The 114497-nt window shown below is 58.7% G+C and carries 107 protein-coding genes, 1 tRNA gene and 2 pseudogenes (2 of these 110 cut by a window edge); 33 read left to right on the forward strand and 77 right to left on the reverse strand.

The window, feature by feature from the left end:
* Both rcsD and rcsB read left to right on the forward strand, forming a co-directional pair.
* Positions 1-533: the 3' portion of a phosphotransferase RcsD gene (gene rcsD / locus F3I21_RS08425; RefSeq protein WP_150058801.1), read on the forward strand. It extends 2125 nt beyond the left edge of the window; the window shows 533 of its 2658 coding nt (coding positions 2126-2658); its start codon lies beyond the left edge, outside the window; it ends in the stop codon at positions 531-533.
* A gap of 1 nt (position 534) precedes the next feature.
* A complete protein-coding gene (gene rcsB, locus F3I21_RS08430) occupies positions 535-1185 on the forward strand; it encodes a response regulator transcription factor RcsB (protein ID WP_013509853.1) in 651 nt (216 codons plus the stop codon).
* Between the two features lie 433 nt (positions 1186-1618).
* On the opposite strand, the gene rcsC is transcribed toward rcsB, so the two are convergent.
* Complete coding sequence (gene rcsC, locus F3I21_RS08435) at positions 1619-4471, reverse strand: two-component system sensor histidine kinase RcsC (protein ID WP_150058687.1); 2853 nt, start codon at positions 4469-4471, stop codon at positions 1619-1621.
* 167 nt (positions 4472-4638) lie between these two features.
* A complete protein-coding gene (gyrA, locus tag F3I21_RS08440) occupies positions 4639-7278 on the reverse strand; it encodes a DNA topoisomerase (ATP-hydrolyzing) subunit A (protein WP_150058688.1) in 2640 nt (879 codons plus the stop codon).
* A 176-nt stretch (positions 7279-7454) separates the two neighbouring features.
* Between gyrA and ubiG the strand changes: the two genes are divergently transcribed.
* The 4 genes from ubiG to yfaE all read left to right on the forward strand — a co-directional run bounded on the left by ubiG (position 7455) and on the right by yfaE (position 12561).
* Entirely contained in the window at positions 7455-8180 is a 726-nt protein-coding gene (ubiG, locus tag F3I21_RS08445) for a bifunctional 2-polyprenyl-6-hydroxyphenol methylase/3-demethylubiquinol 3-O-methyltransferase UbiG (RefSeq protein WP_021509232.1), read from the forward strand.
* 627 nt (positions 8181-8807) lie between these two features.
* Positions 8808-11093: a class 1a ribonucleoside-diphosphate reductase subunit alpha gene (gene nrdA / locus F3I21_RS08450; RefSeq protein ID WP_150058689.1), complete on the forward strand. Its 2286-nt coding sequence runs from the start codon at positions 8808-8810 to the stop codon at positions 11091-11093.
* 74 nt (positions 11094-11167) lie between these two features.
* Positions 11168-12298: a class Ia ribonucleoside-diphosphate reductase subunit beta gene (nrdB, locus tag F3I21_RS08455; RefSeq protein WP_021509230.1), complete on the forward strand. Its 1131-nt coding sequence runs from the start codon at positions 11168-11170 to the stop codon at positions 12296-12298.
* A 2-nt stretch (positions 12299-12300) separates the two neighbouring features.
* The gene (yfaE, locus tag F3I21_RS08460; protein ID WP_021509229.1) at positions 12301-12561 is read left to right on the forward strand and encodes a class I ribonucleotide reductase maintenance protein YfaE; all 261 of its coding nucleotides are present in this window, start codon (positions 12301-12303) and stop codon (positions 12559-12561) included.
* A gap of 394 nt (positions 12562-12955) precedes the next feature.
* Here the strand turns inward: yfaE and F3I21_RS08465 are convergent, their stop codons facing one another.
* Positions 12956-14152 (reverse strand): nicotinamide mononucleotide deamidase-related protein YfaY, encoded by a 1197-nt coding sequence (locus F3I21_RS08465; protein WP_104093076.1) that lies wholly within the window; start codon positions 14150-14152, stop codon positions 12956-12958.
* Between the two features lie 153 nt (positions 14153-14305).
* The gene (gene elaB / locus F3I21_RS08470) at positions 14306-14614 is read right to left on the reverse strand and encodes a stress response protein ElaB (RefSeq protein ID WP_021509227.1); all 309 of its coding nucleotides are present in this window, start codon (positions 14612-14614) and stop codon (positions 14306-14308) included.
* A gap of 288 nt (positions 14615-14902) precedes the next feature.
* On the opposite strand from elaB, the gene F3I21_RS08475 reads away from it, so the two are divergent.
* Entirely contained in the window at positions 14903-16561 is a 1659-nt protein-coding gene (locus tag F3I21_RS08475) for a glucan biosynthesis protein D (protein WP_031280040.1), read from the forward strand.
* A gap of 28 nt (positions 16562-16589) precedes the next feature.
* Here F3I21_RS08475 and F3I21_RS08480 read toward each other — a convergent pair whose 3' ends face one another.
* The 14 genes and pseudogenes from F3I21_RS08480 to F3I21_RS08545 all read right to left on the reverse strand — a co-directional run bounded on the left by F3I21_RS08480 (position 16590) and on the right by F3I21_RS08545 (position 32368).
* Positions 16590-17042 carry a GNAT family N-acetyltransferase gene (locus F3I21_RS08480; protein ID WP_021509225.1) on the reverse strand — a complete coding sequence of 151 codons (453 nt, stop codon included), beginning with the start codon at positions 17040-17042 and terminating at the stop codon, positions 16590-16592.
* A 174-nt stretch (positions 17043-17216) separates the two neighbouring features.
* On the reverse strand, positions 17217-18674 hold the full coding sequence (gene nuoN, locus F3I21_RS08485) for an NADH-quinone oxidoreductase subunit NuoN (protein ID WP_150058690.1): 1458 nt from the start codon (positions 18672-18674) through the stop codon (positions 17217-17219).
* 6 nt (positions 18675-18680) lie between these two features.
* Positions 18681-20201 carry an NADH-quinone oxidoreductase subunit M gene (gene nuoM / locus F3I21_RS08490; protein WP_031280038.1) on the reverse strand — a complete coding sequence of 507 codons (1521 nt, stop codon included), beginning with the start codon at positions 20199-20201 and terminating at the stop codon, positions 18681-18683.
* A gap of 208 nt (positions 20202-20409) precedes the next feature.
* Positions 20410-22245: an NADH-quinone oxidoreductase subunit L gene (gene nuoL, locus F3I21_RS08495; protein WP_150058691.1), complete on the reverse strand. Its 1836-nt coding sequence runs from the start codon at positions 22243-22245 to the stop codon at positions 20410-20412.
* Entirely contained in the window at positions 22242-22544 is a 303-nt protein-coding gene (gene nuoK / locus F3I21_RS08500) for an NADH-quinone oxidoreductase subunit NuoK (protein WP_013509877.1), read from the reverse strand. The genes nuoL and nuoK overlap by 4 nt, the downstream gene beginning before the upstream one ends.
* Complete coding sequence (nuoJ, locus tag F3I21_RS08505; protein WP_021509221.1) at positions 22541-23092, reverse strand: NADH-quinone oxidoreductase subunit J; 552 nt, start codon at positions 23090-23092, stop codon at positions 22541-22543. Before nuoJ ends, nuoK begins: the two co-directional genes overlap by 4 nt.
* A gap of 10 nt (positions 23093-23102) precedes the next feature.
* Positions 23103-23645 carry an NADH-quinone oxidoreductase subunit NuoI gene (nuoI, locus tag F3I21_RS08510; RefSeq protein ID WP_021509220.1) on the reverse strand — a complete coding sequence of 181 codons (543 nt, stop codon included), beginning with the start codon at positions 23643-23645 and terminating at the stop codon, positions 23103-23105.
* A gap of 11 nt (positions 23646-23656) precedes the next feature.
* Positions 23657-24634: an NADH-quinone oxidoreductase subunit NuoH gene (gene nuoH, locus F3I21_RS08515; protein ID WP_021509219.1), complete on the reverse strand. Its 978-nt coding sequence runs from the start codon at positions 24632-24634 to the stop codon at positions 23657-23659.
* On the reverse strand, positions 24631-27354 hold the full coding sequence (gene nuoG, locus F3I21_RS08520; RefSeq protein ID WP_150058692.1) for an NADH-quinone oxidoreductase subunit NuoG: 2724 nt from the start codon (positions 27352-27354) through the stop codon (positions 24631-24633). Before nuoG ends, nuoH begins: the two co-directional genes overlap by 4 nt.
* 100 nt (positions 27355-27454) lie before the next feature.
* Positions 27455-28795 (reverse strand): NADH-quinone oxidoreductase subunit NuoF, encoded by a 1341-nt coding sequence (gene nuoF / locus F3I21_RS08525; protein WP_031280037.1) that lies wholly within the window; start codon positions 28793-28795, stop codon positions 27455-27457.
* 2 nt (positions 28796-28797) lie between these two features.
* Positions 28798-29341: pseudogene (nuoE, locus tag F3I21_RS08530) on the reverse strand (NADH-quinone oxidoreductase subunit NuoE).
* On the reverse strand, positions 29316-31115 hold the full coding sequence (gene nuoC / locus F3I21_RS08535) for an NADH-quinone oxidoreductase subunit C/D (RefSeq protein ID WP_031280036.1): 1800 nt from the start codon (positions 31113-31115) through the stop codon (positions 29316-29318). Before nuoC ends, nuoE begins: the two are co-directional and overlap by 26 nt.
* A 116-nt stretch (positions 31116-31231) precedes the next feature.
* Positions 31232-31909: an NADH-quinone oxidoreductase subunit B family protein gene (locus tag F3I21_RS08540; protein ID WP_021509214.1), complete on the reverse strand. Its 678-nt coding sequence runs from the start codon at positions 31907-31909 to the stop codon at positions 31232-31234.
* 15 nt (positions 31910-31924) lie between these two features.
* Complete coding sequence (locus F3I21_RS08545) at positions 31925-32368, reverse strand: NADH-quinone oxidoreductase subunit A (protein WP_021509213.1); 444 nt, start codon at positions 32366-32368, stop codon at positions 31925-31927.
* Between the two features lie 477 nt (positions 32369-32845).
* On the opposite strand from F3I21_RS08545, the gene F3I21_RS23510 reads away from it, so the two are divergent.
* Entirely contained in the window at positions 32846-32980 is a 135-nt protein-coding gene (locus tag F3I21_RS23510; protein WP_021509212.1) for a hypothetical protein, read from the forward strand.
* Between the two features lie 48 nt (positions 32981-33028).
* Here F3I21_RS23510 and lrhA read toward each other — a convergent pair whose 3' ends face one another.
* Positions 33029-33952 carry a transcriptional regulator LrhA gene (gene lrhA, locus F3I21_RS08550; protein WP_021509211.1) on the reverse strand — a complete coding sequence of 308 codons (924 nt, stop codon included), beginning with the start codon at positions 33950-33952 and terminating at the stop codon, positions 33029-33031.
* A gap of 965 nt (positions 33953-34917) precedes the next feature.
* Here lrhA and F3I21_RS08555 point away from each other — a divergent pair.
* Both F3I21_RS08555 and yfbR read left to right on the forward strand, forming a co-directional pair.
* Positions 34918-36135 (forward strand): pyridoxal phosphate-dependent aminotransferase, encoded by a 1218-nt coding sequence (locus tag F3I21_RS08555; protein ID WP_021509208.1) that lies wholly within the window; start codon positions 34918-34920, stop codon positions 36133-36135.
* Positions 36136-36205: 70 nt separating this feature from the next.
* A complete protein-coding gene (gene yfbR / locus F3I21_RS08560; protein ID WP_021509207.1) occupies positions 36206-36805 on the forward strand; it encodes a 5'-deoxynucleotidase in 600 nt (199 codons plus the stop codon).
* Positions 36806-36830: 25 nt separating this feature from the next.
* Here yfbR and F3I21_RS08565 read toward each other — a convergent pair whose 3' ends face one another.
* The 3 genes from F3I21_RS08565 to yfbV all read right to left on the reverse strand — a co-directional run bounded on the left by F3I21_RS08565 (position 36831) and on the right by yfbV (position 38602).
* Positions 36831-37490 (reverse strand): sugar phosphatase, encoded by a 660-nt coding sequence (locus tag F3I21_RS08565; protein WP_058758436.1) that lies wholly within the window; start codon positions 37488-37490, stop codon positions 36831-36833.
* Positions 37491-37504: 14 nt separating this feature from the next.
* Positions 37505-37999, reverse strand: coding sequence for a YfbU family protein (locus F3I21_RS08570; RefSeq protein WP_104093072.1), 495 nt, complete (start codon positions 37997-37999; stop codon positions 37505-37507).
* 150 nt (positions 38000-38149) lie between these two features.
* Positions 38150-38602, reverse strand: a complete 453-nt coding sequence (yfbV, locus tag F3I21_RS08575; RefSeq protein ID WP_021509204.1) for a terminus macrodomain insulation protein YfbV — start codon at positions 38600-38602, stop codon at positions 38150-38152.
* A 339-nt stretch (positions 38603-38941) separates the two neighbouring features.
* Between yfbV and ackA the strand changes: the two genes are divergently transcribed.
* From ackA to F3I21_RS08590, 3 genes are all read left to right on the forward strand, one after another.
* Positions 38942-40144 carry an acetate kinase gene (gene ackA, locus F3I21_RS08580; protein WP_021509203.1) on the forward strand — a complete coding sequence of 401 codons (1203 nt, stop codon included), beginning with the start codon at positions 38942-38944 and terminating at the stop codon, positions 40142-40144.
* Positions 40145-40213: 69 nt separating this feature from the next.
* Positions 40214-42358: a phosphate acetyltransferase gene (gene pta / locus F3I21_RS08585; RefSeq protein ID WP_176428128.1), complete on the forward strand. Its 2145-nt coding sequence runs from the start codon at positions 40214-40216 to the stop codon at positions 42356-42358.
* A gap of 146 nt (positions 42359-42504) precedes the next feature.
* Positions 42505-43764: a 4-aminobutyrate--2-oxoglutarate transaminase gene (locus tag F3I21_RS08590; RefSeq protein ID WP_088517047.1), complete on the forward strand. Its 1260-nt coding sequence runs from the start codon at positions 42505-42507 to the stop codon at positions 43762-43764.
* 45 nt (positions 43765-43809) lie between these two features.
* On the opposite strand, the gene yfcD is transcribed toward F3I21_RS08590, so the two are convergent.
* Both yfcD and yfcF read right to left on the reverse strand, forming a co-directional pair.
* Positions 43810-44355 (reverse strand): NUDIX hydrolase YfcD, encoded by a 546-nt coding sequence (gene yfcD / locus F3I21_RS08595; protein ID WP_021509200.1) that lies wholly within the window; start codon positions 44353-44355, stop codon positions 43810-43812.
* A 105-nt stretch (positions 44356-44460) separates the two neighbouring features.
* Entirely contained in the window at positions 44461-45102 is a 642-nt protein-coding gene (yfcF, locus tag F3I21_RS08600; protein WP_021509199.1) for a glutathione transferase, read from the reverse strand.
* Between the two features lie 204 nt (positions 45103-45306).
* On the opposite strand from yfcF, the gene F3I21_RS08605 reads away from it, so the two are divergent.
* Positions 45307-46203, forward strand: coding sequence for a TIGR01777 family oxidoreductase (locus F3I21_RS08605; protein WP_104093070.1), 897 nt, complete (start codon positions 45307-45309; stop codon positions 46201-46203).
* Positions 46204-46220: 17 nt separating this feature from the next.
* On the opposite strand, the gene F3I21_RS08610 is transcribed toward F3I21_RS08605, so the two are convergent.
* Positions 46221-47108 carry a LysR family transcriptional regulator gene (locus tag F3I21_RS08610; RefSeq protein WP_104093069.1) on the reverse strand — a complete coding sequence of 296 codons (888 nt, stop codon included), beginning with the start codon at positions 47106-47108 and terminating at the stop codon, positions 46221-46223.
* A gap of 172 nt (positions 47109-47280) precedes the next feature.
* On the opposite strand from F3I21_RS08610, the gene F3I21_RS08615 reads away from it, so the two are divergent.
* The gene (locus F3I21_RS08615) at positions 47281-48150 is read left to right on the forward strand and encodes an MBL fold metallo-hydrolase (RefSeq protein ID WP_150058694.1); all 870 of its coding nucleotides are present in this window, start codon (positions 47281-47283) and stop codon (positions 48148-48150) included.
* Positions 48151-48206: 56 nt separating this feature from the next.
* Here F3I21_RS08615 and F3I21_RS08620 read toward each other — a convergent pair whose 3' ends face one another.
* The gene (locus F3I21_RS08620; protein ID WP_058775818.1) at positions 48207-48971 is read right to left on the reverse strand and encodes an SDR family NAD(P)-dependent oxidoreductase; all 765 of its coding nucleotides are present in this window, start codon (positions 48969-48971) and stop codon (positions 48207-48209) included.
* Between the two features lie 281 nt (positions 48972-49252).
* Between F3I21_RS08620 and F3I21_RS08625 the strand changes: the two genes are divergently transcribed.
* The 3 genes from F3I21_RS08625 to F3I21_RS08635 are packed head-to-tail and all read left to right on the forward strand — an operon-like array spanning position 49253 to position 52977.
* Positions 49253-49999, forward strand: coding sequence for a gluconate 2-dehydrogenase subunit 3 family protein (locus tag F3I21_RS08625; RefSeq protein ID WP_021509194.1), 747 nt, complete (start codon positions 49253-49255; stop codon positions 49997-49999).
* Positions 50000-51766, forward strand: coding sequence for a GMC family oxidoreductase (locus tag F3I21_RS08630; protein WP_150058695.1), 1767 nt, complete (start codon positions 50000-50002; stop codon positions 51764-51766).
* Complete coding sequence (locus F3I21_RS08635) at positions 51763-52977, forward strand: cytochrome c (RefSeq protein ID WP_150058696.1); 1215 nt, start codon at positions 51763-51765, stop codon at positions 52975-52977. The genes F3I21_RS08630 and F3I21_RS08635 overlap by 4 nt, the downstream gene beginning before the upstream one ends.
* 49 nt (positions 52978-53026) lie before the next feature.
* On the opposite strand, the gene F3I21_RS08640 is transcribed toward F3I21_RS08635, so the two are convergent.
* From F3I21_RS08640 to dalD, 3 genes are read right to left on the reverse strand one after another with little or no spacing between them, the layout of a single operon-like run.
* The gene (locus tag F3I21_RS08640; RefSeq protein WP_021509191.1) at positions 53027-54307 is read right to left on the reverse strand and encodes an MFS transporter; all 1281 of its coding nucleotides are present in this window, start codon (positions 54305-54307) and stop codon (positions 53027-53029) included.
* A gap of 29 nt (positions 54308-54336) precedes the next feature.
* On the reverse strand, positions 54337-55806 hold the full coding sequence (xylB, locus tag F3I21_RS08645) for a xylulokinase (RefSeq protein ID WP_150058697.1): 1470 nt from the start codon (positions 55804-55806) through the stop codon (positions 54337-54339).
* A 12-nt stretch (positions 55807-55818) separates the two neighbouring features.
* Positions 55819-57201: a D-arabinitol 4-dehydrogenase gene (dalD, locus tag F3I21_RS08650; protein ID WP_150058698.1), complete on the reverse strand. Its 1383-nt coding sequence runs from the start codon at positions 57199-57201 to the stop codon at positions 55819-55821.
* 196 nt (positions 57202-57397) lie between these two features.
* Here dalD and F3I21_RS08655 point away from each other — a divergent pair, with 196 nt between their 5' ends.
* The gene (locus tag F3I21_RS08655; protein WP_150058699.1) at positions 57398-58345 is read left to right on the forward strand and encodes a sugar-binding transcriptional regulator; all 948 of its coding nucleotides are present in this window, start codon (positions 57398-57400) and stop codon (positions 58343-58345) included.
* 101 nt (positions 58346-58446) lie between these two features.
* On the opposite strand, the gene hisP is transcribed toward F3I21_RS08655, so the two are convergent.
* From hisP to F3I21_RS08735, 16 genes are all read right to left on the reverse strand, one after another.
* Entirely contained in the window at positions 58447-59220 is a 774-nt protein-coding gene (hisP, locus tag F3I21_RS08660) for a histidine ABC transporter ATP-binding protein HisP (protein WP_058769896.1), read from the reverse strand.
* A gap of 8 nt (positions 59221-59228) precedes the next feature.
* Positions 59229-59945: an ABC transporter permease gene (locus tag F3I21_RS08665; RefSeq protein WP_021509186.1), complete on the reverse strand. Its 717-nt coding sequence runs from the start codon at positions 59943-59945 to the stop codon at positions 59229-59231.
* Positions 59942-60628: a histidine ABC transporter permease HisQ gene (locus F3I21_RS08670; protein ID WP_021509185.1), complete on the reverse strand. Its 687-nt coding sequence runs from the start codon at positions 60626-60628 to the stop codon at positions 59942-59944. The genes F3I21_RS08665 and F3I21_RS08670 overlap by 4 nt, the downstream gene beginning before the upstream one ends.
* 193 nt (positions 60629-60821) lie before the next feature.
* Positions 60822-61604: a lysine/arginine/ornithine ABC transporter substrate-binding protein ArgT gene (argT, locus tag F3I21_RS08675; RefSeq protein WP_031280032.1), complete on the reverse strand. Its 783-nt coding sequence runs from the start codon at positions 61602-61604 to the stop codon at positions 60822-60824.
* A 274-nt stretch (positions 61605-61878) separates the two neighbouring features.
* On the reverse strand, positions 61879-62448 hold the full coding sequence (locus tag F3I21_RS08680) for a UbiX family flavin prenyltransferase (protein WP_058769895.1): 570 nt from the start codon (positions 62446-62448) through the stop codon (positions 61879-61881).
* A 113-nt stretch (positions 62449-62561) separates the two neighbouring features.
* Complete coding sequence (gene purF, locus F3I21_RS08685; protein WP_021509182.1) at positions 62562-64079, reverse strand: amidophosphoribosyltransferase; 1518 nt, start codon at positions 64077-64079, stop codon at positions 62562-62564.
* 33 nt (positions 64080-64112) lie between these two features.
* Positions 64113-64598: a colicin V production protein gene (gene cvpA / locus F3I21_RS08690; RefSeq protein ID WP_021509181.1), complete on the reverse strand. Its 486-nt coding sequence runs from the start codon at positions 64596-64598 to the stop codon at positions 64113-64115.
* Complete coding sequence (locus tag F3I21_RS08695) at positions 64585-64806, reverse strand: hypothetical protein (protein WP_150058700.1); 222 nt, start codon at positions 64804-64806, stop codon at positions 64585-64587. Before F3I21_RS08695 ends, cvpA begins: the two co-directional genes overlap by 14 nt.
* A gap of 42 nt (positions 64807-64848) precedes the next feature.
* Entirely contained in the window at positions 64849-65598 is a 750-nt protein-coding gene (gene dedD, locus F3I21_RS08700; RefSeq protein WP_058769894.1) for a cell division protein DedD, read from the reverse strand.
* Positions 65588-66856, reverse strand: a complete 1269-nt coding sequence (gene folC / locus F3I21_RS08705; RefSeq protein WP_104093062.1) for a bifunctional tetrahydrofolate synthase/dihydrofolate synthase — start codon at positions 66854-66856, stop codon at positions 65588-65590. Before folC ends, dedD begins: the two co-directional genes overlap by 11 nt.
* A gap of 72 nt (positions 66857-66928) precedes the next feature.
* Positions 66929-67837 (reverse strand): acetyl-CoA carboxylase, carboxyltransferase subunit beta, encoded by a 909-nt coding sequence (gene accD / locus F3I21_RS08710; protein ID WP_021509178.1) that lies wholly within the window; start codon positions 67835-67837, stop codon positions 66929-66931.
* 132 nt (positions 67838-67969) lie between these two features.
* Positions 67970-68632: a DedA family protein gene (locus F3I21_RS08715; protein ID WP_010617492.1), complete on the reverse strand. Its 663-nt coding sequence runs from the start codon at positions 68630-68632 to the stop codon at positions 67970-67972.
* A gap of 27 nt (positions 68633-68659) precedes the next feature.
* Positions 68660-69472, reverse strand: coding sequence for a tRNA pseudouridine(38-40) synthase TruA (gene truA, locus F3I21_RS08720; protein ID WP_125309518.1), 813 nt, complete (start codon positions 69470-69472; stop codon positions 68660-68662).
* Entirely contained in the window at positions 69472-70482 is a 1011-nt protein-coding gene (locus tag F3I21_RS08725; protein WP_058775824.1) for an aspartate-semialdehyde dehydrogenase, read from the reverse strand. The genes truA and F3I21_RS08725 overlap by 1 nt, the downstream gene beginning before the upstream one ends.
* Positions 70483-70559: 77 nt before the next feature.
* Complete coding sequence (gene pdxB, locus F3I21_RS08730; protein WP_136545521.1) at positions 70560-71696, reverse strand: 4-phosphoerythronate dehydrogenase PdxB; 1137 nt, start codon at positions 71694-71696, stop codon at positions 70560-70562.
* Between the two features lie 57 nt (positions 71697-71753).
* Complete coding sequence (locus F3I21_RS08735; protein ID WP_021509174.1) at positions 71754-72533, reverse strand: helix-turn-helix domain-containing protein; 780 nt, start codon at positions 72531-72533, stop codon at positions 71754-71756.
* Between the two features lie 95 nt (positions 72534-72628).
* Here F3I21_RS08735 and F3I21_RS08740 point away from each other — a divergent pair, with 95 nt between their 5' ends.
* A complete protein-coding gene (locus F3I21_RS08740; RefSeq protein ID WP_150058701.1) occupies positions 72629-73534 on the forward strand; it encodes a DMT family transporter in 906 nt (301 codons plus the stop codon).
* Here F3I21_RS08740 and F3I21_RS08745 read toward each other — a convergent pair.
* Both F3I21_RS08745 and tctD read right to left on the reverse strand, forming a co-directional pair.
* Positions 73521-74897, reverse strand: coding sequence for a sensor histidine kinase (locus F3I21_RS08745; RefSeq protein ID WP_058769889.1), 1377 nt, complete (start codon positions 74895-74897; stop codon positions 73521-73523). The two genes, F3I21_RS08740 and F3I21_RS08745, sit on opposite strands and share 14 nt — an antisense overlap.
* Positions 74888-75559 (reverse strand): transcriptional regulator TctD, encoded by a 672-nt coding sequence (gene tctD, locus F3I21_RS08750; protein ID WP_021509171.1) that lies wholly within the window; start codon positions 75557-75559, stop codon positions 74888-74890. Before tctD ends, F3I21_RS08745 begins: the two co-directional genes overlap by 10 nt.
* Before the next feature lie 132 nt (positions 75560-75691).
* On the opposite strand from tctD, the gene F3I21_RS08755 reads away from it, so the two are divergent.
* From F3I21_RS08755 to flk, 4 genes are all read left to right on the forward strand, one after another.
* Positions 75692-76657 (forward strand): tripartite tricarboxylate transporter substrate binding protein, encoded by a 966-nt coding sequence (locus F3I21_RS08755; RefSeq protein WP_223815654.1) that lies wholly within the window; start codon positions 75692-75694, stop codon positions 76655-76657.
* 11 nt (positions 76658-76668) lie between these two features.
* The gene (locus F3I21_RS08760) at positions 76669-77100 is read left to right on the forward strand and encodes a tripartite tricarboxylate transporter TctB family protein (RefSeq protein WP_150058703.1); all 432 of its coding nucleotides are present in this window, start codon (positions 76669-76671) and stop codon (positions 77098-77100) included.
* Positions 77101-77112: 12 nt separating this feature from the next.
* A complete protein-coding gene (locus tag F3I21_RS08765; RefSeq protein ID WP_150058704.1) occupies positions 77113-78621 on the forward strand; it encodes a tripartite tricarboxylate transporter permease in 1509 nt (502 codons plus the stop codon).
* A gap of 118 nt (positions 78622-78739) precedes the next feature.
* On the forward strand, positions 78740-79771 hold the full coding sequence (gene flk / locus F3I21_RS08770; protein ID WP_150058705.1) for a flagella biosynthesis regulator Flk: 1032 nt from the start codon (positions 78740-78742) through the stop codon (positions 79769-79771).
* 14 nt (positions 79772-79785) lie between these two features.
* Here the strand turns inward: flk and F3I21_RS08775 are convergent, their stop codons facing one another.
* Complete coding sequence (locus tag F3I21_RS08775) at positions 79786-80229, reverse strand: rhodanese-like domain-containing protein (RefSeq protein ID WP_058758415.1); 444 nt, start codon at positions 80227-80229, stop codon at positions 79786-79788.
* An 86-nt stretch (positions 80230-80315) separates the two neighbouring features.
* Between F3I21_RS08775 and F3I21_RS08780 the strand changes: the two genes are divergently transcribed.
* Complete coding sequence (locus tag F3I21_RS08780) at positions 80316-81734, forward strand: PLP-dependent aminotransferase family protein (RefSeq protein ID WP_150058706.1); 1419 nt, start codon at positions 80316-80318, stop codon at positions 81732-81734.
* 62 nt (positions 81735-81796) lie between these two features.
* On the opposite strand, the gene fabB is transcribed toward F3I21_RS08780, so the two are convergent.
* The gene (gene fabB / locus F3I21_RS08785; protein ID WP_021509164.1) at positions 81797-83017 is read right to left on the reverse strand and encodes a beta-ketoacyl-ACP synthase I; all 1221 of its coding nucleotides are present in this window, start codon (positions 83015-83017) and stop codon (positions 81797-81799) included.
* A gap of 155 nt (positions 83018-83172) precedes the next feature.
* On the opposite strand from fabB, the gene mnmC reads away from it, so the two are divergent.
* Complete coding sequence (gene mnmC, locus F3I21_RS08790) at positions 83173-85185, forward strand: bifunctional tRNA (5-methylaminomethyl-2-thiouridine)(34)-methyltransferase MnmD/FAD-dependent 5-carboxymethylaminomethyl-2-thiouridine(34) oxidoreductase MnmC (protein ID WP_150058707.1); 2013 nt, start codon at positions 83173-83175, stop codon at positions 85183-85185.
* Positions 85186-85214: 29 nt separating this feature from the next.
* Here mnmC and F3I21_RS08795 read toward each other — a convergent pair whose 3' ends face one another.
* The 6 genes from F3I21_RS08795 to prmB all read right to left on the reverse strand — a co-directional run bounded on the left by F3I21_RS08795 (position 85215) and on the right by prmB (position 89846).
* Positions 85215-85496, reverse strand: a complete 282-nt coding sequence (locus tag F3I21_RS08795; protein ID WP_010617478.1) for a YfcL family protein — start codon at positions 85494-85496, stop codon at positions 85215-85217.
* Positions 85497-85529: 33 nt separating this feature from the next.
* Complete coding sequence (locus tag F3I21_RS08800; protein WP_021509161.1) at positions 85530-86075, reverse strand: elongation factor P hydroxylase; 546 nt, start codon at positions 86073-86075, stop codon at positions 85530-85532.
* Between the two features lie 66 nt (positions 86076-86141).
* Positions 86142-86939, reverse strand: coding sequence for a sulfite exporter TauE/SafE family protein (locus F3I21_RS08805; protein WP_058758411.1), 798 nt, complete (start codon positions 86937-86939; stop codon positions 86142-86144).
* Positions 86940-86948: 9 nt separating this feature from the next.
* Complete coding sequence (mepA, locus tag F3I21_RS08810) at positions 86949-87776, reverse strand: penicillin-insensitive murein endopeptidase (RefSeq protein ID WP_168715081.1); 828 nt, start codon at positions 87774-87776, stop codon at positions 86949-86951.
* A gap of 5 nt (positions 87777-87781) precedes the next feature.
* Entirely contained in the window at positions 87782-88867 is a 1086-nt protein-coding gene (aroC, locus tag F3I21_RS08815; protein ID WP_058758410.1) for a chorismate synthase, read from the reverse strand.
* Positions 88868-88913: 46 nt separating this feature from the next.
* On the reverse strand, positions 88914-89846 hold the full coding sequence (gene prmB / locus F3I21_RS08820) for a 50S ribosomal protein L3 N(5)-glutamine methyltransferase (RefSeq protein ID WP_150058708.1): 933 nt from the start codon (positions 89844-89846) through the stop codon (positions 88914-88916).
* 153 nt (positions 89847-89999) lie between these two features.
* Between prmB and smrB the strand changes: the two genes are divergently transcribed.
* Positions 90000-90548, forward strand: a complete 549-nt coding sequence (gene smrB / locus F3I21_RS08825) for an endonuclease SmrB (RefSeq protein ID WP_150058709.1) — start codon at positions 90000-90002, stop codon at positions 90546-90548.
* Between the two features lie 168 nt (positions 90549-90716).
* Here the strand turns inward: smrB and sixA are convergent, their stop codons facing one another.
* From sixA to F3I21_RS08845, 4 genes are all read right to left on the reverse strand, one after another.
* The gene (gene sixA / locus F3I21_RS08830) at positions 90717-91199 is read right to left on the reverse strand and encodes a phosphohistidine phosphatase SixA (protein WP_021509155.1); all 483 of its coding nucleotides are present in this window, start codon (positions 91197-91199) and stop codon (positions 90717-90719) included.
* A gap of 195 nt (positions 91200-91394) precedes the next feature.
* Positions 91395-93524 (reverse strand): fatty acid oxidation complex subunit alpha FadJ, encoded by a 2130-nt coding sequence (fadJ, locus tag F3I21_RS08835; protein ID WP_150058710.1) that lies wholly within the window; start codon positions 93522-93524, stop codon positions 91395-91397.
* Positions 93524-94834, reverse strand: coding sequence for an acetyl-CoA C-acyltransferase FadI (gene fadI, locus F3I21_RS08840; protein WP_150058711.1), 1311 nt, complete (start codon positions 94832-94834; stop codon positions 93524-93526). The genes fadJ and fadI overlap by 1 nt, the downstream gene beginning before the upstream one ends.
* A gap of 168 nt (positions 94835-95002) precedes the next feature.
* A complete protein-coding gene (locus F3I21_RS08845; protein ID WP_185749257.1) occupies positions 95003-95299 on the reverse strand; it encodes a YfcZ/YiiS family protein in 297 nt (98 codons plus the stop codon).
* Between the two features lie 358 nt (positions 95300-95657).
* Here F3I21_RS08845 and fadL point away from each other — a divergent pair, with 358 nt between their 5' ends.
* Positions 95658-96941, forward strand: a complete 1284-nt coding sequence (fadL, locus tag F3I21_RS08850; protein ID WP_021509151.1) for a long-chain fatty acid transporter FadL — start codon at positions 95658-95660, stop codon at positions 96939-96941.
* 71 nt (positions 96942-97012) lie between these two features.
* Here fadL and mlaA read toward each other — a convergent pair whose 3' ends face one another.
* Genes mlaA through ccmA form a run of 10 tightly spaced genes read right to left on the reverse strand, consistent with a single transcriptional unit; the run spans position 97013 to position 104772 of the window.
* A complete protein-coding gene (mlaA, locus tag F3I21_RS08855; protein ID WP_021509150.1) occupies positions 97013-97780 on the reverse strand; it encodes a phospholipid-binding lipoprotein MlaA in 768 nt (255 codons plus the stop codon).
* 35 nt (positions 97781-97815) lie between these two features.
* Positions 97816-99027: a c-type cytochrome biogenesis protein CcmI gene (ccmI, locus tag F3I21_RS08860; protein ID WP_150058712.1), complete on the reverse strand. Its 1212-nt coding sequence runs from the start codon at positions 99025-99027 to the stop codon at positions 97816-97818.
* A complete protein-coding gene (locus F3I21_RS08865) occupies positions 99027-99482 on the reverse strand; it encodes a cytochrome c-type biogenesis protein (protein ID WP_021509148.1) in 456 nt (151 codons plus the stop codon). The genes ccmI and F3I21_RS08865 overlap by 1 nt, the downstream gene beginning before the upstream one ends.
* A complete protein-coding gene (locus F3I21_RS08870) occupies positions 99479-100036 on the reverse strand; it encodes a DsbE family thiol:disulfide interchange protein (RefSeq protein ID WP_010617464.1) in 558 nt (185 codons plus the stop codon). The genes F3I21_RS08865 and F3I21_RS08870 overlap by 4 nt, the downstream gene beginning before the upstream one ends.
* Positions 100033-101991 carry a heme lyase CcmF/NrfE family subunit gene (locus F3I21_RS08875; protein WP_058769877.1) on the reverse strand — a complete coding sequence of 653 codons (1959 nt, stop codon included), beginning with the start codon at positions 101989-101991 and terminating at the stop codon, positions 100033-100035. The genes F3I21_RS08870 and F3I21_RS08875 overlap by 4 nt, the downstream gene beginning before the upstream one ends.
* The gene (ccmE, locus tag F3I21_RS08880; RefSeq protein ID WP_021509145.1) at positions 101988-102473 is read right to left on the reverse strand and encodes a cytochrome c maturation protein CcmE; all 486 of its coding nucleotides are present in this window, start codon (positions 102471-102473) and stop codon (positions 101988-101990) included. The genes F3I21_RS08875 and ccmE overlap by 4 nt, the downstream gene beginning before the upstream one ends.
* Positions 102470-102703: a heme exporter protein CcmD gene (ccmD, locus tag F3I21_RS08885; protein WP_031280028.1), complete on the reverse strand. Its 234-nt coding sequence runs from the start codon at positions 102701-102703 to the stop codon at positions 102470-102472. The genes ccmE and ccmD overlap by 4 nt, the downstream gene beginning before the upstream one ends.
* Positions 102700-103440 (reverse strand): heme ABC transporter permease, encoded by a 741-nt coding sequence (locus tag F3I21_RS08890; RefSeq protein ID WP_058769875.1) that lies wholly within the window; start codon positions 103438-103440, stop codon positions 102700-102702. The genes ccmD and F3I21_RS08890 overlap by 4 nt, the downstream gene beginning before the upstream one ends.
* A gap of 58 nt (positions 103441-103498) precedes the next feature.
* On the reverse strand, positions 103499-104158 hold the full coding sequence (ccmB, locus tag F3I21_RS08895; protein ID WP_058758454.1) for a heme exporter protein CcmB: 660 nt from the start codon (positions 104156-104158) through the stop codon (positions 103499-103501).
* Positions 104158-104772: a cytochrome c biogenesis heme-transporting ATPase CcmA gene (gene ccmA / locus F3I21_RS08900; RefSeq protein WP_150058713.1), complete on the reverse strand. Its 615-nt coding sequence runs from the start codon at positions 104770-104772 to the stop codon at positions 104158-104160. Before ccmA ends, ccmB begins: the two co-directional genes overlap by 1 nt.
* A 243-nt stretch (positions 104773-105015) precedes the next feature.
* Here ccmA and F3I21_RS08905 point away from each other — a divergent pair, with 243 nt between their 5' ends.
* Together F3I21_RS08905 and F3I21_RS08910 are read left to right on the forward strand one after the other, a co-directional pair.
* Positions 105016-105948, forward strand: coding sequence for a formate/nitrite transporter family protein (locus tag F3I21_RS08905; RefSeq protein ID WP_150058714.1), 933 nt, complete (start codon positions 105016-105018; stop codon positions 105946-105948).
* Positions 105949-106036: 88 nt separating this feature from the next.
* Positions 106037-106111 (forward strand) — tRNA-Arg (locus F3I21_RS08910).
* A gap of 34 nt (positions 106112-106145) precedes the next feature.
* Here F3I21_RS08910 and F3I21_RS08915 read toward each other — a convergent pair.
* From F3I21_RS08915 to F3I21_RS08925, 3 genes and pseudogenes are all read right to left on the reverse strand, one after another.
* Positions 106146-107168: a VasL domain-containing protein gene (locus F3I21_RS08915; RefSeq protein ID WP_370515720.1), complete on the reverse strand. Its 1023-nt coding sequence runs from the start codon at positions 107166-107168 to the stop codon at positions 106146-106148.
* 32 nt (positions 107169-107200) lie between these two features.
* Positions 107201-107611, reverse strand: a pseudogene (tssB, locus tag F3I21_RS08920) (type VI secretion system contractile sheath small subunit); the annotation flags it as partial.
* A 614-nt stretch (positions 107612-108225) separates the two neighbouring features.
* Positions 108226-109089: a helix-turn-helix domain-containing protein gene (locus tag F3I21_RS08925; RefSeq protein WP_150058716.1), complete on the reverse strand. Its 864-nt coding sequence runs from the start codon at positions 109087-109089 to the stop codon at positions 108226-108228.
* Positions 109090-109271: 182 nt separating this feature from the next.
* Here F3I21_RS08925 and F3I21_RS08930 point away from each other — a divergent pair, with 182 nt between their 5' ends.
* Complete coding sequence (locus tag F3I21_RS08930; protein ID WP_150058717.1) at positions 109272-110171, forward strand: DMT family transporter; 900 nt, start codon at positions 109272-109274, stop codon at positions 110169-110171.
* A gap of 36 nt (positions 110172-110207) precedes the next feature.
* Here F3I21_RS08930 and F3I21_RS08935 read toward each other — a convergent pair whose 3' ends face one another.
* The gene (locus F3I21_RS08935; protein ID WP_021313687.1) at positions 110208-110447 is read right to left on the reverse strand and encodes a hypothetical protein; all 240 of its coding nucleotides are present in this window, start codon (positions 110445-110447) and stop codon (positions 110208-110210) included.
* 280 nt (positions 110448-110727) lie between these two features.
* Here F3I21_RS08935 and F3I21_RS08940 point away from each other — a divergent pair, with 280 nt between their 5' ends.
* Complete coding sequence (locus F3I21_RS08940) at positions 110728-111945, forward strand: MFS transporter (RefSeq protein WP_150058718.1); 1218 nt, start codon at positions 110728-110730, stop codon at positions 111943-111945.
* A gap of 282 nt (positions 111946-112227) precedes the next feature.
* A complete protein-coding gene (locus F3I21_RS23210; protein WP_021509106.1) occupies positions 112228-112380 on the forward strand; it encodes a hypothetical protein in 153 nt (50 codons plus the stop codon).
* Between the two features lie 73 nt (positions 112381-112453).
* On the opposite strand, the gene F3I21_RS08945 is transcribed toward F3I21_RS23210, so the two are convergent.
* From F3I21_RS08945 to F3I21_RS08960, 4 genes are all read right to left on the reverse strand, one after another.
* Positions 112454-112735 carry a membrane lipoprotein lipid attachment site-containing protein gene (locus tag F3I21_RS08945; RefSeq protein WP_021509105.1) on the reverse strand — a complete coding sequence of 94 codons (282 nt, stop codon included), beginning with the start codon at positions 112733-112735 and terminating at the stop codon, positions 112454-112456.
* Between the two features lie 255 nt (positions 112736-112990).
* Entirely contained in the window at positions 112991-113794 is an 804-nt protein-coding gene (locus tag F3I21_RS08950; RefSeq protein WP_021509104.1) for a hypothetical protein, read from the reverse strand.
* 9 nt (positions 113795-113803) lie between these two features.
* The gene (locus F3I21_RS08955) at positions 113804-114256 is read right to left on the reverse strand and encodes a universal stress protein (RefSeq protein WP_127834392.1); all 453 of its coding nucleotides are present in this window, start codon (positions 114254-114256) and stop codon (positions 113804-113806) included.
* A gap of 7 nt (positions 114257-114263) precedes the next feature.
* Positions 114264-114497 carry the 3' portion of an IclR family transcriptional regulator gene (locus F3I21_RS08960; RefSeq protein ID WP_021509102.1) on the reverse strand. It continues 552 nt past the right edge of the window, so 234 of the gene's 786 nt are visible here — the last part of the coding sequence; the start codon falls outside the window, past its right edge; the stop codon is at positions 114264-114266.

Consider the following 114497-nt stretch of genomic DNA (forward strand, 5'->3'; position numbering starts at 1 on the left):
CAAACTGCCTGACCTCGGACGAACGCCTGTCCGGGCAGGAGCATGATGTGCTGGTGACGGACGACCCGGCGCGCCTGCAGGGCTGGGCGCTGTTGCTGGCGGGCGACGAAATGGGGCATCACGCCCTCAACGACCAGCAATTCCGGGTCAATTTCAATCTCAGCAATGCGCTGCTTGATGCGCTGCTGGCCCTGATTGAGAAGCAACTGGCTCATGATTCGATAGAGGAGAGCGACGACGATGAGGCTGCCACGCCGCTGCTGAGCGGCGGCTATTTCCAGCTGTTTATGGAGACAGTACCGCCAGATGTGAAGAGACTGTATACTGAGTTGGCGGAGAAGGACTGTCCCTCGCTTGCTCAGACAGCGCATCGCCTGAAAGGCGTGTTTGCCATGCTCAATTTACTGCCGGGTAAACAGCTTTGTGAAGAGTTAGAACAGCACATTAAACTGTGCGACGATTTAACCATTAAAAATACCACCAGTGAAATTGACGCGTACGTCAACCAACTGCTGCAGCAAGGTAACCAATAAGATGAATAACCTGAATGTAATTATTGCCGATGACCATCCAATCGTTCTGTTCGGTATCCGTAAATCTCTGGAACAGATCGAATGGGTGAATGTGGTAGGTGAGTTTGAAGACTCAACAGCACTGATCAATAGCTTGTCCAAACTGGATGCCAACGTCCTGATTACCGATCTGTCGATGCCGGGCGAAAAATACGGCGACGGCATCACGCTGATCAAGTACATCAAGCGTCACTATCCGGATCTCTCCATTATTGTTCTGACCATGAACAATAACCCGGCGATCCTGAGCGCGGTACTGGATCTGGATATCGAAGGCATCGTGCTGAAGCAGGGTGCACCAACTGACCTGCCAAAAGCGCTGGCAGCCCTGCAGAAAGGCAAAAAGTACACGCCGGAAAGCGTGGCCAAACTGCTGGAGAAAATCAGCGCCGGCGGCTACGGCGACAAACGTCTGTCACCGAAAGAGAGCGAAGTGCTGCGCCTGTTCGCCGAAGGTTTCCTCGTTACCGAGATCGCCAAGAAGCTGAACCGCAGTATCAAAACCATCAGTAGCCAGAAGAAATCAGCAATGATGAAGCTGGGTGTGGATAACGATATCGCGCTGCTGAACTACCTCTCTTCCGTCAGCGCCACTCAGGTCGACAAAGAGTAAAGCCAAAAGGCGCACATCGGGTGCGCCTCTTTTCCCTGCCCTGCCCTGCCCTCCGCACACAACGTCATCGCTTTGTCATTCAGTAAGCTCGGGCAACGTATTGCCGCTTGCCGCACCGGCATAAACCCATCCATGGGGCCTGCCGCCGCGCCTTCCCTGCCGCGGAGGCTGCTGCAAGCGGCAATACGTCCCCCTCCCCTCAGACTCTTTCATCGCTGTAAGATGCCAGTGCGGACTGACAGGATAGTACCTGATGCAGCAGCACATTCGCTGAGAGGAAGGGGAGAGGTTGAGCTAAGCCGGACGTCACGCGGCAGGGATGCCGCGTGCCGAGGCACGCATGGATGCGGCCGTTGCCGATCCGGCGTGCTCAACCTCTTCTCTGACCAGGCAAAACGCTACCGCGACGAATATCAAAGGGTCATGCCCGACTTCAGGACTCACGCGCCTTGCGCACCCTCTCCGCATACAGCGCCAGCGTGGTTTTTAGCACATCCAGCGTCACCGGTTTTGACAGGCAGTTATCCATGCCGGCATCCATACAGCGCTGTTTCTCTTCCGCCAGTGCGTTAGCGGTCACTCCAATCACCGGGAAAGCATGTCCCAGCTGGCGCAGACGCTGCGTCAGCCGGTAGCCGTCCATGTTTGGCATGTTAACGTCACTCAGTACGATATCGATATGGTTGCGGCTGAGCACGTTGAGCGCATCCACGCCGTCCTGCGCCGTTTTGGTCTGATAGCCCAGCGTGCCGAGCTGTTCAGACAGCAGCATGCGGTTAATCGGATGGTCATCGACAATCAGCACCATGATGTCTTCATAGCTGGAGGCCTGCTGCGGCACCGGCAGTTCCAGCGTGGTCGCCGTTTCGCTGTCGATGGCAATGCGATAAATCCGGCCCAGCAGCAGCGGCAGATCGTGCAGCGTCGCGCTGCTGTGCACCCACTGTCCCGGCGTCGTTTCCTGCGGCATATCAATGTGTTCACCGCAAATACGGATACGCGCGCGTACCGTCTGCGCTGGCGCGTCGTGGTGATCGCAGATCATCACATCGTCCGCCCCAGCCCGCCCCTGATAGTGCGCGACCTGGATGCCCTGCTGCTGGAGCAGACGCAGCAGGAAGGCCGCCAGATAGTCGTTGCGCAGGTCAAGCCAGATGGCTTTTTCCTGCAGACCATCCAGCAGCGGCGGCGCGGGTTGCTGTCCGGCGTAGATCGGAATACGCACCACGAACTGGCTGCCCATGCCCGGTTCAGAGTCGACTTCGATGTCACCATCCATCATGTTGATGAGCTTTTCACAGATCGCCAGTCCCAGCCCGGTGCCCTGGAAGTTACGCTGCACGCCGGAGCCAACCTGGAAGAACGGGTCGAACAGGCGCGTGATCTCTTTCGCCGGGATTCCCACGCCGGTGTCGCGCACGCGAAACGCCAGATACCCCTCTTTGACATAGGCGTGCAGGATAATGCAGCCGGTATGGGTGAACTTGATGGCGTTATTCAGCAGGTTGGAGATCACCTGCTGCAGGCGCAGCGGATCGCCATCCAGCGCCAGCGGCACATCGTTCTCGATAAACACATACATCGTCAGGCGCTTGCGCACCACCAGCGACAGATAGTTGCTGGCAATATGGTTGACCACCTCACGCGGCGAGAAGGGACGCGGCTCAATCTTCAGCTGCTCGGACTCGATCTTCGAGAAGTCGAGAATATCGCTGATGATTTTCAGCAACAGGCTGGATGAGTTGTTCATCGCCGTGACCAGCGAATCCACGCCCTTCGGCAGCGATTTGGTCTGCAGCAGATCGAGGTTACCGATAATGCCGTACAGCGGCGTCCGCAGTTCATGACTGACGGTGGCAAGGAACATCGATTTGGACTGGCTGGCCTGCTCGGCGGCGTGCGCCATCTCCTGCAACGACTGCTCCATGCGCACACGCGCCGAGACGTCGACCAGCACGCAAATCGCCACGTTCTCGTTGCGGTAGCGCGAATGCACAAAGCTGATTTGCAGGTTAGTGTTACTGCCGGTCAGCATATCGACAAAATTAACCTGCTGGCCGCCGATGATTTCGTTCAGCCGCAGGCGATCTTCCTGCGTCAGCAGCGTCAGATAGTTATGCGCCAGTTCATTACTGAGGATGTTGGTGCCATCGCTGGTACGCAAAATACAGATGCCAACCGGCGCTGACGCGACAATCTTGCGGTTGAACTGCTCGTGCTCCTCCAGCCGGTGGGCGTTGTCTTCCGCCGGCAGGAACATGCGGCGTTCGAACACCCACGCCAGGGTAAACAGAATCAGCGCGCTGAGGATATTGAGCAGCAGCGCGTTGATCAGCATCAGCTTGAGCTGATCCATCAGCACATCGGTCGACAGCGACCACACCACATTGAGGCTGGACGGCGGCAGCGGCTTTTTCAGCACCAGCTGACGATAGCCGTCAAGATAACCAAACCAGGTGCTGTTATCCGGCAGATCGTCCAGCGAATAACCGGGTCCGCCGCGTCGTGAGCTGATCAGCGGGCGATAGTTTTCATCGGTGATGGTGGCCACCAGCGGCAGCCCGCCGGGCTGAATAAATTCATCCAGGCGAATGTTCTGTTCCACGCCGAGCAGCGCCTGCAGTTTGTTGGCGACGTAAACCGGCACCACCATATAGAAGTTGCCGATGCCTGGCTGGCTGCTGTTGGTAATCCAGTACATTGGATTACGCCGCTCTTCCTCGTTGCCGCTGCGGTAGTGCAGCACGTTTTCGCGCAGCGCCTTCAGGCTGCGTTCGCGATCGACCGGATTATTGTTACCGATGGTGAAGTCTGCCAGGCACTGATTTTCGCCGCCAATAAAGAACACCCGATTGAGTTCATAGGCTGAGGCAAAATTGCTTTTCCAGTAGTTAATGAAATAGCTCAGGGAATCGAGCGAGTTACGCCAGGTGTTGCTCATTGACGTGCAGTCACCGTCGGTAAACAGTGGCGTAAACTGCGGCAGCGTGCTTTTGCCGCCCGGCATGCCGTTGAGCATATCCAGCCCGTTGACGCTGCTGCTCAGGCGATTCTCGGTGATGTACTTCAGCTCGCGCATCACATCCGCTGAGTGGCGCACATACCATTCGGCCTGACCATAATTGGTGGCAAACTCCTGGCGCACCGCGTTCTCTTTCTCGTGCAGCACATTGATGATGTAGAAAGTGGTCAACAGTGCACCCAGCGACCAGAGCAGCAGTGCCAGCGCACGAAACAGGTAGCGCGAGATGCGAAGCGTGGTGCGAAAGGAGACGAGATATTTCAAAAGAGACTCACTGGCGGCAAGGGTTATCGGGACGTTGAAAAGTTCTCATACACTAGCTTTATCAGGGCGAAAAAGCCAGTTGGCACGCGACTTTGGGAGTGAAAGTCAGACAAAAAAAACGGCAGGTCGGTTGCCCTGACCTGCCGCTTGTGACAGACAACGAACGGTTACTCTTCGTCGTCTGTTTCCGGTGCGTCGTCGTCGCTGTCGACTTCCGGCGCGATATCGTCTTCGCCTTCTGCCACGCTGCCGTCGATGGCGTCGAGTTCTTCCTCTTCCACCGGTTCAGCGACGCGCTGCAGGCCGACCACGTTTTCATCTTCCGCGGTACGAATCAGGATCACGCCCTGCGTATTACGGCCCACCACGCTGACTTCCGACACGCGGGTACGCACCAGCGTACCGGCATCGGTGATCATCATGATCTGATCGCTGTCCACCACCTGTACCGCGCCAACCACTGGCCCGTTACGCTCGGTGACTTTAATCGAGATCACGCCCTGCGTGGCGCGCGATTTGGTCGGATACTCGCTGTTAGCAGTACGCTTGCCGTAGCCGTTCTGCGTTACGGTGAGAATCGCGCCCTCTTCACGTGGCACAATCAGCGACACCACTTTGTCGCCTTCGGCCAGTCTGATGCCGCGCACGCCTGAGGCTGAACGGCCCATGGCGCGCACCGCACTCTCCGCAAAGCGCACCACTTTACCGGCAGCAGAGAACAGCATCGCTTCGTCGTTACCGTTGGTCAGCGCCACGCCAATCAGCTCATCGTCTTCACGCAGGTTGATGGCAATGATGCCGGCACTGCGCGGACGGCTAAACTCCTGCAGCGCCGTTTTCTTCACGGTACCGTCTGCGGTCGCCATGAAGATGTTGAAGCCTTCGGTGTATTCGCGCACTGGCAGAATCGCGGTGATACGCTCGTTGGCTTCCAGCGGCAGCAGGTTGACGATTGGACGACCGCGCGCGCCACGGCTGGCTTCTGGCAGCTGATAGACCTTCATCCAGTAGAGGCGGCCACGGCTGGAGAAGCACAGAATGGTGTCGTGGGTGTTGGCCACCAGCAGGCGATCGATAAAGTCTTCTTCTTTAATGCGCGCCGCCGATTTGCCCTTACCGCCGCGACGCTGGGCTTCATAGTCTGACAGCGGCTGGTATTTGACGTAGCCCTGATGCGACAGGGTGACCACCACATCTTCCTGGTTGATCAGGTCTTCAATGTTGATGTCAGCGCTGTTGGCGGTGATTTCCGTACGGCGCGCATCGCCAAACTGATCGCGCATCGCCACCAGCTCTTCACGGATCACTTCCATCAGGCGCTCGGCGCTCTGCAGGATGTGAATCAGTTCGGCGATCTGGTCCAGCAGCTCTTTGTACTCGTCGAGCAGTTTTTCATGCTCAAGGCCGGTCAGTTTCTGCAGACGCAGATCAAGAATGGCCTGTGCCTGCTGCTCGGTCAGGTAGTAGCGACCGTCGCGAATACCAAACTCCTCTTCCAGCCACTCCGGACGCGCGGCGTCGTCACCGGCACGTTCCAGCATGGCGGCGACGTTGCCAAGATCCCACGACTGCGCCAGCAGGCCGCTTTTCGCTTCGGCTGGCGTCGGAGCCCGACGAATCAGCTCGATAATCGGATCGATGTTGGCCAGCGCAATCGCCAGACCTTCAAGGATGTGCGCACGATCGCGCGCTTTACGCAGTTCGAAGATGGTACGACGCGTCACCACTTCACGGCGGTGGCGAACGAAGGCTTCAATGATCTCCTTCAGCGTCATGATCTTCGGCTGGCCCTGATGCAGGGCAACCATGTTGATGCCGAAAGAGACCTGCAGCTGCGTCAGCGAGTAGAGGTTGTTGAGCACCACTTCGCCGACCGCATCGCGTTTCACTTCAATGACGATACGCATGCCGTCTTTATCAGATTCGTCACGCAGGCCGCTGATGCCCTCAACGCGCTTCTCTTTCACCAGCTCAGCAATTTTCTCGATCAGGCGCGCTTTGTTCACCTGATACGGGATTTCATTGACGATGATGGTTTCACGACCGGTTTTGGCGTCGGTTTCAATCTCGCCGCGTGCGCGGATGTAAATTTTACCGCGCCCGGTGCGGTAGGCTTCTTCAATGCCACGACGACCGTTGATAAAGGCGGCGGTCGGGAAATCCGGCCCGGTAATGTGCTCCATCAGCCCTTCGACGCTGATGTTTTCATCTTCGATGAACGCCAGACAGCCGTTGATCACTTCCGTCAGGTTGTGAGGCGGAATGTTGGTCGCCATGCCGACGGCAATACCGGAGGAGCCGTTGATCAGCAGGTTAGGAATTTTGGTCGGCAGGACTTCAGGGATCTGCTCGGTGCCGTCATAGTTCGGCACAAAGTCGACCGTCTCTTTTTCCAGGTCAGCCAGCAGTTCAGAGGAGATCTTCGCCATGCGCACTTCGGTATAACGCATCGCTGCGGCGGAGTCGCCGTCGACCGAACCGAAGTTACCCTGACCGTCGACCAGCATGTAGCGCAGGGAGAACGGCTGGGCCATGCGCACGATACTTTCGTACACAGCGGAGTCACCGTGTGGGTGATATTTACCGATAACGTCACCGACCACACGGGCAGATTTTTTATAGGGTTTGTTCCAGTCGTTACCCAGTTCGCTCATGGCAAAAAGCACACGGCGATGCACCGGCTTCAGGCCATCACGTACATCGGGTAAGGCTCGGCCAACGATGACCGACATGGCGTAATCGAGGTAGGAGTTTTTCAACTCTTCTTCGATATTGACCGGTGTAATTTCTCTCGCAAGGTCGCTCATGGAGCCGCTATCCCTCTACATAATCCCGGATTTTAAAGGTGCGAAAGTATATCACATCGCTTGCGTGCGGTGAACGTAAAGCAGGGTTTTGTGGCGCTTTTCCTTTGCGCTGAGAGATGCCTCGCAGGGTTTATACGTTTATACTGGTGGCATATTTTGTCAGGAGTCATGATTCAATGAATGAACAACCGCAGGAAAGCCGCCAGAACGTCGACCACGCCGAAATTGCTAAGTTTGAGGCGGTTGCATCACGCTGGTGGGATTTAGAGGGTGAATTTAAGCCGTTGCACCGCATTAATCCCCTGCGTCTTGGCTGGATTGCCCAGCACAGCCATGGGCTGTTCGGTAAGAAAGTGCTGGATGTCGGCTGCGGCGGCGGCATTCTCGCCGAGAGCATGGCGCGTGAAGGGGCGGAGGTCACCGGTCTGGATATGGGCGCCGAGCCGCTGGAGATCGCGCGTCTGCACGCGCTGGAGAGCGGCGTGAGCGTCAATTACGTGCAGCAGACGGTTGAAGCGCATGCGGCCAGCCATGCCGGTCAGTACGACGTGGTGACCTGTATGGAGATGCTGGAACACGTGCCGGATCCGCGTTCCGTGGTGCTGGCCTGCGCGCAGCTGGTGAAACCGGGCGGCGAGGTGTTTTTCTCCACCATCAACCGTAACCCCAAAGCCTGGCTACTGGCGGTGTTTGGTGCTGAATACGTGCTGCGCATGGTGCCGCGCGGTACCCATGACGTGAAAAAATTTATTCGTCCCGCCGAGCTGCTGAACTGGGTGGATGAGACCGCCCTGCGTGAACGCAATATGACTGGCCTGCACTACAATCCGCTGACTAACCAGTTCCGCCTTGGCCGCGGGGTGGACGTCAATTATATGGTGCACACCCACCGTCAGGCGTAAACGACCTGTTTCGCCTGCCTGCCCGTGGGCAGCGCTGTTGTAGCGGCGCGATGTATTACGCGAAAAATCGCGCCGCTATGGAATCTACGAACAGCAATTTACCCAACTGAACGGCACAACGCTCTACAAACTGCCAGTCCTCCTTTCACTTCCGACCGCACCCGGTTTATCACGCGCTGGCCCTATCCAGATCAATTTCCTTTTAGACGCTGCGATGCGCTTTTTGTAAGGTGAAAAGGTCATAAAAAATTCATAAGCAAACGCAGTTAAGTTCGCTGCTGACGGAGCGGCGCGGGCTTTTTTCGCCTGGGAAATTTCCCGAATCGCAGCGGTTGAGCAATAAACACGCGCTCGATCAAAAATTGAAAAAAAACCTGTTATCCGTTGACACCAGGTGCAGGCCTTGTGGCGTGGGGATCCAGGATTTTCCCCACCCCCCAGGGCGTAAAATTTTGTGAAAATCAACTCTTGTGATGATCCGATTGCTGACTAGAATACTCACCATATTGTTGTTCAAACTTTCCGCACCCCCTATATATAGTGTTTATCCACAGGCTTACTCACAATGAGCCGCCTGTGAATAGACGGGGGATAATTTTGTATTTCATGGACAGGTAAACACGCGACATGAACCAAAGTCTGCTCGTTACGAAACGCGATGGCCGCCAGGAGCGCATCGACCTCGATAAGATTCACCGGGTGCTGGACTGGGCAGCTGAAGGGCTGAACAATGTCTCCGTCTCGCAGGTTGAGTTGCGTTCGCACATCCAGTTTTACGATGGCATCAAAACCTCGGACATTCACGAGACCATCATCAAAGCGGCTGCCGATTTGATCTCCCGTGACGCGCCTGATTACCAGTACCTGGCCGCGCGTCTGGCGATCTTCCACCTGCGTAAAAAAGCGTACGGTCAGTTTGAGCCACCGAAGCTGTACGACCAGGTAGTGAAAATGGTCGAGATGGGCAAATACGATCGCCATCTGCTGGAAGACTACAGCACCGAAGAGTTTGAGCAGATGGACGGCTTCATCGACCACTGGCGCGACATGAACTTCTCCTACGCGGCGGTGAAGCAGCTGGAAGGCAAATATCTGGTGCAGAACCGCGTCAGCGGTGAAATCTACGAGAGCGCCCAGTTCCTGTATATTCTGGTCGCCGCCTGCCTGTTCTCCGGCTATCCGCGCGATACGCGCATGGATTACATCAAGCGTTTTTACGATGCGATCTCCACGTTCAAGATCTCGCTGCCTACGCCTATCATGTCCGGCGTGCGCACCCCGACCCGTCAGTTCAGCTCCTGCGTACTGATCGAGTGCGGCGACAGCCTGGATTCCATCAACGCCACCTCCAGCGCTATTGTGAAATATGTGTCACAGCGTGCCGGCATCGGCATCAACGCGGGCCGCATTCGTGCGCTCGGCAGCCCGATCCGCGGCGGTGAAGCGTTCCACACCGGCTGTATCCCGTTCTATAAGCACTTCCAGACGGCGGTGAAATCCTGCTCGCAGGGCGGCGTGCGCGGCGGTGCGGCAACGCTGTTCTACCCGATGTGGCATCTGGAAGTGGAAAGCCTGCTGGTGTTGAAAAACAACCGCGGCGTCGAAGGCAACCGCGTGCGTCACATGGATTACGGCGTGCAAATCAACAAGCTGATGTACACCCGCCTGCTGAAAGGCGAAGACATCACCCTGTTCAGCCCGTCCGACGTGCCAGGCCTGTATGACGCGTTCTTCGCCGATCAGGATGAGTTTGAGCGTCTGTATACCAAATATGAGAAGGACGACAGCATCCGCAAGCAGCGCGTGAAAGCCGTCGACCTGTTCTCGCTGATGATGCAGGAACGAGCCTCAACCGGCCGTATCTACGTGCAGAACGTTGACCACTGCAACACTCACAGCCCGTTCGATCCGGCCATTGCGCCAGTGCGTCAGTCTAACCTGTGCCTGGAGATTGCGCTGCCGACCAAACCGCTGGAAGACGTCAACGACGAAAGCGGCGAGATTGCGCTGTGCACCCTGTCCGCCTTTAACCTCGGCGCGATTGAAAGCCTTGACGATCTGGAAGAGCTGGCGACGCTGGCAGTACGCGCGCTGGATGCCCTGCTCGATTACCAGGATTACCCGATTCCGGCGGCAAAACGCGGTGCGATGGGTCGTCGTACCCTGGGTATTGGCGTGATCAACTACGCCTATTACCTGGCGAAACACGGTGTGCGCTACTCCGACGGCAGCGCCAACAACCTGACGCACAAAACCTTTGAAGCCATTCAGTACTGGCTGCTGAAAGCCTCCAACGAGCTGGCGAAAGAGCAAGGTGCCTGCCCGTGGTTTAAAGAGACCACTTATTCGCAGGGCATTCTGCCGATCGATACCTATAAAAAGGATCTCGACAGCGTATGTAATGAGCCGCTGCACCTTGACTGGGAAGCGCTGCGTGAGTCGATTAAAATCCACGGCCTGCGCAACTCCACGCTGTCTGCACTGATGCCGTCTGAGACCTCTTCGCAGATTTCGAACGCCACCAACGGTATCGAGCCGCCGCGCGGTCACATCAGTATCAAAGCGTCGAAAGACGGGATTCTGCGCCAGGTAGTACCGGAGTATGAGCGTCTGAAAGATCAGTACGAACTGCTGTGGGAGATGCCATCAAACGACGGCTATCTGCAGCTGGTTGGCGTGATGCAGAAGTTTATCGATCAGGCGATTTCATCGAACACCAACTACGATCCAGGCCGTTTCGCCAATGGCAAAGTGCCGATGAAACAGCTGCTGAAAGATCTGCTGACCGCGTACAAATTTGGCGTGAAGACCCTGTACTACCAAAACACCCGTGACGGTGCCGAGGATGCGCAGGACGATCTGGCGCCGTCTATTCAGGACGATGGCTGCGAAAGCGGCGCCTGTAAAATTTGATCGAAAGGCGCCTGCGGGCGCCTTATCGTGTCTGGGCCAGCAGCGGCTGGCCCGTTTCACTTTTGGACTTAGTCATGGCTTACACTACTTTCTCACAGAACAAAAATGACCAGCTGAAAGAGCCGATGTTCTTCGGCCAGTCAGTGAACGTTGCCCGTTTCGACCAGCAGAAATATGACATCTTTGAAAAGCTGATCGAGAAGCAGCTCTCTTTCTTCTGGCGTCCGGAAGAGGTTGACGTCTCGCGCGATCGCATCGACTATCAGGCGCTGCCGGAGCACGAGAAGCACATCTTCATCAGTAACCTGAAGTATCAGACGCTGCTGGATTCCATTCAGGGCCGCAGCCCGAACGTGGCGCTGCTGCCGCTGATCTCGATTCCCGAGCTGGAAACCTGGGTGGAAACCTGGGCGTTCTCCGAGACCATCCACTCACGCTCGTACACCCACATCATCCGTAATATCGTCAACGATCCGTCACTGGTGTTTGATGATATCGTGACTAACGAGCAGATTCTGGCGCGCGCGCAGGATATCTCGAAGTATTACGATGATCTGATCGAGATGACTAACTACTGGCATCTGCTGGGTGAAGGCACGCATCAGGTGGCGGGCAAGAGCGTGACCGTGAATCTGCGTGCGCTGAAGAAGCAACTGTATATCTGCCTGATGAGCGTTAACGCGCTGGAAGCGATTCGCTTCTACGTCAGCTTTGCCTGCTCATTCGCCTTCGCCGAGCGCGAACTGATGGAAGGCAACGCCAAGATTATTCGTCTGATTGCCCGTGACGAAGCGCTGCACCTGACCGGCACCCAGCATATGCTGAATCTGATGCGTACCGGTGAAGACGATCCTGAAATGAAAGAGATCGCTGCTGAGTGCCGCGACGAGTGCTTCGACCTGTTTAAGAAAGCGGCCGAGCAGGAAAAAGAGTGGGCTGAGTATCTGTTCAGCGGCGGCTCAATGATTGGTCTGAACAAGGACATTCTGTGCCAGTACATTGAGTACATCACCAATATCCGCATGCAGGCGGTGGGCCTTGATCTGCCGTTCCAGACGCGTTCGAACCCGATTCCATGGATTAACTCGTGGCTGGTGTCAGATAACGTGCAGGTGGCGCCGCAGGAAGTTGAAGTGAGCTCCTATCTGGTGGGTCAGATCGACTCCGAAGTGGGCGAAGACGACTTCAACGATTTCCAGCTGTAAGCATGAGCCGTTCCGTGGTAATCCTGCGCAGCTCCGGCTCCCGGCTGGAGTGCGCAGACGAACACCCTAATCTGCTGACGACGCTGGAAGCACATAATGTGTGCGTCGAGTTTCAGTGTCGCGAAGGCTACTGCGGCTCCTGCCGCATGCGTCTGCTGAAAGGCGAAGTGGATTATGCGGAAACCCCACTGGCGTTTATTCAGCAGGGCGAGATTCTGCCCTGCTGTTGTAAAGCCAGAGGGGAGATTGAGATCGAGCTGTAACCTGCCGACCGTACTGCTGAATTCCCTTTTATCGCGTTAAGATCCCGCATGGTCAGAGGGGGAACTGAGCACGCCGGAACGGCAAAACCCGCTCCCTGCGGGCCTCGACACGCGGCATCCCTGCCGCGTGACGTCCGGCTAAGCCCAGCTTCCCCCTCTTCCCTTTCAATTCTGGTACTGCTGTAACAGGCACCCGACAACAGCGACCACCGAATCCAGCAGGGCGTGGGAGGCATAGCCGCTTGCAGCAGCCTCCGCGCCATGGATGGCGCGGCGGCAGGCCCCAGGGAAGGGTTTATGCCGGTGCGGCAAGCGGCTATGCCTCTCACGACGCGGCACCCAACACAAAGCGATGCTGATCCCATGGCATCAGCTATCACAAGCCTGGAAAGCGTTAGCTCTTCACCGTCTCCAGGACATCAATCCAGCCGTGACCGGTACTGACTTCACTGCCGTGCAGCCAGCGGCGCAGCATATTCATCGCCATCATCGCCACCACTTTCTGCCGGGTTTCCAGATTGTGCCGCCCGTGGGTAAATTTCACCCGCTGGCCCCAGCTGGCTTCCGGGGTGTGCAGCGCAATCGACACTTCCCCTTCCTGCAGATCGCCAACCGACAAGGCCAGCACTGTACCCTGCTGAGCGGCTAACTGACGCGTGCGCGTAACCTGCGCTTCCAAAGACTCCTCACGTGCCGGCAGCAGCTCGGCGGCGCTAAGCGGCACCTGCGCGGCGGCCAGCTGCCAGTGCAGCAACCCGGCCGTGTATTGTTCGCTCAGAGCAAGGCGGAAGCCGCGATCGTGCAGTTCCCGCGCCAGCACGGCCGGCAATCCTTCAAAGCCTTCAAAAATGGTGCACTCGGCCAGCAGTAACTTAACCTGCTGCCACACCTGCTCCATCGCCACGCGCTGGCTGGCCGGGCCGGTCAGTTTGATCTCAATGATGGGCATCGACGAACGGTAGCCCATCACGACGCCTTCCGGCAGCGGCAGCGGTTCAAGCTCGGCGGCGATATCGCTCTCGCCGCGACCAAAGGTGGTCAGACGCAGGCACAGCGGGGGTTCTGGCAACGTAAAACGCGCCTTAAGACGCGGAATAATCTGCTGCTCAACCATCACTTTGAATTCTGACGGCACGCCGGGGGTAAAGAAAATCCAGCAGCGATTAAGCTGCAGGGCAAACCCACAGGCGGTGCCGACCGGGTTATCGATCAACTCGGCATTGGCCGGAATCTCCGCCTGCTTGCGATTACTGGGTGCCATGAGCCGCCCGCGGCTGGCAAACCAGGCTTCCATCTTCTCCAGCCACGCCTGTTGCAGCACCAGTTCGCTGCCGCTGGCGGTGGCCGCTGCCTGCGCGCTGAGATCGTCGCTGGTCGGCCCGAGACCGCCGTTCACGATCAGCACGTCGGCAATCTGACTGCGGCTCTGTAGCGCTTCAACCAGCGAGCTCATTGCATCGCCGACCGTGCTGCGACTGGTCATCGGCAGGCCGTGCTGAAACAGCATATCGGCCAGCCACGCGGCATTGGTATCGACAATCTGCCCATGTAACACTTCATCGCCCGTTGAGAGCATTTCGACACGTATCACGATCTCTTCTCCTTATCCCTGTGGCTTTCACTGTAGGGAGCGCGCAGGCGAAACACAATCGCCGCCGGTGCGAAATAGCGGGTTAATCGCGATGCGGAAAGGAAACAGCGGGAAAGCAGGAATCGGGCGCGACGGACATCGCGCCCACGGGGATTAACGGCGCGCCAGCAGCAGGCCAACAAACAGACCGGCAGCCGCACCGATACCAATGCCCTGCCACGGTTTTTCATGCACGTAATCGTCGGCACGATACGCTGCCTGTTTGGCACGATAGTAATAGCTGTCGGACGCCTGGCTCACGCGATTCTTCACGTCTTCCAGCGCCTGCTCGGCTTTCTGCTTCAGTTCGATATATTTCTGGTCCGCCGGATCGCCCGAGGAGCGCAGCACTTCTTCCAGCGTTTCCGTCAGCAGCGCCAGATCGTCATCAAGACGGGTTTCAAATTGATCGGTAGATGACATGTTCACAATCCTCCATGTTTAAATGCGGTGTCGATTAACTATAGTCATAAATTGCGTTTTTGCGCCGCGCCGTCATCCGCTGACTGCGCTTTTTGCCGCGCTGAACGCAAAGTTATGTCATCCGGGGCGTTGCACGCGGAATTGTGCTTCGTTTATTTGATTAATCTGATAAATTTTCAGCGGACTGAATTTTTTATTTTCGCCACTGTCGTAACCCCCTGTAGCCTGACGCTAAATGTCTTGCGACAGCCTCAATACACCCGAGCAGCTAAGGAAAAGATTTCCGGCATGAATCGTAGAAAATTTATGAAAGCGTCCATGGCCCTCTCTGCCGTTAGCGGCATGACCGGGCTCTCCTCGCTGTTTGCGCAGTCCGCCTGGGCCGATGATGGCATCGCCGACGGAACCGCCGTGCGCTTCGATTTCGATGTGCTGAAAAAGAAAGCCGCGGCGCTGGCCAAACAGCCCTGGGGCGGCGCGCCCGGCCCCCTGCCCGCGACCCTGGCCAATCTGACACCGCAGGCGTATAACGAAATTCAGTACGACGCTAACCACTCACTGTGGAACAACATCGCCGACCGCGAGCTGGATGTGCAGTTCTTCCACGTTGGCATGGGCTTTAAGCGCCGCATTCGCATGTTCTCCGTGGACGCCGCCAGCCGCGAGGCGCGGGAAATCCACTTCCGTCCGGAACTGTTTAATTATCACAACGCCAACGTCGATACCCAGCAGCTGGTGGGTAAAACCGACCTCGGCTTTGCCGGTTTCCGCGCCTTTAAAAAGCCGGAGCTGGCGCGACGCGACATCGTTTCTTTCCTCGGTGCCAGCTACTTCCGCGCGGTAGATGAAACCTACCAATATGGCCTGTCAGCCCGTGGCGTCGCGGTTAACACCTTCAGCAATGGCCAGGAAGAGTTTCCCGACTTCACCGCCTTCTGGTTCGAGACGCCAAAAGCTGAAGACACCACCTTTGTGGTGTATGCACTGCTGGACGGGGCCAGCGTCACCGGTGCCTACAAGTTCACCATCCACTGCGAAGAAAAACGCGTGGTGATGGAGGTGGAAAACCACCTGTTTGCGCGCAACGAGATTCGTCAGCTCGGTATTGCGCCAATGACCAGCATGTTCAGCTGCGGCACCAACGAACGCCGCATGTGCAATACCTATCATCCGCAGATTCATGACTCCGATCGCCTGGCAATGTGGAGCGGCAGCGGCGAGTGGATTGCCCGTCCGCTGAATAACCCGCAGCGCCTGCAGTTTAATGCCTATCAGGATGAAAACCCGCGCGGCTTCGGTCTGCTGCAGCTGAATCATGATTTCAAAGATTATCAGGACGTGATTGGCTGGTATGACAAACGACCCAGCCTGTGGGTGGAGCCGATCGGTAAATGGGGTAAAGGCGCCATCAACCTGATGGAGATCCCGACGACCGGGGAAACGCTGGATAACATCGTCTGCTTCTGGCAGCCGGCCGAGCCGGTCAAGGCTGGCAGCGAGTTTAATTTCCAGTACAAACTCTACTGGAGCCAGCTGCCGCCGGTACGCAGCGGTCTGGCCCGCGTTGATGCCACGCGCACCGGTATTGGTGGCTTCCCGGAAGGCTGGGCACCGGGCGAACACTTCCCGGACCAGTGGTGCCGCCGCTTTGCTATCGATTTCATTGGCGGCGACCTGCAGGCGGCCGCGCCGAAAGGCATCGAACCGGTAATCACCGTGTCGTCCGGCACCTTCAAACAGGTGGAGATTCTCTACGTCGAACCGCTGAAAGGTTACCGTATCCTGTTTGACTGGTATCCGAACAGCGACTCAACCAAACCGGTGGATATGCGCCTGTTCCTGCGCACCAAAGATGAGACGCTGAGCGAAACCTGGCTGTATCAGTACTTCCCGCCACCGCCCGATCAGCGCAAGTACACCGACGACCGGCAGATGACGCCGGGCTAACCTGCACGGCGAGGCCAACACCTCGCCGTTAGTTTTTCTGCATGCCGACGTGCGGAATATTATCTTCCAGATAAACGTCCGTGACCGCCCGGAAGCCCAGGCGACCATAAAAGCCTTCCAGATGCGCCTGCGCGGACAGATACACCGCCCGCTGCGGCCAGTGCTGTTCGCAGCTGTTCAGCGCCTGCTCCATCAGCCGATAGCCCAGTTTCAGGCCGCGCGCCTCTTCCGACACAATCACCCGACCAATGGTCACCGGCGATGAAGCCAGCGCGGGCGTCAGCAGACGCGCATAGGCCAGCAGTTTGCCATCAAGAAAGCCCAGCAGATGGCGATTATCAGCCGTCAAATCCTGGCCATCTATATCCTGATACGGACAGGCCTGTTCGACGATAAACACCTGATTGCGCAGCGCCAGCACGGTATACAGCTGCTGCGCGGTCAGTTCACTGTGGTGGCAATCAAGCCATTGCATATCCATCGTGCTTCCTTGTCTGAGCGAAAAAAGTGATCTTCACAGCCTATCACAGCGCATGCGCTAAACGCAGTGGGCAGCACGTAACAGGGGCGGACACGCGGAGCAATGTGATCAAACTCTCAAATTGCAGGCAAAAAAATCAGGCCCGCAGGCCTGATTGTGAAGATGACGCGCTGTTTACATCAGCGGCTGGGCCAGCTGCACCAGCGTGATGAGCGGCTGCGGATAAACACCGAGCAGCAACACGAGGATGGCGGAGATCAGCACCACCACACCACCTGCGGTGAACGCCCAGTTGGCCGGGGTATCGCGGGTGTGCAGTTCCGGCGGGCTGAGGTACAGGCTCACCGTAACGCGCAGGTAGTAATACAGACCAATGGCGCTACCGGCGACAACCGCCGCGGTCAGCCACCACAAATGCGCGTTAACACCGGACGCGATGACGTAAAACTTACCGATAAAGCCCAGCGTCATCGGGATACCGGCCAGCGACAGCATCATCACCGTCATCACGGCGGAGAGAATCGGACGATGCCAGAACAGACCGCGATAAGAGTAAAGCGTATCCGCATCCGGACCACGGTACGGGCTCGACATCAGGCTGACTACACCGAAGGCGCCCAGGCTGCTGAACAGGTAACCGGCCAGATAGACACCGGCGGTTTCCAGCGACAGCTGATGGGTTTTCACCGCAATCAGCGCCACCAGCAGATAGCCAAGATGCGCGATAGATGAATAGCCGAGCAGACGCTTGATGTTGCTCTGCGAAATCGCCATCAGGTTACCGAACAGGATCGAGACGAAGGCAATCACACCCAGCACGGTGCGCACCGCTTCACTGTCGGTTACCGGTGCGTACATGAACAGACGCATGATGACCGCAAAGATAGCGATTTTGCTGGCGGTGGCGAGGAAGGTCGAGACCGGAGCCGGCGCGCCCTGATAAACGTCTGGCGTCCACAGATGGAACGGCACCAGCGACAGTTTGAAGCCAAGACCGATGATCATCATGCCCAGCCCGACCAGCAGCAGCGGCTGCTGAATCATGCTGTCATTCAGGCTCTTGCCGAGCTGCACAAAGCTCAGGCTGCCGGAATCGGCGTAGACCAGCGCAATACCGAAGATCAGGAATGAGGAAGCCGCAGCCGACAGAATCATGTACTTCAGCGCCGCTTCCAGCGAGCGCTTCTGACGGAAGGCGTAGCCGATGAGACCAAACAGCGGCAGCGACAGCAGTTCGATACCGATGAACAGCGCCGCCAGATGATTGGCGCTGGCCAGCACAATCCCGCCCAGCGCCGCGATCAGCACCAGCAGATAGAACTCATCTTTGTTGTCCGGAAAACCGGCCAGCCACGGATAAGCAAAGGTGCAGGTTGCCAGACTCGCCAGCATCACCAGCGCGGTATAGAACATCGAATAGCCATCCACGCGCAGCAGCGGCGTGACATCCATGGCGCCCACGTGGCCCACAAACCACAGCGACAGCAGCGCGAGGTTAAGACCGATGACCGTCAGCGTGGCATTAACAAAGTAGTTGCGTCGCCACGCAATGGACAGCATCACAACCACCACCGTCAATCCGACGATTAACAGCGGTAGCAACGCGATCAATTGTTGAGGAGTTATTGTCATGGCGAATTACGGCCTTGTAGTTGAAATTGAAGCGGTAAACCACTGCTGAATATTGCTCATCGCAGCATGGGACGTGTCGAGGATTGGCTGCGGGTAAACGCCCAGCAGCACCAGCAGCACGACCAGTACACCGATGGTCAGGAATTCGCGCGGCGACATTCCAGCCAGCGGCTCTTTTGATTTGGCTTCGCCGTAGTAAGCGCGCTGCATCATGATCAGCGAGTACACCGAGGCAAATACCAGGCCGAAGGTGGCAATCACGATAATCAACGGCACCACCTGATAGCTGCCGGTCAGAATCATGAACTCACCCACAAAGTTACCGGTGCCCGGCATACCGAGGTTAGCCACGGCAAAGAACAGCGACAGGCCCGGAATCCACTTGATGCGCGACCACAGGCCGCCCATCTGGCGCATGTCACGGGTATGCAGACGTTCATACAGCTGACCGCACAGGATGAACAGCGCCGCGGCCGACAGGCCGTGCGCAATCATCTGCACCACCGCGCCCTGGAACGCCAGCTGGCTGCCGGTGTAGATGGCAATCAGCACAAAGCCCATGTGCGAAATCGAGGTGTAAGCGATCAGGCGTTTGATATCGGTCTGCGAGAACGCCATCCACGCGCCGTAGAAGATACCGATGATGCCGAGCCACATGGCGATCGGTGCGAACTCCGCCGAGGCATTCGGGAACAGCGGCAGGCTAAAACGCAGCAGGCCGTAAGCCGCAGTTTTCAGCAGGATACCGGCAAGGTCAACCGAACCAGCGGTCGGTGCCTGGCTGTGGGCATCCGGCAGCCAGCCGTGCAGCGGCACCACCGGCATTTTCACCGCAAAGGCGATGAAGAAGCCGAGCATCAGCAGATACTCAACGGTGTGTGACATTGGCGTTTTCAGCAGCTCTTCATAGCTGAACGTCCAGACGCCAGTGGCGTTGTAGTGCACAAACACCAGCGCCAGAATGGCAATCAGCATCACCAGACCTGACGCCTGGGTATAGATGAAGAATTTGGTTGCCGCGCTGATACGGGTTTTCCCGTCAGACGCTTTGTGACCCCAGAGCGCGATGAGGAAGTACATCGGCACCAGCATCATTTCCCAGAAGAAGAAGAACAGGAACATGTCGATGGCGAGGAACACGCCGATCACGCCGCCGAGAATCCACATCAGATTGAGATGGAAGAAGCCCTGATACTTTTCGATTTCATTCCACGAGCAGAGAACCGCCATCAGACCCAGCAGGCCGGTCAGCACCACCATCAGCAGCGACAGGCCATCCAGCGCCAGATGGAAATTAATGCCAAAGCGTGGGATCCACGACACCAGGAAAGTCGACTGCCACTGCGGCAGGCCCGCAGCCTGCGTCAGCGAATAGCCGCCCTGCAGCCAAAGCTGCAGGCCCAGCGCCAGCGTCAGCCCCATGGTGATCAGGGCAATCCAGCGCGGCACCTTCGCGCCAAGGCGCTCAGCCAGCCAGCAAAGCAAGCCCCCAACAAAGGGTATAATTATTAGCCAAGGTAATAACACGGCGTACATTCCCTATTTTCGTCTTCGTTCAGGCTATCGGACGCGCCTGTTTCGCCTCGCCCACGCGGGCAACGTTCACGTATTACTACGCGCCGGTTGCTGCGCTGGCGAACACCAAACTGACTGCGTTGATCTCACCCGTGCATCAGACAATTTTGAACATTCTTACGTGGGGCGCTAAACCATCGCGCGCCCCGCTCATCAATCGTTAAATCACCAGCATCAGCGCCAGCACCACCACGGCACCGACGCTCATCGACGCGATATACCAGCGCAGATAGCCGTTCTCACTTACCACCAGACCTTTATTACCGATGCGCGACAGCAGCGCCGGCAGGTTCATCAGGGAGTTGAGCGGATCGCGCTGCAGCAGCCAGGCAATGCCAAGGTACGGTTTAACAAATACCTTGTCGTACAGCCAGTCGAAGCCCCAGGCCGCAAACCACCAGGTGCCGAAGAAACGGCCCGGCGCGCTGTTGGCGATGCGGGTGACCAGCTGACGTTTGCCCAGCCACAGCGCGGCGGCAATCAGGATACCGATAATCGCCACGGCACCCGAGGTGATTTCCAGCGCCACTTTGCCGGTTTCACCAAACTCGTTCTGTGGCAGCACGCCCGCCAGCGGAGGCGTAATCAGCGCGCCAACGAAAGTCGAGAGCACCAGCAGCACAATCAGCGGCAGGTGATGCGTAATGCCTTTACCGGCATGCGCATGAATTTTCTCTTCGCCGTGGAACACGATGAAGATCATGCGGAAGGTGTAGATTGAGGTAAGGAATGCACCCACCAGACCGGCGACCATCAGATTGATGTGACCGTTAGCCAACGCACCGAACAGAATCTCGTCCTTACTGTAGAAGCCGGCGGTAATCAGCGGCAGCGCGGCCAGCGCGGCACCGCCCACCAGGAAGCAGACATACACCAGCGGGATGCTCTTACGCAGACCGCCCATTTTGAAAATGTTCTGCTCGTGATGACAGGCCAGAATCACGGAACCGGAGGAGAGGAACAGCAGCGCCTTGAAGAACGCATGGGTCATCAGGTGGAAAATCGCGGCGTCCCACGCCTGTACGCCCAGCGCCAGGAACATGTAGCCGATCTGACTCATGGTGGAGTATGCCAGCACGCGTTTGATGTCGGTCTGCACCAGCGCGGCGAAGCCCGCCAGCACCAGCGTAATCGCACCAACAATACCCACCAGATGCAGCACTTCCGGCGTCAGCAGGAACAGACCGTGGGTGCGGGCAATCAGATAGACGCCTGCGGTTACCATGGTGGCAGCGTGGATCAGCGCGGAGACCGGCGTCGGACCGGCCATCGCATCGGCCAGCCACGTCTGCAGCGGCAGCTGTGCCGATTTACCCACGGCACCGCCCAGCAGCATCAGCGTCGCCCACTGCAGCATGTGGTTGTCCGCCGCGAAGTGCGCCGGGGCCAGCTCCATCAGCTCACGGAAGTTCAGCGTACCCAGCTCGTTGTAGAGAATGAACAACGCAAAGGCGAGGAACACGTCACCGACACGGGTGATGATGAAGGCTTTCATCGCCGCTTTGCCGTTTTCCGGATTGCTGTAGTAGAAGCCAATCAGCAGGTAGGAACACAGCCCTACCCCTTCCCAGCCCAGGTACATCAGCATCAGGTTATCGGCCAGCACCAGCACCACCATGCTCGCGATGAACAGGTTGGTGTAAGCGAAGAAGCGTGAATAGCCCTCTTCACCGCGCATGTACCACGAAGCGAACATGTGGATGAAGAAGCCGACGCCGGTAACCACCGACAGCATGGTCAGCGACAGACCGTCCAGCACCAGGTTCACTTTGATGTCAAAGTTACCCACGTGCATCCAGGTCCACAGCGCCTGGGTAAATGGCTGCTGGCCCTGACTGAAGAAGTCCACACCCACAAATACGGTGGTCAGCGCCGCAAGGCCCACTGACCCCATCCCCACCGCAGCCGACAGGTTCTCCGACCAGCGACCACGGGAAAACGCCAATAGCAGGAAGCCAATCAGCGGAAATAATACGGTTAAATAGAGAAGATTCATCCGCGCATCTCGCTCACTGTGTCAATGTTCAGCGTCTGACGACGACGATAGAGCTGGAGCAGCAGCGCCAGACCAATACTGGCTTCCGCCGCCGCGAGGCTGATTGCCAGGATGTACATCACCTGGCCGTCGGCTTGTCCCCAGTAGCTGCCTGCCACCACCAGCGCCAGCGCCGCGGCGTTGATCATGATCTCCAGACCGATCAGCATAAACAGCAGGTTGCGGCGCAGTACCAGCGAGGTCAGGCCGAGAACAAATAGCACAGCAGCCAGAATCAGGCCGTGTTGTAACGGGATCATGCGTGCTCCTCCTTATTGGCCGCCGCGTCTGACACGCGGTTGCTCAGCACTTCGCCCTGACGATCTTCACGTCCGATATGGAACGCCACCACCAGACCGGCCAGCAGCAGCATTGACGCCAGCTCAACCGCCAGAACATACGGGCCAAACAGACTGATGCCCACCGCTTTGGCATCGATGACGGTGCCATCAATACCCTGGTCGGTCGCGGTCAGGATGGCGTAGATCATCACCACCAGCAGCAGCAGCGAGACAATGCCCGGACCGATCCACAGCGACGGCTTCAGCCATTCGCGCTCCTGATCCTGCTGGGTTTTACCCAGGTTGAGCATCATCACCACGAACACAAACAGCACCATGATGGCACCGGCATAGACGATGATCTCCAGCGCACCGGCAAAATAGGCACCCATGGAGAAGAACACGCCGGCAATCGACAGCAGCGAAACAATCAGGTACAGCAGCGCATGTACCGGATTGGTGTGGGTGATGACGCGCAATGTCGTCAGCACCGCCACCAGTCCGCAAAGATAAAACGCAAATTCCATACCTGGCTCCTTAAGGTAATAAGCCTTTAACGTCGATCGGTTTGGCTTCGTTTTCCGCGTCGCCTTTGTCTTTACCGTCGATCGCCATACCTGCCATGCGGTAGAAGTTGTACTCCGGATATTTACCCGGACCGGAAATCAGCAGGTCTTCCTTCTCATATACCAGATCCTGACGCTTGAACTCACCGAGTTCGAAGTCCGGCGTCAGCTGAATCGCGGTGGTCGGGCACGCTTCTTCACATAAACCACAGAAGATGCAGCGCGAGAAGTTGATGCGGAAAAATTCCGGATACCAGCGGCCATCCTGCATCTCCGCTTTCTGCAGCGAAATACAGCCGACCGGGCAGGCAACGGCGCACAGGTTACAGGCCACGCAGCGCTCTTCGCCGTCCGGATCGCGCGTCAGCACGATACGGCCACGGTAGCGCGGCGGCAGATAAACCGGCTCTTCCGGATACATCTGGGTTTCGCGTTTGGCGAAGGCATGCATGCCAATCATCCAGATACTGCGCACTGTCGTGCCGAAGCCAACGACAATATCTTTTAAAGTCATCTCAAAACCCCTTACTGCGCGTTGTACAGAATCACTGCGGCAGTGGCCAGCAGGTTCAATAACGTCAACGGCAGACATACTTTCCAGCCGAACGACAGCACCTGGTCATAGCGTGGACGCGGCAGCGCAGCACGAATCAGGATAAACATCACCATAAAGAACGCCGTTTTCAGGGCGAACCAGATGAACGGCGGCAGGAACGGACCGTGCCAGCCACCGAAGAACAGGGTGACGATCAGCGCCGAAACGGTAGTAATGGCCACGTACTCACCGACAAAGAACAGGCCGAACTTCATCCCGGCATATTCGATGTGGTAACCGTCGGCCAGCTCCTGTTCCGCTTCCGGCTGGTCAAACGGATGACGGTGGCACACCGCGACGCCGGCAATACAGAAGGTCACGAAGCCAAAGAACTGCGGGATGATATTCCACAGGTGCGTCTGGCTCTCAACGATGGCGTTCAGGTTAAAGGAACCCGCCTGCGCCACCACGCCCATCAGCGACAGGCCGAGGAACACTTCATAGCTCAGGGTCTGCGCGGAGGCACGCATTGCACCGAGCAGCGAGTATTTGTTGTTACTCGACCAGCCCGCGAACAGTACGGCGTATACCGCCAGACCCGCCATCATCAGGAAGAACAGCAGACCGATGTTCAGGTCGGTGACCATCCAGCTCGGCGAAACCGGCACAATCGCAAACGCCAGCAGCAGCGAAACGAAGGCGATGACCGGTGCCAGGGTAAAGATAAAGCGATCGGTAAACGGCGGAACCCAGTCCTCTTTAAAGAACATTTTGATCATGTCCGCCGCCAGCTGCAGCGAGCCGCCCCAGCCTACACGGTTCGGTCCATAACGGTTCTGCCACAGGCCGAGCAGACGACGCTCGGCAAAGCTCATGAAGGCACCACAGGCCACCACCACCAGCAGGATGACAATGGCTTTCACCACCTGCAGGATGATGTCAATAACGTCCGGTGTCAGCCAGCTCATTGCGCTGCCTCCTGCAGTTTGTCAATTTGCGCACCCGCGAGGAACGGCGGTACACCCGGCATGCCGAGCGGCAGACCCACCTGCCCCGCCTGCAGTGCCGCAGAGAAGCGCACCGGCAGACGCAGCGTTTCACCGGCGCAAACCAGTTCCACGGACGCACCGTTGTTAACGCCCAGCTTCTCAGCATCTGCCGGGTTGATCACCAGCGCGGCCGGTGCCATGCGTTTCTGGAAGGTTGGCGAGCGCTGAGTCATCTCTTCACTACCAAACAGCTGATAGTAAGGTGCCACGCGATACTGGCTGCCGCCCACGAAGCGTGCCGGAACCTGGCTGAACCAGTCCAGTGCACTTTCGCTGGCTTCAAACAGCCGCACGCCCGGATCGCCATGACGCAGTTTGCCGCCCACTTCCGCCTGGAACTTGTTCCACGCCTGCGGTGAGTTCCAGCCTGGTGCCCAGGCAAAAGGAATCTGCGAACGCGGTGCCGACGGCTGGTTGTTACCTTCCATGGAGAAGGCAAACATGGTGTCTTTATCCTGCGGCTGACGCGGTTCGTGCACGCTGATGTTGGCGCGCGCGGCGGTACGGCCACTGGCACGATGCGGTGAACGCGCCAGTTTCTGACCACGGATGCGGAAGCTGGCGTCCGGCGCCGCGTCCTTAATCCCTTTCAGCTGCGGCAGCGCCACAATCGCGGCATCAATCACGTGATCGAGCTGCGTCCAGTCAATCTGGCGGCTCTCGACGGCGCTGTGCAGCGAATGCAGCCAGCGCCAGCTCTCCAGCATCACCACGCTATCGTCGTAGTAGGCCGGATCGTAAACCTGGAAGAAGCGCTGGGCACGACCTTCATGGTTGATGGAGGTGCCGTCGCTCTCAGCAAAGCTGGCGGTGGAGAGCACCAGACCGGCTTTCTCCAGCGTGGCCGTGCGTTGATGATCAACCACAATCACGTGCGCGGTGTTATGCAGTGCTGCATCGACGGTGGCTTTCGGCGCGTGACGGTAGAGATCGTTCTCCAGCACCACCAGCGCTTCCGCTTCGCCTTTATCCAGCTGCTCCAGCGCGCTGTCCAGCGACTGGCCGCCCATCAGGCCGAGACCAAAGCTGTTGGCCGCGCCGGCGAGGAAGGTGATACCCACGTCAGCACCGCGCGCTTTCAGCGCTTTAGCTACGTTGGCTGCCGCTTCAATCATTGCCGTGCTGCCCGAGTGGGTACCGGAAATGATCAGCGGTTTTTTCGCGCCGGCCAGCGCCTGTACCACCACGTCCAGCTTGCCATTCAGGCTACTGTCAAAGTCGCTAACCGCCGGTGCGCTGTCATCCAGCGCGTGCGCGATGGCGAAGCCCAGGCGTGCCTGATCTTCCACCGGTGCGCGATAGCTCCACGCGGCAATATCATCGAGACGGGTTTCATCAACGTTAGTGACAAACAGCGGATGTTTGGCGTGCTGACCAATGTTGAGGATGGCGGCGATCTGCCAGTCCGCAACTTTCTGAGCGGCGGCCATTTCGCGAGCTTTGCCTTTAACGGCCTGACGCACCGACAGCGCCACGCGGGCACCGACCTGAGTCAGGTCTTCACCCAGCACCAGCACGGCGTCATAGCTTTCAATTTCACGCAGCGATGGCGTATAGATACCGCCCTGCTGCAGCACTTTCAGCATCAGCTCAACCCGCGCCTGCTCAGCTGCCGGCATGCCGGTTGAGAAGTTTTCTGCGCCCACCAGTTCGCGCAGCGCGAAGTTGCTTTCAATACTGGCGCGAGGTGAACCGATACCGATCACCTTCTTCGCCTGACGCAGGATATCCGCAGCGGCATTAACCGCCTGCTCTGCGTTCAGCGTGATACGGTCGCTGCCGCGCATCTGTTCCGGATGACGCGGACGATCTTTACGGTTCACGTAGCCATAGCCGAAACGGCCACGGTCGCACAGGAAGTAGTGGTTTACCGAGCCGTTGTAGCGGTTTTCGATACGACGCAGCTCGCCATAGCGTTCGCCCGGGCTGGTGTTACAACCCACGCTGCACTGCTGGCAGATGCTGGGCGCAAACTGCATATCCCACTTACGGTTATAGCGTTCAGAGTGGGTTTTATCGGTGAACACGCCGGTCGGGCAGATTTCTACCAGGTTACCGGAGAATTCGCTCTCCAGCGTGCCATCTTCCGGACGGCCAAAGTAGACGTTGTCATGCGCGCCGTACACGCCAAGATCTTTGCCATCGGCGTAATCTTTGTAGTAGCGCACGCAGCGGTAACAGGCGATACAGCGGTTCATCTCATGCGAGATAAACGGCCCGAGATCCTGATTCTGATGGGTACGCTTGGTAAAACGGTAGCGACGGAAGCTGTGTCCCGTCATTACCGTCATATCCTGCAGGTGACAGTTACCGCCCTCTTCGCACACCGGACAGTCGTGCGGGTGGTTGGTCATCAGCCACTCCACCACGCTTTCACGAAACTCTTTCGCTTCGCCATCGTCGATGGAGATAAAGGTGCCGTCAGACGCAGGCGTCATGCAGGACATGACGAGGCGACCACGGGTATCTTCGGCATTCTGGAATTGCTTTACCGCGCACTGGCGGCAGGCTCCCACGCTTCCCAGCGCCGGATGCCAGCAAAAATAAGGAATATCAAGGCCCAGAGACAGACACGCCTGCAGCAGGTTGTCCGCTCCGTTCACATCATATTCTTTACCGTCTACATGGATTGTAGCCATAGTGAACATGCTTCCGTAAGGCTCGTCCGCAGACGAGCGTTAAACATCTAATTCCTGCCCCGCAGCCTCAGGCCCGGGCGATTCCGTGTACGGCGGCGGCTTACCAGCGCGCTTTCAGCAGGTTAGGCTGAATCCCGCCAATGGCGCGGGTATTGCCAAACACCTGCGGCGCAATGCCAGCTTCAAACTCGTCACGGAAATATTTAATCGCGCTCTGCAGTGGCTCAACGGCACCCGGTGCGTGGGCGCAGAACGTCTTGCCCGGACCGAGCTGGCGGCACAGCTGCAGCAGGGTTTCGATATCCCCCGGCTGGCCTTTTTTCTGCTCCAGCGCACGCAGGATCTTCACGCTCCACGGCAGACCATCACGGCACGGCGTACACCAGCCGCACGACTCGCGCGCAAAGAACTCTTCGAGGTTGCGTACCAGCGACACCATATTGATTTCGTGGTCGACCGCCATCGCCAGCGCGGTACCCAGACGGCTGCCGGCTTTGCCGATGCTGGCAAATTCCATCGGCAGGTCGAGGTGCTGCTCGGTCAGGAAGTCAGTACCGGCTCCGCCCGGCTGCCAGGCTTTGAACTTCAGGCCATCGCGCATTCCGCCGGCATAATCCTCGAGGATTTCACGCGCGGTGGTACCAAACGGCAGCTCCCACACGCCCGGATTTTTCACCCGGCCGGAGAAGCCCATCATCTTGGTGCCAGTGTCTTCGCTGCTGGAGATGTTTTTGTACCACTCCACGCCATTCAGGAAGATCGCCGGCACGTTGGACAGTGTCTCAACGTTGTTAACGCAGGTCGGTTTGCCCCAGACACCGGCACTGGCCGGGAACGGCGGCTTGGAACGCGGGTTAGCGCGGCGCCCTTCCAGCGAGTTGATCAGCGCGGTCTCTTCGCCGCAGATATAGCGGCCCGCACCGGTGTGAACAAACAGTTCGAAATCGAAGCCGGTACCAAGAATGTTTTTGCCGAGATAGCCCGCGGCAGTAGCTTCGGCGATGGCTCGACGCAGGTTTTCCGCGGCTTCGATGTATTCACCGCGCAGGAAGATGTAGCCACGGTAGGCTTTCAGCGCAAACGCACTGATCAGCATGCCTTCCACCAGCTGGTGCGGCAACTGCTCCATCAGCAGGCGGTCTTTATAAGTGCCTGGTTCCATCTCATCAGCGTTACACAGCAGGTAACGGATGTTCATGGATTCATCTTTGGGCATCAGGCTCCACTTCAGACCGGTGCTGAAGCCCGCACCGCCGCGCCCTTTCAGACCGGAGTCCTTCACCGCGGCGACGATCTCGTCCTGGCTCATGCCCTTCAGCGCTTTATCGGCACCAACGTAGCCGTTTTTACTGCGGTATTCATCGAACCATACCGGCTGTTTGTCGTCACGCAGACGCCAGGTCAGCGGATGGGTTTCCGCAGTACGAATGATCTGTTTAATGGTCATTGATACTGCTCCAGCAGGTTGGCGATGCCTTCCGGCGTCAGGTGAACGTGAGTATCTTCATCCACCATCATGGTCGGGCCTTTGTCACAGTTGCCGAGGCAGCAGGTTGGCAGCAGCGTAAAGCGTCCATCCGGCGTGGTTTGTCCTGGCTTAATGTTCAGGTTTTGCTCCAGCGCCGCCTGAATGCCCTGGTAACCGGTGATGTGGCAAACCACGCTGTCGCAGTAGCGGATCACATGGCGGCCAACCGGCGTACGGTATATCTGGCTGTAAAACGTCGCCACACCTTCTACGTCGCTGGCCGGAATGCCCAGTACCTCAGCAATCGCGTGGATGGCACCGTCCGGCACCCAGCCGCGCTGCTTCTGCACGATCTTCAGCGCTTCAATCGACGCCGCGCGCGCATCTTCATAGTGATGTTTTTCATGCTCAATAGCGTGGTGCTCGGCCTCGCTCAGCACAAAGACCTCAGTCGGGTCGATGGTTTGAATGGCAATTTTTTGATCGTGCATAATTAGCGGTCCACGTCTGACATAACAAAATCGATACTACCGAGGTACACGATCAGGTCGGATACCAGGCTGCCGCGGATCACCGAAGGGATCTGCTGCAGATGCGGGAAGCTCGGCGTACGCACGCGGGTGCGATAGCTCATGGTGCTGCCATCGCTGGTCAGGTAGTAGCTGTTGATCCCTTTCGTCGCTTCAATCATCTGGAACGATTCGTTGGCCGGCATTACCGGGCCCCACGAAACCTGCAGGAAGTGCGTGATCAGGGTTTCAATGTGCTGCAGCGTGCGCTCTTTCGGTGGCGGCGTGGTCAGCGGGTGATCGGCCTTGAACGGACCTTCCGGCATGTTCTTCAGGCACTGCTCAAGGATACGCAGCGACTGCCACATCTCTTCCATCTTCAGCTGCACGCGGGTGTAAGCGTCGCTGATGCCGGCGCCGACCGGCACCTCGAAGTCGAAGTTTTCATAGCCGGAGTAGGGACGCCATTTACGCACGTCGAAGTCCAGACCGGTGGCGCGCAGACCGGCACCGGTGGTGCCCCATGCCAGCGCTTCGTCCATGTTATAAGCGGCCACACCCTGCGAACGGCCCATCAGCACGGTGTTGCGCAGCGCAGCTTTGTCGTACTCTTTCAGACGCTTCGGCATCCAGTCGAGGAATTCGCGCAGCAGACGTTCCCAGCCTTTCGGCAGATCGTGCGCCACACCGCCGATGCGGAACCACGCCGGGTGCATACGGAAACCGGTGATCGCTTCCACCACGTCATAAATTTTCTGACGGTCGGTAAAGGCAAAGAACACCGGCGTCATGGCACCGACGTCCTGAATAAAGGTGGAGATGTACAGCAGGTGGCTGTTGATACGGAACAGCTCTGACAGCATCACGCGAATCACATTCACACGATCCGGCACGGTGATGCCCGCCAGCTTTTCCACCGCCAGCACGTACGGCATTTCGTTTACGCAGCCGCCGAGGTACTCGATACGGTCGGTATACGGAATATAGCTGTGCCACGACTGACGCTCGCCCATCTTCTCCGCGCCGCGGTGGTGATAACCCACGTCCGGCACGCAGTCGACGATCTCTTCGCCATCCAGCTGCAGAATGATGCGGAACGCACCGTGCGCTGAAGGGTGGTTCGGACCGAGGTTGAGGAACATGAAGTCCTCATTGGTGGTGCCACGCTTCATGCCCCAGTCTTCCGGCTTGAAGGTCAGTGACTCCATCTCCAGATCTTCTTTCTGCTTAGTCAGCGTGAAAGGATCGAACTCGGTGGCGCGCGCCGGGTAGTCTTTACGCAGCGGGTGCCCTTCCCAGGTCTGCGGCATCATGATGCGCGTCAGGTGCGGGTGGCCGTTGAAGGTGATACCAAACATCTCCCAGGTTTCGCGCTCGTACCAGTTGGCGTTGGCGAAAATTTTGGTGATGGTGGGCACATTCAGATCGTTTTCAGACAGCGCCACCTTGAGCATGATGTCGCGGTTGCGTTCAATCGACAGCAGGTGATAGAAAACGGAAAAATCCGCGGCGGGCAGACCGGCGCGGTGGGTACGTAAACGCTCATCGAAACCGTGCAGGTCATAGAGCATGACGTACGGCTTCGGCAGCTTACGCAGGAATTCAATGATTTCCAGTAGCTGTTCACGCTTCACCCAGACGACCGGAATGCCGGTGCGGGTGGCCTGAACGGTAAAGGCATCCGGCCCAAAACGGTTACGCAGCTCGCCGATCACCGGATCATCCAGGTGATCCCGGGTTTGCCATGCAGGCTGAGCGAGATCTTGCGTGGTTAAATCTGTCATACGTTACTCACCATTCCGGCCTGTAATCAGGCACTCAAAAGAAGGCGTCAGGATGGCGGCACACACTACGTTGTCATTATCTGCTGCGGCCGTGGCTCCATCCGTGTACGGGGTGCTTAAACTTCGTCTGGGGTTCTCAGGTTGGTGACGGCAATACGCTCACCGCGCTTTCTTTCACGCTCAGACTGCATATTGGCGCGATACACGCCCTGATCGCCAACCACCCACGAGAGTGGACGACGTTCTTTGCCGATGGACTCACGCAGCAGCAGCAGCGCCTGCATGTAAGCTTCCGGACGTGGCGGACAACCCGGGATATACACATCAACCGGCAGGAATTTATCCACACCCTGCACTACCGAATAGATGTCATACATGCCGCCGGAATTGGCGCAGGCCCCCATCGAAATCACCCATTTTGGTTCCAGCATCTGGTCATACAAACGCTGAATCACCGGCGCCATTTTGGTAAACGGCGTACCGGCGATCACCATAAAGTCAGCCTGACGTGGCGAGGCGCGCATTACTTCCGCACCGAAACGCGCCACATCATGTACTGCGGTGAATGACGTGGTCATTTCCACGTAGCAACAGGAAAGGCCGAAGTTATACGGCCAGAGAGAGTTTTTACGACCCCAGTTCACCATGTCATGCAGGGCGTGCTCGAGCTTGCCCATATAGACGCTGCGATGAACGTGCTGCTCCAGAGGATCGGTAACAATCTCCTGTTTCTGCAGGGGATAACGGTCGTTATCGCCCCCGTTCGGGTCTACGCGTGTCAGCGTGTAGTCCATCTTATTGCCTCGCTTTTACTGCTTATGAGGGTTGGTGTGACTGTGGCTGACCGGGCTCGATTTGACGACTACGCGACGACGCGCAGGCGCCCAATCCAGCGCACCGATGCGCACCAGATAAACCAGGCCTGCCAGAAGCACCAAAATGAAAATTGCGGCTTCGACAAAGCCGACCCAGCCGCTTTCGCGAATGGAGGTCGACCATGCGTATAGATAGAGGGCTTCGACGTCGAAAATGACGAAAAACATCGCAACCAGATAGAATTTTGCCGAGAGGCGGATATGGGTATCACCGACGGATTCGATACCGGATTCAAACGGCGTGTCTTTGTGGCGCGCGCGTGCACGTCCACCTAACAACCAGCCTCCGGTTAACATAAAGGCACACAGGCCAAACGCGATAACAATGAAAACAATAAACGCCCAGTGATGAGCGATGACTTCTGTGGTTGTTGACATACTCTTTGCTTACTCATCAAAAGTGGCGATGGCATCCTGCACTGTCGCAGCAAACACACCACATCGATTCAAGGGAAGGATAAAAAACCTTATAAACTTTGCTGTCTTTATCAATTAAGCAGCAATTTTATGGGGTTTTTTACTCCTTTCTATAACCTTTTGTCAACTTTGACAAAAGTATCCAAACATTAATTTACACCCGCATCATATTATTAACATATGCACCCCTGAGCGCCAGCTAAATCGCTTCAGTTTGTACGGTTAATTTCAGTGTAGCGGGTATTCACATGCATGGATCGTGCGTTTAACAATCATAGTTTGACAGGTCTTGCGCGGATTTCCCCCCCCTTATCGGGGGTATTTTTTTGATCCAGAACACATATTGACGTTTGTTGCTGGAAAAACCGGCAGGCGGTCTGGCGACAGGCGGAGATAAAGTTGGCACGAAATGATAAATAAATTCCGCGCAGGATGAAAATGAAACACATTTCACTTTTCAGGAAGTTAGTGAAATTATCAGGTGCAAATCGTGCTAAAAAAGCGGAAATAACCGCCATAAAAAAAGCCTTAGCTGATTTTCATCAGGCTAAGGCTCTTTTCTCTAACTTTTAACAATTATCTGGCATGCCGGTTGTGACGGATTACCAGTAACGGTCAACCTTACTCTTCATCATCCAGCAGCAGCGTACCGTCCGGATTCGCGCTCAGATTGTAAGGATCGTTAGTGGACTGCATCGCGTTGAAGATGGCCAGTGCCAGCTCATTATCGCTGTCCGGATTACGGCACAGCAAATATTGCGTATCCGGCAGCACCGGCAGGCCTTCTGCCGCCCCCATCACGCGCAGCTCCGGGCTCATCATTTCAACCGGACGCGCGGTGACACCCAGCCCCGCTTTTACCGCCGCACGTACCGCCGCCAGCGTGGAAGCCACGTAGGAGATACGCCACGGGATACCCGCTTCGTTGAGATGATCGATCGCCATGTCACGGTACGGGCTTGGCTCGTCCAGCAGCACCAGCGGAATGGCTTCACCGCGCTGGAAAATATAGTCTGCCGCGCAGTACCACAGCGTTGGCGAGGTGCGCAGCACCTGGTAGGTGAAGTTACCCGGACTGGAGGTGGTCACCACCAAATCCACTTCGCCCTGGTTCAGCATCTCCATCATAAACGGATTACGCTTCACGCGGACGTCGATTGCCAGTTTCGGATACACTGACGTTACGCGGTTAAGCAGAAACGGCAGGATGGTATCAGAGGTATCGTCAGACGCGCCAATCGTCAGCACGCCCTGGATATTGCTGTACATTAAAGAAGTGCAGGCTTCATCGTTGAAACGCAGGATCTTCCTGGCGTAGCCAAGCAGCTGAATGCCATGCTCAGTCAGCAGTTTGTTACGTCCATGTCTGGCAAACAGCTCTTTACCTACCAATTGTTCCAGACGTTGCATCTGCTGGCTTACGGCTGATTGCGTTCTGCATACTGCTGCAGCGGCGGCTGCAAAGGTATTCAGGTCAGCAACGGCGACAAAAGTACGCAGCAGATCGAGGTCGAGATTCAGTATCGGACGATTTGCATTAGTCATGTTATTTCTTCACTTATAAGATTTTTTGAAACTACTACCCTGGTGTATTACCATACTTATCAAAGAGATAAGTGGTAATGGTGCTTAATGATCGCCCTGTGTGAAGGCGCTCATGAAAAAATCGAGTCAGGCGGATGCCGACGAACACATCACCGCAAAACGGGCAATGGCGTCGTAAAAGTCAGAACAACTTCCTGGGCCAGGGACGTCAGTAGAACGTTGCTGGAAGCTGTGTAGTTGCCTGGTTTCCCGCCAAACTGTCCTGCGGGGCAAAAAGGAATAACATCTTGTTATGCTGATGCGAAGCGATAAAGTGCATCAAATAATAAATTATACTTAATCATTTTTACGCTATAAATGGAAATGTTTTTGTTCAAAACATCGTAATTTTTGACCAAAAGCCATTTCCGGCACATCCTGCCACAACGCTGCTGATTTTTTAACCCGCCTGGTTCTTAAACTGAATGATAAGCGTTAAAGTGACAGCGTAAATGCTATTTAAGCCGCTGCCACGCGGTTTTATCCCCGGCTGACGGGGCCTGGTTTCAACCGCCTGGCAAAGCAAATAACCGTCGTCATCGCCTCATGCCAGATAGTGCTTAATCATTGCTGCACATTTTTTCGGCATCTAACAAGATTCCTTTAACTATTTCATCAAGTCGCTAACCATTCCTCAGACCGCAGTTAAATGAAAAATTGCTGAATGGCGCGGCGCGCGGCTGGATATCCCGTTTTACAGGCGACCCGATCAGCGCAAGCATTTAATGTTGATTCCTGCCATTTTAATAGATAATTAAACCAGTTTTAATAGTTAAAAATGCGTTTCGCGCCACTGAATCCGGCAAAGCCTGGCTATCGCGCCAAAACCCAGCGCTGCCCTTCTTTTGTTACGGTGAGAGGAGTAAATTGAGCAGGTTTGATTTTAGTGGCAGGTTAAAAGGACTCTGCCCATTAAGGCGGTAACGATGAATTTTCAAATTGATAAATCCGGCAAGCTGGAAAATGTCTGTTACGACATTCGTGGCCCGGTACTGAAAGAAGCTAAACGTCTCGAAGAAGAAGGCAACAAAGTTCTCAAACTCAACATCGGCAACCCTGCCCCGTTTGGTTTTGAAGCCCCTGATGAAATCCTGGTAGACGTGATTCGTAACCTGCCGAGCGCGCAAGGCTATTGCGACTCGAAAGGTCTCTATTCAGCACGTAAAGCCATCATGCAGCACTACCAGGCGCGCGACATGCGCGACGTTACGGTAGAAGATATCTATATTGGCAACGGTGTGTCTGAACTGATCGTGCAGGCGATGCAGGCGCTGCTGAACAGCGGCGATGAGATGCTGGTGCCCGCGCCAGATTATCCGCTGTGGACGGCGGCGGTTTCGCTGTCGAGCGGCAAAGCGGTGCACTATCTGTGCGACGAATCCGCGGGCTGGTTCCCGGATCTGGATGATATCCGCAGCAAAATCACGCCGCGTACCCGCGGGATCGTGATCATCAACCCCAACAACCCGACCGGTGCGGTGTACAGCAAAGAGCTGCTGCTGGAGATCGTGGAGATCGCCCGCCAGCATAACCTGATCATCTTCGCCGACGAGATCTACGACAAGATTCTGTATGACGAAGCCCAGCATCATTCGATTGCCGCGCTGGCACCGGATCTGCTGACCGTGACCTTCAACGGGCTGTCCAAAACCTACCGCGTGGCGGGTTTCCGCCAGGGCTGGATGGTACTGAACGGACCGAAGAAGCACGCTAAAGGCTATATCGAAGGTCTGGAGATGCTGGCCTCGATGCGTCTGTGCGCTAACGTGCCAGCGCAGCATGCCATACAGACTGCGCTGGGCGGCTATCAGAGCATCAGCGAGTTTATCGCGCCGGGTGGACGGCTGTTCGAGCAGCGCCAGCGCGCCTGGGAACTGATTAACGATATTCCCGGCGTCAGCTGCGTGAAGCCGCAGGGCGCGCTCTATATGTTCCCGCGCATCGATGCGAAGAAATTCAACATCATGGACGACCAGAAAATGGTGCTGGATTTCCTGCTGCAGGAAAAAGTGCTGCTGGTGCAGGGCACCGCCTTTAACTGGCCGTGGCCGGATCACGTGCGCATCGTTACCCTGCCGCGCGTGGACGACCTCGAGATGGCGATCAACAAGTTTGGTCGCTTCCTGCAAGGCTATCGCCAGTAATCTGTGACGCGTATACTGTTTGACTTTCGGGGAGCCGCACAAGCTCCCCGCCGTGCAACAGGAACCGTCCATGACCCGTAGCCACTTTTTCGCCCACCTCTCCCGCCTGAAACTCATCAACCGCTGGCCGCTGATGCGCAATGTGCGCACGGAAAATGTCTCCGAGCACAGTCTGCAGGTCGCCATGGTGGCGCACGCGCTGGCCATCATCAAAAACAAAAAATTTAACGGCAATCTGAATGCCGATCGCATCGCCATGCTGGCGCTGTATCACGATGCCAGCGAAGTGCTGACCGGCGATTTGCCCACGCCGGTAAAGTATTACAACGCGCAGATTGCCCATGAATACAAGAAGATCGAAAAGATTGCGCAGCACAAGCTGATTGAGATGCTGCCGCCTGAGTTGCAGGACGCGTATCGTCCGCTGCTGGATGAGCACCTGCATAGCGAGAGCGAGCAGGCGGTGGTAAAACAGGCTGATGCGCTGTGCGCCTACCTCAAGTGCCTTGAAGAATTGTCGGCCGGCAACAACGAGTTTCTGCTGGCCAAAGCCCGTCTGGAGAAGACGCTGGCGCAGCGGCGATCGCCGGAGATGGATTACTTCGTTGAAGTCTTCATCCCCAGCTTCAGCCTGTCGCTGGATGAAATTTCCCAGGATACGCCGCTGTAACCTGCGCCGCTCAGCGTGGGCTGTTTCAGGCGCGGAGCGTCACGCTGAAATAACCGTCCGGCTGTTTACTGATGTGCAGCGGCTGCAGATTTTCCACCTGCAGCGCCACTTCACTCAGGCGTGGCGCATCGGCTGGTGGATTGACCGCCACCACCGCGCTGCCTGCTTCCAGCCCGGCGATAATGCCCGCCGGTGCATCTTCCACCACCACGCATTCTGGCGCAGAAAGCCCGAGCCGCTCAGCACCAAGCAAATAAGGTTCAGGATTGGGCTTACCGAATTTAATGTTCTCGGCGGTAATAAACACTTCCGGCAGCGGTAAACCGGCAGCTTTGTGACGGGCATGCGCCACCGGGATCGATCCCGAGGTCACAATCGCCCAGGGAATGTCGAGTGCGTTCAGGGTGGCCAGCAACGCGTGTGCACCGGCAATCGCCTGCACGCCTGCCGTGTCTTCTGCTTCCAGCTGCTCCAGCCAGCGAAATTCAGCCTGGATCGCTGCTTCAGACTGGCCCGCCATAAAGTGGCGCAGCGAATTGATCGCCGGTTTGCCGTGAATGTAGTCCAGCACCTGCTGCGCGGCCAGGCCGTGGCGCGCGCCCCAGCGTGACCAGGCGCGATTCACGGCCGGCAGTGAATCCACCAGCGTCCCGTCTAAATCAAACAGAAAACCCCTGTACTTCACACGTTGCTCCTTATTCAGGCATTGAGGATTTGCGCGATCTCATTCTCGCTGAGGTGATACTGACGCGGACAAGTGTGCCACACCGCCAGCATGCGTTGGTATTTTTCCCACATAGGAGTTTGCGCATTGAAGCCGTGGGTGCCGGAATCGAAATGGGTATAGCGCCCTTCCACGTTAACCATAAAGCGTACGTAGCCGAGGTAACGCGCTTCGGTGGCCGCGTCGAAGCCGAGAAACGCCAGGCGTCGCTCTTCAATGTTGCACGGCGCTTTGTGATTGGACCAGGAAACATGCAGCGCATGATGCATTTCCATAATGTCGATCAGCGTACGGCAGGTCGCCTCGCTCAGTTCGCCGAACTCTTTGTCCAGCTCGCGCAATTGCAGTCCATAGCCGCGTTCAATAATGGTCTGACAGCGGCGATAGCGCTCGGCGTTATCCGGCTCAAGCATCGCCATCATCTGGTATTGATTAGAAAGAATCAGTCGCTGTGCATGGGTCATTTCCATGGTTTACTCCCGGGCCGCAGGGCCGCTTAAGATTTAAACAATGCAGAAATGATTACACAACGAAAGCGATGCGTGTATGTCCGCATCACTATTCTTTGATTTGAACCGGGATTGGGCGCAAATTCTCTGGCAGAGAAAAGCGCCATTTGATCAAAGATCGTCGAGGAAAGTACGGTCGAGCTGCTTAAAAGCACGCTTGAGCACATCCGCCAGCGCCTGGTAAGTCGGCTTGCCGTCAACGGGGGCGATAGCCTGTCCGGCCTCTTCCAGTTTGGCGCGCACTTCGTGGAACCAGTGCAGCAGCGTTGGCGGCAGCGGCGTGACGGAACGTTTACCCAGCCACCATAATCCCTGCATCGGCAGGCTACAGGCAAACAGCGCGGTGGCAATGGCCGGACCGAGCTGCCCGCCGAGCGCGATTTGCCACGTCAGCGTAAAAATGGCCAGCGGTGGCATAAAGCGAATCGCAAAGCGGGTTGCCGTCACCACACGGTTCTCAGGAAACACCGGCGCCAGACGTTTGTCGGCGGGCCAGGTTTTCATGTAGTGCTGGCCGCGCTGAAATAAGCCGAACCAGCCTGGATTGCCTGCGTCATTCGCCATGGTAGACCTCAACTATTACTGCAAAATTTAAAAAAATTTTATAACTACACAACTTTACGTGACATCCTTCAAAAGATTTTGTCTTTGCGGGTCACAGTGGGTATTCTGACGCCGTTTTTGCAACATTACCGGAAGCCGCAGCGCAATAAAAGAGCGCGCTGGAGCCATGTTTCGCTTCGTGGATTTCAAAAATCTGCGTAAAATTACCGAAATTTTTTGCGTGTCGTTTCTTTTTTGACTAGCGCATGATGTTAATCATTAATCTACCAGCTTTCATAGGCTACGCTGTTAGTCTGATTGCGTTATTTTTAGCCACTATTTAACAAAATAGGTACTTCCATGTCGACGAAGTTAGTACTGGTCCTCAACTGCGGCAGCTCCTCTCTTAAGTTTGCCATCCTCAATCCAGCCAGCGGTGACGAATACCTTTCCGGTCTGGCGGAGTGTTTCCACCTGCCGGAAGCGCGCATCAAGTGGAAACTGGACGGCAGCAAACAGGAAGCCCCGCTCGGCGCGGGCGCAGCGCACAGCGAAGCGCTGAACTTCATCGTTAAAACTATTCTGGCACAAAAACCAGAGCTTTCGGCACAAATCGCTGCAATCGGCCATCGTATCGTTCACGGCGGCGAGCAGCTGACGCAATCGGTGGTGATTGACGAGTCCGTCATTCAGGGCATCAAAGACGCGTCGTCCTTCGCGCCACTGCACAATCCGGCGCACCTGATCGGTATCGACGAAGCGATGAAAAACTTCCCGCACCTGTCGGATAAAAATGTCGCCGTTTTCGACACCGCCTTCCATCAGACTATGCCGGAAGAGTCCTATCTCTATGCCCTGCCGTACAACCTGTATAAAGAGCACGGCGTGCGCCGCTACGGCGCGCACGGCACCAGTCACTACTATGTGACGCAGGAAGCCGCCAAAATGCTGAACAAGCCGGTCAGCGAGCTGAACATCATCACCTGCCATCTCGGCAACGGCGGTTCTGTGGCGGCCATCCGTAACGGCCAGTGCGTAGATACCTCAATGGGTCTGACGCCGCTGGAAGGTCTGGTGATGGGCACCCGCAGCGGTGACATCGATCCGGCTATCGTCTTCTTCCTGCACGATACGCTGGGCATGAGCGTGGATGCGATCAACAAACTGCTGACCAAAGAGTCCGGCCTGCTCGGCCTGACCGAAGTCACCAGCGACTGCCGTTACGTAGAAGACAACTACGCCACCAAAGACGATGCCAAACGCGCGATGGATGTGTTCTGTCACCGCCTGGCGAAGTACATCGGCAGCTACACCGCGCTGATGGAAGGCCGTCTGGATGCGGTGGTGTTTACTGGCGGTATCGGTGAAAACGCGGCGATGGTACGTGAACTGGCGCTGGACAAACTGGGTCTGCTTGGCTTCGAGGTTGACCACGAGCGCAACCTGGCTGCACGCTTCGGCAAATCCGGCTTCATCAATAAAGAAGGTACCCGCCCGGCGGTGGTGATTCCAACCAATGAAGAGTGGGTCATCGCCCAGGACGCCGCGCGCCTCACCGCGTAATGTTTCTCTCCGTCAGCTTCGGCTGACGGTGTTGTTTTTGACACCCTGTAACACCGCGAGGTTTCTATAGTGTCACGTACAATTATGCTTATTCCTACCGGCACCAGCGTCGGCCTGACCAGCGTCAGCCTTGGCGTGATTCGTGCCATGGAGCGCAAAGGCGTGCGCCTGAGCGTGTTCAAACCGATCGCCCAGCCGCGCGCTGGCGGCGATGCGCCAGACCAGACCACCACCATCATTCGCAAAAACTCCGCGATTCCGGCCGCGGTTCCGCTGCCGATGTCCCGCGTTGAGTCGCTGCTGGGTTCTAACCAGCAGGATGTGCTGATGGAAGAGATCATTGCCAACTACCACGCCAACGCCAAAGATGCGGAAGTGGTGCTGGTGGAAGGCCTGGTTCCGACGCGCAAACATCAGTTTGCCTCGGCGCTGAACTATGAAATTGCCAAAACGCTGAACGCGGAGATCGTCTTCGTTATGTCGCTGGGTAACGACTCTCCGGCACAGCTGAAAGAGCGCATCGAACTGACGCAGAGCAGTTTCGGCGGCAGCAAAAACAAAAACATCACCGGCGTCATCATCAACAAACTCAACGCGCCGGTGGATGAGCAGGGCCGTACCCGTCCGGATCTGTCAGAAATTTTCGACGACTCCTCAAAAGCCAGCATCGCCAACATCGATCCTAAGCAACTGTTCGCCAACAGCCCGCTGCCGGTGCTGGGCTGCGTGCCGTGGAGCTTTGATCTGATCGCGACGCGCGCCATTGATATGTGCCGCCATCTCAACGCGGAGATCATCAACGAAGGTGAAATCCATACGCGTCGCGTCAAATCCGTCACCTTCTGCGCGCGCAGCATCCCGCATATGCTGGAGCACTTCCGTCCGGGCTCGCTGCTGGTGACCTCAGCCGACCGTCCTGACGTGCTGGTGGCGGCCTGTCTGGCGGCGATGAACGGCATCGAAATTGGTGCGGTGCTGCTGACCGGTGGCTATCAGATTGAAGCGCCGATCGCCCGTCTGTGCGAACGCGCCTTCCAGACCGGCCTGCCGGTGTTCATGGTAAAAACCAACACCTGGCAAACCTCGCTCAGCCTGCAGAGCTTCAATCTGGAAGTGCCGGCTGACGACACACAGCGCATTGAAAAAGTGCAGGAGTATGTGGCCGGCTTTATCAATGCTGACTGGGTTGAATCGCTGACCGCCACATCCGAACGCAGCCGTCGTCTGTCACCGCCGGCATTCCGTTATCAGCTCACCGAACTGGCGCGTAAAGCCGGCAAGCGCATCGTCCTGCCGGAAGGCGACGAACCGCGTACGGTTAAAGCGGCGGCGATTTGTGCCGAGCGCGGCATCGCCACCTGTGTGCTGCTGGGCAATCCGGATGAGATTCAGCGCGTGGCCGCAGCGCAGGGCGTTGAGCTCGGCAAAGGCATTGAAATTGTCGATCCGCAGGTGGTGCGTGACAACTACGTGCCGCGCCTGGTTGAGCTGCGTAAGAGCAAAGGCATGACCGAAGTGGTCGCGCAGGAGCAGCTGGAAGATAACGTGGTGCTGGGCACCATGATGCTGGAAAGCGGCGAAGTTGACGGTCTGGTCTCGGGCGCGGTTCACACCACCGCCAACACCATTCGTCCGCCGTTGCAGCTGATCAAAACCGCGCCGAACAGCTCGCTGGTCTCCTCAGTGTTCTTCATGCTGCTGCCAGAACAGGTGCTGGTTTACGGTGACTGCGCCATCAACCCGGATCCTAATCCGGAACAGCTGGCCGAGATCGCGATTCAGTCCGCCGACTCCGCCAAAGCCTTCGGCATCGATCCACGCGTAGCGATGATCTCCTACTCTACCGGTAACTCCGGTGCCGGTAGCGACGTAGAGAAAGTGCGTGAAGCAACGCGCATTGCGCAGGAAAAACGTCCGGATCTGGTGATCGATGGCCCGCTGCAGTACGACGCCGCGATCATGGAAGACGTCGCCAAGTCTAAAGCGCCGAACTCAGCGGTGGCCGGACGTGCGACGGTATTTATCTTCCCGGATCTCAACACCGGTAACACCACTTACAAAGCGGTGCAGCGTTCTGCCGACCTGATCTCCATCGGGCCGATGCTGCAGGGCATGCGCAAACCGGTTAACGACCTGTCACGCGGTGCGCTGGTCGATGATATCGTCTACACCATTGCGCTGACGGCGATTCAGTCGCAGCAGGCTGAAGGCTAATCCCCTTCCCCGCTCCGCATCAGCACGCCCGCCCGGGCGTGCTTTTTTTTATCCTGCGCCACAACCCTGCCCGTATAAACGCACTGGCAAAATCCCGCCTGCGCGCTAACACTGATTACACTCTCCCGCGACTTACGAGGTCAGCAATGAGCAACAGTGATGTGCACAGCCGTCGGTTACAGGCCACGCCGCGTGGTGTGGGCGTGATGTGTGATTTCTTTGCGGCGAAAGCCGAAAACGCCACGCTGTGGGACCAGCAGGGGCGCGAATATATTGATTTCGCCGCCGGCATTGCGGTGCTCAATACCGGCCACCGGCATCCCAAAGTGCTGGCGGCGGTACAGCAGCAGCTGACGTGCTTCACCCATACCGCGTTTCAAATCGTGCCGTATGAGAACTACATTCACCTTGCGGAGCGTCTGAATGCGCTGGTGCCGATTGAGGGCGCCGTGAAAACCACCTTCTTCTCTACCGGCGCCGAGGCGGTTGAGAACGCGGTGAAAATCGCGCGCGCAGCCACCGGCCGCCCGGGGATAATCGCCTTCAGCGGCGCGTTCCACGGTCGCACCAATATGACCATGGCGCTGACCGGCAAAGTGCTGCCTTACAAAACCGGCTTCGGTCCGTTTGCCAGCCCGGTGTTTCATGCGCGTTACCCCAATGCGCTGCATAACGTCAGCGTGCACGATGCCCTCGACAGTCTGGAGACGATTTTCCGCAGCGATATCGCGCCACAGCAGGTGGCGGCCATCATCTTTGAACCGGTTCAGGGCGAAGGCGGATTTTATGTCGCGCCGCCAGAGTTTGTGACGGCGCTGCGCCAGCTGTGCGATCGCCACGGCATCCTGCTGATCGCCGATGAAGTACAGAGCGGTTTTGCGCGCACCGGCAGGCTGTTTGCCAGCGAATATTATGAGGTGCAGCCGGATCTGATCACGCTGGCGAAAAGTCTGGCAGGCGGGTTTCCGCTGTCGGCGGTGAGCGGCCGGGCCGCGGTGATGGATGCACCGGAGCCGGGTGGTCTGGGCGGCACCTATGCCGGCCATCCGCCAGCAATTGCCGCCGCGCATGCGGTGCTGGATATTATCAGTGAGGAAAAGCTGTGCGAGCGTGCGCAATGGCTCGGTACGCAGCTGGCGGAAGCGTTGAACGGCGCCGGCTGTCGTGCGCTGGCCGAGGTACGCGGCTATGGATCGATGATGGCGGCGGAATTCCATGACGCCAGCGGCCGACCCTCAGCGGAGATCGCCAAAGCGATTCAGCAGCAGGCGCTGGCCGAAGGATTGATCCTGCTGACCTGCGGCGTGCACAGCAACGTGATCCGCTTTCTTTATCCGCTAACCATTCCGGACGCCCAGTTCAGTACGGCGCTGAACATTCTCACCCGCATTCTCAGCCAGCATTAAACACAAAAGGCACCCTTAGGGTGCCTTAATGCGGAAGCGCAGGAATCAGGCTTCGCTGCTTTGCTTACTGCGCACCGCGTCACTGTTGCGGCTCAGCCACAGCGACAGGGCTTTGAGTGAATCATCGGTGAATTCATCACAGCGGGCGGTGATCTCTTCCGGCGTCATCCAGAACACTTCATCCACTTCCTCTTCCTGCATGGCAAACGGACCGTGCGACACGCAGCTGAACAGTCCACCCCATACGCGGCAGTGCTGATCTTCGAAGTAGAATTTGCCGTGCTCGGCGAACGGGACATCAGCGATGCCGAGCTCCTCTTCCGCTTCACGACGGGCGGATTCCAGCAGGTCTTCACCGCTTTGCACCACGCCGCCCGCAGTGGCATCCAGCATACCCGGCATGAAATCTTTGCTCTCGGTACGGCGTTGCACCAGAATCTTGCCCATGCCGTCGTGCACCACAATATAGGTAGCGCGATGGCGCAGACATTGCGCACGCATCTGCGCACGGCTGGCCTGCGCAATCACTTCGTTTTCTTCGCTAACGATATCCACCCACTCGATACCGTCACCTGCCGTTTGATCCACCATCCGGTAACCCTTTCTCTGTTTTCGGCGTGCCCAGCACGCGCCTGTTTGCGATGCTTTATTAGAATGAGCGCTAAGGTAAAGCGTTCTTTTCGCCGCCGCAAGGTTTTAGCGTGCTTTACCCGACTCGGCCAGCCACAGCTGCACCGAGGCGCGCTGCCACTGGAATTCTGCATAGTGCTGCAGCTTCACCGGCAGCGGATCGCCGTGCAGCGCCAGCCGGTTAATCATCACCGCCAGGTCAGTGTCGGCAATCGACCACTCGCCAAACAGGTTCTGTTGGCCGTCCGGCAGCAGGCGCTGCACCGCGGCAATCAATTTACTGGCGGCCTGTTCGCCAGCGGGCGTGAGCGGAGCAAAGCGTTCAGCAGCAAACAGCACCTCAGTGGGTCGCTCCGTGCGCAGCGCCAGTAAATCGCTGCGCAGCCATGCCTGCACTTCGCGCGCGTGGGCACGTTTTTCGCGATCGCGCGGATAGAGGCGCTCAAACTCCGGCGCCGGAAAACGCTCTTCGAGATATTCGGCGATGGCCGAGGATTCATTCAGGCTGACATCATCAATTTGCAGCGTGGGCACACGGCAGGTCAGCGACAGGCCGCGGTATTCATCGTCAAGCTGTGCATTGCGCGACAGGTCAACGCGCCTGACCGTAAAGGGAATGCCCTTCTCGGTAAGCGCAACATAAACTGACATGGCATACGGGCTAAAAAAACAGGAATCGGACCACAACGTAATGGCGGGATAGTTCATCAGCTGCCTCGGCTAAGCGTCAGGTGTGCATCATGTTTACCGATTTTTGCCGGCTAAGGCAATGGCGCGCTGGTCCGATGTTTTGCCGCAGGACCACGGCAAACTGGCGGTTTTTCATCATAAGCGTAAGCGCTGTCACGCCGCAGCGGCACTTCTCTTCTATGCTCAATTCAGAGCAGATAATTAATGACAGGGAGACTAAACATGCACCTGCTTATTACCGGCGGTACCGGCTTGATAGGTCGCCATTTAATTCCGCGCCTGCTGCAGCTGGGCCATCAGGTGAATGTGGTAACGCGTGACGTGGCGGCCGCGCGGGAAAAACTCGATGCGCGCGTGATGCTGTGGTCGGGCATTAACCAGCAGTCCGATCTCAATGCTATTGACGGCGTCATCAATCTGGCGGGAGAACCGATTGCCGACAAGCGCTGGACCGAGCAGCAGAAGCAGCGCCTGTGCGAAAGCCGCTGGCAAATCACTGAACAGATCGTCTCGCTGATCCACGCCAGCAGCAATCCGCCGCGCCTGTTGATTTCCGGCTCGGCCACCGGCTTTTATGGTGATACCGGCGATGTGGTGGTGACCGAGGACGATCCGGGCCACGAGGAGTTTACCCACACCCTGTGCGCCCGCTGGGAGCAGCTGGCGCTGAAGGCGCAAAGCGAGCGCACCCGCGTGTGCCTGCTGCGCACCGGCGTGGTGCTGGCGCGCGAAGGTGGCGCGCTGAGCAAAATGAAGCTGCCGTTCAAACTTGGCGTCGGCGGACCGATTGGCAGCGGCAAACAGTACCTGCCGTGGATCCATGTGGACGATCTGGTCAACGCCATCCTGTGGTTGATCGATAACGATCAGTTGCAGGGCCCGTTCAACATGGTGGCGCCTTACGCGGTGCGCAACGAGCAGTTCGCCGCCACGCTGGGCTTGGTGATGCACCGTCCGGCCTTTATGCGCACTCCGGCCAGCGCCATCAAACTGATGATGGGAGAATCCGCCGTGCTGGTGCTGGGCGGGCAGCACGTGCTGCCGAAGCGGCTGGAGGAGTCCGGCTTTGGTTTCCGCTGGTACGATTTACACGAAGCGCTGCAGGATGTCGCCGGCTGATGCGTCTCCGCTCAGGCTTACCGCGGCGCCACGGCGGGCGTGAGGCAAAGCTGCTGCAGGAAACGCGCCGTTAACGGTCGGGCATCCTGCCTGCGCCAGACGGCATATAGCACGATCTCCAGCGCCAGATCTGGCACGGGCAGCAGGATGACATTATCCGGAACGATGCGCGCCAGGCTGTGCTGGATCAGGGTGAAACCCAGCCCGGCTTCGACACAGGCAAGCGCGGCCAGCGGACCATTCACTTCAAAACGAATATCCGGCTGGAAACCGGCGCGCTGGCAGGCTGCCAGCAATCGCGCCCGCGCGGCAGGGTTGAGATTTTCCTGGTCGGCAATCCACGCCCGGCCGTGCAAATCAGACGGTACGGGCGCGGTCAGCGCGCTGGATGCCGGCATCGCCAGCAGCACCGGCTCGGTCGCGATCTTCTTATGCACAAAATCCGCGTCGTCGTGCGGCAGCGTATGCACAATGGCAATATCGATCGCCCCCGCCTCTAACCGGGCAATTTGCTGTGCGGAACGTAACGCATGCAGCCGGACATCAATGCCCGCCCCCGGTGCCAGCCGCGCCAGCGCCGCGGGCAGCAGGCGCGAGTGAATAGCCGCCTCCACATATCCAATATCCAGCCGCCCAACGTCCCCCTGCTGCAGATGCTGCGCATACTCTTTTAACCGTTCGTGATGCTGCAAAAAGGGCGTCACCTCGGTGAGGAAGCGCTTACCCTCGTCCGTCAGGCGCAGACGTTTCTTTTCACGGTGAAACAGCACCATCCCCAGTTCGCTTTCCAGCTGCTGAATTTGCCGGCTAAGCGGTGACGGCGAAATATGTAACCGTTCCGCAGCCTGACCAATATGCTCCAGCGCCGCGACAGTGGCAAAGGCGCGCAAAATTTTTATGTCCATGACAATCCGGGTCTCAACTCTGTCAAAAATGACACTGGTCACCTTAACGGTGTTAGCGTCATTATCGCGCTGACAGCCACTGACGCAGCATTATCATCGCGCTAATCCGCCGCGAAAATTGCCGCGTTATTTTGTTTAACGTGAACGAGTAAATTAGCGCACAGAGATCATTATGAGCCAGGCAATATTTTCATACACCATTGGGAAATATCAGGTCAGCGCCATCAGCGATGGCACCATGCAAGCCAGTCTGAGTTTATTAACGGATATCCACCACGACGATGCGGTCGATCTGCAACGCCAGGCAGGCATAGCACAGCCGGGCGACATCCATGTGTTTTGTTATCTGCTCCGCGGTCAGGGACGCGTGATTCTGGTGGATACCGGGATGGGAAAACGCGATGCGCAGAGCGGCAAATTACTGCCTCATCTGCAGCTGGCCGGGGTAACGCCGGACGACATCGATACCCTGTTATTAACCCATGCGCACCCCGATCATATTGGCGGCTTGCTGGACAGCACGGGTCAGCCGGTCTTTCGCCATGCCCGGCTCTGCCTCAGCCACAGCGAAGCCGCCTTCTGGCAGGATGATGCGGCGATCAGCCAGCTGAGTGAACGCGCGCAGTTAAACGCGGCGCTGGTGCGGCGCACCCTGCAGGCTTATGGCCCGCGGCTGCAGCTGATGGCGGATGAGGAGATCAGCCCGGGAATCCGTGCGCTGGCGTTGCCCGGTCATACTCCGGGGCATTGCGGGTTTCGCATTGATTCAGACGGCGAGCGTTTATTGATTTGGGGTGATATTGTGCATTACCCGCCTGTTCAGCTGGCCTGTCCGCAGGTTTCTATCGCCTTCGATATTGATCCCGTCATGGCCAGAGAGTCGCGCCAGCGTATTTTGCAGCAGGTGGCAGCGGAAAATACGGTGATTGCCGGCATGCATTTTGGCGCGTCTGGCTTTGCCAGAATCGTGGCGTTAGCGAACGGCGGTTATACGGCCAGCTATGTGTCAGCGTGTCACGATGGCGAAGCGGGTGAGCCATGACAGAATAACAGGCGGATTGGCGGTGACAGTACACCTGATGCTCCGCCTGTTATCACTTACGCCTGTTTCGGCTGGCCGTTCGACGCCGTCAGACCGCCATCGACCGGCAGGTTAACGCCGGTAATATAACGCGCGTCGTCGCTGGCGATGAAAGCAATCGCGCTGGCGATATCTTCCGGTTCACCGGCGCGGCCCAGCGGAATACGGTCATAGAAGCGTGCGAGCAGCGCCTCATCGTTTTTCATCTCTTCGGTAAGATCGGTGAAGGTAAAGCCCGGGCAAACGGCGTTAACGCGCACGCCGTCGGTGCCATAATCCATCGCCAGCGCGCGGGTAAAATTGGTCACCGCGCCCTTGGCGGCGTTGTAGACACTCATGCCCCAGTCGCCGCCCAGTCCGGATACCGACGAGGTATTCACCACGTTGCCTTTACTGTTGAGCAGCGCGGGCATAAAGAAGTGGGTGCAGTAAAATACACCGTCGAGGTCAGTGCTCATCAGCGACTTCCAGTCCGCTATCGACACTTCGTGAATTTTGCCCTGCACGATGCTGCCGGCGTTATTCACCAGCACATCCACGCGCCCATACTGGCGCTGCACCTGCTCTGCCAGCTGTTTAACCTGATCCGCATCGCCGACATCGCAGGGTGCCACCAGATGATTCTCGCCGCTCAGCGTGCTCAGCACCTGTTCCAGCTTGTCGCGGGTTCTGCCCACCAGCACCACCTGTGCGCCTTCACTGGCGAAACGCTGCGCCGCTGCGGCACCAATGCCGGATCCGGCTCCGGTAATCACCACCACTTTCTCTGCAAAGCGCGACATATTTCCTCCTGGTTATTTCGTGGTTGAAACGGTTAAGCCTGGCAGCCAGCGCGCTGAGTTCAAGCGAAGCCTGCAGATTTAACGTGGCGCTTAGTTCAGAAAAAAACCGGCGGATTATCAAATAGTGCACTTTTTTGTACGGTTATTGGTCGCCACCACGCAGCCCGTCTACAGTTAACATTCGCGATAAAAATTTACAAAAACTGAAGATTCCGGCCCGTTGTGCCGCTGCGCACGCCGGCCGGTTACGCCTTATCTTGTTACTCTGTCTGGAAGCGATAATGAAAAAACGAGCCAAAACCCTGCCCGGTGTCACACGACGCCAGGTACTAACCTGGTCGACGCTGGGCGTTGCCGCTGGCGTCACCCGCGCCGCCGATGCCGTCTCCCTCAAGGGCGCCCCCGGCTGGACGCCCTTCGCCGATAACCCACCGGAACAGTTCCAGGCTCAGGGCTGGCTGTTCTTTACCGAGGAAGAAGCGCGCACCGTGGAAGCCATGGTTGACCGCATTATTCCGGCGGACGAGCTGAGCGTGGGCGGCAAAGAAGCCGGCTGCGCTGTCTTTATCGACCGCCAGCTGCACGGCTTTTATGGCACCTTCGAACGCCTCTACATGCAGGGCCCGTTTCAGCAGGGCACCACCGAGCAGGGCGACCAGTCGCCGCTGGTGCCGCAACAGCGCTATCGCCAGGGGCTGGCGGCGCTCAACCGCTACGTGCAGCAAACTTCGCAAAAGAACTTTGTCGATCTGACGCCAGCGCAGCAGGACGCGCTGCTGGCAGACATGGAAGCCGGAAAGGTGCATTTCAGCGGCTTTGATGCGCAGTCGCTGTTTCTTGAGGTGCTGAACAACACCATGGAAGGCTTCTTTGCCGATCCGATCTACGGCGGCAACAAAGACATGGTGTCGTGGAAGATGCTGGGCTTTCCCGGCGCGCGCTATGACTATCGCGAATACGTTGAGCGCCACAACGAAAATCTGGGCTTAGAGCCGATCAGCATTGCGCAATGGAAAGCACGGGGATAGATGATGAAGAAATTACCAAAAACCGATGTGGTGGTGATTGGTCTCGGCTGGGCCGGATCGATTATCGCCAATGAACTGGCCGACGAAGGCCTGGAAGTGATCGGCATTGAGCGCGGCCCGTGGCGCGACACCGCGCGCGACTTCAATATTGGCACCGTCACCGACGAGCTGCGCTACGTGATGCGCGAAGAGCTGATGCTACGCACGCGGCAGAACACCTGCACCATGCGCAACAATCCGTCGCAAACCGCTCTGCCGATGCGTACCTGGGGCTCGTTCCATCCGGGCAACGGCACCGGCGGCGCGGGCAACCACTGGGCCGGCATTACCTTTCGCTTTCAGCCGGAAGAGTTTCGCCTGAAAAGCCACCTGACCGAACGCTACGGCGCCAGTGCCATTCCGGATGAGCTGGTGCTGCAGGACTGGGGCACCAGCTGGGAGGAGATGGAGCCGCACTACATGCAATTTGAGCGCGTGGCCGGCACCTCGGGTTACGCCGGCAATATTCAGGGACAGAAACGGGCGGGCGGCAATCCGTTCGAAGGTGCGCGGTCGGCCGACTATCCGACGCCGCCGCTGCGCCAGCCCTATGGTCCGACGCTGTTTGCCGAAGCAGCAAAAAATCTCGGCTACCAGCCGTTTCCGGTGCCGTCCTCGCTGGTCTCCGAGGCGTACACCAATCCCTATGGCGTCACCATGGGTCCCTGCACCTTCTGCGGCTTCTGCACCAACTACGGCTGCGCCAACTACTCGAAAGCCAGCGCCATCACCACCGTGCTGCCGGCGCTGATGCGCAAAGAGAACTTTACCGCGTACACCAACTGCGAAGTGCTGGAAGTGCTGACCGATGCCAGCGGCAAACAGGCCACCGGCGTCACCTACATCGACTCCTCCGGCGATAAGTGGGAACAGCCGGCCGATCTGGTGATCGTCGCCGCCTTTACCTTTGAAAACGTGCGCCTGATGCTGCTCTCCGGCATTGGCCAGGCTTATGATCCGGTCACCAACAAAGGCACCACCGGCCGCAATTACGCCTACCAGACGGCCAACGGCGTCACGCTGTTTTTTGACAACAAAAACTTTAACCCGTTTATCGGTGCCGGCGCGGTGGGCATGGGCATTGATGAATTCAATAACGATAATTTTGACCACAGCGGTCTGGGCTTCTTCGGCGGCGGCAGCATCCGCGTGACGCCCATCGGCTCGGCACCGATTGGCTACCGGCCGCTGCCGCCCAACACGCCCAAATGGGGCTCGAAGTGGAAACGCGCGCTGAAAGACAACTACCTCAGCACCATGTCGATTGGCTGCGAGGCCAGCAGCTACACCACGCGCACCAACTTTCTGTCGCTCGATCCCAACTACAAAGATCCGCACGGCCGGCCGCTGCTGCGCATTACTTTCGACTTTGCGGCGAACGATCTGAAAATGGCGCAGTACTGCACGGGTAAAGTGGCGGAAATCGCTAAATCGATGAACCCACGCGAGATGATTGTCAAACCGATGACCGGCCACTGGAGCAGCGTGCCGTATCAGTCGTCGCACGTGGTTGGCGGCTTTATCATGGGCAGCGATCCCTCAACCAGCTCGGTCAATAAACATCTGCAGGTGTGGGATGTACCGAACCTGTTCGTGGTGGGCGCGTCAGCCTTTCCGCAAAACCCGGGCTATAACCCGACCGGCACCGTCGGCGCGCTGGCATTCAAAGCGGCGCATGCGATTCGTCACTACTATCTGCAACGTCCCGGGGAGATGATTACCGCATGAAAACACGCCTCTCTCTGTGCGCTGCCGCGCTGCTGCTCACCAGCTTTGTGTCTCACGCCCAGCCGGAATACGATCAGTACGCGCGCGGCAGCTATATCGCCACGCTGGCGGACTGCACCGCCTGCCACACCGCCGATCCGCAGCAGCCGTTTGCCGGGGGCGTCAGGTTGCAGACGCCGTTTGGTACGCTGGTCGGCGCTAACATCACGCCGGACCGCGAAACCGGCATCGGCAACTGGCGCTATGAAGATTTCCGCCGCGCCATGACCGAGGGCATCGGCCACGGCGGCAAGCGGTTGTACGGCGCGATGCCGTTCACCGCGTACACCAAAATGTCGGATAAGGATCTGCAGGATTTGTGGGCATGGATGCAGACGCTGCAGCCGATACACAACCCGGTCGAGACCAATCAGCTGCCCTTCCCTTTCAACATCCGCACCAGCCTGATGGTGTGGAACTGGATCAACTTTGACCGGGGCGCGTTCCAGCCGGACGCCCGTCAATCCGCCCAGTGGAATCGCGGTGCGTATCTGGTGCAGGGCGCGGGCCACTGCGGCACCTGCCATACGCCGAAAAATCTGCTCGGCGGCGATAAAAACGGCGCGTTTTTGCGTGGCGAAGTGGTCGAAGGCTGGATGGCGCCGGACATCACCGCGAACCCGCACAGCGGGCTGGGCAAATGGAGCCAGCAGGATATCGTCAGCTACCTGCGTACCGGCGTGAACCGTTTCGATATCGCTTCCGGTCCAATGGCCGACGCGGTGCGTCACTCCACGCAGCACTGGCGCGATGAAGATCTGCAGGCGGTGGCGGTGTACCTGAAAAGCGGTGAATCACGTGATGAGCAGGTGCCCGCCGCACTTGCCGCGACGGACGATCGCATGAAGCTGGGCGCGCAAATCTATGCGGCGAAGTGTTCAGCCTGCCACAGCCCGGGCGGTCGCGGTGAGAAGAATATCTTCCCGCAGCTGGCGGACAATCCGTTGCTCAATCAGGATGATGCCACCTCGCTGATTCGGGTGGTCGCCGCCGGCAGTCGCGGTGTCGATACCGATGCCCGCCCCACGGCACCGGCAATGCCGGCCTTTGCCGGCACGCTGGGTGATGAGGAGATCGCCGCAGTGGTGAGCTACATCCGCAACAGCTGGGGAAATGCCGCCGCACCGGTCAGCGCTGACGACGTGAAGAAAGTGAAACAGAAGCTGGAATAGCGCCGTGTCAGCACCGGCAGCGGCGGCTGCCGGTGCGACAGGCTCAGCTTTAGCTGCGCTGCTGCACCACCGACGACTTCACCGCTGACGCTTCCCGCGTGTGTCCCGGTTGCGGCACACGGATAATAAAGGTCAGCACGCCGGCGAACAGGTAGAGCGCGGTATAGGCCCACACCACCCCGACGATATCGAAGAACGGCAGCAGCAGCGAGGCAATCGCCGGGGCAACAAAGTTACTCAGCCCGGCCGACAGATTGTAAATCGATACCGCTGCGCCCTTATGATGCGGTTCCAGCGTCGGGAACACCGCGGTCATCGGCACAAAGGCAGCGACAAAGATCCCCAGCATAATCGCCGGAATCAGCGCCACCCAGAAGTTATGCCCGGCATACAGCGGCAGGTAGTAAAACGCCAGGCTGGAGATCGCCATACCGAGACAGCCGAACCAGCGCACCTGACGGATCCAGCCCAGCTTCTCCCCGGTAATGCCCCAGAAAATATTGGTAAAGATGGTGACGAAGAAAAACACCGCCCAAATCTGCAGCCATTCGGAGATGGTAAAGCCGAGCCGATCGACAAACAGCAGCGGCATGATGATGGCAAAACCGAACAGCGACAGCGTATTGATGATGCGGATCAGGCAGGCATAAAACACATGCTGGTTGGTGAACAGAATGGTCACGGCACGCGACATCTCCGTCATCTTATCGCGCAGCGGCAGATTAACGCGGGAACGGTCCACCGGCACGTTGCGCAGGCTGAAGTAGGCCAGCACGCCGCCGCACGCCACCCAGACAATCGCCAGCCATAAGGTGCCGGTTTCGCCCAGCATCGGGATGGTCAGGCTCGGCAGATAGCTGCCCACCACGCCAATTCCCACGGAGTACATCGCCCAGAACCAGCCGGTAGCGGCGGCCAGCTTGTCACGCGGCAGCACCTGCACCAGCATCATCATGAACGAGTAGATAAACAGCGGATAGGCCAGGCCGCGAATGCCGTAGAACAGAACCATCAGCGGATAGTTACGCAGCCCAAGCCCCAGCGACATAAACAGCGCATGCATGACGATCCACAGCACAAAGCCAATCATCATGGCGCGCTGCGGCGTAATCAGCTCCGCCACCACGCCGGAGGCCCACGCCGCCAGCGCGGCGGCCAGGCCGTAAAACGTAAACACCACCGCCGACTGGGCCGGCGAAAAGCCCATGTCAGTGATGTGGCGCGAGAGAAACGCCATTTCGAAGCCGTCGCCGGCCATGAAAATGGCGATGGCCAGAAAGCCCCAGAACATCTTTTTCGGCAAGCCAAACCAGTATGCGTTCGATTGCATGACAATCTTCCTTCCGTTCGCTAATCCGATCAGGCAGGCAGCAACGCGCGCGCCTGCTGTTGTTGTACATAGAGTTCACGGAACAGGCGTAGCCGCTGCTGCAGCATGGCTCCGCGCGCCGCATCGGGCTGATAGCGCGCCTGCACCGGCGGCTTCAGGCACACGTCGGCTTCACTGCCGCCATCGGCCAGCCACGCCAGCCGTGCCGCACCCAGCGCGCCGGAGGCGCTGGCCGGATGGGTCACTATCGGCAGCTGCAGCACGTCGGCAATCAGCTGCGCCCACAGTGTGCTGCGCGCACCGCCGCCGGTCAGGCTGCACTGCTGAATCTGCTGCTGCGTATCGCCCAGCACCGCCAGACCATCCGCCAGGCCAAACGCCACGCCCTCAATCACCGCATAGCCGAGCAGCGCGCGCGGCGTTTCGTGGCGCAGATGGAAAAATGCCCCGGTCGCCTGCGGATCGTTGTGCGGTGTGCGTTCACCAGAGAGATACGGCAGAAACAGCGGCGCCTGACGCAGCTGTTCCGCGCTGAGCTGTGCCATCTCGTCCATCAGCTGGCTTTCGGTGACCGACAGCAGATTGCACAGCCAGCGCAGACAGCTGGCGGCGCTGAGCATCACGCTCATCTGGTGCCAGCGTCCCGGCAGCGCATGGCAGAAGGCGTGCACGCCGGATTGCGGATCGGCGCGCAGCCGATCGTTAACCACAAAAATCACGCCCGACGTGCCGAGCGAGATAAAGGCATCGCCCGCATTAACCGCGCCGACGCCCACCGCCGATGCGGCATTATCACCGCCGCCGCCGGCCACGCTCACCGTGGCGGCTAAGCCCCATTCGCTGGCCAGATCGGCGCGCAGCGTGGCGCTGACCGCGCTGCCCTCAACCAGTTCGGGCATCTGTGCGCGCGTCAGTCCGCTGATCGCCAGCAGTGCGTCAGACCAGTCGCGCTGGGCCACGTCGAGCCACAGCGTACCGGCGGCGTCCGACGGCTCGCTGACAAAGCGCCCGGTCAGACGCCAGCGCAGGTAGTCCTTGGGCAGCAACACCTTGTCGATGCGGCGGAAGATTTCGGGCTCATGTTCCGCCACCCAGTGCAGTTTCGGCGCGGTAAAGCCGGGCATAATCAGGTTGGCGGCGATCTGCATCATCTGCGGATGCTGCTGGCGCAGCGCATCACACTGCGCCGCGCTGCGCGTGTCGTTCCACAATATGCACGGCCGCAGCACCTCACCGGCGGCATCCAGCAGCACGGCGCCGTGCATCTGACCGGAGAGACCGATGGCGCGAATCGCGGCCCACGCGTCCGGCGCCTGCTGGCGCAGCCCGGCGATCGCCTGACCACACTCCTGCCACCAGCGCTCGGGATCCTGCTCCGCCCAGTGCGGATGCGGACGCTGCACGCTGAGCGTGGCGTGATTCGACGCCACAATCTCGCCCTGCGGGTTAACGATCAGCGCTTTGAGTTCAGAGGTGCCAATATCAATGCCGAGATACATGATGTGCGCTCCTTACACCGTCGCCGGCTGCAGCAATTGCTGCTCAATGGCGTCTACGCTGCGCGTCACCAGCGCATGAAAAGCGCGGTCATCGGCCAGTTCGGCAAACAGCGCGCGGTCGCTGAGGAAGGTTTGTAGCGCATTCTCGCCGCTCAGTTGCTGGCGCAGCGCGTCAGCATTGAGCACGCCATCCTGATAGGCATACGGCAGCTGGTTGCTGGCCCAGCGTTGCAGGAACAGGTAGAACAGTGCCGGCAGCACGGCGGTGGCGGTCGGTTCTGCGCCGCGCTGATAGCATTCGCGCAGCGTCGGCGTCACCATGCCGGGGATTTTCGATAGACCATCGGCACCGACGCGCTGATTGGTATCTTTGATGTAAGGATTGCTAAAGCGCGCCAGCACCACGTCGCGGTAATCCGCCAGATCGAGCGGGCTGGGCGACAGTGACGGGATCACGTCCTGCGTGATGTAGTCGTACGCCAGCTGATAAATCGCAGGCTGACGCGTGCTGTCATCAATGTAGTCATGGCCGGTGAGCGTGCCGGCCCAGGCAATCGCCGCGTGCGTGGCGTTGAGGATGCGGATTTTCGCCTCTTCCCACGGCAGCACCGACGCCACCAGCTCCACGCCCACCTTTTCCAGCGCCGGGCGTCCGGCGATAAAATCATCCTCAATCACCCACTGGATAAACGATTCCGCCATCACCGCCGCGCCATCGTCTTTGCCGGTGGCCGCTTTGACGCGTTCGGCAACATCCGGCGTGGGACGCGGCGTGATGCGATCCACCATGGTGTTTGGCGAAGTGGTGTTATCGCGCACCCAGCTGGCCAGCGCGTGGTCGCCCTGCGCAGCAAGAAACGCCAGCATGCCGTGACGGAAACGTTCGCCGTTGTGACGCAGGTTATCGCAGTTGAGCAGCGTGACCGGCGCACCGCCGCGGGCCACGCGCTGGCGCAGAATGCGGGTCAGCGCGCCGTAAATAGTGCGCGCCTCACCACGGAGATCGGCCTGGATATCGGCCTGGCTGAGATCGAGCTCATGCGCCGGCGTCAGGTAATAACCGGCTTCGGTCACGGTAAAACCGATCACTTTTGTCTCAGCGCTGGCACCCTGCGCCACCAGCGCGCTGATCTCCGCGTCCCACGGCAGAATGGTGCGCAGCGAAGTGATGGTTTCATACGCGCGCTCGCCCTCCGGCGTCACGGTTTCCAGCACGTATTCGCCGTTTTGCGCCTGCAGCTGGTTGAGCAGCGCTACCGCATCGCCGCGGATGTTGCCGAGCGCGATGCACCAGCTGTCATCGCCCTGCTGGCGCAGCTGGTGCAGATACCACGCCTGATGCGCGCGGTGAAAAGAGCCTGCGCCGATATGCATCCACACTGATTTCGTCGTCATAGTCGCCTCGAAATAAACATTTGCCACAATTGAGGGCATTTGCCCGATGAGGCGTAGCATAGTCGCCGCCGGGGCGATCGTTCTGCGAGATCCATCACATTTAATACTTTTGCTCTTTTTTAGGGCTTTTGCTCAGTTAACGCTTCAGGGGCAAGACGCGATAAACTGGCGCATCAGAGTTTGACGGAACAAGGCGATGAGCAGAGAAGAGAAGAAGCAGGAGCTGGCAGCGCGGGCAGCGTGGATGTATTACGTGGCAGGCGTCACGCAGCAGGAGATTGCGCGCGCGCTGGGCTTATCGCGGCAGGTGGCGCAGCGGCTGGTCTCCAGCGCGCGTGAAATGGGCATGGTCAGCGTGAAGATCGACCATCCGGTCACGCACTGCCTGCATCTGGCGCGCGAGATCGAACAAAAGTTTGGCCTGACGCTGTGCCGCGTGGTGCCGTCAGCCGGGCTGGATGATGAGGCGATTCAGCAAATGCTGGCGGTGGAAGGCGCGGCGGTGATGGCGCAGTTTATCAACGAAGAGACGCCGCAGGTGTTTGGCATCGGTTCCGGCAAAACGCTGCGCTCAATGATTGATGCGCTGCCGTGGGTTGAACGGCCACAGCATCAGTGTGTGTCGATGATCGGCGCGATTGCGCGTGACGATTCCGGTACCCGCTACGACGTACCGCTGAAAATGGCGGAGAAGATGCAGGGCAAATATTTCTTCATTCCGGCGCCGCTGTATGCTGACACGCCGCAGGATAAGACGATGTGGGTGCAGCATCAGGTCTATCAGCGCGTCACCCAGCGTGCGCTACAGGCGAACGTGGCGTTTGTCGGCATTGGCGAAGTGATGCCGGGCTGCCCGCTCAATGCCGAAGGCTTTATCACCGATGCGCAGGTAGAAGCGCTCAACGCGCGCGGCGTGGTGGGTGAAATGCTGGGGCATTTTTTCAATCAGCAGGGAGAGCGGGTGTACGGCGAAACCGACGAGCTGCTGACCAGCGTGCTGCTGGAGAGCCAGACGCAGCGCAATATCATCGGCTTTGCCGGCAGCACGCGCAAATACGCAGCGATTCACGCCGCGCTGCACGGCGGCTGGATCTCCGGGCTGGTAACGGATGAAGATACCGCGCTGAAACTGCTGCATGGTTAATTAAATATTTCTGTGATTCGTCACGGCGCGATGTATCGCGCGGGTTTGACCGCCACATCGCCGGGAACGCGCAGTACATTGCGCCGCTACGGTTCAGAAACCTATTTCAACGATCCCTTCAAAAACTGCTGCAGGCGCGGGCTTTTCGGGTTGCCGAACAGTTCGTCTGGCGCGCCCTGCTCTTCGATTTTGCCCTGATGCAGAAAAATCACGTGGTTGGATACGTGACGGGCGAACTCCATCTCGTGCGTCACTACCACCATGGTTTTGCCCTCTTCGGCCAGCTTCTGCATGATGCGCAGCACTTCGCCTACCAGCTCCGGATCGAGCGCTGAGGTCGGTTCGTCAAACAGCAACACTTCCGGCTCCATCGCCAGCGCGCGGGCAATCGAAACACGCTGCTGCTGGCCGCCTGACAGATGCACCGGGTATTTGGCACGCGCGCGCGCATCAATACCGACTTTATCGAGGTATTTAATTGCCCGCTCACGCGCTTCGGCTTTGCTCAGCCCCAGCACCTGAATCGGTGCTTCAGTGACGTTATCCAGCACCGTCATGTGGCTCCACAAATTGAAGTGCTGGAACACCATGGTCAGCCGGGTACGCAGCGAACGCAGCTGCTCTTTGTTGGCCACTTTCAGCTGGCCATCGGTGTCGCGCACCAGGTTTATCGCCTCGTTGTTAACCGCGATGGTGCCTTCACTCGGCTTTTCGAGGAAGTTGATGCAGCGTAAAAAGGTACTTTTCCCGGAACCGGACGAGCCAATAATGCTGATCACATCGCCGGCGTTAGCCTGCAGCGACACGCCCTTCAGAACTTCATGTTCACCGTAACGCTTATGCAGTTCGGTAACGCTTAATTTATTTTCAGCCATAGTCATACTCAGTGCGACGAAGAGGGTTTCACATGCGCGAGGAAGCGGCGCTCCGCAAGGCGGAACAGGCTAATCAGCACGTAAGAGATAATCAGGTACAGCACCGCAGCGATGCCGAACGCGGTGAACGGCTGATAGGTCGCCGAGTTGATATCGCGCGCGATTTTTAGCAAATCCGGCACGGTGGCGGTGAACGCCAGCGCGGTGGAGTGCAGCATCAGAATCACTTCATTGCTGTAAGCGGGCAGCGCGGTGCGCAGCGCCGACGGCAGAATGATGCAGCGGTAAAGTTTAAACGGCGAGAAACCATAGGCGCGCGCGGCTTCGATTTCACCGTGTGGCACGGCGCGAATGGCACCGGCAAAAATCTCGGTGGTATAAGCACAGGTGTTCAGGGTAAATGCCAGCAGCGTACAGTTCAGGCCACTGCGGAAGAAGGCGTTCAGCAGCTCGGAGCCTTTCACCACCTCCAGCGTGTACATGCCGGAATAGAACACCAGCAGCTGCACATACAGCGGCGTGCCGCGAAACACATAGGTAAACAGCCACACCGGCGTGGAGATATAGCGATTTGGCGACACGCGCGCGATGGCCAGCAGCACCGCAAGGCTACCGCCAATCACTACGGACAGAATCAGCAGCCACAGCGTGATGGCCACGCCGGTAAAACGGTAACCGTCGGTCCAGAGCAGTTGTTTCCAGTACTCCTGAATAATCTCGATCATAACTCTGCCCTTTTCACCCCTACCGAGTAGCGGCGTTCAAGCCACCACAGCACGCCGTTGGACAGCGTGGTAAACACCAGATAAATCACCCCGGCAACAATCGCGAAGTAGAACGGTTGCCAGGTACTTTTGCCGGCCAGCTGCGTGGCTTTTACCACATCTTCAAGGCCGAGCAGCGACACCAGCGCGGTGGCTTTGAGGATCACCTGCCAGTTGTTGCCGATGCCGGGCAGCGCAAAGCGCATCATCGCCGGGAACAGAATGCGACGGAAAGTTTGCGAGCCGGTAAAGCCGAAGGCGGTGGCGGCTTCAATCTGCCCTTTCGGCACCGCGAGAAACGCGCCACGGAAGGTTTCAGTGAAGTAAGCACCGTAGATGAAGCCGAGCGTAATAATACCGGCCACCATCGGGTCGATATCAAACTGTGCCATGCCGAGCGCATCGGTTACGGCGTTGAGGGCAATCTGCAGACCGTAAAAGATCAGCAGCATCAGCACCAGGTCGGGCACGCCACGGATTAGCGTGGTGTAGCCTTCAAAAATCATCGCCAGCGGGCGATTGCGGGAGAGTTTGGCGCCGGCCCCTATCAGGCCCAGCACCACGGCCAGTACCACCGAGCTGAGCGCCAGCTCAAGGGTCACCAGCGTGCCTTTGAGAATTACTTCAGAATAGCCATACAACATGGGTTCGATCCTGTCGTGAGGGAAATAAACAAACGCTGTCCAACAACACACGGACAGTCCTGACCAGGATGTGAATCACGGAAGGATGGTGGCAAGCGTATGAACTCCGGGAGTTTACATAAGTAAGCGCCCGGAGTGAATAGTTATGACCCACGTTAGCGTGACTCAATACATCCGTTCAGGAACAGGAGTCTTAATCGCCGTAAACGTTGAAATCAAAGTACTTCTTCGCAATCTTGTCGTAGGTACCGTCTTTGCGCATGTCGTTAAAGGCTTTGTCGATGGCAGCTTTCAAATCAGCGTCATCTTTACGCAGGCCCATACCGGTGCCGACGCCAAAGATTTTGTCATCTTTCACCGCCGGACCGGCGAACGCGTAGTTTTTCCCGACCGGCTGCTTGAGGAAGCCTTCGCTCGCCTGCACTTCATCCTGGAACGCCGCATCAATACGACCAGCGTTCAGGTCCTGATACACCAGATCCTGGTTGGCATACGGCGTGACGGTCACCCCTTTTGGACGCCAGTATTCATTGGCGTAGGTTTCCTGCGTGGTGCCCTGCAGCAGGCCGATGTTCTTGCCCTTCAGCGACTCAATGGTCGGCTGCAGTTTAGACCCCTTCGGCGCCACTAAACGCGCGTTCGCTGCATACAGTTTTTCCGAGAAGGCGATCTCTTCCTGACGTTTCTCGGTGATCGAGAGTGAAGAGATGATGGCGTCGATCTTCTTCGCTTTCAGCGACGGGATCAGCGCATCGAAATCACTTTCCACATAAGTACATTTGGTCTTGATACGCTTACAGATCTCGTTGGCCAGGTCGATATCAAAGCCAACCAGCTGGCCCTGCGCGTTCTTGGACTCAAACGGCGGGTAAGTTGGATCGGTCCCGATGCGCAGCGACTGCGGTACCGCCGCGAACACGCTCGCAGCGCCGGACATAGCCAGCATCAGAGAAAGAGCCAGAACTCGCTTTTTCATAGGTAACCCTCAAGTGAAGTGCTTATTGTTATGTGGTGCGTGATGTGTTTGCGCTGAATGTTTTGCAGGTTTCATGCCAGTTGTGCAAATCGGCGAAACTGTGCGCAGGCGCACTAAATACCGCGTCCATCTGCGACGCAAGCACTTAGTTTGTGAGGGAAATATAACAGCGGTGTGAGGAAGAAAAAGTGAGATTGTTAACTTTTGGTGCACAAGATGCACGAACAGTGATCGGCCCCGCGCTTTTGCACGCATTCAGTGCATTATTGCACCATCATGCACCCTGCCAGCGGGTAAAGAGATCTTCCGGCAGCTCGATATCAAACTGATCCAGCACGCGGTTGACCGTCTGATCAATCAAATCGTCGATGCGCTGCGGGCGGTGATAAAACGCCGGCACCGGCGGCATAATCAGCGCCCCAAGCTCGGCGGCGGTGGTCATCATGCGCAGATGACCGAGATGCAGCGGGGTTTCCCGCACGCACAGCACCAGCCGGCGCTGCTCTTTCAGCACCACGTCGGCGGCGCGCGTCAGCAGACTGTCGCTGTAGCTGTGCACAATGCCGGACAGGGTTTTCATGGAACACGGCAGAATTGCCATACCCAGGGTTTTGAACGAGCCGGACGAGATGCTGGCGGCGATATCGCGCACATCGTGCACCACATCGGCCAGCGCCTGCACGTCACGCAGGCTGTAATCGGTCTCCAGCGCCAGCGTTTGCCGCGCCGCCGGGCTCATCACCAGATGGGTTTCCACTTCGGCTAACGGTTGCAGCACCTGCAGCATACGCACGCCGTAGATCGCGCCGCTGGCGCCGGAAATACCAATGATGAGTCGTTTCATAATTCAGCCTTGCTGCAAAAGAGTGCGCCAATAATAGCCGCTCCGCCGCCATAAATACAAAAACAAACAGGGCGGGATTGCGCCCGCCCTGTTTCGTCTGCCTGAGACTGACCTTAACCTTCGTTATGCAGTTCCAGGTTCTCCACTTCGTTCTGACGCGCAATCGCTTTGGCATCGTCGTTACGCAGCGACTGCAGATATTCCAGATACTGCAGGTCAACGTCTTTGGTGACGTAGATGCCGTTGAACACTGAGCATTCGAACTGGGCAATATCCGGGTTCTCTTCACGCACCGCGTCGATCAGATCCTGCAGATCCTGGAAAATCAGCGCATCGGCTTTAATCAGCTGACGAATCTCTTCCACTTCACGGCCGTGCGCAATCAGCTCGGTAGCGCTCGGCATATCGATGCCGTAGACGTTAGGGAAGCGAATTTCCGGTGCCGCCGACGCCAGATAGACGCGTTTCGCACCCGCTTCACGCGCCATCTCGATAATCTGCTCAGAGGTGGTGCCGCGCACAATCGAGTCATCCACCAGCAGCACGTTTTTATCGCGGAACTCAGCGCGGTTGGCGTTGAGCTTACGGCGTACCGCACTGCGGCGCAGCTGCTGGCCCGGCATAATAAAGGTACGGCCCACGTAGCGGTTTTTCACAAAACCCTGGCGGTACGGCTTATCAAGAATACGGGCAATCTCCAGCGCGGTATCGGTCGAGGTTTCCGGAATCGGGATCACCACGTCAATATCGAGATCTTCCCACTCGCGGGCAATTTTCTCGCCCAGCTTGGTGCCCATGCGCACGCGTGCGCTGTAGACGGAGATCTTGTCGAGGAACGAGTCCGGACGCGCAAAGTAAACGTACTCGAACAGGCACGGATTGCTTTTCGGGTTCTCTGCGCACTGGCGCGTCGAGAGCTGACCCTGCTCGGTGATGTACACCGCTTCGCCTGGCGCAACGTCACGAATAAATTCGAAGCCGAGCGTATCCAGCGCCACGCTCTCTGAGGCCACCATGTATTCGGTGCGGCCATCGGCCAGCTCACGCTTGCCCAGTACCAGCGGACGGATACCGTTAGGATCGCGGAACGCAACCATGCCGTGACCGATAATCATCGCCACCACGGCGTAAGCGCCGCGCACCTGCTGATGCACCGCCGCCACGGCAGCAAAAATGTTGTCAGCTTCCAGCGGATAGTGCTGAAAACGATCCAGCTCCTGAGCAAAGATGTTGAGCAAGATTTCGGAATCTGAGGTGGTATTCACATGACGGCGACCGACTTCGAACAGCTGCTTGCGCAGTTCATGGGCGTTGGTCAGGTTACCGTTGTGAGCCAGCGTGATGCCGTACGGCGAGTTCACGTAGAAGGGCTGCGCTTCAGAGGCGCTGGAGCTGCCGGCAGTCGGATAACGCACGTGGCCGATACCCATATTTCCCTGCAAACGCTGCATGTGGCGCGCTTCAAACACGTCGCTGACCAGGCCATTGGCCTTACGCAGACGGAAGCAGTTCAGCGCATCGATGGTACAAATGCCGGCGGCATCCTGCCCGCGGTGCTGCAGCACCGTTAACGCGTCATAGATCGACTGGTTTACTGGCATAAAACCGGTGATACCAACAATACCGCACATGTTGTCATTTCCTCATTAGCCGCACTCCCGGTGTTACCGGGGTAAAAAACTCGACGTGCTTTTCAGGTAATCGAAAAACCACCTGATGATGTAACTGAACTGGGGAATGAGTTGAGACTGTTGCCAGTCCGGACTTTTTGAAAAGCCGGTGAATGTATCAAGGAAGAAGAGAATGGCGGATACAATCAGCACGCCACGCAACGCCCCGAAACAGACCCCCAACACCCTGTCGGTTCCCGACAAGCCGGTTTTCTCAACCAGCGAGCCGATCACATAGTTCACGATGGCACCCACAATCAGGGTGGCAACGAATAACACCGCGATGGCGATGCCGTTGCGAACCAGTTCGTCGTCAAAACCTGTAAACCAGACTGCAAGGTAGGCGTAGTAATGACTGGCGACAAAAAACGCGCATCCCCAGGTAACAAGAGATAAGGCTTCCCGGACAAACCCGCGAATCAGGCTGACCAGAGCCGAAAAACCAACTACCGCAATAATGACGTAATCAATCCAGATCATGAACGCTTCCAGTACAGTGCATTTGCACCCCTGCATCCAGTTCGGGGCGCATTCTAACAGAAAAAGAAAACGTTTGCGTAGGGTTTTCCGGTTCTGTCCCGAGAAAAAGGGCGATGAAAAAAACTTTCCTCGCCCTTGTTGATGTCAGCCATTTAACCTGCTGATATTCCATAAATTTTAAGAAACGCTTCGCTAAAAAATACGCCAAAAGCCGCGCCTGTTTCTGCTATCGGCGCGGCTTATCAGTTGATCAGCGTGTGCTGTACGGCTTTACAACACCGCCGAGGCCGGAGATGCCTTTCAGCTCGCCGAGTGCACCCTGCAGCTTCGCTTTGGACGCATCCGGCCCGACGTAAATGCGGGTGATCTGCCCCTGCACCGGCGTCGACGGCACGGTAAAGGCGCGATAGCCGGAGAGCCGCAGTTGCGCCACGATCTCATTCACTTTGGCGGCGTTCTTCAGCGCGCCGAGCTGTACCACATACGCCTGTCCTGCTGGCGCGGCCGGTTCGCTCTGCTTCGGCGTTTCCGCCGCTTTAGGTTGCTCTGTAGTTTTTGGCTGTTCTGTCGCTTTCGGTTGTTCTGCCGGCTTCGGTTTCGGCTGCTCCACCGGTTTAGGCTTCGGCTGCTCGACCGGCTTCGGCTTCACCTGCTCTGCCGGTTTCTGCTGCTGGTGCACCGGCGGCGGCGTCACGACGCTGGGCTGGCTGTTTTGCGCTGGCTGCGTGCTGCCGCTGGCGGCACTGCTCTGCGTTGCGCTGCTGGCGGGCGCCTGCTGCGCCGCGCTCGCACCTTCTGGCGGCTGCGACGGCAGCGGCTGCGTCACCGGCGGCACCATTTCGCTGTCCTGCTGATCGTCAGGCTTTGGCACCAGCGGAATCGCCGCGAACTCCTCTTTATAATGCTTTTTCTTACCGTCCAGCAGACCCGGTAACACGATGACGCCAATCGCCACCAGAATCACCGTACCCACTAAACGATTCTGAAACTTACTTGCCACTGCCGTTCTCCGCTGCCATCGATTGCATCACCTGCGCTACGGTGTGGAACGAGCCGCACACCAGAATCACATCGTCGGGCTGAGCCTGCTGCCGCGCCGCCTGCCACGCGGCTTCAACGCTCTGCCAGGCGCTGCCGCCCTGCAGATGCGCCATCAGCTCATCAGCGGACGCCCCGCGCGGGCCGTCGAGCGGCGCGCAGTACCAGCGGTTGACCTGCGGTGCCAGCGCGGCCAGCGTCCCGGCGATATCCTTGTCGTGCAGCATGCCAACCACCGCATGCACTGTGCCGTGTGCCGGCAGCTCAGCGAGACGTGAAGCCAGATAATAAGCCGCATGCGGATTGTGTGCCACATCAAGGATCACGCGCGGCGCGGTGCTGACCGTCTGGAAACGTCCCGGCAGAATCGCCAGCGGCAGATGCTGACGAATCAGCGCCTCGCTCACCGTCAGGCCGGAAGCGCGCAGCGCCGCAATGGCGGTGGCCGCGTTAGGGAGCGGCACCTGGGGCAGCGGCAGATCGCGCAGTTCACCCCGGGCATCCTGCAGCGTCCAGCTGTCGCCCTCGCGCTGCCACTGCCAGTCGCGGTTAATTTGTAACAGCTGCGCACCCTTCTCCGCGGCCACCTGGGCAATGGTGTCAGGCATATCGGCCTCGCCGACCACCGCCGGTTTACCGCCGCGGAATACGCCGGCCTTCTCGCGGCCGATGCTGGCGCGATCCGGCCCCAGCCAGTCGGTGTGGTCCAGCGCAATGCTGGTGATCACCGCCACGTCGGCGTCGACAATGTTTGTCGCATCCAGCCGGCCGCCCAGCCCCACTTCCAGAATCACGACATCCAGCTGCGCTTCACGGAACAGATTGAGCGCGGACAGCGTGCCAAACTCAAAGTAGGTGAGCGAAATATCGCCGCGTCCGGCCTCGATGGCGGCAAAGCTGGCGCTGTGCCGGGCTTCATCCAGCTCAGCGCCCTGCACGCGCACGCGTTCGGTGTAACGCACCAGATGCGGCGAGCTGTAGACGCCAACGCGATAACCTGCGGCCATCAGCAGGGTTTCCAGCGTACGGCAGGTGGTGCCTTTGCCGTTGGTGCCGGCGACGGTGAAGACAAACGGAGCGGGTTTTAGCAGGTCGAGGCGTGCGGCGACGCGCTGAATACGGTCCAGGCCCAGATCGATAGCCTGAGAATGCAGATGCTCAAGATAATGAAGCCACGTGGCCAGAGGCGACGTGGCTTGCGGGAGGTGAAGAGTGTCCATGTGCCCTGTTAGCTCTTTACGATGTGGTGCATGAATAAAAAGGCGCATCACTCTGCGCCTTTCGGTTGCCTGTCAGGCTTCGTTGCTCTCCGGCTCAGCCGCAGTCGGGCGATCACCATCCTGCAGCGGTGCCGGCAGGTTCATCATTTTCGCCAGCAGGCTGGCCAGCTTAAAGCGCATTTCCGGACGACGGATGATCATGTCGATCGCGCCTTTTTCGATCAGGAACTCACTGCGCTGGAAGCCCGGCGGCAGCTTTTCACGTACCGTCTGTTCAATCACGCGTGGGCCGGCAAAGCCGATCAGCGCTTTTGGCTCTGCGACGTTCAAATCGCCCAGCATCGCGAAGCTGGCGGAGACGCCCCCCATGGTCGGGTCAGTCAGTACCGAAATATATGGCAGACCGCGCTCCTGCATTTTTGCCAGCGCCGCACTGGTTTTCGCCATCTGCATCAGCGACTGCAGCGCTTCCTGCATACGCGCACCACCAGAGGCGGAGAAGCAGATCAGCGGGCAGTTGTCTTCCAGCGCCTGCTCAACCGCACGCACGAAACGGGCGCCGACCACCGAGCCCATTGAGCCGCCCATAAAGGAGAACTCAAACGCGGCAGCCACCACCGGCATACCGTGCAGCTGGCCTTTCATTACCACCAGCGCATCTTTCTCGCCGGTCTCTTTCTGTGCCGCAACCAGACGATCTTTGTACTTCTTCGAGTCGCGGAACTTGAGCAGGTCTTTCGGTTCCAGCTCGCTACCCAGCTCTGTCATCGAACCTTCATCCATCAGGCTATGCAGACGCTCGCGCGCGTGCATACGCATGTGGTGGTCGCACTTCGGGCAGACTTCAAGGTTGCGCTCCAGCTCGGCGCGGTACAGCACCTGACCACAGCTATCGCATTTGGTCCACACCCCTTCCGGGATGCTGGCTTTGCGCGAAGGCGTGGTAGTGCTTTTATTCAGTATGCGTTCAATCCAGCTCATTGATGACCTTTCTGTTTAATGCTGACCTGGTCCAGTCTTGTCGTTACTGCTGAAATCACCTTCAGCAGGCCGTAAATGTCGCTCATTAAACCACAACCCGTTCACGCTGTGGATAAAAATCTGGTAACAGGCTTACTGCGACTTGTGCTGACGCGCCTGGCGGCGGTGACGCCACACTTCAATCACGCCTGGCAGTACCGAGACAATGATGATGCCGACAATCAGCAACTTAAGGTTTTCCTGCACCACCGGCAGGTCACCAAACAGGTAACCGGCATAGGAGAATAGCAGGACCCACAGCAGCGCGCCTGTCACGTTAAAGAGCGCGAAGTGGCGATAAGACATGTGTCCCATTCCCGCCACAAAGGGGGCAAAGGTTCGCACGATTGGCACAAAGCGCGCAAGTATAATGGTTTTGCCGCCGTGGCGATCGTAAAACGCGTGGGTTTTGTCGAGGTAGCTGCGGCGGAAAATTTTCGAGTTCGGGTTACTGAACAGCTTTTCGCCAAACAGCCGGCCAATGGTGTAGTTAACCGCGTCGCCGAGGATCGCGGCAATCACCAGCAGCGTCACCATCAGGTGAACGTTGAGGTCGTTGCCCGGCAGCGCCGCCAGCGCACCGGCGACGAACAGCAGCGAATCACCCGGCAGGAACGGCGTAACCACCAGCCCGGTTTCACAGAACAGAATCAGGAACAAAATGGCGTAAATCCAGATGCCGTACTGCGCCACCAGCTCGGCCAGATGCACATCAATGTGCAGAATGAAATCGACGATAAAGTGGATAAACTCCATAACAGCTAACTCCCTGACACTTTCCGATTAAAATGAATCCGCGAGGAACAACGGTCCCAGCGCAGGCTGAGGTAACGCAAACTGAGCAGGGTAATCCACCGCCACCAGATACAGCCCTTCGGCTTTCGCCGTTGCCGCCGCCAGCGTACGATCTTTTGCCGCCAGCAGCGTGGCCATCCACGTTTCCGGCTGATTGCCGCAGCCAATCTCCAGCAGACTGCCGACGATATTGCGCACCATGTGATGCACAAAGGCGTTGGCTTTGATATCGACAATCACGTACGGCCCCAGGCGCGTGACGTTGAGATGCATCACGTTGCGCCACGGCGTGCGCGACTGGCACTGCACTGCACGGAACGAGGTAAAATCGTTCTCACCCAGTAAAGCCTGGGCGGCGCGGTGCATTTTTTCCGCATCCAGCGGATGGTAAAAATGGGTAATGCCGTTGCCGAGAATTGCCGGGCGCAGCCGCTGGTTGTAGATCACGTAGCGATAACGGCGCGCGGTAGCGCTGAAGCGCGCGTGAAAGCTTTCCGGCACCGCTTTCACCCAGCGCACCGCAATATCGTCCGGCAGGTTGGCGTTCACGCCCAGCGTCCAGGCGCTGTCGGCACGCGAGGAGGTGGTCTCAAAATGCACCACCTGGCCGGTGCCGTGCACGCCCGCGTCGGTGCGCCCGGCGCAGAACACGCTCACCGGGTGATTGGCCACTTTCGCCAGCGCTTTTTCCAGCTTTTCCTGCACGCTGCGCACTTCATTCTGGCGCTGCCAGCCGTAGTAACGGCTGCCGTCATATTCAATGCCGAGCGCCAGCTTAAACGGGGTCGCGTCTTCCAGCATTAATACAGATACTCCTGCACCAGCTTCTCTGCGGTTTTCACCGCCATCAGCGCGCCGCCGAAGCGGATGTTGTCGGCCACCGACCAGAACTGCAGCAGCTCCGGGATGCCGTAGTCGTTGCGCACGCTGCCAATGCTCAGGGCTTCACTGCCGGAGGCGTCGCTGACCGGCGTCGGGTAATCACCGTCGTCGCTCAGGCTGATATCGTCGGCGCGCGCCAGTTCGTCACGCGCTTCCTCCGCCGACAGCGGCCGCAGGTTCTCGATATAGACGATCTGCGCGTTGCCGTAGAACACCGGCGCCTGCACGCTGCTCACCGCAATCGGTAATCCTTCGTCCTGCAGCACTTTCCGTACCTGATCGACCAGCCGGCGCTCGCTCGCCACGCTGCCGGCACTGTCCGCCTGCTGCGGCAGCAGGTTGAACGCCAGCTGGCGGCCAAAATAGTGCTCATCGGCCGGTACGCCGTTCAGCAGCCGCGCGCTCTCACCGGCCAGGCCGTCTACTGCTGCTTTACCGTGGCTGGAGACCGACACCAGGTTGGTCACCTGCAGACGGCCTAAACCGGCGGTATCCACCAGCGGTTTGATGGCGCTTAACAGCTGGCTCACCAGCGCATCGGCCACGGTAATGATGTTGCGATTACGGTAATCCGCCAGCACCTGTGGATTGACATCCGGCACCACCAGCGGCACGTCCGGCTCCAGCGCGAACAGGTCGCTGCTGTCGATTACCAGGCAACCCTGGCTGGCGGCTTCTTCGGCATAACGCGCCGACGCCTCGCGACCGGCGGTAAAGAACGCCAGCTGCGCCTGCGACCAGTCAAATTCCGCCGCGTCCTGCACGCGCAGCGAGCGGCCATCGAAACGCACGCTCTCTCCGGCGCTGTTTTCACTCGCCAGCAGATATAACTCACCAACCGGGAACTGGCGTTCCGCCAGCAGTTCCAGTACAGCGTTCCCTACTGCGCCTGTCGCGCCCAGTAGCGCAATATTCCAGCCGTCAGACATGTTGGTTTACTCCAGACAATGACATAAAAAAGAGAGGCGATGACATGCATCGCCCATTAATTCAGAAAAATCAGAGATTAGTGGTTCGCCTGCAGCGTGGCGCTGAAGCCAAGCTGATTGAGCAGCGCCGCGCTCTCCGCCTCATCACAGATCACCTGCAGCGAAGACCACTCGCGGCGCTCGACATACTGCTTGCGCAGGCGATCAAATTCGCCCGGCTGCGCGGCCACTTTGCGCAGCGGCGCATCGTCGCGGCGCACATCATACACCAGATGCACCAGGCGTTTCAGCGTCGGCTGATCGAGCTTGCCGTGCAGCGTAAGGGTGCCAAACTCGGGGCGCGGCAGCAGCGTGTCCAGCGCCACCTGCTGCGGCTGACCAATAAATTCGCTCCAGGCCTCAAACACCTGAGTGGTGCCGCGCGCTTTCCCTTCAAGGGTATAACCGGCGATATGCGCGGTGGCGATATCGACCTTGTCCAGCAGATCGAGGTTGAGATCCGGCTCCGGTTCCCACACGTCCAGCACCACGCTGAGATCGTTACGCAGTTTCAGCACCTCCAGCAGCGCGGCGTTATCCACCACCGGACCCCGGCAGGCATTGATCAGGATGGTGTTGGGGCGCAGCGCCATCAGCAGTGCAGCATCGGCCAGATGCCAGCTTTTGTAGCGGCCGTCTTTAAACAGCGGCGTATGAAAGGTCAGGATATCGGCCTGGGCCACCAGCGCGTCGAGCGAGTGAAAATCTTCGTCATCGCCGCGATCGGCGCGCGGCGGATCGCACAGCAGGGTTTTTACTCCCCACGCGGCGAGGCGTTTAGCCAGCCGTCCGCCCACATTACCGACGCCGACGATGCCCACGGTGCGATCGCGCAGATCAAAGCCGTCGCGTTCGGCCAGCAGCAGCAGCGCGGAGAACACATATTCCACCACCGCAATCGCGTTACAGCCCGGCGCGGCAGAGAAGCCGATCCCGGCCGCCGCCAGCGAGGCATCATCGACATGATCGGTGCCGGCAGTGGCGGTGCCGACAAACTTCACCGGCGTGCCGGCCAGCAGCGCGGCATCCACTTTGGTGACGGAGCGCACCATCAGCGCGCTGGCATCCTGCAGTTCGGCTGCCGGCAGCGGGCGGCCCGGCACCGCCACCACCTCTCCGGTGCGGCTGAACAGTTCACGGGCGTAGGGCATATTTTCATCGACGAGAATTTTCACGGCGGCGGTCCTGTCTGCTTGAAATAAACGGGGCATATCATGGCACAAAGCCGGGGATTAACCTAACCGACTGCGATAGCGATCCGGCGTGGTGCCTGCCTGCTGTTGAAACATCACGATCAGCGCAGAGGCGGAGCTGTAACCCAGCTCGTGGGCGATGCCCTGCACGCTGCAGCCCTGCTCCAGCAGCGCGATTGCGCGCAGGAAACGTAAACGCTGGCGCCACTCGCTGAATGACATCTGCAACTGCTGCTGACAGCGCCGCGCCAGCGTACGCTCGGTGGTAAACACGCGCTTCGCCCATTGTGCCAGCGTGGTGTTATCACCCGGGTTCTCTTCCAGCGCGCGCAGAATCGGCGCGAGGAATTTATCGTCGGACATCGGCAGATAGCTGGTGTTCACCGGTGCAAGACGCAGCCGATCAATCAGCACTTCGCACAGCCGCCAGTCGGCGTCGCTTTGCGGCTGCTCCAGCGCGCGGCGGGCAAAATCATTCATGATGGCGTGCACGATGGCGTCCACGCTCAGCAGGCAGGCTTTCTCCGGCATGCCGGCGCATAAATCCGCGGCAAGGTTGAAGGTGCGAAACTGCGCCTGACAGTGGTTGTAGCTGCTGTGGCGCTGGCCCGGCGGGATCCAGATCGGCATTTCGGCCGGCGTCAGCAGCCGCTCGCCCTCCACTTCCATCTCCAGCACGTGGCTGGTGACGAATATCGCCTGGCCCCAGTCGTGTTGGTGCGGCAGGTATTCAGTTTTGGCGTTGGTTTGCTCATAGCGCATGAAAAAACGCAGCAGCGGCGCGTCGCGCGGTGGCTGATACTCAACCTGAAGATTCATTCTGTCCGGTCACTAACGAATTTTGTCCGATTTTAACTATCTGCTTTAAACCGGTCAAACGTAAGCTAGTCGCGATTTACATTTGGAGCCGTACTATGAACTTATTGTTACCGCTGGTGGCGGTGCTGATTTGGTCGATCAACACCATCGTCAGCAAGCTGTCTGCCGGCAGCATCGATCCTGCTGCCATCTCCTTTTACCGCTGGTTGCTGGCGCTGCTGGTACTCACGCCCTTCTGCCTGCCGGGCGTATGGCGCCATCGTCACACCATCAAAAGCCAACTGTGGCGCTTGCTGGTGCTGGGCCTGCTCGGCATGGTGCTGTACCAGAGCCTCGCCTATTATGCGGCACACAGCGTTTCGGCGGTGATGATGGGGATTCTCGGCGCCACCATTCCGCTGCTGACCATCCTGCTCAGCCTGGTGGTACTGCGCCTTGCGCCGACGCGCGGCATTCTGATTGGCGGCCTGCTGTCGTTTGCCGGGCTGGTGTGGCTGGTGAGCGCCGGCAACCCGGCACAGCTGCTGAGCCAGCGCCTCGGTAACGGCGAGCTGATGATGCTGGCGGCCTCAACCTCCTACGCGCTGTATGGCGTACTGACGAAGCGCTGGGCAATCCCGCTGCCAACGTGGCAAAGCCTGTATGTGCAAATCTTCTTCGGCGTGCTGTTGCTGCTGCCCGGCTTCTGGCACGCGCCGGAGGTGGCGCTGAACGCCGACAATATTCCGCTGGTGCTGTTCGCCGGGCTGTTTGCCTCGATTGTGGCGCCGTTCCTGTGGATCCTTGGCGTGCAGCGCCTCGGCGCCAGCACCACCAGTATTTTCATGAACGTGGTGCCGGTGTTTACCGCCCTCATTGCCGTGCTGTTCCTGCACGAACAGTTGCATGCTTACCACTGGATTGGCGGCGGTCTGACGCTGGTCGGGGTGATCCTGGCGCAGCGGCTGAAAACCCCGCTGCGTAAAGCACGCGTGATGGCTCCGCCGATCAGCGAAAGCTAACCGTCACCCGCAGGCCACCCAGCTGCGGGCTGCGGTCCAGCTGCAGCTGGGCGCCGTGCCAGGCGCAGATATCCTGCACCAGCGCCAGTCCAATGCCCGCGCCGGGCTGGCTGGCGTGATCGAGCCGGCCAAACGGCTGCAGCGCCTGCCGCTGCTGATCCGCCGCGATGCCCGGCCCGCTGTCTTCAATCTCCAGCACCTTTTGCCGCAGCCGTGCGGTCACCGTGCCGCCGTGTGGCGTGTATTTGATAGCGTTGTCCAGCAGATTGGCGCACAGCTCGGCCAGCAACAGCGCATCGCCCTGCACCTGGCTCGCCGCCTGCTCTTCAAACCCCAGGTCGATCTGTTTACGCCGCGCCGCCGCATAACCGCTAAAACAGGCCTGCTGCACGATGTCGCTCAGGTTAACCTCACTGAAAGGCTTGTCTTCGCCGTGGCGCGCCTTGATTTGCGCCAGCTGCAGCAGGCGATCGGTGAGCTGAACGGTGTCGTCCAGCGTGTGGCGCATGCCCTGCAGGCTTTCGCGCCACTGCTGCGGATCGTCGCTGCTGAGCGCGACGCCCACCTGGGTTTTCAGGATAGTGAGCGGCGTGCGCAGCTGGTGCGACACATCGGCGCTAAAGCGCTCCTGCCGCGCCAGCAGCCCGCGCAGCCGCTCCAGATGGCGGTTGAAGGCGACGATCAGCGGCTGCAGTTCGGACCACGGCAGCAGCGACGGCAGCGGCGTCAGTTCGCCCGGCGCGCGGCGCAGCATCATGCGTGACAGCCGGCGCAGCGGGCGCAGCACTTTCCGCAGCAGCAGCCCGGCCAGCAGCAGCGTGATCAGCACCAGAAAACTCTGGCTGATCAGCGCGGTGCGCAGCAGACTGTCGGCAAAGGCGTGGCGTGAGTTAAGCGTTTCCGCCACCAGCACCAGCGCCATGCCCTGCACGCCTTCCTCGTTCACCGGCTGCCACAGCGCGGCCACGCGAATCGGCTGCTTGCGGTAGTGCGCATCGTAGAAATGCACCAGCGCCGGATAGACATCGGACAGCGGCGCGTTGCCTGGCACCAGCGGTAAATCAGGGTAGCCGGACAGCGTGTGCCCTTCAGGCGAAATCACCTGGTAGAACAGCTGATCGTTCATGTTGCGCTCAAAGCTGTCCAGCACCACCCACGGCACATCCACCTCCAGCCGCTGATGACGTACCACCAGCCGCTCGGCCACGGTGCGCGCCGAGGCCAGCAGCGAGCGGTCGTAGGCCTGATTTGCCGCCTGCAGCGCGCTCTGATAGTGGGTGTAGACCGATAATCCCCACAGCAGCAGCAGCGGCACCCCCAGCCATGCCAGCAATTCGCCGCGCAGCGAGTGAATCAGTCGCACGGCTGAACCTCGAGGCTGTAGCCGAGGCCGCGCAGCGTGACGATCGCCACGTCGCTGCCCGCCAGCTTTTTGCGTACCCGATGCACATACAGCTCAATGCTCTCCGGGCTGGCCTCATCCGCCAGCGTGAAGGTCTGCTCGTACAGATGCTGGCGCGACACCGGCCTTCCCGGACGCTGCATCAGCGTCGACAGCACGCTGGCCTCGCGCGGCGTCAGCGGCAGCGGTTTGTGATTCAGCAGGAAATAGCCTTCCGCATCGCGCTCCAGCTGGCCGAGGCTTTGCGTCTGTGTTGCCTGCCCCTGACTGCGGCGCAGCAGCGCGCGCAGCCGCGCGTCCAGCTCGTCCAGCTCAAACGGTTTAGTGAGGTAATCATCGGCGCCGGCATTCAGTCCCTGCACGCGCTGCTGAAGCGCGCTCTGTGCGGTGAGCAGCAGCACCGGCACGTGTTGCCCACGCCGGCGCAGGCGCGCCAGCACCGCCAGGCCATCCAGCCGCGGCAGCGACACATCCAGCACCACCAGCGCATAGTCTTCGCTTTGCAGCACATGGTCCGCCGCCACCCCGTCGGCCACCCAGTCCACGGCGAAGCCTTTTTGCGTCAGCGCTTTCTGCAGCCAGTTGGCCAGCTCCACGGTATCTTCCACCAGTAAGAGACGCATATCACATCCTGTTAGTTTTGCCGATGGCTGAAAGGTAAATGAAAGGTTGCTGTTTTAACAATTCAGCAACCCCGAATGTTCGGTGGCAATCACACTCTGGAAGAAACAATGGAGCGACAGATGAAAAAAACAATGCGCACCGCCTTCGCCACGACCCTGCTGGCTTTTTCTCTTTCTGCGGCACAGGCTGCGGCACCCGAGCGGACCGAATGTATCGCCCCGGCCAAACCCGGCGGCGGTTTTGATCTGACCTGTAAACTGATCCAGGTTTCCTTGCAGGAAACCGGGCAGATCACCACGCCGATGCGCGTAACCTACATGCCCGGTGGCGTCGGTGCCGTGGCTTACAACGCCATCATTGCGCAGCGGCCCGCCGAAGCAGGCACGCTGGTGGCCTTCTCCGGCGGGTCGCTGCTGAACCTGTCGCAGGGCAAGTTTGGCCGTTACTCGGTGGATGACGTGAAGTGGCTGGCGGCCGTCGGCACCGACTACGGCATGGTGGCGGTGCGTGCCGATGCACCGTGGAAAACGCTGGGCGAGTTGCTGGCGGCGATGAAGAACGATCCGACCAAAGTGGTGGTTGGTGCCGGCGCCTCCATCGGCAGCCAGGACTGGATGAAAACGGCGCTGCTGGCGCGGGAAGCCGGTATCGATCCGCGCAAAATGCGCTATGTGGCGTTCGAAGGCGGCGGCGAACCGGTCACCGCGCTGCTTGGCAATCACATCCAGGTGGTATCAGGCGACATGAGTGAAATGGTGCCGCACCTGCAGGGTGGCAAGATGCGCGTGCTGGCGGTGATGAGCGACAAACGCCTGCCGGGTGAACTGGCTGACATCCCGACCGCCAAAGAGCAGGGCTTTAACGTTGAGTGGCCGATTATTCGCGGCTATTACCTCGGCCCCAAAGTCAGCGATGCCGATTATCAGTGGTGGGAACAGACGTTTAAAACACTGGTGACCACCAAAGAGTTTCAGCAGCAGCGCGATCTGCGCGGCCTGTTTGAGTTCAACCTGTTTGGTAGCGAGCTGGACGCCTACGTCAAGAAACAGGTGGCAGATTACCGTGAACAGGCGAAATCGTTCGGCCTGGCGAAATAACGGAGGCACAGATGAGCGATCGTATCTTTGCGGCGGTGTGGCTGGTGCTCTGCATCGTCGGGATGGTTATCGCCTGGCAGATTCAAAGCGAGTACAGCTACGAGCCGGTTGGCCCACGCCCTTTCCCGCTGCTGCTGCTCGGTCTGATGGCGATCTGCGCGGTGATGATGCTGCTGCGCAAGCCGGACGCCGTACAGTGGCCGGTGGCGGCAACGCTGAAAAAGCTGCTGGCGCTGTGCGTCATGCTGATGGTGTACGGCTGGCTGTTTGAGAAGCTGGGTTTTGCCCTGTGTACCACGCTGCTGACCTTCGGCATCGGCATGCTGTTTGGCGCACGCTGGTGGGCGGCCGTCCTCTCCGGTGTGGTAATGGGTGTGGCGCTGTTTTACGCCTTCGATCATCTGCTGGATGTCACGCTGCCGGTCGGCAGCTGGTTCAGTTAACAGGAGTCACTTATGGATACCTGGTCTTTTCTGATGCAGGGTTTCGCCGTCGCCATGACGCCGGAAAACCTGATGATTGCCCTGATAGGCTGCTTTATCGGCACCATCGTCGGCCTGCTGCCGGGGCTTGGGCCGATTAACGGCGTCGCGATTCTGATGCCGCTGGCGTTTGCGCTGCACTTACCGGCGGAATCCGCGCTGATCCTGCTGGCAACGGTGTACATCGGCTGCGAATATGGCGGGCGCATCTCGTCGATTCTGCTTAACGTGCCGGGGGATGCCGGGGCGATCATGACCGCGCTGGATGGCTATCCGATGGCGCAGCAGGGCAAAGCCGGCGTGGCGCTGTCGATCTCGGCGGTCAGCTCATTCATCGGCTCAACCATCGCCATCATCGGCATCATTCTGTTTGCGCCAATCCTCGCCAACTGGTCGCTGGCGTTTGGTCCGGCAGAGTACTTCGCGCTGATGGTGTTCGCGATTGCCTGTCTCGGCAGCATGATGAGCCACAACCCGCTGAAGTCGTTCCTCGCTGCGCTGATTGGCCTCGGCATGGCGACGGTGGGCGTCGATGCCAATACCGGCGTTTATCGCTTTACCTTTGACAGCGTGCATCTCTCGGACGGCATCCAGTTTGTGGTGGTGGTCATCGGCCTGTTCTCAGTGAGCGAAATTCTGCTGATGCTGGAATCCACCAGCAGCGGCCAGAAGATGGTGCGCGCCAGCGGCCGCATGCTGTTCAACATGAAAGAGGCCGCACAGGCCACCGGCGCAACGCTGCGCTCCTCGTTCATTGGCTTCTTTGTCGGCGTGCTGCCGGGGGCCGGCGCCACCATCGCCAGCGCCATTGCCTATATGACCGAGAAGAAGATCAGCGGTAGCGATCAGTTTGGTAAGGGGGATATTCGCGGCGTGGCAGCGCCGGAAGCGGCGAACAACGCCTCAGCCTGCGGATCGTTTATCCCGATGCTAACGCTGGGCATTCCCGGCTCCGGCACCACGGCGGTGATGGTCGGCGCGCTGACGCTGTATAACATCACGCCCGGTCCGGCGATGTTTACCGAGCAGCCGGACATCGTCTGGGGGCTGATCGCCGCACTGCTGATCGGTAACGTGATGCTGCTGATCATGAACATCCCGATGATCAACATCTTTGCGCGCATGCTGACCATTCCGCTGTGGTTCCTGGTACCGGCAATTGCCGCGATTTCGGCGGTGGGCGTGTATGCGGTGCACAGCACTACGTTTGACCTGCTGCTGATGGTCGGGCTGGGTATTTTCGGCTATATCCTGCGTAAGATGGATTTCCCGATGTCGCCGCTGATTCTCGGCTTTGTACTGGGCGAAATGCTGGAGCAGAACCTGCGCCGCGCGCTGTCAATCAGTAACGGCAACCTGCCAATTCTGTGGGAAAGCCTGATCTGTAAAGTGCTGCTGGTGCTGGCTGTCGCCGTGCTGATGGTGCCGCCGCTGTGGAAGCGCTGGCGTCGCAAGCGTATGAAGCTGGCCGCCGCCGAATAAATCCGTGTCTTATTGTTTTTCTCCCTGCCGCCCCCGTGGATTTCCCGGGGGCTTTTGCTATCATGTGCCATCGTTTTTCCGGCGCACCCGGATCTGACTCGTTTACAAGGATTCCGCCATGCAACCTCTCAGCGGTCCCGGTGTGCCCGCGGGCGATCGTTCCTCTGTTAACCCGGCTAACGGCACCGGCCGCCCCGGCGCGGCACCGGGCGACCAGCCGCTCTCCCCGGCCCAGCGCACCACGCTGGAACGCCTGATTGTCCGGATCATGTCACTCAGCACGCTGAAAGCGCCCGAACTGTGGGCTGGCATACGTCACGAAGTGGGCGTGAAAAATGATGCCGAACTGCAGTCGCGCCACTTTCCAGCGGCGGAGCAGCATCTCAACAGCCGTCTGACGCAGGTGCAGAACAGCCACGCCACGCGCCAGCTGTTGCAGCAGCTGCTGGAAAAGCTGCCTCAGGGTAACAATCGCCAGGCGGTAAGCGACTTTATCCGTCAGCAATTTAACCAGACGGTGTTAAGCGCGCTGAGCCAGGATCAGCTGCGTCAGGTGCTGACCATGTTGCAGAACGGTCAGATGGCTATCCCGCAGCCGCAGCAGACGCGCACCACCGATCGCACCCTGCTGCCTGCCGAACAGCAGGCGCTTAACCAGCAGGTCACGCGCCTTGCCGCCGCGACCGGGGAATCGCCGGTAAAAGTGCTGGCCGACACGCTGAAACTGGTCAATCTGAAGAGCGGCGACCCGGTTCCGTCGCGCCACTTCCCGCTGCTGACGCAGTTTTTACAGGTGCGCCAGACGCTGAGCCAGCACAGCGCGCCGACGCTGCAGCTGCTGGAAAGCTCGCTCAAACAGCCGCTGAGCCACGACGAGCAGCGCATGCTGGAGGATTACAGCCTGCAGCGCTTCCAGGCCACGCCGCAGACGTTGCTGACGCCGGCGCAGAGTCAGGATCTGCTGATGCTGCTGTTCAGCCGCCGCGCCGAGCGCAACAGCGAAACGCCGCTGGCCGACAGCGAGCTGCGTCCGCAGCCAATCTGGGCACCGTTTGTTGACATTCTGCCGCGTCCACTGGCGCAGCGCCCGGCGCTGACGCTGGTGCTCGGACTGGCGCTGTTCTTCTTTTTGCTCTGGCTGCTGCTGTAGTTGAGCCATCGCACTCAGCAGCCGCACTCCGCCGCGGGTGCAGCGGCGGGCCACTCGCCTGCCGCCGCGCCCCACGCCATCGGGTGGCCGTCGCGCTTCCAGAAATCCAGCCCGCCAATCAGCTCTTTAACCTGAAACCCCAGCTCAGCCAGTTTTAGCGCCGCTTTGGTCGAACCGTTGCAGCCAATGCCGTCGCAGTAAGTCACGTAGACGCGGTGACGATCGAGCCGAGCGGTGCTGGCCGCATCCATCTCGCGATGCGGCAACGATAGCGCGCCGCAGATATGTCCGGCCTGATATGCGTCGCGGCTGCGGGCATCAATCACCATAATCTGCGTGACGCCCTGCGCCAAATCCGCCGCCAGATCCCAGGCATCGGTGTAATAGCTGAGTTTGTGCTGCAAATAAGCCACGCTGTGCTGCGGGCTGGCGGGCGGATAAAACAAAACGGCTGACATGGCATTCTCCTGTTGTGATGTCCCTGCAGTGTACGGCAAAGTGGTCTGCATCCTGATACCACTTTGACCGTAGCGATAAGACCATTATGCACCATGCCTTTTTGCCGCTGTTTCGCCATCAGACGCAGGGCGGCTTACGTCAGCGGCTGTGCGCTACGCTGCGCCAGGCCATTATCAGCGGCCATTTGCGCTTCGGGCAGAAGCTGCCCTCCAGCCGCCAGCTGGCTGCCGATCTGGCGCTGTCACGCGTGACGGTCGAAGCCGCTTACAGCCAGCTGGAGAGCGAAGGCTATGTGCAGCGGCACAGCGGACGCGGCACCTTCGTCGCTATCGCCCTGCCACCACCGGCGGAAAAGGCGACAGCGCAGCGCGCACCGCGCTTTTCGCAGCGCGGCACGCAGGTGCTGGCGACCGGTGGCTGCCAGGATCCCCCTTTTCCCCTTGCCTTTGCCGCCGGATCACCGGAACTGCGCGCGTTTCCGCACCGCCAGTGGCAGCGGCTGAGCCACAGCGTACAGCGCGCGCTGGGCAGTCAGGTGATGGGCTATGGCGATCCGCTCGGTTATGCGCCGCTGCGCCAGGCGGTGGCGGATTATCTGGCGCTGTCGCGCGGCGTGCGCTGTACGGCTGAGCAGGTCATCATGCTCACCAGTTCACAGCAGGCGCTGCAGCTGCTGGCGCTGATGTTTCTGGATGCAGAGGATGAAGTGTGGCTGGAGGAGCCGGGCTACCGTGGCGCACGGAACGCCTTTCTCGCCGCCGGTGCCCGCTGCCGTGCCATGCCGCTGGACGATCAGGGCGCGCTGCCACTCAGCGGCCGGGCGCAACTGGTGTATCTGACGCCCGGCCACCAGTATCCGACCGGCACACCGATGAGCCTCGCGCGGCGGCTGCAGTGGCTGGCGTGGGCTCGTCAGCACGATAGCTGGCTGATCGAGGATGACTACGACAGTGAATTTCACTATGACGGTCGCCCGGCGCCGGCGCTGCAGGGCATGGAAGCAGATAGCCGGGTCATCAGCCTGGGGACCTTTTCCAAAACCCTGTTTCCATCGCTGCGACTGGCGTGGATGGTGGTGCCCGCGGCGCTGGTGACGGCGCTGGGTCGCGCGCGCAGCGTACTGGACGGCCACAGCGCCCTGCTGCCGCAGGCGATCACCGCCGAATTTATCCAGCAAGGCTATTTCGCCAGCCACCTGCGGCTGATGCGTCAGCTCTATCATAGCCGGCGCGATCGGCTGCTGGCGCAGCTGGAACAGCATCTGCAGCCGTGGCTGCGGCCGCTGCCGGCAACAGGCGGGTTGCAATTGACGGTTGAGTTATTACAGGGAGATGAGGCGCGGCTCACACACCTGGCGCAGGCCGACGGTCTGCTGCTGCCGCCGCTGTCACCCCTTTACGCCGGCGCATCGAAACAGCAGGGCTGGATACTCGGCTTTGCCGCGTTGACGCCCGGCGAAATTGACCGCGCCTGCGCGAAGCTGGTAAGGCTGCTGGCAACCTGAATCCGTCAGCGACAAAAACAACAAAGGCCGGATTAACCGGCCTTTGAGCATTAGCGTAAGCGTTACGCCTGGTATTTACGCAGGGTCAGCGTGGCGTTGGTGCCACCGAAGCCGAAGCTATTGGACATCACCGTGGTCAGCGCTTTTTCGGTTGGCTGCGTCACAATGTTCATGCCCTTCGCTGCGTCATCCAGCTGTTCCACGTTAATGCTTGGCGCGATGAAGCTGTGCTCCAGCATCAGCAGAGTGTAAATCGCTTCCTGCACACCTGCCGCACCCAGCGAGTGACCGGTCATGGCTTTGGTCGCAGAGATGTATGGCGTGTTGTCGCCAAACACTTCGCGAATCGCGCCCAGCTCTTTCACGTCGCCGACTGGCGTTGACGTGCCGTGAGTGTTGAGGTAGTCGATTGGCGTATCCAGACCCTGCATCGCCATCTTCATGCAACGCACCGCGCCTTCGCCTGACGGTGCCACCATGTCAGCGCCGTCAGAGGTTGCGCCGTAGCCGACGATCTCAGCGTAGATGTGGGCACCACGCGCCAGCGCATGCTCCAGCTCTTCCACTACCACCATACCGCCGCCGCCGGCGATCACGAAACCGTCACGGCTGGCATCGTAAGTACGCGACGCTTTTTCCGGGGTTTCGTTGTATTTAGTCGAAAGCGCGCCCATGGCGTCGAACTCACAGGCCATTTCCCAGCTCAGCTCTTCGCCGCCGCCAGCAAATACCACATCCTGTTTGCCCAGCTGAATCTGCTCCACCGCGTTGCCGATGCAGTGTGCTGACGTCGCGCACGCCGAGCTGATGGAGTAGTTGACGCCGTGGATTTTGAACGGCGTAGCCAGGCAGGCAGAGACGCCGGACGCCATCGCTTTGGTCACCACGTACGGGCCAACGCCCTTCAGGCCGCGCGGGCCACGCATCGCGTCGGCACCGAACACCTGATAACGCGGGGAACCGCCACCGGAACCGGCAATCAGACCAACACGCGGGTTGTTCTGGTACTGCTCATCGGTCAGGCCGGAATCTTTGATTGCTTCTGCCATCGACAGATAGGCATAGATTGAGGCATCACTCATGAAACGCACGATTTTGCGATCGATGAGCCCGTTAGTGTCCAGTTTGACGTTACCCCATACATGGCTGCGCATGCCGGCATCTTTCATCTCTTCGGAGAAAGTGATTCCGGAACGGCCTTCACGCAGGGAAGCCAGCACTTCCTGCTGGTTATTACCAATACTGGAAACGATACCCAGGCCAGTAATCACTGCACGTTTCATTCAATAGTCCTCATTCCACTTCTTTTGGATTGACGTGCACTCTAGCTTACAGTTGTACGCCGAACAAGTCCGATCAGCCATTTCCTTTTGTAAATTTGCGTCATGTGACGCCACTCGCTAAAATCGCGCCACTGCCTGAAAAATGAGCCTTTCCCGTGAAGTTATCCCCGGTTGAACACGCGCAATTAAACTGGAACGATCAGGGTACACCTGTTTCCCGAGCGTTCGACGACGTCTATTTCTCCAACGACAACGGACTGGAGGAGACGCGCTATGTGTTCCTCGACGGTAACCATCTTCCGCAGCGATTTGCCGCACATCCGCGCGATCTGTTCATCGTTGCCGAGAGCGGTTTTGGCACCGGACTCAACTTTCTTACCCTGTGGCAGGCGTTCGATCGCTTCCGCGCCGCCCATCCGCAAGCCGGCTTGCGCCGCCTGCACTTCATCAGCTGCGAAAAATACCCGCTGACCCACGCCGATCTGGTGAGCGCGCACGCGCACTGGCCGGAACTGGCCCCGTGGGCCGGACAGCTACAGCAGCAGTGGCCGCTGGCCCTGCCCGGCTGTCAGCGCCTGCTGTTCAATGGCGGCGAGGTGACGCTGGATCTGTGGCTGGGTGATATTAACGCGCTGATTGATACTTTTGATGACAGCCTCAACGGCCAGGTTGACGCGTGGTTTTTAGATGGCTTCGCGCCGGCGAAAAACCCGGAGATGTGGACGCCTTCGCTGTTCGCCGCCATGGCGCGGCTGGCGCGTCCCGGCGGCACCTTCGCCACCTTTACCTCGGCGGGCTTTGTGCGGCGGGGCTTACAGCAGGCCGGGTTCAGCGTGGCGAAGCGTAAAGGCTTCGGCCACAAGCGTGAAATGCTGACCGGCGTGCTGGACAGCGCCCCCGGGCAGCTACCGGCTCAGCCGTGGTATGCGCGTCCGCAGGCCACCAGCCGCGAGGTGGCGCTGATTGGCGGCGGCGTGGCCAGCGCGGTGCTGGCGCTGGCGCTGCTGCGGCGTGGCTGGCAGGTTACGCTGTACTGCGCCGATGCCGCCCCGGCGCTCGGCGCATCGGGTAACCGTCAGGGCGCGCTCTATCCGCTGCTTAACCAGCACGATCCGGCGCTCGCCACGTTTTTCCCGGCGGCATTCAGCTTTGCCCGCCGCCTGTACGATGCGCTGCCGGTGATGTTCGAACATCAGTGGAGCGGCGTGCTGCAGCTCGGCTGGGATGCCAAAAGCGCAGAGAAGATCGCGCAGATGCTGAGCATGGATCTGCCGCACGAGCTGGCGCACGGCGTCAGCCCGCAGCAGGCGCCGCAGCTGGCCGGCGTCGATCTCGACTGCGGCGGCATTTTCTATCCGCAGGGCGGCTGGCTGTCGCCGTCACAGCTCACCAGCAATCTGCTGGAGTATGCCCAGACTCAGGGGCTGCGCATGCACTGGCTGCATCGCGTGACGCAGCTGGTCCGCCAGCAGGCAGGCTGGACGCTGCAGTTCGCCCAACAGCCTGCGGTAAATCATCAGCAGGTGGTGCTGGCCAACGGCCATGCGCTGCAGGCGATCGGGCAAAGCCGCGATTTGCCGGTGTATGCGGTGGCCGGTCAGGTCAGCCATGTGCCGACCAACGCGGCGCTGAACCCGCTGCGTACCGTGCTGTGTTACGACGGCTATCTCACCCCGGTCAGCCCGAACTTTGCCACGCACTGCATCGGTGCCAGCTACCATCGCGGTGAGACGGCAACCGCTTTCCGCGCCGACGATCAGCAGGAGAATCGTCAGCGGCTGATTAACTGTCTGCCGCAGGTCAGCTGGCCGACGCAGGTTGACGTCAGCGCTGATGAAGCGCGCAGCGGCGTGCGCTGCGCCACGCGCGATCATCTGCCGATGAGCGGCAGCGTCCCGGATTACGCGGCGACGCTCAGTGAGTATGCGGATTTACCGGCGCAGCGCGCGCGCGGCGAGCAGATTGCGGAAGCGCCGGTGCATCCCGGCCTGTTCGTGCTCGGCGCACTGGGGTCGCGCGGACTGTGCAGCGCGCCGCTGGCGGCAGAAGTGCTGGCGGCGCAAATGAGCGGCGAGCCGCAACCGCTGGACAGCAGCACGCTGGCGGCGCTGCATCCCAACCGTTACTGGGTGCGCAAATTGCTGAAAGGGAAAAAGGCAGGACGCTAAAGCGCGGGGCGAGCGATCGCCCCGGCCAGTCAGGCAGTGAGGCGCGCCTGGGTAAACAGGTTATCCCACATGCCCACCACCAGCGCCTGGTCGCGCGGCGACAGTTCACCGGCGGCGATGGCGTTTTGCAGGCTGTTGGTGACCTGAATTTGCAGCGCTTCCGGCGTGTGTTCGCCGCTCTGCTCAATTTCCGCTACTGCCAGCGTCAGATGGCCACGCAGATAACCGCTGGCAAACAGTTCGTCGTCGCTGGCGTGTTCGACCATATCGTCAATCAGCGCCAGAATGCGGGACTCGAATTCTACGATCATCTTCTCATCATCCTTCATTTATCGGAGTGCGGCTCACAGATCTTCCGGCCACGGAAACTGTGCCGCCGTCAGTGCAGGCGTACCATAATAGCTGGCTAACGCATCAATAAAGCGCGCCGGACGCGCCGGAATGCCGTGCTGCAGATAATGCATCACCTGCGCATGCACCTTGCGCTGAAACGCGATGCGATCCGGTTCACAATCGCCGTCGAGATTGTCACAGCTGACGTTGAAGGGAAAGCCGGCTGCCACACAGAACAGCCACTCCAGCGCCTGCGGCTTAATCTCCACCGCTTCAAACTGGCCCTGCGTTTGCGCATCGCGCCCGTCCGGGCAGTACCAGTAACCAAAATCCACCAGCTTGCGCCGCGCTTCACCGGCAATACACCAGTGCGAAATTTCGTGCAGCGCGCTGGCGTAAAAGCCATGGGCAAACACCACGCGGTGCCACGGTGAGGTGTCATCCGCTGGAAGATAAATAGGTTCATCATCGCCTTTAATTAGACGCGTCTGAAAATCGTCAGCAAAGCAGCCGTCAAAAATCTCCACCAGCTGCTGATAATGGTGCTCTTTACTCATAATATTTTAATCTTTAAACAAACCGCCGCCATTGTCGCACTGGCGGCCGGTTTTGACGAGTGCGGATTACAGTGCGGCAAACCAGGCGAGAATGACACTGCCGTGGCTGTCCCACAACAGCTTAGCGCTCATCACGGCAGACACCGTCACCACCATCGGGCGAATCAGCTTCTGACCACGGCTCAGCACCAGCCTGGCGCCGAGGCGTGCGCCAATAAACGCCCCCAGCAGCATAATCACGCCGGTGCCCCACACCACCTTGCCGCCGAACATAAAGAACAGCAGACTGGCGAAGTTAGAGGTGAAATTTAGGATTTTGGCGTGGGCGGTGGCTTTCGCCAGATTGAAGCCGCAAAGCGTGACGAAGGCCAGCGCATAGAACGAGCCGGCACCCGGGCCGAAGAAGCCATCGTAAAAGCCGACGCAGCCGCCGCCCACCAGCGCAAACGCCAGGCCGTGCAGACGCTGCTCGCGATCGGCCTCGCCAAGACGCGGCATTAGCAGAAACCACAGCCCGATGCTGATCAGCAGCAGCGGCAGTATCTGGCGCAGTATCTCAGCCTGAATATGCTGAATCAGCAACGTTCCGCCAATCGCGCCGAGAAAGGTCATGGCGATATTCAGCCGCTGCTCGCGCAGTTTCACCGCGCCGCGCCGCACAAAATAGAGGCTGGCCGAGAAAGAACCGCCGACCGACTGCAGCTTGTTGGTCGCCAGCGCCTGCGCCGGCGAAAGACCGGCCGCCAGCAGCGACGGCACGGTCAGCAGACCGCCACCGCCGGCGATGGAATCAATAAAGGCCGCCAGCACCGCGACCAGAAACAGCACGCCAAGCACCACCGGACTGACAACAAACAGATCCATCTCAGGTTCCTACAGTAGATGCTTATCAAGTAATGCCTGGCAGGAAGGCGGCAACGGCGGCGGCGACTTCTTCACCGGCGGCGTAGTGCCCGGCTTCTTCGGCAGGAACCAGCTCTCCAGCTCTGCGCCGCAGCCATCGCCCGGCGGCGGTGGCGCCTGATCTTCACACTCTAGGCTGCCCGGCGGGCAGCGCAGGCGCACGTGCATGTGTGCCCGGTGGGCGAACCACGGCCGCACTTTGTGGAGCCACGCACGATCGCTACCGGCATCGGCACAAAGCTGCTTTTTAATCGCCGGATTGACGAAGATGCGCGTGACGTCGTCATCTTTCGCCGCCAGCTTGATCAGGCTGTCGATCTGCGGCTGCCAGTGCCGCGCGATCACCTGACGGTCGTCCGGCCCAACCAGATCGAGCGGCTGCGGCTTCAGCAGCTGCTGTGCCGTCCAGCGGCTCTGCGGCAGCTGCAGCCAGATATCCACGTCGAGACCGGTCTGATGGCTGGCGTGGCCGCTGCTAAAACGTCCGCCGGCGGCCATGCCCATATCTCCAATCAGCACCTGGCCCAGCTGCAGCTGATGCGCCTGGGTGCTAAGGCGCTGGATAAAGGCGATCAGGTCCGGATGGCCGTAATAACGACGCTGATCCTGACGCATCACCTGATAGTTAGGTGAGTTGAGCGGCAGCTGCTGCGCCCCGACGATACAGCCGTTGGCAAAGCTGCCGATGGACTGCGGGCTGCCGGCAATCGGTTGATGGATTTGCTGCCATGGCGTGGCAGCCAGGCTGACCGCACTGCACAGCAGCGCGGCAAGGGAGAGAAGCAGGCGGCGTATCATGCGGCTTACCAGCGCGGGACGCTGCTGTTGACGTCAGCGTTCTGCCCACGCTGGCGCAGCAGGTGATCCATCAGCACAATCGCCATCATCGCTTCCGCGATCGGTACCGCGCGGATGCCGACACAGGGATCGTGACGGCCTTTGGTGATCATCTCCACTTCCGCGCCGTCGCGGGTGATGGTGTTGCCCGGCACGGTGATGCTGGAAGTGGGTTTCATCGCCAGGTTGGCGCTGATGGTCTGGCCGCTGCTGATCCCGCCGAGAATGCCGCCGGCATGGTTGCTTTGAAACCCGTTGCTGCGGATTTCATCACGGTGCTGACTGCCGCGCTGGTTGATCACCGCAAAACCATCACCGATCTCCACGCCTTTCACCGCGTTGATGCTCATCAGCGCGTGCGCCAGATCGGCGTCAAGGCGATCGAACACTGGCTCACCGAGGCCCGGCGGCACGTTTTCGGCCATCACCGTGACTTTGGCACCGATGGAGTCGCCCTCTTTTTTCAGCGCGCGCATCAGTTCGTCCAGCGCATCGAGTTGGTCGGCATCGGGGCAGAAAAACGGGTTATCTTCCACGATACTCCAGTCTTTCAGTTCGCAGGCGATGTCGCCAATCTGTGCCAGATAGCCGCGCACCACGATGCCGTGCTTCATCTGCAGATACTTTTTAGCAATGGCACCGGCCGCCACGCGCATGGCGGTTTCGCGGGCCGAGGATCGGCCGCCGCCGCGATAGTCGCGCAGGCCATATTTCTGTTCGTAGGTGTAATCCGCATGGCCGGGACGGAACAGATCTTTAATCGCGCTATAATCCTGCGAACGCTGGTCGGTGTTTTCAATCAGCAGACCGATGGAGGTGCCGGTGGTGACGCCTTCAAACACGCCGGACAAAATCTTCACCTGATCCGGCTCGCGGCGCTGAGTGGTATAGCGCGAAGTGCCGGGACGACGACGATCGAGATCGTGCTGAATATCGGCTTCGGTCAGCGGGATGCCGGGCGGCACACCATCAACAATGCAGCCAAGCGCAATACCGTGCGACTCGCCAAAGGTGGTAACGCGAAAAAGTTGTCCGATGCTGTTTCCGGCCATGGGGGTTCCTTGTTGCGATGTTGCGGGCGAGCGCTCGCCCCGATTTTTAGTCTTTATAGAATGAGAAGTGCGACTGCGCCGCGACGATTTGATCGCGCGTCAGCATGAACACGCCGTCACCGCCGTTATCAAACTCCAGCCAGGTAAAAGGCACGTCCGGATACTGCTCCATCATGTGCACCATGCTGTTACCGACTTCGCAAATCAGCACGCCCTGCTCGCTGAGGTAGTCCGGCGCGCAGGCCAGGATGCGGCGCACCAGCTTCAGGCCGTCGCTGCCCGCGGCCAGGCCGAGTTCCGGCTCGTGGCGATATTCGTTCGGCAGGTCGTCCATGTCTTCGGCATCGACGTACGGTGGATTGGTGACGATCAGGTCATATTTAACCTGCGGCAGATTGCGGAACAGGTCGGCGCGAATCGGCGTGACGTGATGCAGCAGACCGTGCTCTTCGATATTCTGTTCAGCCACGGCCAGCGCGTCGGTGGAGATATCGACAGCATCCACTTCCGCTTCCGGGAAGGCGTACGCACAGGCGATGGCGATGCAGCCGCTGCCGGTGCACATGTCGAGAATATGGCGTGGCGTTTCGTTGATCAGGCCGGCAAAGCGGTTTTCGATCAGCTCGCCAATCGGTGAACGCGGCACCAGCACGCGCTCATCGACGAAGAATTCATGGCCGCAGAACCAGGCTTTGTTGGTGAGATAGGCCACCGGAATGCGCTCGTTAACGCGACGGATTACGCGTTCCACGATGCGGTGACGTTCGCTGGCGGTCAGGCGCGCGTGGCGCATGTCTTCCGGAATATCCAGCGGCAGCCACAGCGTCGGCAGCACCAGTTGGACCGCTTCGTCCCAGGGATTGTCCGTGCCGTGGCCGTACCAGATGCCCGCCGCCGAAAAGCGGCTTACTGCCCAGCGCAGCATATCCTGAATGGTGTGCAGTTCGTTCACTGCCTCATCGACGAAAATCTTGTCCACGTAGCCCTCCGCAGGCCATAAAATCAATCGGCCGATAGTGTGCCATGAAGCCGGGCAGAATTCAGCGCAGCGAGGTGAAAAAGCTGACATTTGTTGACGCTTAGCGGTAAGGTAACGGCCAGACACCCGCCATTTCTGATGATTCACTGAGACATGAGTAAAAAGACGCCGCTAAGCCAGGACGACCAGGCGCTGTTCCGCCAGCTAATGAGCGGTACGCGCCAGCTGAAACAGGATACGATCGTGCACAAATCGGCAGTGAAAAACCGTGAAGTGCCGCTGAAGCGGCTGCTGTCTGAGCAGGCCGATAACAGCCATTATTTCTCCGACGAGTTTCAGCCCCTGCTCTCCAGCGACGGGCCGACGCGCTATGTACGCGCCGACGTCAGCCATTACGAGCTGAAAAAATTACGGCGTGGCGATTACACGCCAGAGATTTTTCTCGATCTGCACGGGTTAACCCAGCTTCAGGCGAAACAGGAACTCGGCGCGCTGATTGCCGCCTGCCGCCGCGAGCATATTTTTTGTGCCAGCGTGATGACCGGCCACGGCAAGCACATTCTCAAGCAGCAAACCCCGCTGTGGCTGGCACAGCATCCACACGTGATGGCGTTTCACCAGGCACCCAAACTGTTTGGCGGCGACGCCGCGCTGCTGGTATTGATTGAAGTCGAAGAGTGGCAGCCACCGGAGTTACCCTGACCGGCAAAGGGACAGCGAGTGGGAAATAAAGTGATCTCTATTATTCCCCAAAATAATTCAGGTTGCAGCAAGACGGCAAGGAAATGAATCCCCAGGAGCTTATGTGAATAAGTGACTGGGGTGAATTGACGCAGCCAACGCAGCTGCAGCCTGAAGTATGACGGGGAATTACATGGCTTTGGCTAATTTGGCCGGACTCACCTGCCACGCCAGCTTGCCTTCACAGGCGTCGGCATCAAACTCCACGCAGGCAATGGCGGAGGTGGCGAACATCGGTGGCGCTTCCTGCGGGCAGAGTTCGGAAACCAGATAGCCGACCAGCGGCAGATGCGAAATCACCAGCACCGCGTGCGCACCCTGCACCGCCAGCGCCTGTAAATGACAGGCGACCATGCCCGGATCGCCGCCTGGCGTCAGTTCTGGCAGCACTTCCTGCCCTTCCGGCAGCTTCAGCGCTTCACGTACCGTGGCGAGCGTTTGCCCGGCGCGCAGATAAGGGCTGACCAGCACCTTATCGATTCCCGGCGTCTGACCATTCAGCCAGCTCGCCATCTGACGTGATTCGTCGCAGCCACACAGGGTGAGAGGACGAACCGCATCACTCGCTGCTTCCAGAGCTGCGTCGCCGTGACGCATGATAAAAACTTGCATAAAGCACCGCTGTTGTTTGTCGATATCGCCGGGTACCACAGCACCAGACGCTTCATTCTGCGAATGAACGCTGTGTTTTACCCCAATGGCTTGAGTATAGTCAACCGGTTGTTTATTAAATAAGCACATCTCAGAATGGTGCCGCGCCAGGCACTGCGCGGCCCCGATTCTAACCCGCTGAATCCGTGCGGCTATTCATGAATGTGCAGAAGTGTAAAAATTCGTTTTCCCTTCTGACATTGCCACTAACGCGTCACAGGGCGTAAAACGCTCGCCGTATTGCTGCATTAATGTACGTAATGTATTGACGATCTCGCCCGCACCACGCTGGTCAATATAGCGGAACGGCCCGCCGAGAAACGGCGGAAACCCGATGCCAAACACTGCCGCGATATCGCCGTCGCGGGCGCTGCGGATCACCGCTTCGTCGAGACAACGTACCGCCTCGTTAAGCATCAGCATCACACAGCGCGTGGCGATCTGCTGCTCGCTCTGTTTCGCCTGGGGTTTTAACTGCAGCAGGCGGTACAGACTGGCATCGGCCTGACGTTTGCGCGGCCAGCGCGTGCGCTGATAATCATAAAAACCTTTCTGGTTTTTGCGCCCTTTGCGATCGTCGGCCAGGATAGCGCTCACCGCCTGCGGCGCGCTGAAGCGTGAACCGTAGGCCTGTTCGAGAATCGGGCTGATTTTGCTGCCGACATCAATACCGACTTCATCCAGCAGCTGCAGCGGGCCGACCGGAAAACCAAACTTCACCAGTGCGCTATCAATGTGTTCAATGGGCTCGCCCTCCAGCAGACAGCGCATGGCTTCATTTATATAGGGCGCGAGAATGCGGTTAACATAAAAGCCGGGACGGTCAGCCACCACCACGGCGGTTTTACCCTGACGACGCGCCAGATCCACCGTGGTGGCCAGCGTCTGTGCTGAAGTGCCGCTATGCGGAATCACCTCGACCAGCGGCATCTTGTCTACCGGACTGAAGAAGTGCAGGCCGATAACATTCTCCGGGCGCTGCGCGCCGGCGGCGATCTGCGCAATCGGCAGCGAAGAGGTGTTAGACGCAAAGATGGTGTGCAGCTGACAGTGTTCTTCAATCTCGGTCACCATTTGCTGCTTCAGCGCCAGATCCTCAAACACCGCTTCGATCACCAGATCGCGCTGGCGGAAGCCCTGATAATCGGTGCCGCCGCTGATGCGCCCCATCTGCTGCTGGCGTTCCGCCGGCTTGAGCTGGCGCCGTTTGACCTTTTTGCTCAGCAAATCCCAGCTGTACTGCAGCGCGTGGTTAACGCCGTTAAGGTTGATATCGCGGATTCGCACCGGCAGACCGGCTTTCAGCGCGGTGACGCTGGCAATCCCGCCGCCCATCAGCCCGCCGCCCAGCACGCCAATCTGCTGCAGCGGGCGCGGCGGCGCATCCGCCATCGGCTCTTTCTTCAGGGCGGTGGAAGCAAAAAACAGGCTGCGCAGTGCGGCCGACTGCGCGGTCATCGCCAGCTCGCCAAACGCACGCGCTTCCGCGGCGTGACCGGCGGCGCTGCCCTGCTCCAGCCCGATGCGCACCACCTGCAAAATGCGGTCGGTGGCCGGATAGTTACCGTGGGTTTTACCATCGGTCTGGCGTTTGGCCAGCGTAAACAGCAGCGGACGCGCCAGCGGCCCCTGCAGCAGGCGATCGCGGCGCGACAGGCTGCGTGCGGCGTGCTTTCCTTTATGTACACGTGCCACGGCGGTTGCCAGCAGAATCGCCTGCGGTACGGCATCATCCACCAGGCCAAGCTTTAGCGCCTGCTTAGCGCGCAACTGTTTGCCGCTGAGGATCAGCGGCAGCGCCTGCTGCACACCTATCAGACGCGGCAACCGCTGGGTGCCGCCGGAACCGGGCAGCAGGCCGAGCTGCACCTCCGGCAGGCCGAGACGGGTTTTCTCATCCAGCGAGCAGATGCGCGCATCGCAGGCCAGCGCCAGCTCCAGCCCGCCGCCAAGACAGGCTCCGTGAATGGCGGCGACCACCGGGAACGGCAGCGCGGCGATCTCCGCCATCACTTCCTGTCCCTGCCGCGCCAGCGCTTCAGCCTGCTGCGCCGTTTCACAACTGGCGATCATGCTGATGTCCGCACCGGCGACGAAGTTGTCGCGTTTGCCCGAAATCAGCACGATGCCCGCCAGCTGCGCATCGCTGCGCGCCTCTGCCAGCACCGCGCGGATTTGCGGCACAAACTCCGCTTTCAGGGTGTTCATCTTTTCGCCCGGCACATCAATGGTGATCACCGCAACGTGATCCGGACGCATCTGTAAATGGAATGCAGATTCGCTCATTATTCGGCCTCCAGAACCATCGCGCTGCCTAATCCGCCAGCGGCACAGGCGGTTACCAGCCCTAAGCCGCCGCCGCGCCGCCGCAGCTCATGCAGCGTTTGCGTGATCATGCGCGCGCCGGTGGCGGCGAACGGATGACCGTAGGCGATGGAACCGCCCAGCACGTTGAAACGCGTCTCGTCGACTTCGCCCAGCGCGCGATCGCGCTTCAGCACCTCGCGCGCAAAGCGTTCATCGTTAAACAGCCTGAGGTTGGCCAGCGTCTGCGCGGCAAAGGCTTCATGCATGTCGATCAGCGTCAGATCGCCGAGGGTAATGCCGGCGCGATCCAGCGCCAGCGGTGATGCGTAAGCCGGTCCGAGCAACATGTCCTGCCAGACATCAATCGCGGCAAACGCATAGCTGCGCAGGTAACCGAGCGGTGTAATGCCCAGCTCACGCGCGCGCCCTTCGCGCATCAGAATCAGCGCCGCCGCGCCATCGGTCAGCGGCGTGCTGTTGGCCGCGGTAACCGAGCCGTGGCGACGTTCAAACGCCGGACGCAGCTTTGCATAATCCGCCGCGCTGGCGTTAAAGCGAATATTGTTGTCCTGCTCAATCGGTGCTTTCCACGGCGGCACAAACGCCGGCATCACTTCCTGCGCCAGCACGCCGGATTGCCAGGCCTGTGCCGCACGCTGGTGCGAGCGCAGCGCCAGCGCGTCCTGCTGCTCACGCGTAATACCGTGCGTTTTGGCCATCTGCTCGGCGGTGTCGCCCATGCGTAAACCGGTGGAGTATTCCGCCACGGCCGGCGGCACCGGCAACAGATCGCGTGGGCGCAGGCGGCGTAAGATGTGTAATTTTTTGCTCAGGGTGCGGGCTTTGTTGAGATCAACCAGCGCGCGCGCCAGCGTTTTGCTGACGCCAATCGGCAGCACTGAGGAGGAGTCAGCGCCACCGGCAATACCTGCATCGATGCTCCCGGCCATCAGGCTTTCCGCCACGTTGGCCACCGCCTGAAAGCTGGTGGCGCAGGCGCGGCTCACGCTGTAGGCATCGGTGTGCACGCTCAGCCCGCTGCTCAGCACGATTTCACGCGCGATATTGGGGGCTTCCGGCATCTGCACCACCTGGCCGAACACCAGCTGATCGATCACCTCCACCGGCAATTCGCTGCGCGCCATTAACTCGCTGACCACCATGCGCCCCAGCTCCAGCGCCGGAATGCCGTGAAAGTCGCTTGCCTGGCGGGCAAACGGGGTGCGTAATCCGTGGGTAATGGCGATACGTTCGCCCTGACGCGTCAGCAGCGGCTGCGCTTTGCTCATTGCACTCACCTGTAATTTACGACCTGAGCATCATTGCCCAACAGGTCTGACCTGATCATCAGTGTTAACCAGGTGTTGCTAAGTCGCCAATAACAGAAGAAAAAAAGTGCGAGGAGTAACACGAAAAAGAGGCAACGCTGCCGAAAAAGCGGGTCGGCAGCGGCGGGATTAACGTAAGCCGAGTTGGAAAATCAGGGTTTCGGCCTGGCAGGCAAAGGTGAAATCGACGTCCAGGCGCACGCCGTCTGCTTCGTTGGTAAAGCGCGAATGAATCTCGCACGGATCGGACTCGACCTGGCGCGCTTTGGCGCTCAGCTCGGCCAGCATTGCTTCTGCCGCCTGACGGTCAGCGAACACGCCTGACCAGCTGGCGCTGCAATCGGTATTGTCCATCACGGTGCCCACGTCAACGCAGCAGCAGGCTGCCGTTTCGTTCGCACTACAGTTTCTAATGGCATCAGTCATGTTTTTCTCCTGACGATAAATCAACACTATCGGATCATTTTCTGCTGCAAAGTGTACGCCGGATGCCACGTCGCGGCTATCTTCCGCCCGCTAAGTGACGAATATCACACTAAAATTTGATCCAAAACAAATTTGACTCGCTATGCTGGAGCAGAACCGCAAGGATTTTGTTAAGCAGATCTGATTTTATCGATCAAAGCAGAAATATTTTAAAAACAATATTGCAACAAATACACAGGTCGGACCTATACTCGTCGCACTGGTCTGATATGTGTCTGTATCGTCAGTCCCTACAATCCGCCGTCCTTTGTTACGCGACGTAACTACGTTTAATAATAATTTAGATGAGGTTGTGGTCATGAACCATAAGAACCTGTTTGCAAAGTCAGCTGTGGCAGCTGCAGTGGCGCTCGTCTCTTCTCACGTCTACGCCGCAGGCTTTCAACTTAACGAATTCTCAGCAATCGGCCTGGGCCGCGCCTATTCCGGTGAAGGCGCCATGGGTGATACCGCCGCCTCTGCCAGCCGTAACCCAGCCACCATGGCCCTGATGGACCGCCCTTCTTTCTCCATCGGTGCCGTGTATATCGACCCGGAAGTAGATATCAGCGGTAACAGCCCGACCGGCAACAGCCTCAACGCCAGCAATATTGCGCCAAACCAGTGGATCCCGAACATCCATTATGTGCATCCGATTAACGATCAGTGGTGGATTGGCGCCTCGGCCACCTCGAACTACGGTCTGGCCACCGAATTTAATAATGGCTACACCGCGGGCGGCTTCGGTGGCAAAACCGATCTGATGACCGGCAACTTCAACCTCAGCACCGCTTATCGGTTAAATGATAACTTCAGCTTCGGCGTCGGCTTTGACGCGGTGTACGCCAAAGCGAAAATTGAGCGCTACGCCGGTGAAGCCGGTGCCCGCGCCGGTCTGCCGGCCGATACCCAGGTCGCGCACCTGAAAGGTGACGAATGGGGCTACGGCTGGAACGCCGGTATCCTGTATGAAGTGGATAAAAACAACCGCTTCGGCTTCACCTATCGTTCCAAAGTGAAGATCGACTTCGACGGCGACTATAAGAGCAATATCCCGCGCGCCTTTAACGGCACGCCGCAGGCGATTGCGCTGGGTCTGCCGTATGGCACCAGCGGCGCCACCATTCCGGGTTCGCTGACGCTGAACCTGCCGGAAATGTGGGAAGTGTCCGGCTGGCATAAAGTGGCGCCACAGTGGGCGGTGCACTACAGCCTCGCTTATACCAGCTGGAGCCAGTTCCAGGAGCTGAAAGCCACCGGCAGCAACGGCCAGACGCTGTTCTATAAAGATGAAGGCTACCGTGATGCATATCGCATCGCGTTAGGTACCACTTACAACTACGACGATAACTGGACGTTCCGTACCGGTATCGCGTTTGATGACAGCCCGGTGCCGGCGGATAAACGTTCCATCTCGATTCCGGATCAGGATCGCCTGTGGCTGAGCGCCGGTGCATCTTACGCCTTCACGCCGGACGCGTCGGTTGATGTCGGGGTTTCCTATATGCACGGTCAGCACGTGACGGTGAAAGAAGGTCCTTATACCTTTAATTCCGAAGGTAAGGCCTGGCTGTACGGCGCTAACTTTAACTACAAGTTCTGATAATCAGTGCAGCGGCCCATGCGGGTCGCCAGCTGAAAACAAAACGGCGACCTGTTGGTCGCCGTTGTCATTTATTGAGAGTCGATATCTTTTAAATCGTCCTGAATCGCGCTGGCGTTCGGATTCTCCTCCGGCTTCAGCTTGCCGCCGCTGGCGAGGAAATCGTTACGCTGGAAATAGGCGTTGCGGATAAAGGCGTACGGATCCTGCTGCTGTCTGAGCAGGCCGTCGGAATCAAGCAGCTGCGCGCGCGTTTCCACCCCTTCCAGCGTCCATTTACCGATCGACATCGGCCAGGTAAGCCAGCTCAGCACCGGATAAAGCGTATCGACGTAGTCGCCGCCATCCTGACGCACGGTAAAGCTGCCGTAACCTGGCAGCACCACGTACGGACCGTAGCCAACGCCATAACGGCCCAGCGTGCTGCCAAAGTGGTGCGGCACTTCACGCGCCAGCTGGGGATTGGCTTTACCGGCGACGTCGATGAAACCGCCAAGGCCGAGCACGGTATTCAGGAAGAAACGGGTAAAGTGAATGCCCGCCTGACGCGGCTCGCCGACCAGAATCGAGTTCACCATGCTGGCCGGTTCATCAAGGTTACCGAGAAAGTTGCTCAGCCCGGTACGGGCCGGCACCGGCACGTAATCACGCCAGGCAACCGCCACCGGGCGCACCACATAGGGATCCAGCACGTTGTAGTTGAAGTTAAACATCGTGCGGTTGAACCCTTCGAGCGGATCGCTGCGCTGCGCAGGCGTCGTCTCGTCGGCCGGTTTGGAACTGGCACATCCCACCAGCAGTAAACTGGCCAGCGCCAGGCCGGTCAGGCGATTATTCATTCTTCTCTCCCTGTGCAGATAAAAGGTGTATCGCTTCAGGGCTGCTGCTGATTGACCTCAACAGCCATCGGCTGGTGACCATCCCAGGGGGTGACCGCGCTTAAACCAAACCAGTCGCCGGACTGCGGATTAGCACTACCATCGCGCGAAATGCGCACCCTGACCTGCACCTGATGCTGCGCCGAAAGCAGGCGATCCGGCATCATGGCGTTGCTGTCATCCAGCGTAAGCGATAGCGGGAAGTGGCTGAGCGGTAAACGCTTTACAGCCACAGGCACCGGTGAAACACCGTCAGACACAGAAATATACAACACTCCGCCCGGCGGTAACATTTTTTCTGCCTCTGGCGTTAAGCTCACCGTCAATGCCAGCTGGCTATTTTGCTGTCCCGCGTCGGTTTTCGCTTGTTCAATGCTGCGCTCTATCATGGTAATGCGTCGATCGCCGGCCGGCAGCAGCTTCAGCATCACCTGCCAAGCGCCAATCGCTTCGCCATACTGTTGCTGTTCAAAGGCATTGAACGCCAGCAGACTGAGGGTGCGCACGTTGCTGTGGTCGCGCTTCAGCAGGTCTTTCAGCAGCATATTGGCCTGGCGGTTATCCTGCGGATCGCTGGAGCGCGTCAGCACTTCGGCATAATCCTGCTGCAGTTCAAGGTTGTCCGGCGCCAGCTGCAAAGCGTGCTCAAAGGCCTGGCTGGCATCGGTGGCGTTGTTCAGCACCATGCCGAGGCGGCCCAGCATCGCCCAGTCATTGAGGTTTTGCGGATCGTTTTGCAGAGAGGTGCGCAGGCCGAGCTGCAGACGCGCCAGCTCTTCCATGGTCAGCGGCTGCGCATTGGGATCCATCACCCGCGCGCGCAGCGCCGGGTACTCCTGCTGCACGCTCTGCCAGCCCGCCAGCTGGGCGAGGCCACCGGTTTTCAGATAAACGCCCACCGACACCAGCACCAGGACGATCACGCCCGGCAGCAGTACCCAGCGGCTGCTGTGATGCGCGCGTGCCGCCGTGTCGCCCGGCACGTCGGTCAGCAGCGTTTGCTGCAGTTCGCGCACCATCTCCGGACGTTCACTGACCACGCCCTCGGCTTCATCATGCTCCAGCTCGCGCAGGCGCTGCTGATAAAAATCGGTGTTCAGGCGATCGCGATCGCCGCTGCTGGCCTGACGCTGCCGCCAGCCGGCACCGACAAACAGCGCCGTCGCCGCCGCCAGTAAAATAATCAGGGTAATCCAGAATCCAGTCATTACGGCTTCCCGTCACGCTTCAGAATCGCCGCAAGGCGCTGTTGTTCATCGTCATCCAGCTCGCTGCGCGCGTTGCCGCGTCGGCTGCGCAGAATAATAATCAGCCCGCCGAGCACCACAAACAGCGCCGGCCCAACCCACAGAATCAGCGTCGACGGCGTCACCGGCGGTTCATAAGTGACGAAGTTGCCATAACGCGCCACCATGTAATCAATGATCTGCTGGCGGCTCTGGCCCTGCTTCATCAGCTCATACACTTTCAGCCGCATGTCGGCGGCAATCATCGCGTTGGAGTCGGCAATACTGTTGTTCTGGCACTTCGGGCAGCGCAGCGATGCGGTGAGCTCGCGATACTGCTCCTCCTGCTGGACCGAATCGAACTGATAAGTATCGATCGCGGCCCACAGGCTGGTGCTCAGCAGCAGACCCGCGAGCAACATAAGCAGCTGTTTCATACGCCCGCCTCCTTGCTGTATTTCTGCCACAGCGGCTTCACCTCTTCATTCCACACCCGGTCGTTCATGTCGCCGGCGTGGCGGTAGCGGATAATGCCGTGGCCATCAATCAGGAAGGTCTCCGGCGCGCCGTAGACGCCGAGATCCAGACCGAGCATGCCGTCGCCGTCATACAGGCTCAGCGCATACGGATTGCCGAGCGTGTTAAGCCAGGTGACGGCTTTGCTGCGGTCGTCTTTGTAGTTGAGGCCAACCACGCGGATGCCCTGCTCCGCCAGCGTGTTGAGATATTGATGTTCGGCGCGGCAGGTCGGGCACCAGGTGGCCCAGACGTTCAGCAGCAGCGGTTTGCCATCGGTCAGCACCTGCTGGTTATAGATTTTGCCCGGCTGATCCAGCGCTTCGAGTTTAAACACCGGCACCGGTTTACCGATCAGCGCCGATTCGAGGCGCGTAGGATCGTCACCGCTGGCGTTGCGCGTCAGCTGCCACAGCAGCGCCGCCGCCAGCAGCAGAAACAGGACTAAAGGAATAAACAGGATCTTTTTATTCATGCCAGTTCCTCGCGCTGCGCTTTTTTGCGCGAGCGATAGCGCGGATCGAGCAGGCACAGCAGGCCGCCCACCGCCATAAACACGCCGCCGAACCAGATCCAGCGCACAAAGGGTTTGTAATAAATACGCACCGCCCAGGAACCGTCATCCAGCTCTTCGCCCAGCGCCGCGTAGAGATCGCGCGTGAAGCCACCGCTGATCGCCGCTTCCGTCATCATGGTGCGCGCTGCGGTATAGAAGCGCTTCTCTGCATGCAGCACCGCTTCTGGCTTACCGTTGCGTGTGACATCGATAATCGCCACGCCGCCGCTGTAGTTGGGGCCCTGCAGATTGTGCACATCGCGGAAAATAAAGTGATAGTTGTGGATATCCACGCTGTCGCCGGCCTTCATGCGCACGTCACGCTCAACGCTGTATTGGGTGCTGAAGGCAATGCCCACCACCGTCACCGCCACGCCAAGATGACCCAGCACCATGCCCCAGTGGCTGCGCGACAGATGGCGCAATCCCGCCAGGAAACGGTGCCGGTGGGTAGCGCGTTCGTGCAGCTCCATCAGCGTCAGCAGGATCACCCAGATGGCCATCAGCAGGCCAATCACCGTCATCGCTTCGATGCGATCCTGCAACAGCCACGGCAGCACGATCGACAGGATAAGCGTCACCAGCAGACCCACGCCGAGCCGCTTCCACAGCTTTTGCGGCTCATCGCGGCGCCAGCGCACCAGCGGCCCGATGCCGAGCATCAGCGCGAACGGCGCCATCAGCCAGGTGAACATGGTATTGAAGAACGGCTCGCCAACCGAAATGCTGCCCAGCCCGAGCTGTTTATGCACCAGCGGCAGCAGCGTACCGAGCAGCACCACCAGCATTGCGGCAATCAGCAGCACGTTGTTGCCGAGCAGAAAGGATTCGCGCGACCAGGCTTCGCTCTGCACGCGGCTGCGCACCTGGCCCCCTTTCAGAGCGTACAGCAGCAGCGAACTGCCGATGACAATCACCAGGAAGGCGAGGATAAACATACCGCGCGCCGGATCGGAGGCGAACGAGTGCACCGACACCAGCACGCCGGAACGCACCAGGAAGGTGCCCAGCAGGCTTAATGAGAACGCGGTAATCGCCAGCAGCACCGTCCATGACTTAAAGCTGCCGCGTTTTTCTGTCACCGCCAATGAGTGCATCAGCGCAGTACCGGCCAGCCATGGCATAAAGGACGCGTTTTCGACCGGATCCCAGAACCACCAGCCGCCCCAGCCGAGTTCGTAATACGCCCACGCGGAACCGAGCACGATACCAATAGTCAGAAATACCCATGCCGCGGTGGTCCACGGACGTGACCAGCGCGCCCAGGCGGTATCCAGCCGGCCAGCCATCAGCGACGCAATGGCAAAGGCAAACGCCACCGAGAAGCCAACATAGCCCATATAGAGCAGCGGCGGATGGAAGATCAGCCCGATATCCTGCAGCATCGGGTTGAGGTCGCGCCCATCAATCGGGAAGTTCGGCAGCGTGCGGGTAAACGGATTCGAGGTGAGGATGATGAACAACAGGAAGCCGAGGTTGATCATCCCCATCACCGCCAGCACGCGCGCCAGCGCATCCTGCGGCATGCCGCGGCTGAAAATCGCCACCGCTAATGTCCAGGTGCTGAGCAGCAGCACCCACAGCAGCAGCGATCCTTCATGCGCGCCCCAGGTGGCGGCGATGCGGTAATACACCGGCAGCAGCGAATTGGAGTTAGTGGCAACGTAGCCGACGGTAAAATCGTTGACCACAAACGCGTGCACCAGCACGAGGAACGCGGCGGCGATGCACAGGAACATGCCCCAGGTGAGCGGACGCGCCAGCGCCATCAGCCGGCCATCCTGACGCGCCGCGCCCCACAGCGGATAAATACTCAATAACAGCGCTAAGCCCAGCGCCAGACACAGCAGAAAACTGCCAATTTCCGGCATCATGATTGTGTACCCGCCTGCTGATAGGCCGCTGCCGGTCCGTTATGATTCTTCTTCATTGCGTCCTGAATTTCCGGCGGCGTGTACTTCTCATCGTGCTTCGCCAGCACCTCTTTGGCGTTGACCAGATTGCCGTCTTCCAGCACGCCCTGCGCCACCACGCCCTGCCCTTCGCGGAACAGATCCGGCAGAATGCCTTCGTAGCTGACGCTGACCACGCCGTTGGCATCATACAGTTTGAACGACACCGCCAGCGTTTTCGGATCGCGTTTGACGCTACCGGGCATCACCATGCCGCCGACGCGCAGGCGCTGACCGGCCTCTGGCTTCTGGTGATCCTCACCTTTGCCGTACAGAATTTCACTCGGGGTGTAGAACAGGTCGATGTTGGAACGCAGCGCGTACATCACCAGCGACGTGGCAAGGCCTAAGCCCACCAGCACCGCCACCACCACATACAGGCGGTTACGACGACGGATATTCACACGGACTCTCCTGCTGCTTCACTGGCAGCTTGTTTAGCTTTTGCCGCGCGGATGCGGCGCTCGCGGGACTGACGCTGGCGAATCTCTGCCAGCAGGCGGCGACGGAACAACACGGTGTGCAGCACCAGACCGATCAGCGGAATCAGCGTAAAACACACGGCCAGCCAGACGTAAAAGGCATAGCCGCCCATGGCGAAAAACTCGCTCCACGATGAGAAGGCAGGCGTCATGCTTTGCGTCCTCCCTGCGCCACGTCAATCGCCCACGGGCGGTGACGCTCGGTAAACAGAATCAGGTTGCGCAGACGCATCAGGGTGAGCGCACCAAACACCAGCAGATAGCCGAGAATCGACCAGCGCAGCGGCGTGCGCATGCTGGGATCGATCGCCTGTTGCAGAATGCCCGACGAGCCCTGATGCAGCGTGTTCCACCACTGCACAGAGAAGTGAATAATCGGCAGGTTAACTACGCCGACCAGAATCAGGATGCCGGCCGCGCGTCCGGCGGTGCGGCGATCGTCGAAAGAGTGATAGAGCGCAATCACGCCCATATAGAGGAACAGCAGCACCAGTTCAGAAGTCAGACGCGCGTCCCAAATCCACCAGGTGCCCCACATCGGCTTGCCCCACGCCGAGCCGGTCACCAGTGCGATAAAGGTAAACACCGCACCAATCGGCGCCATCGCGGCAGCCGCCAGATCGGCCATTTTCATCTGCCACACCAGGCCGATGAAGGCGGCGATGGCCATCGAGGCATAGACGCCCATCGACCACATCGCCGCCGGCACGTGAATGTACATGATGCGGAAGCTGTTGCCCTGCTGATAATCCGCCGGCGCAAAGCCGAATCCCCAAATCCAGCCGAGCAGCAACGCACCGACGCCCAGGATTGCGAACCAGGGAATCAAGCGACCGCATAGCTGGTAAAGCCGCTCAGGCTTTGCCCACTGGTGTAACCATTTCCACATTGACATTGCTCACACTAAACAAGAATTCGGATGGCGACCTCTCTGCCGGAGGCCCGCCTTAATGCAGACTGATGCGCAGCGCGGCAGCGGTCGCAAACGGCGACAGCGTGGCGCTGACCGCCAGCATGGCGCCGAGGATCGCCAGATAACCGCCGATCGGTAACCCCTGACCGGCCGCATCAATCGCCGCGCTGGCAAAAATCAGTACCGGTATCGACAGCGGCAACACCAGTAAACTCAGCAATACGCCGCCGCGCCGCAGCCCGACGGTCAGGCCGGTGCCAATCGCACCGAGAAAACTCAGGGTTGGCGTGCCGATCAGCAGCGTCAGCGCCATTGCCCGCCAGCCAGCAAAATCCAGCGACAGCAGCAACGCCGCCAGCGGTGAGAGTAAAATCAGCGGCAGCCCGGTAATCAGCCAGTGCGCAATCACTTTGCCCAGCACGGTGATTGGCAGCGGCGTCGGCAGCAACAGCAGCTGCTCCAGCGATCCATCAAGAAAGTCGTCGCGAAACAGCCGCTCCAGCGCCAGCAGCGATGCCAGCAGCGCGGCTACCCAGGCGACGCCAGGCGCGATGCGCGCCAGCTGCTGCGGCTCAGGGCCAATGCCTAACGGGAACAGCGTAATCACAATCAGAAAAAACCACAGCGGATTAACCACTTCCGCGCCGCTGCGAAAGGCAATCTTTAACTCACGCTGAATAACCCGGCCAAGCATCACGCCCACTCCGATGTAAGACGAATTTTGCGCACGCGCGCATGGCTGTCCGGCAGATCCTGATGGGTCGTCAGAATCACCACGCCACCGTTATCGGCATGATCGGCGAAGCGCGCCATTAATTTTTCCACGCCGTGTTTGTCGATGGCGGTCAGCGGCTCATCCAGAATCCACACCGGAGCCGGGCTGAGCCACAGTCGCGCCAGCGCCACGCGCCGCTGCTGCCCGGCAGAAAGCTGAGCCACCGGCACCTCTTCATAGCCCAGCAGATTGACCTGCTCCAGCGCGTCATACAGCGTGTCTTGGCTGCGATCGCCGTGCCAGAAATGCAGATTCTCCCGCGGCGACAGCACCGATTTCACGCCCGGATGATGGCCGAGATACAACAGGTTTTGCTGCCATATTTCGCGCTGCCGGCGAATAGACTGCTGTTGCCAGCGTACTTCGCCCTGCTCTGGCCGGCTTAACCCGGCCAGCAGTCGCAACAGTGAAGTTTTGCCTGCGCCGTTAGGCCCTTCGATTTGCACCACATCGCCCGCCTGCACCTGAAAACTCAGTCCGTGGAACAGGGTTCGCTCATCGCGAACGCAGGCGAGATTAATCACTTCGAGCATAGAAGGGAGATTCATAGCAATAAATGAGGCGGGAATAATACCACACTCAAACCAGGGGCCGAAGTCTGTGCGCAAGCTCCCCCTTCCCCCAAATGGGGTATTCATGCGCATCAGATCAAGAAAGTGCTCAAAAAACCACCTTTGCTAATCTCTTGTTACTCTTAATTTGAATCTTTGTAACATTTCGCCCTTGCTAAAAGCGTCTACGCTTATTACGCACTGGCATTATCACCGGGAGAAAAAATGAAGCCATCGCCATCAAATAACACGCATGACAATGACGTGGACAGTGAAGAAAAAGAACAGGGAACGGATATCGAAGTGGACGAAGACGCCCTGCCCTCGCGGGCTGCAGCGATCCATGAAGAAATTCGACAGGATGGGGAAAAGGAGCTGGAACGCGACGGCATGGCGCTGCTGTGGTCAGCGATTGCCGCCGGCTTATCGATGGGTGCCTCGCTGATGGCGAAAGGCATTTTCCAGGTGCACCTCGCTGGCGTGCCCGGCGCCTATCTACTGGAGAATCTCGGCTACACCTTTGGTTTTGTCATCGTGATTATGGCGCGCCAGCAGCTGTTTACTGAGAATACCGTCACCGCCGTGCTGCCGGTGATGCATAAACCCACCGGCGGCAATTTTATGCTGCTACTGCGGCTGTGGAGCGTGGTGCTGATCGGCAATTTGATTGGTACCGCGCTGGGCGCGCTGGCGTTTAATCATATGCCAATTTTCGATGACGCCACGCGCCAGGCCTTCACTGCCATCAGCGAAAAAGTGATGGAGCACACGCCGGGCGAAATGTTTGCCAACGCGGTGGTTTCGGGGTGGATCATCGCCACCATGGTATGGATGTTTCCTTACGCTGGCGGCGCCAAAATTGTGGTGATTGTGATGATGACCTGGCTGGTGGCGCTGGGCGATCTGGCCCACATTGTGGTTGGATCGGTTGAAGTGCTGTATCTGGTGTTTGCCGGCACGCTGCCGTGGCAGGAGTTTTTGTGGCCGTTTGCACTGCCCACCCTGCTGGGCAACATCACCGGCGGTACGCTGATTTTTGCCCTGATCAGTCACGCGCAGATCCGTAACGACATGAGCGAAGCGGCCAAAGCCAAAGCGCGAGCCGAACAGAAGCGCAAAGAGAGGCAGGAAAAGCAGAAAAATCAGGAAAAAGCGTGATCGCCACCGCCTGATTGCTGACACTTTGAGCAAACAGGCGGCCCACGGTTAAAATCCCCTGCACGGTGCGCTATACTGCGCGCCGCACGTCTCCTTAGTTAAATGGATATAACGAGCCCCTCCTAAGGGCTAGTTGCAGGTTCGATTCCTGCAGGGGACACCAGTAACGCCTCTTCTGCTTTGGTTTACCGCTTCGTTTATTGCTCCTCTCCCTCTGCCACCCCAATGCTGTTTTTCATATGCCACAAGGTGTAAATCTGCGATCGCAGGTGCTGTTCGAGCTGGCGGATAAGCTGCTGCCGCTGGGGGGCACTGGCTGGTAGCGAGTGGATTTGCCGCAATTGTTCCTCAATGGGCTCAGCCTGCTGAAAACGGGTCATCATGCCAAATACCGAGGACTTCAGCTCACTCACCGTGATGTATTTGCCTTTTTGCTCATCCAGTCCATTCAGCCGCTCGCTCAACTGTGCCAGCTTCATCATCCCCTGATGCCAGGCCGCAAGGTTTTGCGCTGGCAACATGCTGGCCTCAAGCTGATGCTGCCACCGCGCAGATAACGAACCTGCCTGTTCCGGCCACAGCGCCTGCGCCTGCTCAACCAGCTGCTGGCCATACGCAATATTCCAGTCGGGCGCGAGTTGTTCCAGACGAGATAACTGCTGCTGCGTGTCGGCGATCAAGGCTGATGGTATGGACGTCCGCTGCCGCAGCATATCCCGTTGCTGTGACGTGAGTGTGGCGGGCACAGGAGCCAGCGATGCCACGAGCTGAGCCTGCAGTGGATCGGGCCGGTGCAGATATTGCCAGCCGCCCACCACGACCACGCTGATAAGCAACATGGTAAACATCCCGGCACTGAAAAATTGCCAGTGATTACCGCGGGCTGGTGCCGCTGTCTGCACCTTAATCTTTGGCTGATGTTGCTGCTGCGCGACATACACCCATCTGGCGCTATGCGGGGTTTTCGTTTCATGCGGATGTGCGGATATTGCCCCGTCATCTAGCGTGGTGCCGGGCAAGATGTCGCTGGTCGTACCGTCACGGCTTTCCAGCCTGGCGGCACTGTTGTGCATCAGAGCACGCAACGTATCAAGCTGGCTAAGATGTTTAAGCTCCAGCCGCTGTAACACGGTCCCCAGGCGGGTAAGCAGTTGTTCAGCACGATAAAGCTGACTCAGATCGTCATAATTCAGGGAAAGGGTGCGCATCTGCTGCTGCACGCGCTGGCTCAGGCTGGTGAGAATATCCATGCGCGCATGAATCGGTTGTCCAGCAGGTTGGCTTTTAAATCACGCAGTAAATTACGCATGGAAAGCATGGCCTTCAGCTGAGGTATTTGCCGGGAGACCTGTTCCGGAGAGAAATCTTTCATGCTCTGGAAAGTCAGACTGATGCTGTCTTCGCTGCCGTCATCGGCCAGCGTATTTTTAACGGCAACCGTGACTTTTGGCGAATATTCGGAAAGCACTGCGTCAAAATTATTTTTGTTCAGATTAACTTTGGCTCGCTCTGATAATGGTGCGGTCGCCTGACCATGACTGAAGTCGCCTGCCACCAGTAATTTCAGCGGAAGCTCGGTTTTCTAGCTTGCGCCCCCGGTATGCAGGTCAAGTTTTAAGTTAATACGTGCCTTTGGCACTTCATTCTGGAAACTATCTGCCATTTCATCATCCCTCTGTTTATCTCAGCGCACATTTTTCGCACCATACTACTTTAGAGGTAACAACAGAGCAATGATCGACAAAAAAGCAAATGAACAGATCTTTAAGCTGTAAAAGTGACGCACACAAGCCATCAACACTAAAGAAGGCAGATCATTGTCACCTGAAACCAGCTAAAAAAACTGGCAAAGACATTAAAGGCCGCACATTAATGCCAATAAAAAATAAAGTTGTGGATTAATATTAACAAAGCGTGAATTTGTTGATTCAGGTCAAAATAAAAAATTCGCCAAAAACAATCACACCATCAAGAAAGAAATGACATAAAAAGATAAAAATTGCGGATAGCAGCAGTGCGGAATTTCATACAGGACGGTACTGTGATGCAGTAAAGATTTCAGGTAAAACAGAGCGCACTTAAGCCCCGTGCTACATCCGTTCAACGTAATCGTATAAATCATCACCCATGCGGGAAATTTCGTATAAATAACGTTCGGGAGCGACCAGAGGGAATCAATCAGGATAGCGTGGTTCATGCAATAATGACGTACGCGATAAATCGCGCCGCTGCTAATTCAGTAATCTATTCCTCACAAACTTCACTCCAACTGCCCCGTCAGCGCTGACGCCATGCCGAGGGTGCCATGCCGTGCAGCTGGCGGAAGCGGTTGCTGAAATGGCTGGAGGAGTGGAAACCGCAGCGCAGGGCAATCTCAGTGAGCGACAGCGTGCTGAATTGCAGCAACTGCTGCGCGGCTTCCATACGGCGGCGCATCACATACTGGTGTGGCGCTTCGCCGGTGCTGCTGCGGAACATACGTGCAAAATGGTATTCGCTGAGCGCCGCCTCTGCCGCCAGTTGGGCCAGCGTTAACGGCTGATCCAGCTGCGTATCGATCAGCGCTATCACGCGGCGCAATACCGCCGGCGCCAGTCCGCCGCGCACCTGCGGCAGCTGCCACTGTACCTGACTGTAGCGCTGCAGCAGATGGGTCATCAGCAGTGTTGAGGCGCTGCTCAGCATCAGCTGGTTAGCCGGCTGCTGCCAGTCGGCGCTCAGCAGAAAATGGCGATACAGCTGGGTGATGCGATCATCGTCGGCAAAAATCTTCTCATGCAGGTTAAGCTGCGCCGGACTGCGATCCCACACCTGCTCACCGAGGTGACGCAAATGCGCATCGGTGCAGTAGAGATGCACGAAGGATAAATCCGCGCGCAGATCCCAGGTCGACTCGGTGCCAGACGGCATCAGGCAAAAGCGATCCGGCGCGCCGCCGTTGCGCCAGCCGTGCGGCGTTTTGTGCCAGGTATCGTAACCGTCAGCCACATAAAGGCTAAGCGTATGGTGATCGCTGAGGTTGGTCACGCGATCGCCACTGTTGAACCAGGCCGCCAGCCGAATGCCGCCGCTCAGCTGCACGCTATCGCGCAGCTGCGCTTTGTGACGCTGAAGCATAGTAAACGTCTGATATTCCGGCATGGTCTGACATCGCTCTCTGGGTTGATGTCCTTTAGTTTACGCAACTGACCGGACAGAAAACAGGCCAATGCCGGACCAGGCGGGAAAAAGCGCAAGAATTTGCAAGTGCTGCGCAAAGTCATGCAAGCTGCGCTCCTGTCGCTCAGGCACACTGCGAGCCTGATTCCGCCGGAGAGTTTCTGATGAACCTGATGTTATACCTCGCGGTGGTGCTGATTTGGGGCACCACCTGGATTGCGATTTTTCTGCAGCAGCAGGCCGCCGATACGCCGATACTGGTGGCGGTGTTCTGGCGCTTCCTGTTCGCCTCGTTGACCATGCTGGTGCTTCTCCGGCTGCTGAAACGTCTGCGTACGCTGGATGCGCGTGACCACCTGTTTTGTCTGTTACAGGGCGGCTGCGTATTCGGTTTTAATTTTGTCTGCTTTTACCATGCGGCAGCGATGATCAGCACCGGACTGGAGTCGGTGATTTTTTCGATGGCGGTGCTGTATAACGCGCTCAACAGCTGGATCTTTTTCCGCCAGCGCCCGCCTTTCCGCCTGCTGCCCGCCGCCGCGCTGGGCCTCGGCGGGATTGCTGCGCTGTTCTGGCAGGATATTCAGTCAGCCCATGTTGCGCCGCAGCTGCTGTGGGGCGTGGGACTGAGCGCGCTGGGCACGCTCGGTTTCTCCTTCGGCAATATGATTTCTACCCGCCATCAGCGTCGTCAGCGCGACGTGCTGACCACCAACAGCTACGCCATGCTGTACGGTGCGCTGATCATGGCCGTGCTGGCGCTGGTGAATGGCGACGCGCTGGCACCGGCACTCAATCTGCAGTGGCTGGGGGCGATGAGCTATCTGGCTTTGTTTGGCTCGGTGCTGGGCTTTGGTGCCTACTTCACGCTGGTGGGGCGCATCGGTGCCAGCCAGGCGGCTTACAGCACCCTGCTGTTTCCACTGGTGGCGCTGACGCTTTCGACGCTGTATGAAGGCTATCAGTGGCATAGCAATGCTATCGTCGGGCTGGTGATGATTCTGGCAGGGAACATGGTGATGTTCGTGCGCTGGCCGGCTCATCGCCGGTTACGTCTGGCCTGAAGCAAGAGCGGGCTTGGCGCCCGCTCTGTCACTCCTCTAGCGCCAGCCCCCGACGCCGATGTTGAGCTGGTGAGGTTGGTTAATGGCTTTTCTGGCAATCCAGTAAAGCAGAACGCGTTCATCATCTCTGTCGCGGTCGGCCATCGCCAGTAATTTCAGCGACAGGGTGGACCTGGTCACAGGCTGCTGTTCATCGCTTAACTCGATAACCGCCTGACCGATGATGCAGCAAACCTCATCCCCGCTGGATACGGATTCATATGCCCGGTCTTTCATATTTCCTCCTGTTGAATGAACTATAAGCCTGGCAAAGTTCCTGCGTTTTGCCGCGCAGATGCTGCGCTTAAAACACCCTGTTACACATGCTCACCTGTCGCAATGCCTGTTCATGTGACGACATCCGCGCTGCGCTTAAGCAAAGGCGCAATGCCATTCATACCGTTTTCACAGCATTTCATTCCGTCTCCCGCTCCGTTCACGCCCGTCCGCGCCACCCGCGCCCGCGTGAGGCTTATTATCGCTGCAGATTCCGTATTCCCGGATGGGAGAGAGAAAAATGACAACAGCCGTTACCCCTAATCATCAGCGTGTCCGTATCCTTACCCTCGCAGGCACCATCATTACCCAGTTCGCGCTCGGCTCGGTTTATACCTGGAGCCTGTTTAACGGCCAGCTGGCGCAGAAACTGGATGCGCCAGTCAGCCAGGTGGCTTTTTCCTTTGGTCTGCTCAGTCTTGGCCTGGCGATTGCCTCCTCGCTGGCCGGCAAGCTGCAGGAGCGCTTTGGCGTGCGTAATGTCACTATCGGTGCAGGCATTCTGATGGCGATTGGCTTCTGGCTGACCGCCCATGCTGACAACCTGATGATGCTGTACCTGAGCGCCGGCATTCTGGTCGGGCTGGCCGATGGCGCGGGCTATCTGATGACGCTCTCTAACTGCGTGAAGTGGTTTCCGGAGCGCAAAGGGCTGATTTCGGCCTGTTCGATCGGCGCTTACGGCCTCGGCAGTCTCGGCTTTAAATTCATCTGTGGCGCGCTGCTCAGCACTCAGGGGCTGGAAAATACCTTTGTGATTTGGGGTGTGCTGGCGATGACGATGATTATTGCCGGTGCCCTGATGATGCGCGATGCGCCGCTGCAGCAGGCCGGCTCACGTCAGCAGCAGGCCACACAGGAGTTCACGCTGGCGCAGTCGGTGCGCCTGCCGCAGTACTGGATGCTGGCGCTGATGTTCCTGACGGCCTGCATGAGCGGTCTGTATGTGATTGGCGTAGCGAAGGATATTGGTGAAGGTCTGGTGCACCTGAGTACGCAAACGGCGGCCAATGCGGTGACGGTAATTGCTATTGCCAATTTGAGCGGACGACTGATTCTCGGCGTGCTGTCGGACAAAATGGCGCGCATCCGGGTCATTTCGCTGGCACAGCTGGTTTCGCTGAGCGGCATGAGCATCCTGCTGTTCACCCACATGAATGAAACCACCTTCTTCCTGTCGCTGGCCTGCGTGGCGTTCAGCTTTGGCGGCACCATCACCGTCTTCCCGTCACTGGTCAGCGATTTCTTCGGCCTCAACAACCTGACCAAAAACTACGGCCTGATCTATCTCGGCTTCGGCATCGGTAGCGTGCTTGGCTCGCTGGTGGCTTCGGTGTTCGGCGGTTTCACCGTGACCTTCAGTCTGATTATGACGCTGCTGGTGATCTCGCTGGTGCTGTCGCTCAGTATCCGTCTGCCAAATCGTCAAAACCTGGTCGCGCCGGTACTGCATAATTAATTCACCCACCCTGCCGTGTAAATGCACGGCAGGCTTTTTACTGATAACCACAGAATTGATCACGCGTTGAGAGTGACTGTTATTTAACCTTGCATTTCAGAGTAATCGGGTTATTATCAGGCGCTATTCAGCTTATTCCGATTGGTTTATTTCCCGCCCTGTCACTTTTAGCTTTTAATTGACATATCTGGTAATAATTACGGAAATAACTCTACATTCACTGCATCTTCACTCCACTTTTCCCGGTTAATCTGGCCTCATTGGAAAAGAGGAGGACTCTCCATGAAGAAGTTAATAAAAGTCGCTTCGGTGGTGGCGATGATGACCATGCTAAGCGGGTGTATTATCGAGCACGACCATGGACGCGGTCCCGGCTGGGGTCACGGGCACGGCGGCGGCTGGCATCACGGCCATGGCGGCTATCGTCACTGGTAATTGGGCAAAGCACACACAGCACATAATAAAAAATGAATAAAGAAAGGGCGGGAATCAATCCCGCCCTTATTTTTTAGCTTTTCACCGCGTAATTACATTGATACCAGACTTTCTTCAGGCCAGGCAAATTGCTGTCCTGCGCCGGAAGCGATTCGACTTTATCGAAGCCGCGCTGGTTACAGTAATTCGCCAGATCAAGTTCCAGCGCATCTTTATCCAGCTTCTGTGGATCGTAACGATACTGTACGGTATTTGAACGCGCATCTTCATCCACGCGCTCAAAACCCCCGGGTTTGCTGACACTACAACCGGCCAGCATAAAAAGCGCTAACGCGCTAATAAGCATTTTATTCATTAGGGTGTCCTCATCAGACGTTGCAGTGTAAAAGGCAACGCCACACGCCTCTATAGGAAAAAGACGCGAAATGTCCGATTAATGCAAAGCTTTCGCCAATCAAATCAATAAAACCAAACGGTTTTCCTTATCACACCAGCAGTGAGAAGATGACTTCAGACAACACGAAGTCTGCACCACACCAGGTGATACCCACAAAAAGACATACTGAAAGTGACCTTTATGCCCGTGCTGAGCGGGCTTTTTTTTCGCCCGTTATCCGGTAAGGCTGACCATCTTACGCAAAAGATTGGCCGCTTGTTTGTCCGGCAATGCGAGAATTCCGCTGTAAAGATCAATCGACATCGCGCACATCGTGCCGCGATCTACCGCCGTATCCGCCGGCATATTCAGCTGCTGCAGCTTATCGCCCCACTTGCCATACAGCTTTTCCACCACACGCTGCAGATCGCGCTGCGCCTGAGGCTGATCCACCGCCAGCTCATCGCCGGTACTGTTTTGCAGCAGTGCCTCGAGCGCTTCACCATCGCGCTGATTAAGCTCCGGCGACAGCACCTGTTGCAGATTGACGCCACCGCTGACCTGCGGATAGAGGAAACGGAAGCAGCGCTGCGTATCCTGCTGCTGCAGCGCCTGCATCTCCTGCACCGAAACGCGGATATAGTTGATGATCGCCGCATCGCTGGCGCGCGCCATGCGCTGATTCACCAAATCCATCAGCCAGCCGCGCATATCGCCCAGCGCCTGCTCCGCAGGTACGCCCTCTGCCAGCTTGTGCTGCAGCTCGCGATTGAGCAGTTGCCACAGCGCCGGCTCCTGCACTTTCAGCACGCGATAACCCGGCGCGTCGCTCAGTTGGGTAGCCACCTGCGCCGCCAGCGCCTCGCGCTCCTGACGCGGATGCAGCCAGCTAAACCACAGCAGATTGGCCAGCAGCACAGGCAGCAAAAACAGCAGGACACCCTGCCAGACGCGCAGCGCGGTGGTGCGCAGCAGTATCACGATGATGATCGCCAGCAGCACAAAAGCGGCCAGCGTGAGCGGGAAAAGCGAGAACATGGAGCGACATTAATCCTTGCGAACGTCAATTAAAACCGGACAGCTGGCGCGTTCAATCACTGTTGCGCTTACCGAGCCTTTCAGCAGGCGGTTGAGCGGCGACAGGTGACGACGGCCCATTATAATCATACTGGCGTGCAACGCCTCAGACTGCGCCACAATGGTTTCCGCCGCTTCACCGGCCAGAATCAGCCCGCGTGCGTCAATGCCAGCGCGCAGCAGCGGTGCCAGCGCATGGCGTACCACCATTTCAGCCGTGTTTTGTTCATCCTGCGCCACGACAAAATCGTCTGGATCTTCCCCGGCGTCGATCTCAATCGGCTGATTGCACGACGAATAAGCCGGATCGACACAGCACAGCACGGTGACCTGCGCCTGTTGCGCCAGCGCCTGTTCAATGGTCAGGGCGATCACTTTTTCCGCCACCGGTGAGTTATCGATGGCCATCAGCAAGGTTTTCATCAGTCGGTTATCCTTCCGCAGCAGTTATTTTGCCAATTTCGCGAATCAGCGCCTCTTTACACTTTATCAGCGCTGTCCGGTAATGCGCTTCCTGGCGGTGAAAACGTGCCGTCGGCACCAGCAGTGAGATTGAGAAGCGCCCGAACAGCGTATCAATCGCGACCGCCATGGTGGAAATGCCCTCCAGCGTTTCGCCGCGATCGATAGCCAGTCCGCTGGCGCGCACCTCCGCAATCAGCGT

The organism is Pantoea sp. B_9 (genome assembly GCF_008632015.1).
Classification (GTDB): Bacteria; Pseudomonadota; Gammaproteobacteria; order Enterobacterales; family Enterobacteriaceae; genus Pantoea; species Pantoea dispersa.

Coding starts and splice junctions, on each gene's coding strand:
- rcsB (WP_013509853.1), top strand. CDS start 535: ATGAATAACCTGAATGTAATTATTGCCGATGACCATCCAATCGTTCTG.
- gyrA (WP_150058688.1), bottom strand. CDS start 7,278: ATGAGCGACCTTGCGAGAGAAATTACACCGGTCAATATCGAAGAAGAG.
- ubiG (WP_021509232.1), top strand. CDS start 7,455: ATGAATGAACAACCGCAGGAAAGCCGCCAGAACGTCGACCACGCCGAA.
- nrdA (WP_150058689.1), top strand. CDS start 8,808: ATGAACCAAAGTCTGCTCGTTACGAAACGCGATGGCCGCCAGGAGCGC.
- nrdB (WP_021509230.1), top strand. CDS start 11,168: ATGGCTTACACTACTTTCTCACAGAACAAAAATGACCAGCTGAAAGAG.
- yfaE (WP_021509229.1), top strand. CDS start 12,301: ATGAGCCGTTCCGTGGTAATCCTGCGCAGCTCCGGCTCCCGGCTGGAG.
- elaB (WP_021509227.1), bottom strand. CDS start 14,614: ATGTCATCTACCGATCAATTTGAAACCCGTCTTGATGACGATCTGGCG.
- F3I21_RS08475 (WP_031280040.1), top strand. CDS start 14,903: ATGAATCGTAGAAAATTTATGAAAGCGTCCATGGCCCTCTCTGCCGTT.
- F3I21_RS08480 (WP_021509225.1), bottom strand. CDS start 17,042: ATGGATATGCAATGGCTTGATTGCCACCACAGTGAACTGACCGCGCAG.
- nuoN (WP_150058690.1), bottom strand. CDS start 18,674: ATGACAATAACTCCTCAACAATTGATCGCGTTGCTACCGCTGTTAATC.
- nuoL (WP_150058691.1), bottom strand. CDS start 22,245: ATGAATCTTCTCTATTTAACCGTATTATTTCCGCTGATTGGCTTCCTG.
- nuoK (WP_013509877.1), bottom strand. CDS start 22,544: ATGATCCCGTTACAACACGGCCTGATTCTGGCTGCTGTGCTATTTGTT.
- nuoJ (WP_021509221.1), bottom strand. CDS start 23,092: ATGGAATTTGCGTTTTATCTTTGCGGACTGGTGGCGGTGCTGACGACA.
- nuoI (WP_021509220.1), bottom strand. CDS start 23,645: ATGACTTTAAAAGATATTGTCGTTGGCTTCGGCACGACAGTGCGCAGT.
- nuoH (WP_021509219.1), bottom strand. CDS start 24,634: ATGAGCTGGCTGACACCGGACGTTATTGACATCATCCTGCAGGTGGTG.
- nuoG (WP_150058692.1), bottom strand. CDS start 27,354: ATGGCTACAATCCATGTAGACGGTAAAGAATATGATGTGAACGGAGCG.
- nuoC (WP_031280036.1), bottom strand. CDS start 31,115: ATGACAGATTTAACCACGCAAGATCTCGCTCAGCCTGCATGGCAAACC.
- F3I21_RS08540 (WP_021509214.1), bottom strand. CDS start 31,909: ATGGACTACACGCTGACACGCGTAGACCCGAACGGGGGCGATAACGAC.
- F3I21_RS08545 (WP_021509213.1), bottom strand. CDS start 32,368: ATGTCAACAACCACAGAAGTCATCGCTCATCACTGGGCGTTTATTGTT.
- F3I21_RS23510 (WP_021509212.1), top strand. CDS start 32,846: ATGAAACACATTTCACTTTTCAGGAAGTTAGTGAAATTATCAGGTGCA.
- lrhA (WP_021509211.1), bottom strand. CDS start 33,952: ATGACTAATGCAAATCGTCCGATACTGAATCTCGACCTCGATCTGCTG.
- F3I21_RS08555 (WP_021509208.1), top strand. CDS start 34,918: ATGAATTTTCAAATTGATAAATCCGGCAAGCTGGAAAATGTCTGTTAC.
- yfbR (WP_021509207.1), top strand. CDS start 36,206: ATGACCCGTAGCCACTTTTTCGCCCACCTCTCCCGCCTGAAACTCATC.
- F3I21_RS08570 (WP_104093072.1), bottom strand. CDS start 37,999: ATGGAAATGACCCATGCACAGCGACTGATTCTTTCTAATCAATACCAG.
- yfbV (WP_021509204.1), bottom strand. CDS start 38,602: ATGGCGAATGACGCAGGCAATCCAGGCTGGTTCGGCTTATTTCAGCGC.
- ackA (WP_021509203.1), top strand. CDS start 38,942: ATGTCGACGAAGTTAGTACTGGTCCTCAACTGCGGCAGCTCCTCTCTT.
- F3I21_RS08590 (WP_088517047.1), top strand. CDS start 42,505: ATGAGCAACAGTGATGTGCACAGCCGTCGGTTACAGGCCACGCCGCGT.
- yfcD (WP_021509200.1), bottom strand. CDS start 44,355: ATGGTGGATCAAACGGCAGGTGACGGTATCGAGTGGGTGGATATCGTT.
- yfcF (WP_021509199.1), bottom strand. CDS start 45,102: ATGAACTATCCCGCCATTACGTTGTGGTCCGATTCCTGTTTTTTTAGC.
- F3I21_RS08605 (WP_104093070.1), top strand. CDS start 45,307: ATGCACCTGCTTATTACCGGCGGTACCGGCTTGATAGGTCGCCATTTA.
- F3I21_RS08610 (WP_104093069.1), bottom strand. CDS start 47,108: ATGGACATAAAAATTTTGCGCGCCTTTGCCACTGTCGCGGCGCTGGAG.
- F3I21_RS08615 (WP_150058694.1), top strand. CDS start 47,281: ATGAGCCAGGCAATATTTTCATACACCATTGGGAAATATCAGGTCAGC.
- F3I21_RS08620 (WP_058775818.1), bottom strand. CDS start 48,971: ATGTCGCGCTTTGCAGAGAAAGTGGTGGTGATTACCGGAGCCGGATCC.
- F3I21_RS08625 (WP_021509194.1), top strand. CDS start 49,253: ATGAAAAAACGAGCCAAAACCCTGCCCGGTGTCACACGACGCCAGGTA.
- F3I21_RS08630 (WP_150058695.1), top strand. CDS start 50,000: ATGATGAAGAAATTACCAAAAACCGATGTGGTGGTGATTGGTCTCGGC.
- F3I21_RS08635 (WP_150058696.1), top strand. CDS start 51,763: ATGAAAACACGCCTCTCTCTGTGCGCTGCCGCGCTGCTGCTCACCAGC.
- F3I21_RS08640 (WP_021509191.1), bottom strand. CDS start 54,307: ATGCAATCGAACGCATACTGGTTTGGCTTGCCGAAAAAGATGTTCTGG.
- xylB (WP_150058697.1), bottom strand. CDS start 55,806: ATGTATCTCGGCATTGATATTGGCACCTCTGAACTCAAAGCGCTGATC.
- dalD (WP_150058698.1), bottom strand. CDS start 57,201: ATGACGACGAAATCAGTGTGGATGCATATCGGCGCAGGCTCTTTTCAC.
- F3I21_RS08655 (WP_150058699.1), top strand. CDS start 57,398: ATGAGCAGAGAAGAGAAGAAGCAGGAGCTGGCAGCGCGGGCAGCGTGG.
- hisP (WP_058769896.1), bottom strand. CDS start 59,220: ATGGCTGAAAATAAATTAAGCGTTACCGAACTGCATAAGCGTTACGGT.
- F3I21_RS08665 (WP_021509186.1), bottom strand. CDS start 59,945: ATGATCGAGATTATTCAGGAGTACTGGAAACAACTGCTCTGGACCGAC.
- F3I21_RS08670 (WP_021509185.1), bottom strand. CDS start 60,628: ATGTTGTATGGCTATTCTGAAGTAATTCTCAAAGGCACGCTGGTGACC.
- argT (WP_031280032.1), bottom strand. CDS start 61,604: ATGAAAAAGCGAGTTCTGGCTCTTTCTCTGATGCTGGCTATGTCCGGC.
- F3I21_RS08680 (WP_058769895.1), bottom strand. CDS start 62,448: ATGAAACGACTCATCATTGGTATTTCCGGCGCCAGCGGCGCGATCTAC.
- purF (WP_021509182.1), bottom strand. CDS start 64,079: ATGTGCGGTATTGTTGGTATCACCGGTTTTATGCCAGTAAACCAGTCG.
- cvpA (WP_021509181.1), bottom strand. CDS start 64,598: ATGATCTGGATTGATTACGTCATTATTGCGGTAGTTGGTTTTTCGGCT.
- folC (WP_104093062.1), bottom strand. CDS start 66,856: ATGGACACTCTTCACCTCCCGCAAGCCACGTCGCCTCTGGCCACGTGG.
- accD (WP_021509178.1), bottom strand. CDS start 67,837: ATGAGCTGGATTGAACGCATACTGAATAAAAGCACTACCACGCCTTCG.
- F3I21_RS08715 (WP_010617492.1), bottom strand. CDS start 68,632: ATGGAGTTTATCCACTTTATCGTCGATTTCATTCTGCACATTGATGTG.
- truA (WP_125309518.1), bottom strand. CDS start 69,472: ATGCTGGAAGACGCGACCCCGTTTAAGCTGGCGCTCGGCATTGAATAT.
- F3I21_RS08725 (WP_058775824.1), bottom strand. CDS start 70,482: ATGTCTGACGGCTGGAATATTGCGCTACTGGGCGCGACAGGCGCAGTA.
- F3I21_RS08735 (WP_021509174.1), bottom strand. CDS start 72,533: ATGAATCTTCAGGTTGAGTATCAGCCACCGCGCGACGCGCCGCTGCTG.
- F3I21_RS08740 (WP_150058701.1), top strand. CDS start 72,629: ATGAACTTATTGTTACCGCTGGTGGCGGTGCTGATTTGGTCGATCAAC.
- tctD (WP_021509171.1), bottom strand. CDS start 75,559: ATGCGTCTCTTACTGGTGGAAGATACCGTGGAGCTGGCCAACTGGCTG.
- F3I21_RS08755 (WP_223815654.1), top strand. CDS start 75,692: ATGCGCACCGCCTTCGCCACGACCCTGCTGGCTTTTTCTCTTTCTGCG.
- F3I21_RS08760 (WP_150058703.1), top strand. CDS start 76,669: ATGAGCGATCGTATCTTTGCGGCGGTGTGGCTGGTGCTCTGCATCGTC.
- F3I21_RS08765 (WP_150058704.1), top strand. CDS start 77,113: ATGGATACCTGGTCTTTTCTGATGCAGGGTTTCGCCGTCGCCATGACG.
- flk (WP_150058705.1), top strand. CDS start 78,740: ATGCAACCTCTCAGCGGTCCCGGTGTGCCCGCGGGCGATCGTTCCTCT.
- F3I21_RS08775 (WP_058758415.1), bottom strand. CDS start 80,229: ATGTCAGCCGTTTTGTTTTATCCGCCCGCCAGCCCGCAGCACAGCGTG.
- F3I21_RS08780 (WP_150058706.1), top strand. CDS start 80,316: ATGCACCATGCCTTTTTGCCGCTGTTTCGCCATCAGACGCAGGGCGGC.
- fabB (WP_021509164.1), bottom strand. CDS start 83,017: ATGAAACGTGCAGTGATTACTGGCCTGGGTATCGTTTCCAGTATTGGT.
- F3I21_RS08795 (WP_010617478.1), bottom strand. CDS start 85,496: ATGATCGTAGAATTCGAGTCCCGCATTCTGGCGCTGATTGACGATATG.
- F3I21_RS08800 (WP_021509161.1), bottom strand. CDS start 86,075: ATGAGTAAAGAGCACCATTATCAGCAGCTGGTGGAGATTTTTGACGGC.
- F3I21_RS08805 (WP_058758411.1), bottom strand. CDS start 86,939: ATGGATCTGTTTGTTGTCAGTCCGGTGGTGCTTGGCGTGCTGTTTCTG.
- mepA (WP_168715081.1), bottom strand. CDS start 87,776: ATGATACGCCGCCTGCTTCTCTCCCTTGCCGCGCTGCTGTGCAGTGCG.
- aroC (WP_058758410.1), bottom strand. CDS start 88,867: ATGGCCGGAAACAGCATCGGACAACTTTTTCGCGTTACCACCTTTGGC.
- smrB (WP_150058709.1), top strand. CDS start 90,000: ATGAGTAAAAAGACGCCGCTAAGCCAGGACGACCAGGCGCTGTTCCGC.
- sixA (WP_021509155.1), bottom strand. CDS start 91,199: ATGCAAGTTTTTATCATGCGTCACGGCGACGCAGCTCTGGAAGCAGCG.
- fadJ (WP_150058710.1), bottom strand. CDS start 93,524: ATGAGCGAATCTGCATTCCATTTACAGATGCGTCCGGATCACGTTGCG.
- fadI (WP_150058711.1), bottom strand. CDS start 94,834: ATGAGCAAAGCGCAGCCGCTGCTGACGCGTCAGGGCGAACGTATCGCC.
- F3I21_RS08845 (WP_185749257.1), bottom strand. CDS start 95,299: ATGACTGATGCCATTAGAAACTGTAGTGCGAACGAAACGGCAGCCTGC.
- fadL (WP_021509151.1), top strand. CDS start 95,658: ATGAACCATAAGAACCTGTTTGCAAAGTCAGCTGTGGCAGCTGCAGTG.
- mlaA (WP_021509150.1), bottom strand. CDS start 97,780: ATGAATAATCGCCTGACCGGCCTGGCGCTGGCCAGTTTACTGCTGGTG.
- ccmI (WP_150058712.1), bottom strand. CDS start 99,027: ATGACTGGATTCTGGATTACCCTGATTATTTTACTGGCGGCGGCGACG.
- F3I21_RS08865 (WP_021509148.1), bottom strand. CDS start 99,482: ATGAAACAGCTGCTTATGTTGCTCGCGGGTCTGCTGCTGAGCACCAGC.
- F3I21_RS08870 (WP_010617464.1), bottom strand. CDS start 100,036: ATGAATAAAAAGATCCTGTTTATTCCTTTAGTCCTGTTTCTGCTGCTG.
- F3I21_RS08875 (WP_058769877.1), bottom strand. CDS start 101,991: ATGATGCCGGAAATTGGCAGTTTTCTGCTGTGTCTGGCGCTGGGCTTA.
- ccmD (WP_031280028.1), bottom strand. CDS start 102,703: ATGACGCCTGCCTTCTCATCGTGGAGCGAGTTTTTCGCCATGGGCGGC.
- F3I21_RS08890 (WP_058769875.1), bottom strand. CDS start 103,440: ATGTGGAAATGGTTACACCAGTGGGCAAAGCCTGAGCGGCTTTACCAG.
- ccmB (WP_058758454.1), bottom strand. CDS start 104,158: ATGCTTGGCCGGGTTATTCAGCGTGAGTTAAAGATTGCCTTTCGCAGC.
- ccmA (WP_150058713.1), bottom strand. CDS start 104,772: ATGCTCGAAGTGATTAATCTCGCCTGCGTTCGCGATGAGCGAACCCTG.
- F3I21_RS08905 (WP_150058714.1), top strand. CDS start 105,016: ATGAAGCCATCGCCATCAAATAACACGCATGACAATGACGTGGACAGT.
- F3I21_RS08925 (WP_150058716.1), bottom strand. CDS start 109,089: ATGCCGGAATATCAGACGTTTACTATGCTTCAGCGTCACAAAGCGCAG.
- F3I21_RS08930 (WP_150058717.1), top strand. CDS start 109,272: ATGAACCTGATGTTATACCTCGCGGTGGTGCTGATTTGGGGCACCACC.
- F3I21_RS08935 (WP_021313687.1), bottom strand. CDS start 110,447: ATGAAAGACCGGGCATATGAATCCGTATCCAGCGGGGATGAGGTTTGC.
- F3I21_RS08940 (WP_150058718.1), top strand. CDS start 110,728: ATGACAACAGCCGTTACCCCTAATCATCAGCGTGTCCGTATCCTTACC.
- F3I21_RS23210 (WP_021509106.1), top strand. CDS start 112,228: ATGAAGAAGTTAATAAAAGTCGCTTCGGTGGTGGCGATGATGACCATG.
- F3I21_RS08945 (WP_021509105.1), bottom strand. CDS start 112,735: ATGAATAAAATGCTTATTAGCGCGTTAGCGCTTTTTATGCTGGCCGGT.
- F3I21_RS08950 (WP_021509104.1), bottom strand. CDS start 113,794: ATGTTCTCGCTTTTCCCGCTCACGCTGGCCGCTTTTGTGCTGCTGGCG.
- F3I21_RS08955 (WP_127834392.1), bottom strand. CDS start 114,256: ATGAAAACCTTGCTGATGGCCATCGATAACTCACCGGTGGCGGAAAAA.